General features: G+C 71.4%; 115 protein-coding genes, 1 tRNA gene and 1 pseudogene (2 of these 117 only partly in view). 60 read left to right on the forward strand and 57 right to left on the reverse strand.

Annotated elements, in window-relative coordinates; all coding sequences use genetic code 11:
* Positions 1-210, reverse strand: the beginning of a protein-coding gene (locus ACZ6JY_RS14785) for a GlcG/HbpS family heme-binding protein (protein WP_469195886.1). 348 nt of this gene lie to the left of the window's left edge; the window shows 210 of its 558 coding nt (coding positions 1-210); its start codon is at positions 208-210; its stop codon lies off the left edge, out of view.
* Between the two features lie 391 nt (positions 211-601).
* Here ACZ6JY_RS14785 and ACZ6JY_RS14790 point away from each other — a divergent pair, with 391 nt between their 5' ends.
* The 4 genes from ACZ6JY_RS14790 (at position 602) to ACZ6JY_RS14805 (ending at position 3,654) form a co-directional block, all read left to right on the forward strand.
* On the forward strand, positions 602-1,855 hold the full coding sequence (locus ACZ6JY_RS14790; protein ID WP_469196158.1) for a sensor histidine kinase: 1,254 nt from the start codon (positions 602-604) through the stop codon (positions 1,853-1,855).
* Positions 1,852-2,499: a response regulator gene (locus ACZ6JY_RS14795; RefSeq protein WP_469195888.1), complete on the forward strand. Its 648-nt coding sequence runs from the start codon at positions 1,852-1,854 to the stop codon at positions 2,497-2,499. Before ACZ6JY_RS14790 ends, ACZ6JY_RS14795 begins: the two co-directional genes overlap by 4 nt.
* A 95-nt stretch (positions 2,500-2,594) precedes the next feature.
* Positions 2,595-3,089 (forward strand): hypothetical protein, encoded by a 495-nt coding sequence (locus ACZ6JY_RS14800; RefSeq protein ID WP_469195890.1) that lies wholly within the window; start codon positions 2,595-2,597, stop codon positions 3,087-3,089.
* Between the two features lie 61 nt (positions 3,090-3,150).
* Entirely contained in the window at positions 3,151-3,654 is a 504-nt protein-coding gene (locus ACZ6JY_RS14805; RefSeq protein ID WP_469195892.1) for a hypothetical protein, read from the forward strand.
* A gap of 582 nt (positions 3,655-4,236) precedes the next feature.
* Here the strand turns inward: ACZ6JY_RS14805 and ACZ6JY_RS14810 are convergent.
* Complete coding sequence (locus ACZ6JY_RS14810; protein WP_469195894.1) at positions 4,237-4,953, reverse strand: pentapeptide repeat-containing protein; 717 nt, start codon at positions 4,951-4,953, stop codon at positions 4,237-4,239.
* A gap of 119 nt (positions 4,954-5,072) precedes the next feature.
* Between ACZ6JY_RS14810 and ACZ6JY_RS14815 the strand changes: the two genes are divergently transcribed.
* Both ACZ6JY_RS14815 and ACZ6JY_RS14820 read left to right on the forward strand, forming a co-directional pair.
* Complete coding sequence (locus tag ACZ6JY_RS14815) at positions 5,073-6,332, forward strand: NAD(P)-binding protein (protein ID WP_469195896.1); 1,260 nt, start codon at positions 5,073-5,075, stop codon at positions 6,330-6,332.
* Positions 6,333-6,519: 187 nt separating this feature from the next.
* A complete protein-coding gene (locus ACZ6JY_RS14820) occupies positions 6,520-7,536 on the forward strand; it encodes a zinc-binding dehydrogenase (RefSeq protein ID WP_469196160.1) in 1,017 nt (338 codons plus the stop codon).
* Positions 7,537-7,572: 36 nt separating this feature from the next.
* On the opposite strand, the gene ACZ6JY_RS14825 is transcribed toward ACZ6JY_RS14820, so the two are convergent.
* The 3 genes from ACZ6JY_RS14825 to ACZ6JY_RS14835 all read right to left on the reverse strand — a co-directional run bounded on the left by ACZ6JY_RS14825 (position 7,573) and on the right by ACZ6JY_RS14835 (position 10,172).
* Positions 7,573-8,058 (reverse strand): GNAT family N-acetyltransferase, encoded by a 486-nt coding sequence (locus ACZ6JY_RS14825; RefSeq protein ID WP_469195898.1) that lies wholly within the window; start codon positions 8,056-8,058, stop codon positions 7,573-7,575.
* Positions 8,059-8,214: 156 nt separating this feature from the next.
* Positions 8,215-9,138: an aminoglycoside phosphotransferase family protein gene (locus ACZ6JY_RS14830; protein ID WP_469195900.1), complete on the reverse strand. Its 924-nt coding sequence runs from the start codon at positions 9,136-9,138 to the stop codon at positions 8,215-8,217.
* A gap of 170 nt (positions 9,139-9,308) precedes the next feature.
* On the reverse strand, positions 9,309-10,172 hold the full coding sequence (locus ACZ6JY_RS14835; RefSeq protein WP_469195902.1) for a DsbA family protein: 864 nt from the start codon (positions 10,170-10,172) through the stop codon (positions 9,309-9,311).
* A 156-nt stretch (positions 10,173-10,328) separates the two neighbouring features.
* Here ACZ6JY_RS14835 and ACZ6JY_RS14840 point away from each other — a divergent pair, with 156 nt between their 5' ends.
* The gene (locus ACZ6JY_RS14840; RefSeq protein ID WP_469195904.1) at positions 10,329-11,762 is read left to right on the forward strand and encodes an NAD(P)/FAD-dependent oxidoreductase; all 1,434 of its coding nucleotides are present in this window, start codon (positions 10,329-10,331) and stop codon (positions 11,760-11,762) included.
* Between the two features lie 25 nt (positions 11,763-11,787).
* Here ACZ6JY_RS14840 and ACZ6JY_RS14845 read toward each other — a convergent pair whose 3' ends face one another.
* Together ACZ6JY_RS14845 and ACZ6JY_RS14850 are read right to left on the reverse strand one after the other, a co-directional pair.
* Complete coding sequence (locus ACZ6JY_RS14845) at positions 11,788-12,114, reverse strand: DUF3995 domain-containing protein (RefSeq protein WP_469195906.1); 327 nt, start codon at positions 12,112-12,114, stop codon at positions 11,788-11,790.
* 1 nt (position 12,115) lies between these two features.
* Positions 12,116-12,538 (reverse strand): DUF6463 family protein, encoded by a 423-nt coding sequence (locus tag ACZ6JY_RS14850; RefSeq protein ID WP_469195908.1) that lies wholly within the window; start codon positions 12,536-12,538, stop codon positions 12,116-12,118.
* Between the two features lie 129 nt (positions 12,539-12,667).
* On the opposite strand from ACZ6JY_RS14850, the gene ACZ6JY_RS14855 reads away from it, so the two are divergent.
* The gene (locus tag ACZ6JY_RS14855; protein WP_469195910.1) at positions 12,668-13,234 is read left to right on the forward strand and encodes a TetR/AcrR family transcriptional regulator; all 567 of its coding nucleotides are present in this window, start codon (positions 12,668-12,670) and stop codon (positions 13,232-13,234) included.
* A gap of 131 nt (positions 13,235-13,365) precedes the next feature.
* Here the strand turns inward: ACZ6JY_RS14855 and ACZ6JY_RS14860 are convergent.
* A tRNA-Thr gene (locus ACZ6JY_RS14860) sits at positions 13,366-13,439 on the reverse strand.
* Positions 13,440-13,646: 207 nt separating this feature from the next.
* Here ACZ6JY_RS14860 and ACZ6JY_RS14865 point away from each other — a divergent pair.
* The 3 genes from ACZ6JY_RS14865 (at position 13,647) to ACZ6JY_RS14875 (ending at position 16,241) form a co-directional block, all read left to right on the forward strand.
* The gene (locus ACZ6JY_RS14865; protein ID WP_469195912.1) at positions 13,647-14,783 is read left to right on the forward strand and encodes an ABC transporter ATP-binding protein; all 1,137 of its coding nucleotides are present in this window, start codon (positions 13,647-13,649) and stop codon (positions 14,781-14,783) included.
* Between the two features lie 228 nt (positions 14,784-15,011).
* Positions 15,012-15,470, forward strand: a complete 459-nt coding sequence (locus tag ACZ6JY_RS14870) for a hypothetical protein (RefSeq protein ID WP_469195914.1) — start codon at positions 15,012-15,014, stop codon at positions 15,468-15,470.
* A gap of 51 nt (positions 15,471-15,521) precedes the next feature.
* A complete protein-coding gene (locus ACZ6JY_RS14875) occupies positions 15,522-16,241 on the forward strand; it encodes a nucleotidyltransferase family protein (RefSeq protein WP_469195916.1) in 720 nt (239 codons plus the stop codon).
* Positions 16,242-16,319: 78 nt separating this feature from the next.
* Here ACZ6JY_RS14875 and ACZ6JY_RS14880 read toward each other — a convergent pair whose 3' ends face one another.
* The 6 genes from ACZ6JY_RS14880 to ACZ6JY_RS14905 form a co-directional block, all read right to left on the reverse strand.
* The gene (locus tag ACZ6JY_RS14880; protein WP_469195918.1) at positions 16,320-18,047 is read right to left on the reverse strand and encodes a DoxX family protein; all 1,728 of its coding nucleotides are present in this window, start codon (positions 18,045-18,047) and stop codon (positions 16,320-16,322) included.
* Positions 18,048-18,162: 115 nt separating this feature from the next.
* A complete protein-coding gene (rlmB, locus tag ACZ6JY_RS14885; RefSeq protein WP_469195920.1) occupies positions 18,163-19,107 on the reverse strand; it encodes a 23S rRNA (guanosine(2251)-2'-O)-methyltransferase RlmB in 945 nt (314 codons plus the stop codon).
* 107 nt (positions 19,108-19,214) lie between these two features.
* Complete coding sequence (gene cysS / locus ACZ6JY_RS14890; RefSeq protein WP_469195922.1) at positions 19,215-20,615, reverse strand: cysteine--tRNA ligase; 1,401 nt, start codon at positions 20,613-20,615, stop codon at positions 19,215-19,217.
* A 172-nt stretch (positions 20,616-20,787) separates the two neighbouring features.
* Entirely contained in the window at positions 20,788-21,291 is a 504-nt protein-coding gene (ispF, locus tag ACZ6JY_RS14895; RefSeq protein ID WP_469195924.1) for a 2-C-methyl-D-erythritol 2,4-cyclodiphosphate synthase, read from the reverse strand.
* Complete coding sequence (ispD, locus tag ACZ6JY_RS14900) at positions 21,281-22,012, reverse strand: 2-C-methyl-D-erythritol 4-phosphate cytidylyltransferase (RefSeq protein WP_469195926.1); 732 nt, start codon at positions 22,010-22,012, stop codon at positions 21,281-21,283. Before ispD ends, ispF begins: the two co-directional genes overlap by 11 nt.
* A 264-nt stretch (positions 22,013-22,276) precedes the next feature.
* A complete protein-coding gene (locus ACZ6JY_RS14905) occupies positions 22,277-22,759 on the reverse strand; it encodes a CarD family transcriptional regulator (RefSeq protein WP_003953493.1) in 483 nt (160 codons plus the stop codon).
* A 602-nt stretch (positions 22,760-23,361) separates the two neighbouring features.
* Here ACZ6JY_RS14905 and ACZ6JY_RS14910 point away from each other — a divergent pair.
* Positions 23,362-24,102 carry a copper chaperone PCu(A)C domain-containing protein gene (locus ACZ6JY_RS14910; RefSeq protein ID WP_469195928.1) on the forward strand — a complete coding sequence of 247 codons (741 nt, stop codon included), beginning with the start codon at positions 23,362-23,364 and terminating at the stop codon, positions 24,100-24,102.
* Positions 24,103-24,220: 118 nt separating this feature from the next.
* Here ACZ6JY_RS14910 and phoP read toward each other — a convergent pair whose 3' ends face one another.
* Positions 24,221-24,892, reverse strand: coding sequence for a two-component system response regulator PhoP (gene phoP, locus ACZ6JY_RS14915; protein WP_469196162.1), 672 nt, complete (start codon positions 24,890-24,892; stop codon positions 24,221-24,223).
* A gap of 5 nt (positions 24,893-24,897) precedes the next feature.
* A complete protein-coding gene (gene phoR, locus ACZ6JY_RS14920) occupies positions 24,898-26,193 on the reverse strand; it encodes a two-component system sensor histidine kinase PhoR (protein ID WP_469195930.1) in 1,296 nt (431 codons plus the stop codon).
* Between the two features lie 273 nt (positions 26,194-26,466).
* Between phoR and phoU the strand changes: the two genes are divergently transcribed.
* A complete protein-coding gene (gene phoU, locus ACZ6JY_RS14925; protein ID WP_469195932.1) occupies positions 26,467-27,147 on the forward strand; it encodes a phosphate signaling complex protein PhoU in 681 nt (226 codons plus the stop codon).
* 217 nt (positions 27,148-27,364) lie between these two features.
* On the opposite strand, the gene ACZ6JY_RS14930 is transcribed toward phoU, so the two are convergent.
* Entirely contained in the window at positions 27,365-27,523 is a 159-nt protein-coding gene (locus ACZ6JY_RS14930) for a hypothetical protein (RefSeq protein WP_469195934.1), read from the reverse strand.
* A gap of 315 nt (positions 27,524-27,838) precedes the next feature.
* Here ACZ6JY_RS14930 and ACZ6JY_RS14935 point away from each other — a divergent pair, with 315 nt between their 5' ends.
* Positions 27,839-28,054, forward strand: coding sequence for a hypothetical protein (locus tag ACZ6JY_RS14935; RefSeq protein ID WP_469195936.1), 216 nt, complete (start codon positions 27,839-27,841; stop codon positions 28,052-28,054).
* Here ACZ6JY_RS14935 and ACZ6JY_RS14940 read toward each other — a convergent pair.
* On the reverse strand, positions 28,032-28,541 hold the full coding sequence (locus ACZ6JY_RS14940; protein WP_469195938.1) for a hypothetical protein: 510 nt from the start codon (positions 28,539-28,541) through the stop codon (positions 28,032-28,034). The two genes, ACZ6JY_RS14935 and ACZ6JY_RS14940, sit on opposite strands and share 23 nt — an antisense overlap.
* Before the next feature lie 206 nt (positions 28,542-28,747).
* On the opposite strand from ACZ6JY_RS14940, the gene ACZ6JY_RS14945 reads away from it, so the two are divergent.
* Complete coding sequence (locus ACZ6JY_RS14945) at positions 28,748-29,029, forward strand: hypothetical protein (RefSeq protein ID WP_469195940.1); 282 nt, start codon at positions 28,748-28,750, stop codon at positions 29,027-29,029.
* Entirely contained in the window at positions 29,026-29,424 is a 399-nt protein-coding gene (locus tag ACZ6JY_RS14950; protein ID WP_469195942.1) for a PIN domain-containing protein, read from the forward strand. The genes ACZ6JY_RS14945 and ACZ6JY_RS14950 overlap by 4 nt, the downstream gene beginning before the upstream one ends.
* 31 nt (positions 29,425-29,455) lie before the next feature.
* Here ACZ6JY_RS14950 and ACZ6JY_RS14955 read toward each other — a convergent pair whose 3' ends face one another.
* Positions 29,456-30,550, reverse strand: coding sequence for a DUF1152 domain-containing protein (locus tag ACZ6JY_RS14955; protein ID WP_469195944.1), 1,095 nt, complete (start codon positions 30,548-30,550; stop codon positions 29,456-29,458).
* Positions 30,551-30,631: 81 nt separating this feature from the next.
* On the opposite strand from ACZ6JY_RS14955, the gene ACZ6JY_RS14960 reads away from it, so the two are divergent.
* A complete protein-coding gene (locus ACZ6JY_RS14960) occupies positions 30,632-31,372 on the forward strand; it encodes a GntR family transcriptional regulator (protein ID WP_469195946.1) in 741 nt (246 codons plus the stop codon).
* A gap of 196 nt (positions 31,373-31,568) precedes the next feature.
* Positions 31,569-31,844 (forward strand): annotated as a pseudogene (locus tag ACZ6JY_RS14965) (ATP-binding protein); the annotation flags it as partial.
* 97 nt (positions 31,845-31,941) lie between these two features.
* Here the strand turns inward: ACZ6JY_RS14965 and ACZ6JY_RS14970 are convergent.
* On the reverse strand, positions 31,942-32,703 hold the full coding sequence (locus ACZ6JY_RS14970; protein ID WP_469195948.1) for a phosphoglyceromutase: 762 nt from the start codon (positions 32,701-32,703) through the stop codon (positions 31,942-31,944).
* Positions 32,704-32,895: 192 nt separating this feature from the next.
* Between ACZ6JY_RS14970 and ACZ6JY_RS14975 the strand changes: the two genes are divergently transcribed.
* Positions 32,896-34,173 (forward strand): MDR family MFS transporter, encoded by a 1,278-nt coding sequence (locus tag ACZ6JY_RS14975; RefSeq protein ID WP_469195950.1) that lies wholly within the window; start codon positions 32,896-32,898, stop codon positions 34,171-34,173.
* Here ACZ6JY_RS14975 and ACZ6JY_RS14980 read toward each other — a convergent pair.
* The 3 genes from ACZ6JY_RS14980 to mshA all read right to left on the reverse strand — a co-directional run bounded on the left by ACZ6JY_RS14980 (position 34,076) and on the right by mshA (position 37,828).
* The gene (locus tag ACZ6JY_RS14980; RefSeq protein ID WP_469195952.1) at positions 34,076-35,797 is read right to left on the reverse strand and encodes a glycosyl hydrolase family 28-related protein; all 1,722 of its coding nucleotides are present in this window, start codon (positions 35,795-35,797) and stop codon (positions 34,076-34,078) included. The two genes, ACZ6JY_RS14975 and ACZ6JY_RS14980, sit on opposite strands and share 98 nt — an antisense overlap.
* Positions 35,798-35,949: 152 nt before the next feature.
* Entirely contained in the window at positions 35,950-36,489 is a 540-nt protein-coding gene (locus ACZ6JY_RS14985) for a type III secretion system chaperone family protein (protein WP_469195954.1), read from the reverse strand.
* On the reverse strand, positions 36,482-37,828 hold the full coding sequence (gene mshA / locus ACZ6JY_RS14990; RefSeq protein WP_469195956.1) for a D-inositol-3-phosphate glycosyltransferase: 1,347 nt from the start codon (positions 37,826-37,828) through the stop codon (positions 36,482-36,484). The genes ACZ6JY_RS14985 and mshA overlap by 8 nt, the downstream gene beginning before the upstream one ends.
* Before the next feature lie 157 nt (positions 37,829-37,985).
* Between mshA and ACZ6JY_RS14995 the strand changes: the two genes are divergently transcribed.
* The 3 genes from ACZ6JY_RS14995 (at position 37,986) to ACZ6JY_RS15005 (ending at position 42,140) form a co-directional block, all read left to right on the forward strand.
* Positions 37,986-38,783, forward strand: coding sequence for a class I SAM-dependent methyltransferase (locus ACZ6JY_RS14995; RefSeq protein ID WP_469195958.1), 798 nt, complete (start codon positions 37,986-37,988; stop codon positions 38,781-38,783).
* A 194-nt stretch (positions 38,784-38,977) separates the two neighbouring features.
* Positions 38,978-40,048 carry a C40 family peptidase gene (locus ACZ6JY_RS15000; protein WP_469195960.1) on the forward strand — a complete coding sequence of 357 codons (1,071 nt, stop codon included), beginning with the start codon at positions 38,978-38,980 and terminating at the stop codon, positions 40,046-40,048.
* Between the two features lie 913 nt (positions 40,049-40,961).
* Positions 40,962-42,140 (forward strand): PP2C family protein-serine/threonine phosphatase, encoded by a 1,179-nt coding sequence (locus ACZ6JY_RS15005; protein WP_469196164.1) that lies wholly within the window; start codon positions 40,962-40,964, stop codon positions 42,138-42,140.
* 47 nt (positions 42,141-42,187) lie between these two features.
* Here ACZ6JY_RS15005 and ACZ6JY_RS15010 read toward each other — a convergent pair whose 3' ends face one another.
* The 7 genes from ACZ6JY_RS15010 to ACZ6JY_RS15040 all read right to left on the reverse strand — a co-directional run bounded on the left by ACZ6JY_RS15010 (position 42,188) and on the right by ACZ6JY_RS15040 (position 46,442).
* The gene (locus ACZ6JY_RS15010) at positions 42,188-42,523 is read right to left on the reverse strand and encodes a DUF2516 family protein (RefSeq protein ID WP_469195962.1); all 336 of its coding nucleotides are present in this window, start codon (positions 42,521-42,523) and stop codon (positions 42,188-42,190) included.
* Between the two features lie 113 nt (positions 42,524-42,636).
* Positions 42,637-43,251, reverse strand: a complete 615-nt coding sequence (locus ACZ6JY_RS15015; RefSeq protein WP_469195964.1) for a hypothetical protein — start codon at positions 43,249-43,251, stop codon at positions 42,637-42,639.
* A gap of 53 nt (positions 43,252-43,304) precedes the next feature.
* A complete protein-coding gene (locus tag ACZ6JY_RS15020; RefSeq protein ID WP_469195966.1) occupies positions 43,305-43,853 on the reverse strand; it encodes a helix-turn-helix domain-containing protein in 549 nt (182 codons plus the stop codon).
* 57 nt (positions 43,854-43,910) lie between these two features.
* Entirely contained in the window at positions 43,911-44,264 is a 354-nt protein-coding gene (locus ACZ6JY_RS15025) for an MmcQ/YjbR family DNA-binding protein (RefSeq protein ID WP_469195968.1), read from the reverse strand.
* Positions 44,261-44,656: an MmcQ/YjbR family DNA-binding protein gene (locus ACZ6JY_RS15030; RefSeq protein WP_469195970.1), complete on the reverse strand. Its 396-nt coding sequence runs from the start codon at positions 44,654-44,656 to the stop codon at positions 44,261-44,263. Before ACZ6JY_RS15030 ends, ACZ6JY_RS15025 begins: the two co-directional genes overlap by 4 nt.
* Positions 44,657-44,754: 98 nt before the next feature.
* Entirely contained in the window at positions 44,755-45,195 is a 441-nt protein-coding gene (locus ACZ6JY_RS15035) for a VOC family protein (RefSeq protein WP_469195972.1), read from the reverse strand.
* A 74-nt stretch (positions 45,196-45,269) separates the two neighbouring features.
* Positions 45,270-46,442, reverse strand: a complete 1,173-nt coding sequence (locus ACZ6JY_RS15040; protein ID WP_469195974.1) for an FAD-dependent oxidoreductase — start codon at positions 46,440-46,442, stop codon at positions 45,270-45,272.
* Between the two features lie 53 nt (positions 46,443-46,495).
* Here ACZ6JY_RS15040 and ACZ6JY_RS15045 point away from each other — a divergent pair, with 53 nt between their 5' ends.
* From ACZ6JY_RS15045 to ACZ6JY_RS15065, 5 genes are all read left to right on the forward strand, one after another.
* The gene (locus ACZ6JY_RS15045; RefSeq protein WP_469195976.1) at positions 46,496-47,188 is read left to right on the forward strand and encodes a TetR/AcrR family transcriptional regulator; all 693 of its coding nucleotides are present in this window, start codon (positions 46,496-46,498) and stop codon (positions 47,186-47,188) included.
* 295 nt (positions 47,189-47,483) lie between these two features.
* Complete coding sequence (locus ACZ6JY_RS15050) at positions 47,484-48,434, forward strand: alpha/beta fold hydrolase (protein ID WP_469196166.1); 951 nt, start codon at positions 47,484-47,486, stop codon at positions 48,432-48,434.
* Positions 48,435-48,470: 36 nt separating this feature from the next.
* Positions 48,471-49,304, forward strand: a complete 834-nt coding sequence (locus ACZ6JY_RS15055; protein WP_469195978.1) for a lysostaphin resistance A-like protein — start codon at positions 48,471-48,473, stop codon at positions 49,302-49,304.
* Between the two features lie 98 nt (positions 49,305-49,402).
* Complete coding sequence (locus ACZ6JY_RS15060) at positions 49,403-50,536, forward strand: sensor histidine kinase (RefSeq protein ID WP_469196168.1); 1,134 nt, start codon at positions 49,403-49,405, stop codon at positions 50,534-50,536.
* Positions 50,533-51,225 (forward strand): response regulator, encoded by a 693-nt coding sequence (locus ACZ6JY_RS15065; protein ID WP_469195980.1) that lies wholly within the window; start codon positions 50,533-50,535, stop codon positions 51,223-51,225. Before ACZ6JY_RS15060 ends, ACZ6JY_RS15065 begins: the two co-directional genes overlap by 4 nt.
* Positions 51,226-51,267: 42 nt before the next feature.
* Here ACZ6JY_RS15065 and ACZ6JY_RS15070 read toward each other — a convergent pair whose 3' ends face one another.
* Positions 51,268-51,852 (reverse strand): TetR/AcrR family transcriptional regulator, encoded by a 585-nt coding sequence (locus ACZ6JY_RS15070; protein WP_469195982.1) that lies wholly within the window; start codon positions 51,850-51,852, stop codon positions 51,268-51,270.
* A gap of 134 nt (positions 51,853-51,986) precedes the next feature.
* Here ACZ6JY_RS15070 and ACZ6JY_RS15075 point away from each other — a divergent pair, with 134 nt between their 5' ends.
* Together ACZ6JY_RS15075 and ACZ6JY_RS15080 are read left to right on the forward strand one after the other, a co-directional pair.
* On the forward strand, positions 51,987-52,661 hold the full coding sequence (locus tag ACZ6JY_RS15075; protein WP_469195984.1) for a peroxiredoxin-like family protein: 675 nt from the start codon (positions 51,987-51,989) through the stop codon (positions 52,659-52,661).
* 101 nt (positions 52,662-52,762) lie between these two features.
* A complete protein-coding gene (locus tag ACZ6JY_RS15080; RefSeq protein ID WP_469195986.1) occupies positions 52,763-54,247 on the forward strand; it encodes a peptidoglycan D,D-transpeptidase FtsI family protein in 1,485 nt (494 codons plus the stop codon).
* A gap of 42 nt (positions 54,248-54,289) precedes the next feature.
* On the opposite strand, the gene ACZ6JY_RS15085 is transcribed toward ACZ6JY_RS15080, so the two are convergent.
* A complete protein-coding gene (locus ACZ6JY_RS15085; RefSeq protein WP_469195988.1) occupies positions 54,290-56,476 on the reverse strand; it encodes a HelD family protein in 2,187 nt (728 codons plus the stop codon).
* A 121-nt stretch (positions 56,477-56,597) separates the two neighbouring features.
* Between ACZ6JY_RS15085 and ACZ6JY_RS15090 the strand changes: the two genes are divergently transcribed.
* Positions 56,598-57,275 carry a TetR/AcrR family transcriptional regulator gene (locus tag ACZ6JY_RS15090; RefSeq protein WP_469195990.1) on the forward strand — a complete coding sequence of 226 codons (678 nt, stop codon included), beginning with the start codon at positions 56,598-56,600 and terminating at the stop codon, positions 57,273-57,275.
* Positions 57,276-57,312: 37 nt separating this feature from the next.
* Here ACZ6JY_RS15090 and ACZ6JY_RS15095 read toward each other — a convergent pair whose 3' ends face one another.
* From ACZ6JY_RS15095 to ACZ6JY_RS15110, 4 genes are all read right to left on the reverse strand, one after another.
* Positions 57,313-58,188 (reverse strand): hypothetical protein, encoded by an 876-nt coding sequence (locus tag ACZ6JY_RS15095; RefSeq protein WP_469195992.1) that lies wholly within the window; start codon positions 58,186-58,188, stop codon positions 57,313-57,315.
* A gap of 75 nt (positions 58,189-58,263) precedes the next feature.
* Entirely contained in the window at positions 58,264-60,231 is a 1,968-nt protein-coding gene (locus ACZ6JY_RS15100; protein ID WP_469195993.1) for a phosphotransferase, read from the reverse strand.
* 117 nt (positions 60,232-60,348) lie between these two features.
* Entirely contained in the window at positions 60,349-61,116 is a 768-nt protein-coding gene (locus tag ACZ6JY_RS15105) for an HAD family hydrolase (protein ID WP_469195995.1), read from the reverse strand.
* A complete protein-coding gene (locus tag ACZ6JY_RS15110; RefSeq protein ID WP_469196170.1) occupies positions 61,117-62,019 on the reverse strand; it encodes a winged helix-turn-helix domain-containing protein in 903 nt (300 codons plus the stop codon).
* 125 nt (positions 62,020-62,144) lie between these two features.
* Here ACZ6JY_RS15110 and ACZ6JY_RS15115 point away from each other — a divergent pair, with 125 nt between their 5' ends.
* A complete protein-coding gene (locus ACZ6JY_RS15115) occupies positions 62,145-62,333 on the forward strand; it encodes a hypothetical protein (RefSeq protein WP_469195997.1) in 189 nt (62 codons plus the stop codon).
* 44 nt (positions 62,334-62,377) lie between these two features.
* Here the strand turns inward: ACZ6JY_RS15115 and ACZ6JY_RS15120 are convergent, their stop codons facing one another.
* Positions 62,378-63,286, reverse strand: coding sequence for a FadR/GntR family transcriptional regulator (locus tag ACZ6JY_RS15120; protein WP_469195999.1), 909 nt, complete (start codon positions 63,284-63,286; stop codon positions 62,378-62,380).
* A 226-nt stretch (positions 63,287-63,512) separates the two neighbouring features.
* Here ACZ6JY_RS15120 and ACZ6JY_RS15125 point away from each other — a divergent pair, with 226 nt between their 5' ends.
* Positions 63,513-63,698 (forward strand): hypothetical protein, encoded by a 186-nt coding sequence (locus ACZ6JY_RS15125; protein WP_469196001.1) that lies wholly within the window; start codon positions 63,513-63,515, stop codon positions 63,696-63,698.
* A 173-nt stretch (positions 63,699-63,871) separates the two neighbouring features.
* Here the strand turns inward: ACZ6JY_RS15125 and ACZ6JY_RS15130 are convergent, their stop codons facing one another.
* Both ACZ6JY_RS15130 and ACZ6JY_RS15135 read right to left on the reverse strand, forming a co-directional pair.
* Positions 63,872-65,134, reverse strand: a complete 1,263-nt coding sequence (locus ACZ6JY_RS15130) for a GNAT family N-acetyltransferase (RefSeq protein ID WP_469196003.1) — start codon at positions 65,132-65,134, stop codon at positions 63,872-63,874.
* 72 nt (positions 65,135-65,206) lie between these two features.
* On the reverse strand, positions 65,207-65,821 hold the full coding sequence (locus tag ACZ6JY_RS15135; protein WP_469196006.1) for an RsiG family protein: 615 nt from the start codon (positions 65,819-65,821) through the stop codon (positions 65,207-65,209).
* A 171-nt stretch (positions 65,822-65,992) separates the two neighbouring features.
* Here ACZ6JY_RS15135 and dtd point away from each other — a divergent pair, with 171 nt between their 5' ends.
* Positions 65,993-66,430, forward strand: coding sequence for a D-aminoacyl-tRNA deacylase (dtd, locus tag ACZ6JY_RS15140; RefSeq protein ID WP_469196008.1), 438 nt, complete (start codon positions 65,993-65,995; stop codon positions 66,428-66,430).
* A gap of 19 nt (positions 66,431-66,449) precedes the next feature.
* On the opposite strand, the gene ygfZ is transcribed toward dtd, so the two are convergent.
* Genes ygfZ through ACZ6JY_RS15155 form a run of 3 tightly spaced genes read right to left on the reverse strand, consistent with a single transcriptional unit; the run spans position 66,450 to position 68,525 of the window.
* Positions 66,450-67,415: a CAF17-like 4Fe-4S cluster assembly/insertion protein YgfZ gene (gene ygfZ / locus ACZ6JY_RS15145; protein WP_469196010.1), complete on the reverse strand. Its 966-nt coding sequence runs from the start codon at positions 67,413-67,415 to the stop codon at positions 66,450-66,452.
* 34 nt (positions 67,416-67,449) lie between these two features.
* Entirely contained in the window at positions 67,450-67,920 is a 471-nt protein-coding gene (locus tag ACZ6JY_RS15150) for a Fur family transcriptional regulator (protein ID WP_469196012.1), read from the reverse strand.
* Between the two features lie 32 nt (positions 67,921-67,952).
* Positions 67,953-68,525, reverse strand: coding sequence for a heme-binding beta-barrel domain-containing protein (locus ACZ6JY_RS15155; RefSeq protein WP_469196015.1), 573 nt, complete (start codon positions 68,523-68,525; stop codon positions 67,953-67,955).
* 251 nt (positions 68,526-68,776) lie between these two features.
* On the opposite strand from ACZ6JY_RS15155, the gene ACZ6JY_RS15160 reads away from it, so the two are divergent.
* Both ACZ6JY_RS15160 and ACZ6JY_RS15165 read left to right on the forward strand, forming a co-directional pair.
* Positions 68,777-69,139, forward strand: coding sequence for a DsrE family protein (locus tag ACZ6JY_RS15160; RefSeq protein WP_469196017.1), 363 nt, complete (start codon positions 68,777-68,779; stop codon positions 69,137-69,139).
* 38 nt (positions 69,140-69,177) lie between these two features.
* Positions 69,178-69,435 (forward strand): DUF3099 domain-containing protein, encoded by a 258-nt coding sequence (locus tag ACZ6JY_RS15165; RefSeq protein WP_469196019.1) that lies wholly within the window; start codon positions 69,178-69,180, stop codon positions 69,433-69,435.
* A 124-nt stretch (positions 69,436-69,559) separates the two neighbouring features.
* Here the strand turns inward: ACZ6JY_RS15165 and ACZ6JY_RS15170 are convergent, their stop codons facing one another.
* The 7 genes from ACZ6JY_RS15170 to ACZ6JY_RS15200 form a co-directional block, all read right to left on the reverse strand.
* The gene (locus ACZ6JY_RS15170) at positions 69,560-69,847 is read right to left on the reverse strand and encodes a DUF1416 domain-containing protein (RefSeq protein WP_355819315.1); all 288 of its coding nucleotides are present in this window, start codon (positions 69,845-69,847) and stop codon (positions 69,560-69,562) included.
* A gap of 48 nt (positions 69,848-69,895) precedes the next feature.
* Entirely contained in the window at positions 69,896-70,741 is an 846-nt protein-coding gene (locus ACZ6JY_RS15175; protein WP_469196021.1) for a sulfurtransferase, read from the reverse strand.
* A 156-nt stretch (positions 70,742-70,897) separates the two neighbouring features.
* Positions 70,898-70,978 (reverse strand): putative leader peptide, encoded by an 81-nt coding sequence (locus ACZ6JY_RS15180; RefSeq protein WP_350310325.1) that lies wholly within the window; start codon positions 70,976-70,978, stop codon positions 70,898-70,900.
* Between the two features lie 231 nt (positions 70,979-71,209).
* On the reverse strand, positions 71,210-71,962 hold the full coding sequence (locus ACZ6JY_RS15185; protein ID WP_469196023.1) for an LmeA family phospholipid-binding protein: 753 nt from the start codon (positions 71,960-71,962) through the stop codon (positions 71,210-71,212).
* A gap of 143 nt (positions 71,963-72,105) precedes the next feature.
* Positions 72,106-73,449 carry a hypothetical protein gene (locus ACZ6JY_RS15190; protein WP_469196025.1) on the reverse strand — a complete coding sequence of 448 codons (1,344 nt, stop codon included), beginning with the start codon at positions 73,447-73,449 and terminating at the stop codon, positions 72,106-72,108.
* A gap of 5 nt (positions 73,450-73,454) precedes the next feature.
* Complete coding sequence (locus tag ACZ6JY_RS15195) at positions 73,455-73,709, reverse strand: MoaD/ThiS family protein (RefSeq protein ID WP_469196027.1); 255 nt, start codon at positions 73,707-73,709, stop codon at positions 73,455-73,457.
* Positions 73,710-73,721: 12 nt separating this feature from the next.
* Positions 73,722-74,567, reverse strand: coding sequence for an alpha/beta hydrolase (locus ACZ6JY_RS15200; RefSeq protein WP_469196029.1), 846 nt, complete (start codon positions 74,565-74,567; stop codon positions 73,722-73,724).
* A 244-nt stretch (positions 74,568-74,811) separates the two neighbouring features.
* Here ACZ6JY_RS15200 and ACZ6JY_RS15205 point away from each other — a divergent pair, with 244 nt between their 5' ends.
* From ACZ6JY_RS15205 to abc-f, 7 genes are all read left to right on the forward strand, one after another.
* Positions 74,812-75,558 (forward strand): response regulator transcription factor, encoded by a 747-nt coding sequence (locus ACZ6JY_RS15205; protein ID WP_469196031.1) that lies wholly within the window; start codon positions 74,812-74,814, stop codon positions 75,556-75,558.
* 32 nt (positions 75,559-75,590) lie between these two features.
* Positions 75,591-76,613 carry a LacI family DNA-binding transcriptional regulator gene (locus ACZ6JY_RS15210; RefSeq protein WP_469196033.1) on the forward strand — a complete coding sequence of 341 codons (1,023 nt, stop codon included), beginning with the start codon at positions 75,591-75,593 and terminating at the stop codon, positions 76,611-76,613.
* 111 nt (positions 76,614-76,724) lie between these two features.
* The gene (locus ACZ6JY_RS15215) at positions 76,725-77,786 is read left to right on the forward strand and encodes a S1C family serine protease (RefSeq protein ID WP_469196035.1); all 1,062 of its coding nucleotides are present in this window, start codon (positions 76,725-76,727) and stop codon (positions 77,784-77,786) included.
* Positions 77,783-77,914 carry a hypothetical protein gene (locus ACZ6JY_RS15220; RefSeq protein WP_469196037.1) on the forward strand — a complete coding sequence of 44 codons (132 nt, stop codon included), beginning with the start codon at positions 77,783-77,785 and terminating at the stop codon, positions 77,912-77,914. The genes ACZ6JY_RS15215 and ACZ6JY_RS15220 overlap by 4 nt, the downstream gene beginning before the upstream one ends.
* A 42-nt stretch (positions 77,915-77,956) precedes the next feature.
* On the forward strand, positions 77,957-78,682 hold the full coding sequence (locus ACZ6JY_RS15225; protein ID WP_469196040.1) for a response regulator transcription factor: 726 nt from the start codon (positions 77,957-77,959) through the stop codon (positions 78,680-78,682).
* Positions 78,679-80,121, forward strand: a complete 1,443-nt coding sequence (locus ACZ6JY_RS15230; RefSeq protein ID WP_469196042.1) for a sensor histidine kinase — start codon at positions 78,679-78,681, stop codon at positions 80,119-80,121. The genes ACZ6JY_RS15225 and ACZ6JY_RS15230 overlap by 4 nt, the downstream gene beginning before the upstream one ends.
* 169 nt (positions 80,122-80,290) lie before the next feature.
* Complete coding sequence (gene abc-f / locus ACZ6JY_RS15235) at positions 80,291-81,919, forward strand: ribosomal protection-like ABC-F family protein (protein ID WP_469196043.1); 1,629 nt, start codon at positions 80,291-80,293, stop codon at positions 81,917-81,919.
* A 22-nt stretch (positions 81,920-81,941) separates the two neighbouring features.
* On the opposite strand, the gene ACZ6JY_RS15240 is transcribed toward abc-f, so the two are convergent.
* Complete coding sequence (locus ACZ6JY_RS15240; protein ID WP_469196045.1) at positions 81,942-83,246, reverse strand: LmeA family phospholipid-binding protein; 1,305 nt, start codon at positions 83,244-83,246, stop codon at positions 81,942-81,944.
* Between the two features lie 142 nt (positions 83,247-83,388).
* Complete coding sequence (locus ACZ6JY_RS15245) at positions 83,389-85,221, reverse strand: bifunctional metallophosphatase/5'-nucleotidase (protein WP_469196048.1); 1,833 nt, start codon at positions 85,219-85,221, stop codon at positions 83,389-83,391.
* Between the two features lie 209 nt (positions 85,222-85,430).
* Between ACZ6JY_RS15245 and mshD the strand changes: the two genes are divergently transcribed.
* The 11 genes from mshD (at position 85,431) to pstB (ending at position 97,344) form a co-directional block, all read left to right on the forward strand.
* Complete coding sequence (gene mshD, locus ACZ6JY_RS15250) at positions 85,431-86,372, forward strand: mycothiol synthase (RefSeq protein WP_469196050.1); 942 nt, start codon at positions 85,431-85,433, stop codon at positions 86,370-86,372.
* 163 nt (positions 86,373-86,535) lie between these two features.
* Positions 86,536-86,955, forward strand: a complete 420-nt coding sequence (locus ACZ6JY_RS15255) for a GntR family transcriptional regulator (protein WP_469196052.1) — start codon at positions 86,536-86,538, stop codon at positions 86,953-86,955.
* Entirely contained in the window at positions 86,952-87,851 is a 900-nt protein-coding gene (locus ACZ6JY_RS15260) for an ABC transporter ATP-binding protein (protein ID WP_469196053.1), read from the forward strand. Before ACZ6JY_RS15255 ends, ACZ6JY_RS15260 begins: the two co-directional genes overlap by 4 nt.
* The gene (locus ACZ6JY_RS15265; protein ID WP_469196055.1) at positions 87,848-88,864 is read left to right on the forward strand and encodes a hypothetical protein; all 1,017 of its coding nucleotides are present in this window, start codon (positions 87,848-87,850) and stop codon (positions 88,862-88,864) included. Before ACZ6JY_RS15260 ends, ACZ6JY_RS15265 begins: the two co-directional genes overlap by 4 nt.
* Before the next feature lie 282 nt (positions 88,865-89,146).
* Positions 89,147-91,393, forward strand: a complete 2,247-nt coding sequence (locus tag ACZ6JY_RS15270; RefSeq protein ID WP_469196057.1) for an RNA degradosome polyphosphate kinase — start codon at positions 89,147-89,149, stop codon at positions 91,391-91,393.
* Positions 91,374-92,528, forward strand: coding sequence for a CHAD domain-containing protein (locus ACZ6JY_RS15275; protein WP_469196059.1), 1,155 nt, complete (start codon positions 91,374-91,376; stop codon positions 92,526-92,528). Before ACZ6JY_RS15270 ends, ACZ6JY_RS15275 begins: the two co-directional genes overlap by 20 nt.
* Positions 92,525-92,947, forward strand: a complete 423-nt coding sequence (locus tag ACZ6JY_RS15280) for an NUDIX hydrolase (protein WP_469196061.1) — start codon at positions 92,525-92,527, stop codon at positions 92,945-92,947. Before ACZ6JY_RS15275 ends, ACZ6JY_RS15280 begins: the two co-directional genes overlap by 4 nt.
* A gap of 192 nt (positions 92,948-93,139) precedes the next feature.
* Positions 93,140-94,264 (forward strand): phosphate ABC transporter substrate-binding protein PstS, encoded by a 1,125-nt coding sequence (gene pstS / locus ACZ6JY_RS15285; protein WP_469196062.1) that lies wholly within the window; start codon positions 93,140-93,142, stop codon positions 94,262-94,264.
* A 113-nt stretch (positions 94,265-94,377) separates the two neighbouring features.
* Entirely contained in the window at positions 94,378-95,403 is a 1,026-nt protein-coding gene (gene pstC, locus ACZ6JY_RS15290; RefSeq protein WP_469196064.1) for a phosphate ABC transporter permease subunit PstC, read from the forward strand.
* A complete protein-coding gene (gene pstA, locus ACZ6JY_RS15295) occupies positions 95,400-96,479 on the forward strand; it encodes a phosphate ABC transporter permease PstA (protein ID WP_469196066.1) in 1,080 nt (359 codons plus the stop codon). Before pstC ends, pstA begins: the two co-directional genes overlap by 4 nt.
* A gap of 88 nt (positions 96,480-96,567) precedes the next feature.
* Complete coding sequence (gene pstB, locus ACZ6JY_RS15300) at positions 96,568-97,344, forward strand: phosphate ABC transporter ATP-binding protein PstB (RefSeq protein WP_469196068.1); 777 nt, start codon at positions 96,568-96,570, stop codon at positions 97,342-97,344.
* A gap of 141 nt (positions 97,345-97,485) precedes the next feature.
* Here the strand turns inward: pstB and ACZ6JY_RS15305 are convergent, their stop codons facing one another.
* Together ACZ6JY_RS15305 and ACZ6JY_RS15310 are read right to left on the reverse strand one after the other, a co-directional pair.
* Positions 97,486-98,484 (reverse strand): inorganic phosphate transporter, encoded by a 999-nt coding sequence (locus tag ACZ6JY_RS15305; RefSeq protein ID WP_469196070.1) that lies wholly within the window; start codon positions 98,482-98,484, stop codon positions 97,486-97,488.
* Positions 98,485-98,492: 8 nt separating this feature from the next.
* Positions 98,493-99,113 carry a DUF47 domain-containing protein gene (locus ACZ6JY_RS15310; RefSeq protein ID WP_125513699.1) on the reverse strand — a complete coding sequence of 207 codons (621 nt, stop codon included), beginning with the start codon at positions 99,111-99,113 and terminating at the stop codon, positions 98,493-98,495.
* A 195-nt stretch (positions 99,114-99,308) separates the two neighbouring features.
* Between ACZ6JY_RS15310 and ACZ6JY_RS15315 the strand changes: the two genes are divergently transcribed.
* Positions 99,309-99,668 (forward strand): metal-sensitive transcriptional regulator, encoded by a 360-nt coding sequence (locus tag ACZ6JY_RS15315; RefSeq protein ID WP_447038806.1) that lies wholly within the window; start codon positions 99,309-99,311, stop codon positions 99,666-99,668.
* 391 nt (positions 99,669-100,059) lie between these two features.
* On the opposite strand, the gene ACZ6JY_RS15320 is transcribed toward ACZ6JY_RS15315, so the two are convergent.
* Both ACZ6JY_RS15320 and ACZ6JY_RS15325 read right to left on the reverse strand, forming a co-directional pair.
* A complete protein-coding gene (locus tag ACZ6JY_RS15320) occupies positions 100,060-100,251 on the reverse strand; it encodes a hypothetical protein (RefSeq protein WP_469196073.1) in 192 nt (63 codons plus the stop codon).
* A 124-nt stretch (positions 100,252-100,375) separates the two neighbouring features.
* A complete protein-coding gene (locus ACZ6JY_RS15325) occupies positions 100,376-101,203 on the reverse strand; it encodes an SCO4651 family lipoprotein (protein WP_469196075.1) in 828 nt (275 codons plus the stop codon).
* Positions 101,204-101,354: 151 nt separating this feature from the next.
* Between ACZ6JY_RS15325 and ACZ6JY_RS15330 the strand changes: the two genes are divergently transcribed.
* On the forward strand, positions 101,355-101,510 hold the full coding sequence (locus ACZ6JY_RS15330; RefSeq protein ID WP_469196077.1) for a hypothetical protein: 156 nt from the start codon (positions 101,355-101,357) through the stop codon (positions 101,508-101,510).
* A 113-nt stretch (positions 101,511-101,623) separates the two neighbouring features.
* Positions 101,624-103,204 (forward strand): FAD-binding oxidoreductase, encoded by a 1,581-nt coding sequence (locus ACZ6JY_RS15335; RefSeq protein WP_469196079.1) that lies wholly within the window; start codon positions 101,624-101,626, stop codon positions 103,202-103,204.
* Positions 103,205-103,272: 68 nt separating this feature from the next.
* On the opposite strand, the gene ACZ6JY_RS15340 is transcribed toward ACZ6JY_RS15335, so the two are convergent.
* On the reverse strand, positions 103,273-103,983 hold the full coding sequence (locus ACZ6JY_RS15340; RefSeq protein ID WP_469196081.1) for a phosphatase PAP2 family protein: 711 nt from the start codon (positions 103,981-103,983) through the stop codon (positions 103,273-103,275).
* A gap of 249 nt (positions 103,984-104,232) precedes the next feature.
* Positions 104,233-105,246, reverse strand: coding sequence for a C40 family peptidase (locus ACZ6JY_RS15345; RefSeq protein WP_469196083.1), 1,014 nt, complete (start codon positions 105,244-105,246; stop codon positions 104,233-104,235).
* Positions 105,247-105,462: 216 nt separating this feature from the next.
* On the opposite strand from ACZ6JY_RS15345, the gene ACZ6JY_RS15350 reads away from it, so the two are divergent.
* From ACZ6JY_RS15350 to ACZ6JY_RS15365, 4 genes are all read left to right on the forward strand, one after another.
* Positions 105,463-105,762: a DUF397 domain-containing protein gene (locus ACZ6JY_RS15350; protein WP_469196085.1), complete on the forward strand. Its 300-nt coding sequence runs from the start codon at positions 105,463-105,465 to the stop codon at positions 105,760-105,762.
* A 450-nt stretch (positions 105,763-106,212) separates the two neighbouring features.
* The gene (locus ACZ6JY_RS15355; RefSeq protein ID WP_469196087.1) at positions 106,213-106,956 is read left to right on the forward strand and encodes a DUF4232 domain-containing protein; all 744 of its coding nucleotides are present in this window, start codon (positions 106,213-106,215) and stop codon (positions 106,954-106,956) included.
* A 1,046-nt stretch (positions 106,957-108,002) separates the two neighbouring features.
* Positions 108,003-109,508, forward strand: a complete 1,506-nt coding sequence (locus ACZ6JY_RS15360; RefSeq protein WP_469196089.1) for a tetratricopeptide repeat protein — start codon at positions 108,003-108,005, stop codon at positions 109,506-109,508.
* Between the two features lie 216 nt (positions 109,509-109,724).
* On the forward strand, positions 109,725-109,938 hold the 5' portion of the coding sequence (locus tag ACZ6JY_RS15365) for a hypothetical protein (protein WP_447038792.1). 95 nt of this gene lie beyond the right edge of the window; 214 of the gene's 309 nt are visible here — the first part of the coding sequence; the start codon lies at positions 109,725-109,727; its stop codon lies beyond the right edge, outside the window.

Genomic DNA, 109,938 nt, shown 5'->3' on the forward strand with positions numbered 1-109,938 from the left:
CGCGGCCTGCGCGGCCTTGGTGGCGGCGGCGACGGTCAGGTGCGTGGACCGGCCGAGGTTCTTGTCGCCCGCGTCGGCGGTGACGGCGGCCTTCGTGGCGGCGTCCGGGGTACCGGCGTTGGCGGATACGGCACCGAAGGCCCCGGCGCCGAGAGCGGCGGCGGCGACCGTGACGGTGAGGGCGCGGGTGCGGAGGGAGAGCTTCTGCATCGGGGGTTCCTGGAGTGGTGAGGGCGCGCTGAAGGCGCTGGAGGCGAAAGAGGAGGGGGCTTGTTCCCCTCTGCCGTCAATCCTCGGGTCGCGCCCGCGCCCCGCCCCTCGGCATACCGGCTGGGAGCCGCGCGCGACTCGGCCGACACCGGGGTCAGCCGATCGGTTGACCCCTCGGTGGCCCGAGCGAGCCACAATGAGGGTGTCTGCCCAGTTCAGCGACCGCGTGACGGCGGTACGAGATGCCCGGGGGGGGAGACGCAATGCCGGAGATGCCGGAGATGCCGGAGATGCCGGTACGAGAGGAAGGCGCCCCGTGGGACAGCGCACGCCGGGCCTTCGCCCCCGCCCCCGCACGGAGGACCCCGACGCCCGTCGGCTCGCGGCCGTCATGCACGCGACGTTCTACCTGCTCCTCGCCACCTCGCTGGCCCGCTTCCTGCTGCGCCACCCCGGCGGCGCACGCGTCCCGTGGATCATCGCGCTCGCAGCGGTCCTGGCGGTCCTGTACGCCGCCCCCTTCCTGACCAGCACGCCTCTGCGTACGACGAGCACGCCTCTGGAGAAGCGCGACGCCACGCCCTTGCCGTCGGGGCCCGCGCCCGGCGCCGCCCGCCCCACTCCCCGCCACCTCGCGTGGCTCGCGCTGGTCGTCGCGGTCTGGCTGGTCCTCGTCGCTCTGGCGCCGAGCTTCGGGTGGTGCGCGGTGCCCCTCTTCTACACCGGGCTGCGTACGCTGCCGCAGCGCGCGGCCCTGGCCCTGGTGGCCGTCCTGACCGGCTGCGTGATCGCGTCGCAGCTGCGGCTCGCGGGCCGCTACGACCCGGACCTGATCCTCGGACCACCCGCCGTGTCGGCGATCGCGACGGCCGTCTTCATCCACATGCGGCGGCAGGCCGCCCGCCAGCGGGAGCTGATCGACGACCTCATCCGCACCCGCCGCGAACTGGCCGCCACCGAGCGCCGCGAGGGCACGCTCGCCGAACGCCAGCGCCTTTCCATGGAGATCCACGACACTCTGGCCCAGGGCCTGTCCAGCCAGCAGATGCTGCTCCAGGCGGCCGACCGCCTCTGGGACACGGATGCGGCGAGGGCCCGCGCCCATGTGCGTACCGCCGAATCGATCACCGAGCGCGGCCTCGCCGAAGCCCGGCGCTTCGTGCACGACCTGGCGCCCGCCGACCTCGCCGACGGCGGCGGTCTGCCAGAGGCCCTGCGGGCGCTCGCGGAGCGGGAGTCGGATGCCGGCCTCAAAGTGCGCTTCCACGCCGAGGGCGCCCTCGTGCCGCTGCCGGACCGGGTCGGCTCGGCGCTGCTGCGGACGGCGCAGGGTGCGCTGGCCAACGTACGCGAACACGCCGACGCCACCACCGCGGCGCTGACCCTGACCCTCCTCGACGACCAGGTGGTCCTGGACGTCGCGGACGACGGCCGCGGCTTCACCCCACCGTCCGGCACGGCACCGCGGCCGGGCGTACGCGGCCACGGCCTCCCCGCGATCCGGGCACGGGCCCGGCAGCTCGGCGGCACCCTGACCATCGAGTCCTCGCCGAACGAGGGCTCGGTCCTCTCCGTGGCGATCCCACTGGGGTCCGTGGCTGCCCCGCCCGACGCACCGTCGCCCCCTTCGGAGCCGCTGTCATGACCGAGAACGTGCCCCGTGCCGTCCGTCTCCTGGTCTGTGACGACCACGCGGTCGTGCGTGCGGGTCTGCTCGCCCTGCTCGGCAGCGCGCCGCGCATCGAGGTGGTCGGTGAGGCGGGCACGGGCGAGGAGGCGGTCGCCCTGGCCGCGAAGCTGACGCCTGACGTGGTCCTGATGGACCTCCAGCTCGGCGAGGGCATCGACGGCGTGGAGGCGACGCGCCGCATCACCTCGCCGTCGCCGGGCGCCCCGCCGCACGTCCTGGTCCTGACGACGTACGACACCGACGCGGACATCACGCGAGCGATCGAGGCGGGCGCCACGGGCTACCTCCTCAAGGCGGAACGCCCCGAGGAACTCTTCTCGGCGATCCACGCCGCCTCCCAGGGCCGCACCACGCTCTCGCCGCCGGTCGCCTCCCGCGTCATGGCCCGCATGCGCGCCCCCGTGCCCACGCTCACGGAACGCGAACGCGACATCCTCGGCCAGCTCTCGCGGGGCCTCGGCAACCGCGACATCGCCCGCGCCCTGTTCATCAGCGAGGCCACGGTGAAGACACACCTGGGCCGCATCTACGACAAGCTCGGCGTCGACACGCGGGCGGGCGCGGTGGCGCTGGCGAAGGAGCAGCGGCTGCTGCCCTGACCGCGGGCGACGAGGCCGCCTCCCCCGGGCGGCGGAGGTGGGATCACCGGGCCGGAGGAGGCGGTGACCCGGCCCCCGACGGCATCGTGCTGTGCGTGAAGACGACGACAGCGGCGACGGTGCCTCGGCCGGCGCCCCGGCCGGCGCCTCGGTGGGCGCGGAGGGCGGCGCACGCCATCGCGTGGTGCGCGGTCCCGTCCGGCCTCTGGCGCCTGGCGATGGCCTGCGGGATCTACGTCGGGTACAGCGACGAGGTCCTGCGTGAGCAGTACGGGGTGCCCGGCTGGGGCATCGCGTACCTCGTCGCGCTCGTGGTCCTCCAGGAGGCCGCGGCCCTGCTCCCGCTGCTCCTGGTGACGGACCGCCTCCGGCGGCCGAGGCTGGTGGCGGCGACGGCGTGGGCGGCGTCGGCGGTCACGCTGCTGCTGGCGGCGAGCCAGGTGGTGGTGTACTTCACGGTGGAGTCCCGTTCGTACCTGTCGCCCGCGGCGAGCACGGTGACGGCCCTCTGCTACGCCCCGCTGTTCGTGGTCCCGCCGCTGCTGACGGCCGTGGCGTGGTCGTACGCGAAGAGGCACAGGCCGCTGTGACGGGCCCCGCCCGACGCCGCTCCGGCGCGACCGGCGGCCGGGCCGTGACACCATCGGCTCCGTGCTCGACATCGGCTACGCGCTCTCCCGCCGCTTCCCTGACCCCCCGCAGCTCGACTACAGCCGCGCGGACACTCACACGCTCCGTCATGACCTCTTCTGCGGGGACGTCTACCTGGCGGACACCAAGGCGGACCGGGAACTGTCCACAGCCTGGGGATGGGTACCCGTCCTCGACTTCGCGTGGGCGCTGTGCGACATCGTGGAGGCCCTGGACAAGAACCCGCTCGGCAGCAGGGCCTCGCGGCCGCAGTACGCGGAGCTGGACTTCACGGAGTCCGCGGACCGGATGCTGTTCACCCGGCGGTTCGGCTGGGTGGACATCGAGGCGGACTGGATGGACGCGGAGGAGGCTCCGCTGTCCTTCTCCCACGCCGAGCTTCGCCGCGAGGCGCGTGACTTCCTCCACGACCTCGTGGCGGACCTGACGGACCTCCACGACTCCCTCGCGGACAACCCGGCCCTGTGGTCCCTCCAGTCCCGCTACCCCCGCCTCCCCGCCTAGCCCCTGCCTCGTCGGATCACCCGGCGGTGCGCGCCCTGCACAGCAGCGCCATGTCACCCAGCAGCGGCTCTCCCCGCAGAAGCGCCCGCTCCCCCGGCGGCACGACCTCCCCGCAGGAGCACCCGGCCACCCGGCAGCGGCTCCCCCTCACAGCCAACGCTCGGTCACCCGGCGGTGGCTCTGTCCCGGTAGGAGCGCCCTGTCGCCCGGCGGTGCGGTCTCTGCACGGCCAGCACCCGATCACCCGGCGGCGGCCTCTCCGCAGCCAGCACCTGGTCGCCCGGCGGCAAGCTCTCGCAGGAGCGCCCGGCCGCCCGGCGGCGCGGTCTCCCCCACAGCCAGCACCCGATCACCCGGCGGCGGCCTCTCCGCAGGAGCGCCCTGCCGCCCAGCGGCGCGCCTCCCCCCCCAGGAGCGCCTTGTCACCCCCCGGCGAGCTCCCCCAGTAGTGCCTTGTCACCCGACGGCAAGCTCTCGCCCAGGAGCAAGGCCCGAGGCCACCCCCGGTCAAAGCCAGAGGCCAGCCCGGTCAAGGCCAGAGGCCAGCCCCTTCAAGGCCCAGGGGCCAGCTCCGGTCAAGGCCTAGAGGCCCGCCACCCGGACGCCCACCTGCGCCGCGAACCCCGCCGCCAGGTCCATCAGTTGCTCCGGGCTGATCACCGCGCCCGCCAGGCATTCGATGCCCCGCGTGATCTGGAGCTCTCCCGCGGCGCGCAGGTCCACGTCCTTCATGCGGGTGCCGCTGAAGTCGACCCCCCGCATCGAGCAGCCCACGAACGCCACCCGCTCCAGGGAGGCGAGCGCGAAGTCCGGCTCCACCAGCACGCAGTCCTCGAAGATCACGTCCCGCAGCCGCGCCTTCCGCACGTTCAGATAGTCGATCTTGCCGCCCCGCACCACGACCCGCTCCAGCACGCCCCCGTGCAACTGCACGCCCCCCAGCCGCGCGTCCACCACCTCCACATCCCGCAGCGACGCCTCCGCCAGGTCCGTGCCCACCCCCCGCGGCTCCCGGAGGACCGAGTCCACGAAACGCGCGCGGCTCAGCCGGGTCTCACCGAGCCCGCAGCCCGTCAGCGCGCAGTCCATGAAGAGCGCGCCGCCCCCGTCCATCCCCCCGAGGTCGAGGCCGTCGAACTCCACCCCGTCATAGTCCCCGTCGGGCACCAGCTCCCCGCCGTCGAACGGCCGCAGCGGCGGCAGCCGCACCTCGGCCCGCCGCGCGGCCTTGACCACCGGAACGGCCTTCGAGGACCGCGAGGACTTCGAGGACTTCGAGGACTTCGTCGTCTGACCCATGCCCCCATCCTGCACGCCACCACTGACAACGCCCCCGAAGAATCCGGGGAACCCGATGTCACATCCCGCCCCCTCCCACCCGTCGAAGAAGTGAAGCCCAGCAGAGAGGGAGCCCCGCAATGCCCACGCCCCACGCCACGCACGTCACCGTCATCGGCGGCGGCTTCGCCGGTCTCACCGCGGCGATCACCGCCGCGGAGGCAGGCGCCCGCGTGACCCTGTACGAGTCCCACCACACCCTCGGCGGCCGGGCCCGCACCGCCGAAGGCCCGTACCGGACGAACGAGGGCCCGCACGCCCTCTACAACGGCGGCCCGCACTGGACCTGGCTCAAACAGCGCGACCTCATCGGCCCCCTGGCCCCGCTGCCGCCCCTGGAGGGCGCCCGGCTCCGCTTCCACTACCGCGGGAAGCTCCGCCGCACCCCGCCCTTCGGCCTGCTCAAGCTGTTGCGCCGGAAGGTCGAACAGGCACCCGTCGACGAGGACTTCATGTCCTGGGCCACGCGCCAGGTCGGCGAGGAGGGCGCGCGGGCCGCCGCGCACTACGTCGCCGTGGCCACGTTCCACCACGACCCCGGCGCCCTCTCCGCCCGCTTCGTCCACGAGCGCCTGCGCCGCACGGCGAAGCTGCCCCCCGAGGCGCACTACCCGCGCGGCGGCTGGGACTCGGTCATCGACCGCATGGCGGCGATGGCCTGGAACCTCGGCGTACGGGTGGAGACGCTGGCCCGCGTCGACGACCTCGCCGACGTCGCGGGGCGCGGGCCGGTCATCGTCGCCACGTCGCTCGACGCCGCCCGCCGCCTGCTCGACGGCGACCCGGTCCTGCGCTGGGAGAGCGGCCGCACCACGCTCGTCGACGTGGCGTTCCGCTCCCGCGCCGGCGACGCCTTCGCCGTGTCGGACCTGGACCGCACCGGCTGGGTCGAGCGTTTCACCGCCCAGGACCGCGCGCTCGCCCCGGCGGGTGAACAACTCGTCCAGGCGCAGCTCCCGCTCGCCCCCGACGAGTCGAAGGCGGAGGGCGTCGCCCGCGCCGAGCACCTGCTCGACCTGGGCTTCAGCGGCTGGCGCGACCGGCTGACGTGGCGCCGCGCCTCGGTGGCGAACGGCCGTACGGGCGCGGTGGACCGCCCCGGCACCACCTGGCGGGACCGCCCGGCGATCGACCGCGGCGACGACGTGTACCTGGCGGGCGACCAGGTGGCGGCGCCCGGCGTGCTCTCCGAGGTGTCGTTCAACAGCGCGGTGGGAGCCGTGTCGTCGGCACTGACGAAAACGAAGACGCAGACCAAGTGGACAACGAAGACGCGGACGGGGGCGGGGACGGATACGGGGACGGAGACGGGGCTTGACCTCAACTCCACTTCAGGTTGAAAGGTTGGGGTCGCAGGGCCACAGGGCAAGAACACCGGCACCCGCCGACCGCCCTGACTCCAAGAGGCCCTGATGAGCCCGAAGGAGCCCCATGCAAGAGCCCAGCGGCGCCCCGACCCACAACCCCAGCGGCGCCACCACGCACACCCCCGGAGCCGCCAACACGCACGGCTCCAGCGGCGCCACGATGCACGCCGTCCGCCTCCACGCCTTCGGCCCCGCCGAGAACCTCGTGTACGAGGAGACGGCCCGCCCCGAACCCGCCGCGGGCCAGGTCCGCGTGGCCGTGGCCGCGGCCGGCGTGCACCTCCTGGACACCGCGATCCGCGGGGGCACGCCGGGCCCGCTGCCCGAACTGCCCGCCCTGCCCACGATCCCCGGCCGCGAAGTGGCCGGTACGGTCGAGGCGCTGGGCGAGGGCGTCGACCCGTCCTGGCTCGGCAAGCGCGTCGTCGCCCACATCGGCTTCGCCCCCGGAGGCTACGCCGAGCAGGCCGTCACCGAGACGTCCCGCCTCCACGAGCTCCCCGGGGACCTGGACTTCGCCGAGGCGGTCGCCCTGATCGGCACGGGGCGTACGACGATGGGGATACTCCAGTTCGCGGAGCCGGCCGCCGACTCCGTAGTCGTCGTTCCCGCCGCGGCCGGGGGCATCGGCACGCTCCTCACGCAGTACGCCAAGCGCCGGGGCGCGACGGTCATCGGCCTGGCGGGCGGCCCCGAGAAGACGGCCCGCGTCCGCGCGAACGGCGCCGACCTGGCCGTGGACTACAAGGACCCGGCCTGGCCGGACGAAGTGCGTACGTACCTGAAGAAGGAGCGCGACGGCCGCTCCGCCACGGTCGTCTTCGACGGCGTGGGCGGCGAGGCGGGCCTGGCCGCGGTGGATCTGCTCGGTCCAGGCGGCGTACACATCGTCTTCGGCTGGTCCGGCACGGGCCTGCACGACGGCGGGCCGCTGAAGTTCACCGAGGAGGAACTGGCCGCGCGCGGCATCACGCAGATCGACGTCCTCGGCCCGGTGATGATGCGCAAGACGGGCGGCGACAACCCCGTGCGCACCCTGGAGCTGGCCGCCCTCGCCGAGGCGGCCACGGGCCACTTCACCCCGGCCGTGCAGCGCTACCCCCTGGCAGAGGCCGCGGCGGCCCACCGCGCGCTGGAGTCCCGAGGCACGATGGGCAAGGTGGTCCTGATCCCCTGACACGGGAGTACGCGGCAGCAGGGCGAAACGACCGATCTAGGAGGAGGGCCGGCCGCCGAGCGTCGTGAGCGCGGCGTCGGCCAGCCGGTACACGGTCCACTCGTCCTGGGCGCGCGCCCCGAGCGACCGGTAGAAGTTGATCGACGGCTCGTTCCAGTCGAGGACGGCCCACTCGAGCCGCTCGTAGCCACGCTCCACGCAGATGCGGGCGAGTTCGGTGAGCAGGGCCTTGCCGTGCCCGCCGCCGCGCGCCTCAGGGCGTACGTACAGGTCCTCCAGGTAGATGCCGTGCACTCCGCGCCACGTCGAGAAGTTGAGGAACCACAGCGCGAAGCCGACGGTCTCGCCGGAGGCGTCGTCCTGCGCGATGTGCGCGAACGCGGCGGGCCGCTCCCCGAACAGCGCCTCGCGAAGCTGCTCCTCGGTGGCCACGGCCTCGTCGGCCGCCTTCTCGTACGTGGCGAGATCACGGACGAGGGCATGAATGACGGACACGTCGGCAGGTACGGCAGTACGAATCATGCGCGCAGGCTAACCAACACCCCGCCCCCAGGGCAGCCCACCGCCCCCTGCCCCAAAGCCGCCCCCCTCAGGCCAAGGCCCCCAGGCCAACGCCCCGCACCCCTCACCCCAAAGACGGCTCGGCGCCCCGGCACCGTGCCGAAGCCCGGCGCCGCCTCACGCCGCAAGGAGTCGCCGCGCGAGTTCCAGGTCGGCCGGCTCCAGCGGTCTGCCGTCCTCGATCTCCCAGAGCGCGTTCTGCAGGACACGTCCGAGCGTCCACGCGCGGGCCCGCTCCCGGTCCAGGCCGAGAACCTCGGTCATCGCGTCGAAGCGCCACCGCACCTCGCCCGGCTCGAACTCGTTGTTCAGGGCGGGCCAGAGGTCGAACCCCGGGTCGCCGGCCAGCGGCTTCGGGTCGATGGCGAGCCAGGGCGCACGCTCGGACGCCAGGACGTTGTCGAAGTGCAGGTCCCAGTGCAGCATCCGGTCCCCCGCCTCACCCATGACCTCGCGCACCGCGCCCCCGCACCGCTCGACGAGCGCCCGCTCGGCGGGATCGGGGACGGCCTTCAAGGCCCCCGGCAGATCGTCGACCATCTCCGCCGCGATGTCCGCGAGCCGCCGCATGCCTTCGGGGGCGGGCCCGGCCGTCAGGCGGGCGAGCAGCTCCGCGATGACGACGACCGCCTCGCGGGTGTCGGCCATGGCGGACAACGCCCGCCCCGCGTCGAGCCGTTCGAGCAGCATCGTGCCGGTGTCCGCGTCGTGGTCGAGGAGCCGCACGGCCCCGTCGCCGCCCCACATCCGCAACGCGACCGGCTCGCCCTCGGTCTCCTCGTCCAGGACCTGGAACTTCACCACGGCGGGTGACCCGTCCCCCCGCAGCACGGGCAGCACGAGCGCCGCCTGGCCGTGCATGGGCCCGCCGTCAGGCGTGAGATCCCAGCGCTCGGCGAACTCCCGTACCCGCGCGGGGAGTCCGGCGACGAAGGCGCGCCCCGCCTCACCCGCGTACATGTGCTGCGACTCGATCAGCCCGTCCGGAACGCGAATGTCGATCACGCCCGCGACCCTATCCGCGCACCCGAACCACCGCATGCCCGTTTTCCCGGACGAGCCGGGCACCCCCACGCACCAAGACGAACCCCAGCCCCACGAGCACGGGTTACGCGCCCGCAGACCCGGGTGACGATGGCGGCGTTGACTGCGACGGCAGCGACGGCGGCGACGGCGGCGACGCCGCTCCCGGCAGCCGCCCGCCCCCCCCGTCAAGAAATCCCAGCAGCCTTGAGCTCCTTGCCGAACGCCGCCTCGTCGTACATCGCGTCGCCCGCGGACTTCTTCCCGTCGATGAAGACGGTGGGCGTGCCCTGGATCCCGTCCTTCGAGAAGGACTTCATGGCCTCGCCGACCCACTTCTCGTACGTACCGTTGGTCACCGCCTTGTCGAAGGCGTCACCCCGCAGCCCGTCGACCTTGTCGGCGATCTTCAACAGGAACGCCGGGGTGTAGGCGTCGTCGCTCTCCTCCGCGGGCTGGTTGGCGAAGACGGCGGCGTGGTACTGCGGGAACTTGCCCGCGTCCACCGCGGCCCGCAGCGCGTTCGCCGCGTTCACCGAGCCGCTGCCGCCGAGGTTGTTGTCGAGGAACGAGGCGATCGTGTACTCGACCTTGACCTTGCCCTCGGCCACCGGCCCGACCAGCGCCCGCGCCCCGCCCTCCTCGAACTTGCCGCAGAACGGGCAGCGCGAGTCCTCGTAGACCTTGACCGTGTGCCCGGCCTTCGGGTCGCCCACGGTGATCACGCCGCCCTTGACCGAGGCGGGGGTGTCGGCGAGCCGGTCGCTGCCGGCGGGCGGCGCCTTGGCCTCGGGGGCGCCGGACGCGGGATCCCGCGACTCCGAGGGCTTCCCGGACTTCCCAGGCTTCTCGGAGTTCTCGGGAGCCGCCGAGGAGGACTTCCCGGCGCCGCCGCCCTCACCGTCGCTGCCACCGTCATCGGGACCACAGGCGGACGCGGTCACCCCGATCAGCGCCGCCGCGACCACCGCGCCGGCGACCCGCCCGGCCCTGCGCCCAGCCCTGCGCCCGACCATTCGCCCGACCATTCGCCCGGCCTTGTATACGGCCATGAGTTGAGCCCTCCCAGTAGTGCGACACGTGCTGCTGCCCAAAGCAGCAAAACCTATCCCGCGCCCGCCACGCCGCACGATCCGCCCCACGGCCGGGTCCCATACGTTCCGTCCACCCCCTGCCCACGCCCCCCACCTGCGCAGTAACGTCCGCCCATGAGCAGCACGACCAACACGACGAGCCCCACGACTCCCCCGCCCGGCACGGTGAACGGCGGCATATCGTTCTGGTACGCGGACGACGGCCTGCCCGTCGAGCGCGAACCCCTGACCGCCGACGGCACCGCGGACGTCTGCGTCGTCGGCGGCGGCTACACGGGCCTGTGGACCGCGTACTACCTGAAGAAGGCCGCCCCCTTCCTGCGCATCACCGTCCTGGAGCAGAAGTTCTGCGGCTACGGTGCCTCCGGCCGCAACGGCGGCTGGCTCTACAACGGCATCGCGGGACGCGACCGCTACGCCGAGCGGCACGGCCACGAGGCGGCGGTCCGCCTCCAGCGGGCCATGAACGAGACGGTGGACGAGGTGATCCGCGCCGCGGCCGAGGAGTCGATCGAGGCGGACATCCACCACGGAGGCGTACTGGAGATCGCGTACACACCCGCGCAGTTGGCCCGCCTGAAGGCGTTCCACGCCACCGAACTCTCGTACGGCGAGAAGGACCGCACCTTGCTCGGCGCACGCGAGAGCGCCGAACGGATCCGCGTCTCCGGCGTCGTCGGCTCCACCTGGACCCCGCACGGGGCCCGCCTGCACCCGGTGAAGCTGGTCAAGGGGCTTGCCGCGGCGGTCGAGGCCCTCGGCGTCACGATCCACGAGTCGACGCCGGTCACGGAGATCAAGCCCAAGCACGCCGTCACGCCCTACGGCACGGTCCGCGCCCCCTACATCCTGCGCTGCACGGAGGGCTTCACGGCCTCACTCAAGGGCCAGCGCCGCACCTGGCTCCCCATGAACTCCTCGATGATCGCGACGGAGCCGCTCACCGACGCCCAATGGGAGTCGATCGGCTGGGAGGGCCGCGAAACACTCGGCGACATGGCGCACGCGTACATGTACGCCCAGCGCACCGCCGACGGCCGCATAGCCCTGGGCGGCAGGGGCGTCCCGTACCGCTACGGCTCGAAGACGGACAACGACGGCCGCACCCAGCAGCCCACGGTCGAGGCACTGCGCACCATCCTGACCCGCTTCTTCCCCCAACTCGCGGGCGTCCGGGTGGCCCACGCCTGGTCGGGCGTACTCGGCGTCCCCCGCGACTGGTGCGCCACGGTCACGCTGGACCGCGCCACGGGCCTCGGCTGGGCCGGCGGCTACGTCGGCTCGGGCGTGGCCACGGCCAACCTCGCCGCCCGCACCCTGCGCGACCTGGTCCAACAGGACTCGGGCCAGGCGGGCCCCACCGACCTGACCACCCTGCCCTGGGTGAACCACAAGGTCCGCAAATGGGAACCGGAACCCCTCCGCTGGCTGGGCGTCCACGGCATGTACGCCACCTACAACGCGGCCGACCGCAGAGAACACACCACCCACACCCCCGACTCCTCCCGCCTGGCCCAATGGGCAAACCGAATAGCGGGCCGCCACTGAAGCCGGGGCCCGCGGGAGGGGGCGGTCAGCGCCTGCTCGCGCTGACCGCGACGACACCGCCGAGGAGCACCGCCGTCAGGCCGTACATGCCCACGAGGCGCAACCGGTCCGGGCCGATCGCCGGGATGGACCCGTTGACCATGAGGGTGAGCGCGGCGGCGCCGAACAGCGCCAGGCCCACCAGGGCGGTGCTCGGCCGCGACGGCATCTCACCGTCGTCGACACCGGCGATCGTCCTGGTGAACGTCATCGCGTCCGCCATCGGCCAGGGCGTGAACAGCCAGATGAAGTGCAGCAGGCCGATCGTCACGAGGACGACTGTCAACGCCACCGGGACCACGGTGCCGGCCATGTCAGCGCACCCGCGCAGCCAGTACCAGCAGCACACCGACCAGCAGCAACGCCCAGGCGGGCGAGGCGGGAAGCAGGGCGCACAGGACCGCGCCCCAAGCGGTCATGGCCCAGCCGAACGGGGCGGGCACCCGCTCCCCCCGTTTCGCCGTCCAGAGCATGAAGGCACCGAGCAGCAGCACCGGGACGCCGAAGCTGCCCGGCGCGACCCAGAAGGCCTCGGAGTAGGCCAGGTTGTCCGCGGTGACGTCCAAGGAGATGGTCTGCCACGGCCCCTGGTCGAAGATGTCCGACCAGACGTCCTTGTTGTCCAGCGGCGACACGACGACGTGGATCACGCCGAAGGCCACGGATATCCATCCGGCCGCGCGGGTGAGCCGGGACCGGTTCGGCCGGGATGTGCGCGTGCTGTGCAGGAGTGTCATGACTCCCCCTCATCTATACGGCACCGTATAGACGGGACCCTAGCAGTCATCTATACGATGCCGTATAGATGACTGGCCCAAGTGGTCACGGCGGAGTCGAAGCGCAGTTGAGGCGGAACGGAGCAGGACATGGCGGTGGCTCGCACCCCGCGGCACAAGTGGATCGACGAAGGGCTGCGCGCGCTCTCGAAAGGCGGCCCTGACGCGGTGCAGATCGAGGCGCTCGCGAAGGCCCTCGGCGTCTCCAAGGGCGGTTTCTACGGCTACTTCACCGACCGGCGCGCCCTGCTCGACGAAATGCTCGACCGCTGGGAACGCGAGGTCACCGACGACGTGGAGGCACGCGTCGATCAGGAGGGCGGCGACGCGAAGGACCGGCTGCGCCACCTGTTCTCGATCGTCACGACCAGCGAAGGCCTCGACACGGACGTCACGACCGACCTGGCGATCCGCGACTGGGCCCGGCGCGATCCGGCGATCGCCGAACGCGTACGGCGCATCGACAACCGGCACATGGACTACCTGCGCTCGCTGTTCGGCGCCTTCTGCCCCGACGAAGCCGACGTCGAGGCGCGCTGCGTGGTCGCCTTCTCGCTGTACATCGCGGACCGGTTCCTGTTCGCCGACCACGGCGACCGCAGCCGTGCGGACGTCAGCGAACTCACCACGAGGTGGCTGCTCGACTCCCCCGGCTGAGCGCCCCTACGGGGCGCGGCCGAACCGCAAGAGAATCGACGACTGGTCGCTCGCCCACCAGAAGCTCACCCTCGCCCGCCGTGCCGCCGGCGGCCTCACCCCCACGGTTCATGTGACCTGGGGTGTCTCGGAGCCCCCTGTCGGATTCGAACCGACGACCTACGCATTACAAGTGCGTTGCTCTGGCCATCTGAGCTAAGGAGGCATGCACTGACGTGCCCGTGCAGTGTAACCAACCCCGGCGGCCCGTCCCTCGAAAATTTCCGCGAAGGCTTGAAGGTCGGGGCGCCTCGACTGCTGACAGACCACGGGGCTGCGGGGTACGGTCACGAGCAGTTCACTCCTGTGGACTACACCACTCCCTCTACTCGGATCGTCCGGCACGTTCCTGCCGGTGAAGGGGGCCTTCACCATGGCCACTGTTACGTTCGACAAGGCGACCCGCGTCTACCCGGGCTCCGAGAAGCCCGCCGTGGACGGCCTGGAGATCGAGATCGAGGACGGCGAGTTCCTCGTCCTCGTCGGTCCCTCCGGCTGCGGAAAGTCCACCTCCCTGCGCATGCTCGCGGGCCTGGAGGACGTGAACCAGGGCGCGATCCGCATCGGTGACCGCGACGTCACGCACCTGCCGCCGAAGGACCGGGACATCGCCATGGTGTTCCAGAACTACGCGCTCTACCCGCACATGACCGTCGCCGACAACATGGGCTTCGCCCTGAAGATCGCCGGCGTCAACAAGGCCGAGATCCGCCAGAAGGTCGAGGACGCGGCGAAGATCCTCGACCTCACCGAGTACCTGGGCCGCAAGCCCAAGGCGCTCTCCGGCGGTCAGCGCCAGCGTGTGGCGATGGGCCGCGCGATCGTCCGTGAGCCGCAGGTCTTCCTCATGGACGAGCCGCTGTCCAACCTCGACGCCAAGCTGCGCGTGTCCACGCGTACGCAGATCGCGAGCCTTCAGCGCCGCCTCGGCATCACCACCGTGTACGTCACCCACGACCAGGTCGAGGCCATGACCATGGGTGACCGCGTGGCCGTGCTGAAGGACGGGCTCCTCCAGCAGGTCGACTCGCCCCGCAACATGTACGACCGCCCGGTCAACCTCTTCGTCGCCGGCTTCATCGGCTCCCCCGCCATGAACCTCGTCGAGGTCCCGATCACCGACGGCGGCGTGAAGTTCGGCAACTCCGTCGTGCCGATCAGCCGCGAGGCCCTGAGCGCCGCCGCCGACCGCGGCGACCGCACGGTCACCGTCGGCGTCCGTCCGGAGCACTTCGACATCGCCGAGCAGAACGGCGCCGCCGCGAAGTCCCTCTCCAAGGAGAGCGCGGACGCCCCGGCCGGCCTCGCCGTCTCGGTCAACGTCGTCGAGGAGCTCGGCGCCGACGGCTACGTCTACGGCTCCGCCGAGGTCAACGGCGAGCACAAGGACCTGGTCGTCCGCGTGAACGGCCGCGCGGTCCCCGACAAGGGCGCCCAGCTCCACGTCGTGCCGCGCCCGGGCGAGACCCACGTGTTCTCCACGTCCACCGGCGAGCGCCTCTCCGACTGAGCACCGCCACCGCTTCCCGAGGGGCCCCGCACCGAGCGTGCGGGGCCCCTCGGCGCTTTCCCGCGCCGGCGGGACGGGATGACGGAAACCCAGAGTGTCGACAAATACCCCGGCACATCCGTCATTTCGCCCAACCCGTCAACACCACTGAAGAAATACCGGCGTCGCCGTAGCTCGACCGAGTGACTAAATGTCTCCAAATCATCACCGAGCGCTACGCTCACTCGCGTGAAGCACTCCGCCAACCACAACCAGAAGCCGCGCCGAGCCCACCGAGGCCCCGCCCGCCGCATCGGCCGCACGCTCGCTCTCGTCCTGCCCGTGATGCTGGTGCTCTCCGGGACCCTCGCGGTCACGAGCGTCAACTGGTCGGGCAACCCGTCGGATTCGATGCTCACCGCGTCCGCCGACGACCTGTCCAAGCCCGCCAAGTCCCGCGCCCCGCAGGACGTCCTGCGCGACCGGCTGCTCCTGGAGCTCCAGGAGAAGAGCCCCGGCGTGGCGCTCACGCACCTCCAGCGGGAGATGGACCGCCACCCCTCGCTGGCCCGGCACTGCATGTCCATCGCCCGCGCCCTCGGCCGCGCCGCCGTGCAGGCGTACGGCCCGACGCGCGCCCAGTCGTACGCCAGGCCCGTCTGCGACACCTCGTACGCGACGGGCGTGGCCACGCACCAGAACCGCTGAGCGGGGCCGGCCCCCGCAGGACCGCCGCTACCGCCGCGTAGGGTTTCCGGCATGACCACGCCGAACCCCACGCAGGCCGTCGTCCTGGCCGGAGGCCAAGGCTCCCGCCTCCGGCCGTACACCGACGACCGGCCCAAGCCGATGGTCGAGATCCCCGGCACGGGGACTCCGATCATCGGCCATCAGCTCGCCTGGCTGGCCGCCGAGGGAGTGACGGACGCCGTCATCTCCTGCGGCCACCTCGCCGAGGTCCTCCAGGAGTGGCTCGACTCCGCCGACCTCCCGCTGAACGTCACCACGGTCGTGGAGAAGGAGCCGCTCGGCCGCGGCGGCGGCCTCAAGTACGCCGCCCGCCACCTCCCGTACGCGGACCGCCCCTGGTACGCGACGAACGGCGACATCTGGACCCGCTTCTCGCTGCGCGACATGGCGGCCTTCCACGCCGAGCGGGACGCCACCGCGACGCTCGCCCTGGCCCGGCCCCGCATCCCGTGGGGCGCCGTCGAGACGGACGCGTTCGGCCACATCACGGACTTCATCGAGGCGCCGCCGTCGCCCTACCTCATCAACGCCGGCGTCTACGTCTTCTCCGCCGCCTTCACCGCGCTCCTGCCTGACCTCGGCGACCACGAGCGCACCACGTTCCCGCGCCTGGCCAGGGAGAAGCGCCTCGCGGGCTTCCCGCTCCCCCAGGGCGCCTACTGGCGCGCCATCGACACCGCCAAGGACCTCACCGAAGCCGCCAAGGAACTGGCCGCCCAGAACCGCTGAGACACATTCACAGGACGTACGAGGATGGGGCCCCGCCACAGCACCTGTGCGGGGCCCCACCGTCATCGCGTCGCCGGGTCAGTGCCCCAGAACACCACCCAGAAGCCCTGGCCGCTGTCCCTCGGAGCCACCGCTGCCGCCCGTGCCGCCAGTGGTACCTGCGGAGCCCCCGCCCGTACCGCCGGAGGAGGGTCCCGCGGTGGAGGCCGGGGCCTGCTGCTGCTGTTCCTGCGGCGTCGTCTGCTGCGGCGGCGCCTGCTCCACGGCGGCGCCCCCGCCGCCCTGCGTCTGGCTGGGCGGCCCCGCCGTGCCCGCGGTGCCCGTCTCGCGGGCCGTGCCGGGAGCCGTGGCACCCTGCGTGGGCCCCGCGGATTCGCCGCCCTGCGTGGGCGAGCCGGTGGTGGCGGACGGACTCTCTGCCTGGCGCCGCTGCTTCTTCGTGGGGTCGCCGGGGAGCGGGGAGCCGGGCAGTTCGTTGCGCGGGGCCTCGCCGGGCCCGGGCACGGTGACCCGGTCGGCGTCGCGCACCGCGCCGCCGAGGAGCGAGCCGACCAGCAGGGTCAGGCCGACCGCGAACCCGCCGACCAGAGCGCCGCGCCGCAGCACGCGCCGCCGCAGGTCCCAGATGTCGACGCGCGGCCCGAGCGTGCGCCAGGCCTCGCCCGCGAGGCGGCCGTCCACGGAGTAGACGGGGGCGCCCGCGATGATCAGCGGTGACCAGGCGGCGAGGTAGATGATGTCCGGCGCGTCGTAGACGGGGACGGTCTTCCAGCTCACGGTGACCAGGAGCGCGGCGGAGAGCAGCACGCCGAACGCGGCCGCGACCCGCTGCCAGAGCCCGAGGACCGTCAGGACGCCGACGATGACCTGGAGGAAGGCGACGCTGAGCCCGGCGCCCACCGGGTGCTGGAGCGCGAAGTCGCGCAGCGGCTCGGCCAGGGCCCACGGGTGCAGGGAGCTGAGCCACTTGACCATGGAGCCGCGGTCGCCGCCGTCGAAGTAGACGGGGTCGCAGAGCTTGCCGATGCCCGCGTAGACGGAGATGAAGCCGAGGAAGACGCGGAGCGGCAGGAGCACGACGCCGAGGTTCATCCGGCGCCCGGGGTAGTAGGCGTGGCGGACCGGGTCGGCACCGTGCCGCCGCTTGCGCTCCTCGCCCTCCGCCCCGTCGTCGTAGGCGATCTCGTACGCGTCGTCGTACTCGTCGTCGTACGCGTCGTCGTACTGATCGTCGTACGCGCTCTCGTGCGCGTTCTGCGCGTTCTCTTGCGCGGCGCGCCGCTCGTTCTCGGCGATCCGCTCGTCGTAGTCGCTGCTGGGCATCCGCATCTGCGGCAGCAGGTGGGTCTCGGGGGCGCGGCCGCCGGTGAGGCCGGGCGTCGTGACGGTCTCCGGGCCCTCGTCGTAGCCGACGCGCGGGATGACCTGGGTGGCGCCCGCGTCGTCGAAGGGCCCTGTGTCTTCGGCCGAACGGCGCACGCTTCTGCCGCGCACGGCTTGCAGGAGTCTGATCGCGCCGGTGTCGTCCGGCTCGGACCTGCCGCTCCAGACGACGGGCGTGCGGCGCTTGGCGGCCGTCTCCGCCGCGGAGAGCCGCACTGTCGGGCCGGCCGCGCCCAAGTGCCGTGAGATACGCGGGGATTGAGTGCGCCCAGCGGCGGGGAGCTGCACGCGGAAGCTCGCGTGATTGACGATGACCTGCGCCGGGTCGCTCGGCACCTTCACCATGCTCAGCGCGGGAGCTTCGTCGAATCCTGACGAGCTTCCCCCCGTGGGAGTGCGGGGTGTTCTGGTGTCCACACTCATCTAACCGAGTGATGTGTGTTTAGGACACTGCCTTGACCACGGAGAAATGTCCGGACCGCGTCAAAAGATCAACGCGGCCCGGACATGAACGGCTCAGCTACGGCGGCGTGCGGCCTCAGGCCCTGCGCCGCGAGGCCTCGTAGAGCACGACGCCCGCGGCGACGCCCGCGTTCAGCGACTCGGTGCCGCCGGGCATCGGGATGCGGACCCGGTAGTCGCACGTCTCGCCGACGAGGCGGGAGAGACCCTTGCCCTCGCTGCCGACGACGATGACGACGGGACCGCCGAGCGCCGCGAGGTCGCCGACCTTGTGCTCGCCGTCGGCCGCGAGGCCGACGACGGCGATGCCCGCCTTCTTGTACGCCTCCAGGGCGCGCGTCAGGTTCGTGGCGCGGGCGACCGGCGTGCGCGCGGCCGCGCCCGCCGACGTCTTCCAGGCACCGGCCGTCATACCGGCCGCGCGCCGCTCGGGCACGAGGACCCCGTGCCCGCCGAAGGCGGCGACGGAGCGGACGACCGCGCCGAGGTTGCGCGGGTCCGTCACGCCGTCGAGCGCGACGATCAGCGGGTCCTCACGGCCGTCGTACGCGGCGGCGGCGAGGTCCTCGGGGTGCGCGTACTCGTACGGCGGGACCTGGAGGACGAGCCCCTGGTGGTTGAGGCCGTTCGTCATGCGGTCGAGCTCGGGCCGCGGCGCCTCCATGAGGTGGATGCCGCCGCGCTCGGCCGCGAGCTGGAGCGCCTCGCGCACCCGCTCGTCGTTGTCGATGAACTGCTGGACGTAGAGCGTCGTGGCGGGCACGCCGTCGCGCAGCGCCTCGAAGACCGCGTTGCGGCCGACGACCATCTCGGAGGTGCCCTTGCCGCCACGCCCCTTCGGCGCGGAGCGGCGGCCCACGGCCTTCTTGGCCTTGACGGTGGCGATGCGGTTCTTCACATGCCCCTTGCGCGCCTCGGCGGGCGGCGTCGGACCCTTGCCCTCAAGGCCGCGGCGCCGATTGCCGCCGCTGCCGACCTGCGCGCCCTTCTTGCCGGACATGCGGCGGTTGTTAGCGGCCATGACCTACCTGTCTGTCGTGTGTTGCGTGTGCGCGTACGTCCGTACGCGCGAGGGTGTACGTCTATGAAGTGTGCCGCCCGGAACGCCGGGCGGCACATCAGCGGGTGCTAGCGCGGACCGAGCGTCCAGCGCGGACCGGCCGGGCTGTCCTCGATGACGAGGCCCGACTGGCCGAGCTGGTCGCGGATGGCGTCGGCGGTGGCCCAGTCCTTGCGGGCCCGCGCCGCCTCCCGCTGGTCGAGGACCATGCGTACGAGGGTGTCGACCGCCCCGTGCAGATCCTCGCCCCGCTCGCTCTCGCCGCCGGCCCACTGCGGGTCGAGCGGGTCGAGGCCGAGGACGCCGAGCATGGCCCGCACCTCGGCGAGCCGCGCCACGGCGGCTTCCTTGTCGTCGGCGGCCAGGGCGCTGTTGCCCTGCCGGACCGTGGTGTGCACGATGGCGAGCGCCTGCGGGACGCCCATGTCGTCGTCCATGGCGTCGGCGAAGGCGGGCGGCACCTGGTCGGCGGGCTCGACGACCCCGCCGGCCTTCTCCACCACGCGCTGCACGAAGCCCTCGATGCGGGCGAACGCGGACTCGGCCTCGCGCAGGGCCTCTTCGCTGTACTCGATCATCGAGCGGTAGTGCGGGGTGCCGAGGTAGTAGCGGAGCACGATGGGGCGCCACTGCTTGACCATCTCGCTCACGAGCACCGAGTTCCCGAGGGACTTCGACATCTTCTCGCCGCTCATGGTGACCCAGCCGTTGTGCACCCAGTACCGCGCGAAGGTGTCGCCGAAGGCCTTGGCCTGGGCGATCTCGTTCTCGTGGTGGGGGAAGATCAGGTCGATCCCGCCGCCGTGGATGTCGAACTCGGTGCCCAGGTACTTGTGGGCCATCGCCGAGCACTCCAGGTGCCAGCCGGGGCGGCCGCGGCCGAAGGGCGTCTCCCAGGCGGGCTCGCCCGGCTTGACGGCCTTCCACATGGCGAAGTCGCGCGGGTCGCGCTTGCCCGCGACGCCCTCGTCGGGCTGGCGCAGGTCGTCGATGTCCTGGTTGGAGAGCTCCAGGTACTGCGGCCAGGAGCGCACGTCGAAGTAGACGCTGCCGTCCGCCTCATAGGCGTGCCCGCGCTCGATGAGTCCGCGCATCATCTCGACCATCTCGGTCACGTGCCCGGTGGCGCGCGGTTCGTAGGTGGGCGGCAGGCAGCCGAGCGCGTCGTAACCGCTGTTGAAGGCGCGCTCGTTCTCGTACCCGATCGACCACCAGGGGCGGCCCTGCTCGGCCGACTTCTTGATGATCTTGTCGTCGATGTCGGTCACGTTGCGCACGAACGTCACGTCGTAGCCGCGGTAGACGAACCAGCGGCGCATGATGTCGAAGTTCAGGCCCGACCGGATGTGCCCGATGTGCGGGGCCGCCTGCACCGTGGCACCACAGAGGTAGATCGAGACGCAGCCGTCGTTGAGAGGGCTGAAGTCACGGATCTGCCGGGCGCTGGTGTCGTACAGGCGAATCGTCACCACTCCAGGGTAGTGGGCGCGGGACAGTGCCCCACGCCCCCTTCCCCCACCGGGAACGAACTGTGACGTCAGGGCGTCCCCGTACGCCGTCGCCGCCCGTCCCGCTTCACCCGGACCGGTGACGGCGGACCGGTGACAGCCGACCGGTGACAGCCGACCGGTGACACCGGCCTCAGGGCGACGTGCGTACGACCAGAGCCGTGGCGACCGCGGCCAGTCCGTCGCCGCGGCCAGGGAAGCCGAGGCCGTCGGTGGTGGCGCCGGAGACCGACACCGGCGCGCCCGCGGCCTCGGAGAGCACCTTCTGCGCCTCGTCGCGGCGTTTGCCGATCTTGGGCCGGTCGCCGATGACCTGCACCGCCACATTGCCGATGGTGAAACCGGCGTCGCGGACGATACGGGCGGCCTCGGCGAGCAGGGTGAGGCCCGAGGCGCCGGACCACTCGGGGCGTCCGGTGCCGAAGTGGGCGCCGAGGTCGCCGAGGCCCGCGGCCGAGAACAGCGCGTTGCACGCCGCGTGGGCGACGACGTCGGCGTCGGAGTGCCCGGCGAGCCCGGGGCCCTCGCCCTCCCACTTCAGGCCCGCGCACCAGAGGTCGCGGCCCTCCTCGAAGGCGTGGATGTCGGTGCCGATGCCGACCTGCGGCAGCACGACCCGCGGCGACTCAGAAGCCATCGTTGGCCCTCCTGCGGGCGAGCACGGCCTCGGCGAGGACGAGGTCGAGGGGGCGCGTCACCTTGAAGGCCTCCTCGTGGCCCGGCACGACGACGACGGGCAGGCCGAGCCGCTCGACCATGCCGGCGTCGTCCGTGACGTCCGCGGTGACGGTGTCGTGGGCGCGCCGGAGCGTGGCGTAGTCGAAGCCCTGCGGGGTCTGCACCGCGCGCAGCGTGGCCCGGTCGGGCGTGGCCACGACGGGCTCGGGGCCGCCGGGCTCCTCGGCGGGCCCGACCTGCTTGACGGTGTCGGCGAGCGGCAGCGCGGGCACCACGGCGGGCGCTCCGTCGCGTACGGCCTCGATGACGCCGTCGACCGTGTCGACGGGCACCAGGGGGCGGGCCGCGTCGTGCACGAGCACGATGTCTATGCCGGTCGGCAGGGCGTCGAGTCCCGCCCGGACGGACTCCTTGCGGGAGTCGCCGCCGGGCACGACGACGAAGTCGGTGCGGTCGGGCAGTGCGTGGTCGTCGAGGAGGGTCTTGACCTCCTGGGCGCCGTCCGGCGGTGCCACCACGACGACGAGGGAGACGGCGCGGGATTCCGCCATGGCGCGGACCGCGTGGATGAGCATCGGGGTGCCGTTCAGCGCACGGAGTGCTTTGGGCGCGCCAGGGCCGAGGCGCACGCCCCGTCCTGCCGCGGGAATGACCACCGCGGTGCGGGATTCGCTAGACATCGGTTCCGTTCAGGTTTGTGTGCTCGGCCGACGTGGGTATGGCCTGGGCGTGCCCCCGCTCGAGCAACGGAGAGCCGGGGGAGTGCCGGGCCGACACCCTTGACCGGACCCTTCCGTGACATCCGGTCGAGCCGACCGCCCGAGCCCGGCACGCCACACCGGGTACGGACATGCCGCAGCGCCCGGCGACTCCTCAAAGGGTCAGCGGGCACCGCGGCATTGGTTGCGCGTGCGCGGCCAGGGCACTGCCTCAGGCCTTGCGCGTCAGGACGCGAGGACCTCGTCGAGCAGGGCCTCGGCCTTGTCCTCGTTCGTGTTCTCCGCGAGGGCGAGCTCGCTCACCAGGATCTGGCGCGCCTTGGCGAGCATGCGCTTCTCACCTGCGGACAGTCCGCGCTCACGCTCCCGACGCCACAGGTCACGCACGACTTCCGCGACCTTGATGACATCGCCGGAGGCGAGCTTCTCGAGATTTGCCTTGTAACGACGCGACCAGTTCGTGGGCTCTTCGGCGTACGGCGCTCGCAGTACTTCGAAGACCCGGTCCAGCCCGTCCTGACCGACCACATCACGCACGCCGACGAACTCCGCATTGTCCGCTGGCACACGTACCGTCAGATCGCCCTGGGCGACCTTCAGCACCAAGTAGGTCTTGTCCACGCCTTTGATCTGGCGAGTTTCGATAGCCTCGATCAGCGCGGCCCCGTGATGGGGATAGACCACGGTGTCGCCAACCTTGAACGTCATGTGACAGGTACCCCTTCCGTGGCTATCCATCCTAACACGAGAACTGCCTCTTCTGAATGGCGTTTTCGCAGGTCAGGGCATATCTCGGGGCTTGACAACAGCAACAGGAACGTGCTGCGGAGGGCTCCCGGAAGGGGGTATTCGCAGGTCGGAGCGGCTCTCCGGGACGGGAGAAACATGGGCGTTACGCACCCCCGGAGGACGCCCGCAGCGGCCGAACGTCCCGGTTTGCGCGGTTCCTCGTGTTGAACTTTCGCTACTCCGTTCGGCGGGCGAAGAGGCGTGCCGGACTCCGCGCCGGGCGTTTGCCAGAATTGATCAAGCCGCTCGAAGATCAATTCTCCGTACGTTCACGCATTCCTCGCCGGAAATCCGCAGGACCGGCCGCCGGAGCACTTGACAGCGGTTATGTGAATGGTGGGTCCGGGTTCATTGGGGCGGGCGGTTCGGACGGGACCCGTGGAGGCTCATGGACCGTAGGGGCGGGTCGGGTGCGGCGGCGCGGGGGCGGCTCGGTAACCTGAGCGCGCTGACACACCCTTAGGGCGGCTTTACGGCCGCCCGATCCGCCCGTACCTCTCGCCCAAGGAGTTGCCGCCGCCGTGAGCCGCAGCCTTCGACGCGGCGCCATCGCCGCCACCGCCATCGCGTTCTCGCTCGCCTCGCTCGCCGCGTGCGGCGCGGGCAACAACGCTCAGACGCTGGAGGTCAGGCCGGACAACGCCGCGACCTCCGTCGGCGACATCAAGATCCAGAACGCTGTGGTCATCACGCAGCCCGACCTGAAGTCCAAGGGCCCCGCCGTGGTCTCCGCGACGGTCTTCAACGCCGGATCCAAGGACCAGACGCTTGAGTCGATCACGGTCGACGGCACCGGCGAGAAGGCCAAGATCACGCCCGCCAAGGACGACAAGAAGTCCAAGGCGAACGGCTCGCTGACCATCCCCGCCGGCGACTCCGTCGTCATCGGCGGCAAGGACAACGCCACCGCCGTGCTGCCCAGCAGCCGCGACACCATCAAGGACGGCAACGCCCAGCGGATCACGTTCGCCTTCAGTACGACGGGCGACGTGCGGCTCCAGGCGTTCGTCGTGCCCGCCGAGAGCTACTTCAGCGAGTGGGGCCCGTCCGAGGTCCCGAAGCCGGAGAACAAGCCGTCCGCCCCCGCCGACGCCTCCGACAAGCCGTCCGCCGACGAGAGCGGCCAGCCTGTGGGCGAGAGCGGCGGCCAGGAAGAGGGCCACGCCGAGGGCGAGGTCGGCACCGACCCGTCCGCTCCGGCCGACGGCGGCCAGGCCACGGACGGAACGGGTACCGGTACGGGCACGGGCACCCAGCACTGATCCACGTACGCGTACGTGTGCGCGCCCCGGCGCGCGGGCAGCACGCGGAAGGGCGGGACCCCGGTCGGGGTCCCGCCCTTCTTGCCGTCGTCGGCCGCTCGGACGGCGGCCTGTCGGCCTACGGCTCGAACTTGTAGCCGAGACCGCGCACCGTCACCAGGTAGCGCGGCGCGCCCGGGTCCGGCTCGATCTTGGCGCGCAGGCGCTTGACGTGGACGTCGAGGGTCTTGGTGTCCCCCACGTAGTCCGCGCCCCAGACGCGGTCGATGAGCTGCATACGGGTCAGCACACGGCCCGCGTTGCGCAGCAGCATCTCCAGGAGGTCGAACTCCTTGAGCGGCAGGTCGACCTTGGAGCCGGAGACCGTCACCACGTGGCGGTCCACGTCCATGCGGACCGGCCCCGCCTCCAGGGCCTGCGGGGCGACCTCCTCGGGCTCACCGCGGCGGCGCAGGACCGCGCGGATGCGGGCGACCAGCTCCCGCGAGGAGAACGGCTTGGTGACGTAGTCGTCGGCCCCTATTTCCAGGCCCACCACCTTGTCGATCTCGCTGTCCTTGGCGGTGACCATGATCACCGGGACGTTGGAGCGGCCGCGCAGCTGCCGGCACACCTCGGTCCCGGGCAGGCCGGGCAGCATGAGGTCGAGCAGGACGAGGTCGGCGCCGTTGCGCTCGAATTCGTCGAGTCCGTCCGGGCCGGTCGCCGCGATGGCGACTTCGAAGCCCTCCTTGCGGAGCATGTAGGACAGAACGTCGCTGAAGGATTCCTCGTCCTCGACGACGAGCACTCGGGTCACGGAAGGACCTCCGGGGCAGGGATGGGTTCGTACGTAGTGGTCGCTGTGGTCGCGTCGGGTGGGGTGGTCTCGTCGTCGAGTCCGCCGCCGTGACCGGTTCCGCGGTCGCGGTGCGCGGCCGCCTCCGGCAGCCGCAGGGTGAACGTGGAGCCCTGTCCCTCGGAGCTCCACACCGTGACCTCCCCGCCGTGCGAGGCGGCCACGTGCTTGACGATGGCGAGGCCGAGGCCCGTGCCGCCGGTGGCCCGTGAGCGGGCCGGGTCTACGCGGTAGAAGCGCTCGAAGATGCGCTCCTTGTCCTTGTCGGAGATGCCGATGCCCTGATCGGTGACGGCCACCTCGATCATCTCCCCGGTACCGAAGGCCTGGGAGGAGCCCCCGCCGCCGGGTGCCGCGATCCGGCGGGCGGCTATGCCCACGCGGGTGCGGGCGGGGCTGTAGTTCACCGCGTTCTCGACGAGGTTGCCGAGGGCCGCCGCGAGCTGGCCGCGGTTGCCCCAGATCTGGAGCTCCGCGGTGCCCCCGGCCACCATGGTGATCTGCTTGTGCGAGGCCTGGTGCCGGCTGCGGTCCATCGCCTCCGCCACCAGTTCGTCGACGCGGACCGGCTCCGCGTCCTCCAGGGGGTCGTCGTTCTGTACCCGGGAGAGGTCGATGAGCTCCTGCACGAGGCTGGTCAGGCGGGTCGCCTCGATCTGCATGCGGCCCGCGAAGCGTTCGACTGCCTCGGGGTCGTCGGAGGCGTCCATGACGGCTTCGGAGAGCAGGGAGAGCGCCCCCACCGGGGTCTTCAGCTCATGGCTCACGTTGGCGACGAAGTCGCGGCGTACCGCCTCGATGCGGCGGGCCTCCGTGAGGTCCTCGACGAGCAGCAGCACGAGCCGGGAGCCCAGCGGCGCCACCCGCGCGGAGACCGCCAGGGCCTCGCCGCGGCCGGTGCCGCGCCGGGGCAGGTCCAGTTCGACCTGGCGTATCTCCCCGTCGCGGCGGGTGTCGCGGGCCATCTGGAGCATCGGTTCGACGGCGAGCTTGCCGCCGCGCACGAGCCCGAGGGCATACGCCGCCGAGCTCGCCTTGACCACGCTGTCGGCCTCGTCGAGGACGACCGCGGAGGAGCGGAGCACGGAGAGGACCGTGTCGACGCCCGGGGGCAGTACGGGGTCGGTGTGCAGGGAGGTCCGGGTGGGGCGTTTCTGGTCGCGCTCGCTCCAGCGGAACGCCAGCATGGCGATGACACCGGTACACACTCCGGCGATCGCTGCCACTGCGGCGACTGCCGCGTTCACGTCCATGGGTCCAGGTTATGCGCCGGTCGAGTGCAGGCCACAGCCAAACGGGGGCCGACTCGAACACTCGTCGCCCAGAGTTCACTGTGGGGACGGCACCGGTTCACTTCCTCCGGACGCCCTGGTGGGGGGCCGCCCGGACGTGCCGCCGAGCGTCTCCCACAGTTCACCTTGATGATGGGGGCGGTTCATGTGGGGTGCCGGAAACGGACGCGTGCGGGCCGCACCGTGGGAGCGTGGGGGTCAGCCCCCTGGGACGTACTAGAGAGGGACAGTCACATGCGGGACGCGTACCACGAGGAACTTGACTCGATCGGCGAAGGCCTGGTGGAGATGGCCCGCCTGGTCGGGTCCGCGATCGGGCGCGCCACGACGGCCATGCTCGACGCCGATCTGAAGATGGCCGAAAGCGTCATCGCCGCCGACCAGAAGGTCGACGATCTCCAGCATGACCTGGAGGCGCGCGCGATAGCCCTGCTCGCGCGGCAGCAGCCGGTCGCCACCGATCTGCGCATCGTCGTCACCTCGCTGCGGATGAGCGCCGACCTGGAGCGCTCGGGCGACCTGGCCCAGCACGTGGGGAAGCTCGCCCGGCTGCGTTTCCCCGCTTCGGCGGTGCCGCACGACCTGCACGCCACGATCCTGGAGATGGGCCAGCTCGCGCAGCGCCTGATGGCGAAGGCGGCGGAGGTCATCATCACCAAGGACGTCGATCTCGCGCTCCAGCTGGAGCAGGACGACGACGAGATGGACCAGCTCCACCGCACGCTCTTCCAGCACCTGATGGACGACCGCTGGAAGCACGGCATCGAGACGGCCGTCGACGTGACGCTCCTCGGCCGCTACTACGAGCGCTTCGCGGACCACGCGGTGTCGGTGGCGAAGCGGGTCGTGTACCTGGTGACGGGGGAGCACGCGGACGAGATCCAGCCTGCGGGGGCGCCGGTGGAGGGGGCGTAACCCGTTCGGCGGCTCCTCGCGACAGGTCGGCGGCTCGCCGGCACAGCGGTGCCGGGTGCCCTAGGTGTGGCCAGGCGGTGCGTCGGCGGTGCGTCGGCGGTGCGCTGGCGGCGCCCTGGGGAGTGCCTTGGGGAGTGTTCCTGGGGAGTGCCTGGGTGGCGAGCAAGGCGGTGCCCCGCGCGGGGCCAGGTCCGTGCGGGGCACCGCTTGTGCGCGGTCAGCCGCAGCTGCCGCCGCACTGGCAGCTGCCGCCGGACTGACAGCCGCAGCTACAGCCCGAGCCACAGCCGCAGTTGCCGAGCAGCACGAGCCTCGGCAGGCTCGGGGTGTCGGCCGACGGCTCGGGGGCGGCTCGGTTCTTCAGGGACTCGGCCATGGGGCTCCTCCTCGAAGGCGTACGGCACAGGCGTGCGTACGGCACGGTCGTGCCGCACGAAGGCGTACCGCCTTCCGCCTGTCATCCATTGCATTCCCGGCAGGGCGGGCGCATCAACGGCGCACGCGCGCGTGGCCCGGCCTTTCCATGCGGGGCGGTGGCTCTGGCCAGGCCCTGTCATACCCACCCCGCACGTGCCGATCCGGCCCCGAATGGACGCATTGCCGCCAACCCCGCGTAACAGACCCGACACGCACGGTCGTTCGAGCTACACAGGAAGGCCGGGACGTCGTCGCCTGAGGGGGGGCCTGACCGGTGATTCTGACGATCAACGTGGCGGTCCTGCTGGCAATCGTCATCGTCCTGCGCCTCCGCAGACGCACCCAGGCCCGCAAGCGGAGCGACGAGCAGTTGACGGTGGTGATCGTCCTGGTCTTCGGCGTCCTGATCGCCCCGACGGCGTTCGGCCAGTGGATCCTGGACGTCGTGGAAAGCATGGCCCAGGGAATCACTCGGTCGGGAACGCCTTGAGGCCGTCGCCCGTCCGCCCGGCCCTCATCTCCGCCCGTGCCCGGTACTCGTCCAGGAACCCCACGGCGAGCAGCGACAGCACCGCGGCCAGGGCGAAGGCCACCGTCAGAGCGTTCAGCAAGCCGTAGGGGCCGGGGGCCGCCACGACGCGGCCGCCGTCCAGCAGGCAATCGAAGCCCAGGGGGACGTACGACGGTTCGTGGCCGGCGAGTTGGCCGAGTGTGCCGGGCGGGAGGGAGCGGCAGGGAACGGCGGGTGAGGAACCCGCGCCGGACTCGGCTTCACTCGCGTCCCACTGGACCAGGCCGAGCCCGATCGTGTAGACGATGACGGCTGCGGCAGCCGCCGCGCCAGCGCTCCACCGCAACAGGTCACGGGCCCAGTCCGGCCGGCGCCCGGGGGCGACGACCGATACCAGCTTCACCAGGACCGCGATGGCCCAGAGCGGCGCGGCGAGCAGGGCGCCGTACATCACCAGGACGAACATGTTGCCGCTGCCTTTCGGGCGCTCCCCGATTCCATCGACGACATGGCCGTCCTGTGCCAGACGTCATGCCGTGCCGGTCGGTTCCCCCGCGCCGCAGGCTGCCCCAACGGGTGCTGACGGCGATGCCGTGCGGAGACTCCGTACGGGGGGCACTGGACCATGCATCCCGCTACGCGTTATGCCATACCCAATGGCATAATCGCCGTATGGCTGACGACGACGTTGACTTCCCACCCGGTGACGGCCCCACCAGTGGCATCTCCGTCACCCTGACTGCCGGCACTCTGCATGCGATCCGTGAGCGGGTCGGCAAGCGAGGCGTTTCGGCCTACCTGGAGAAGGCGGCCCAGCGCCAGATCGAGCGGGACAATCTGGACGAGCTGATCGCGGACTTCGACAAGGTGCACGGCCCGGCCGACCCCGAGGCCGTGGCGGCCAAGCGCGCCCGGCTGACCGGAGGCGCCTCGAACGCCGGGGCGGCCGCGTGAGCGGTGCCCTGGTCCTGGACAGTGAGGGCCTGGCAAAGGCCGTCCAGCGTGACCGGGAGATCCACGAGTGGCTGACGGCGGCTCGCGACGCGGACCTGCCAGTGATCACCTCGGCCGCCGTGCTGGTCGAGGTGGTCCACCCGAAGATCAACGACGCCGCACTGAAGTGGACCCTGTCCCGCCTGAGTGTCGAGCCGGTGACCCAAGCCGTCGCGCAGTCGGCTGCCGCGTTGCTGCGTGCAGCGGGGCTGCACGGCCACAAGTACGCCATCGACGCCATGCTGTGCGCGACCGCCCTCCACCATCCCGGCCGGGTGACGATCCTGACGTCGGACGTGGAAGACATCGAACTGCTCACTGCCGAGCACTCACGCGTGAGCGTGGAAAAGGTCTGAGCCGCCTTGAACCGATGGACAAAGTTGTAACTCAGGTAGCGCCTGGGATGCGCCAGAGTGGTGCTGCGTACTGCTCCGGGCGGCGCGACAGCATGAGTTGGCGCAGGTCACCGCGTTGGGCGCCGTTGAGGTTCAGGACCTCGGTGAGGTGGCGGAACGTTGTGTGCGTGACTCCGCGGGCGTGGGCCTCTGACTCGAACTGGTCGAGTTGGCGCAGCACCGCTTCCGTGTCGAGTGCCACCGACGGCTGGTCCTTCAACCGCGTGGCCTTGTCGCGCTCGTAGTCGATCTCCGAGAAGCCGCAGACCTCGCGGCTGTGGGCCTCGGCCTCGTCCATGGTCGTCGTCGCCATGACGGCTCGGGCCAGAATGTTGCGGCTCAGAGCCTTGTCCAGGTCGACTTCGTGCAGCTGAGGGCTCGCGTCCGTCAGCGGCACAGGTAGGCCGGCGTCGCGTACCTCGCAGGTACCGCGGACTCCTCGGGCCGAAGCCGCGAGCATGCCCGTGGCTTCGGACGGGTGCCACTCCAGGACGTTGCTGATCGGGGCTACGTCCTCCGCCGTGAAGGTATGGACGACGGGGCCCAGCAGCGGACGAAGCTCGGCTGCCGACAGTTCGCCGTCCAAGCCGGGGCCGGCGACCAGGAGCCGGACAGACGCGTCTACCCGGCAGCACGCCGCAAGGGTCAGTGCGTCGGCGAGTGGGCTCTTGAGGGTCGGTTCGTCGCCGCGGGCAAGGATGTCCCCGCCGACGTCCAGGAGGTCGATCGACACCGGCGTCAGGTGAGCGACCAGTTCCTCCAACTGGTTCGTCAGGCCTTCTACTCCACGCTGCGGGTCGAGAAGGGCGAACGTCTGGGGAAGCTCGGATGCGAGGCGGGGAAGGGTAGACCCCGCGGGAGTGATCGGGCGAGCCGTCGCCGGCACTGACCGGACGGACCGTGTGACGGCTTCGAGGCCGGTGAAGTCGTGTGCGCTTCGGGGGCCCGGGACCGGGTCGACCAAGAGGCGGTCCCACGCGTAGGTGAGGATCACCGCCTGGTCCTCGTCGCCGTGCTGAGCGGCGAGAAGCATCGCGGCGGCGACTGCGTCGCCCCCTCCTCCTGCTGCGACGATCAACCTCGTCATGTGGTCAACGTTACGGGTTCTGGTATTGGCCATTCACTCTATAGTGGCTAGAGGCCATAGCCACTTGGACGAGGAGGAGACGTGCCGCAGATCGAGGAGGCGCAGCCGAAGTATCTCCAGATCGCTCACCACATCCGCGATCAGATTCTTCGGGGCGACCTGCGAGCGGGCGACGAGGTGCCGTCGGAACGGCAGTTGGCCGCTGACTGGAAGGTCTCCCGCCCGACCACGGCCCGCGCTCTGGAGGCACTGAGCCATCAGGGGCTCGTCGAGAAGCGGCAGGGCTCGGGTACGTACGTGCGGAGCCTGGAAGTCAACCGGCGTGCGCGGGAGTTGTACGGCAGGGCTCGTCAGACCGGGAAGATCTACACGCCCGGCGAGTACGCCGTGATCACCTCGGCCGGCTGGACGGACGCTCCGGATCACGTCGCTGAAGCTCTCGGGCTGGCGAAGGATCGCCGGGCGGTGCATCGCCGGCGCGTGACCAACAACCAGGACGGGCCCATCACGTCGTCCACTTCCTGGTTCGCTCCCGATATCGGTCAGCGCGCACCCAGGCTCACGGAGCGCGAGCGGATCGAGGAGGGGACGTTGATGTACGTCGAGAACGCGACGGGACGGCAGGGGAGTTACGCCGAGGACCGCATGTGTGCTCGGGGTGCCACCGACGAAGAGGCCGCCGACCTGAATCTCGAACTGGGCTCCGCCGTGCTGGTCGTTCACCACGTCGTCTACGACTCGCAGGACCGGCCGTTGGAGTTCGCCGAGGCCACGTACCCTCCCCACCGTTGGGCGTTTGAGCAGGGCTACCCGCTGACGTGACCTGACAGGCGGCCAGTTGCGTGAACCGCTTGCGCGACGCAAGTGGACGAAGCCACTATCCACTCAGTGGCTAAGGCCACTTCCTGGAATGAGGCACGTTGCATCGAAGCGACGCTGCCTCGGCTCCGACAGCAGCGGCAAAGAGTGAGCGCGGATGACCTACCGGTTCAACCGCTGTCCCAGCGAGGAATCACCGATCTCCGAGCTGGTGACGAACGCCATCGCGTACGGGCGGGCCGACGAGGAGTGGCGCGTACGCGTGGAGTGGTTCCGGGACGGAACCTCGCTGCGTGTGGAGGTGCACAACCCCGGCTTCCCGGCGAACGTACGCCTTCGCCGGCCGGACGCCGACGACGCCCATGGGCGCGGGCTGCTCCTGGTCGACTCCATCGCCCAGTCCTGGCACGCCGGGCCAAGCCGGTTCGGCGGGACGGCGGTCGCTTTCCTGATGGCCGATGCGTGGCCTGACTGAGGGGGCACACCTGGCGGCCCAGACGCGGTCCGGGTGCGATGACAAACCCCCTGCCCGCGGAGAACCCGCAGGCAGGGGGCGTGAAGCTAAGGCAGGGCTACTTCTTCTTGCCCTGGTTCTTGACCGCCTCGATCGCCGCCTTCGCGGCCTCCGGGTCGAGGTAGGTGCCGCCCGGGTTGAGGGGCTTGAAGTCGGCGTCCAGTTCGTAGGAGAGCGGGATGCCCGTCGGGATGTTCAGGCCCGCGATGTCCTCGTCCGAGATGCCGTCCAGGTGCTTGACCAGGGCGCGCAGCGAGTTGCCGTGGGCCGCTACCAGGACCGTCCTGCCGGTCAGGAGGTCGGGGACGATGCCGTCGAACCAGTACGGGAGCATGCGGACGACGACGTCCTTCAGGCACTCCGTCTGCGGGCGCAGCTCCGGGGGGAGCGTGGCGTAGCGCGGGTCGGAGAACTGGGAGTACTCCGCGTCGCGGTCCAGCGCCGGCGGCGGGGTGTCGTACGAGCGGCGCCACAGCATGAACTGCTCCTCGCCGAACTCGGCGAGCGTCTGGGCCTTGTCCTTGCCCTGGAGGGCGCCGTAGTGCCGCTCGTTCAGGCGCCACGAGCGGTGGACGGGGATCCAGTGGCGGTCGGCCGACTCCAGCGCGAGCTGCGCCGTGCGGATCGCGCGCTTCTGGAGCGACGTGTGGACCACGTCGGGGAGCAGGCCGGCGTCCTTGAGCAGCTCACCGCCGCGGACCGCCTCCTTCTCGCCCTTCTCGTTGAGGTTGACGTCCACCCAGCCGGTGAACAGGTTCTTCGCGTTCCATTCGCTCTCGCCGTGGCGGAGGAGGATCAGCTTGTACGGTGCGTCGGCCATGCCCCTGAGCGTAATCCAACCCCCGTGGGCCTTGCTCGCGCGGGCGCGGACGCACCGGTTGACGGGTTCCGTCAATCGACTGGCGAGGCGGAAGCGGCGGCTCGTAATGTGTCCATGCCGCTAGAGGCACTTACATGCGATGCGAGCGGCACTTGCACGCGCGAGTCACTTACACCGCCCCGGGGGACCACCATGCCTGCCACCGCCATGAGACGTGCCGTCACGGAGAGCGTGTCGGGGCTGCCCTGCGCCTTCTGGTGGCTGTGGCTGAGCACGCTGGTCAACCGGCTCGGGGCGTTCGTCGCCACGTTCATGGCGCTGTACCTGACGTTGGAACGGGGGTACTCGGCCTCGTACGCGGGGCTCGTCGCCGCGCTGCTCGGGCTCGGCGGGGTCGTCTCCTCGCTGGGTGCCGGGGTGATGACCGACCGGCTCGGGCGGCGGCCCACGCTGCTGATCGCGCAGGCCTCGACGGCCGTGACGGTGGCCGTGCTCGGGTTCATGGAGCATCCGGTGGCCATCGCCGGGGTCGCCTTCCTCGTCGGGATGGCCAGCAACGCCTCACGGCCCGCCGTGCAGGCGATGATGGCGGACATCGTGCGGCCCGAGGACCGGGTGAGGGCCTTCTCGCTCAACTACTGGGCCATCAACCTGGGCTTCGCCATCTCCTCCGCGGCCGCCGGGTTCATCGCCTCGTACAGCTATCGGGCCGGCTTCCTCATCGAGGCCGGTATGACCATGGCGTGCGCGATCCTCGTCTTCGTCAAGCTGCCGGAGTCCCGGCCGGTGCGCACCGCGCTGGAGAAGGCCGCGGAGCCGGAGGTCGGGCTCGGGACCGTGCTGCGGGACGGGCGGTTCATGGGGGTCGTCGGGCTGTCGTTCCTCGTGGCTCTCATCTTTCAGCAGGGAGCCCTGGGACTGCCGGTCGCCATGGGCGAGGCCGGGTTCACGCCCGCCGACTACGGGCTCGCCATCGCCGTGAACGGCGTGCTGATCGTCGTCCTCCAGATCCCGGTCACCCGTTTCATCGAGCACCGGGATCCGCGGCGGCTGCTGATCATCTCGTCGATCGTCGCCGGGTACGGCTTCGGGCTCACCGCCTTCGCCGGGTCCGTCGGCGTCTTCGCGCTGACGGTGTGCGTGTGGACGCTCGCCGAGATCGTCAACGCGCCGACGCAGACGACCCTGGTCGTGCGGCTCTCCCCCGTCCACGGGCGCGGGCGTTACCAGGGCATGTACACGACGTCGTGGTCGGTGGCCGCGCTCGTCGCCCCTCTGATGTCCGGCTTCATGATCGACCGGTTCGGGGCGCAGTGGCTGTGGGGGGCGTGCGCGGTGCTCGGCACCGCGGCGGCGCTCGGCTACTGGGGGCTCATGCGGAAGCTGCCCGCGGAGGGTGAGGCCGGAGTGACGCCCGGGAAAGCCCCCGCTGCGCCTCGTGCAGATTCCGCGGCCGCACCGCGTCCGTAGTCCCGTACAGCTCAAGCCGCGAGTTCAGGTCGCCGGTGAAGTCCGGTACGTCGGTCTGGTCGAACTCGCGGACGGTGTTGAGGCCGACCGTGGCGCTGTGGGGCGCCAGGCCGTCGATCTTCATGAGGCCCGCGCGCTCGTTGGTGACGCGGATGTTCCAGTGGGTGAAGCGGGCGCCGAAGAGGGGGCCCGCGCTCGCGTCGCCGCCGTGCCGGCCGTTGTTCTCGACGGTGATGTCGGTGCGTACGTTCGCGAAGGGCATCCCGCGGTGGCTGTCGAAGGTGCCCATCTCCATGTGCCCGCGCGACCAGACGTTGTGCGAGGAGAGGCCCTCGACGTTGATGCCGTGCAGTTGGGTGCCGGGCGGGGCGGGGGTGGTGCGCGCGTCGATCCGGAAGTCCTCGATCAGGTTGTCGTGCGAGCCCTCGCGGCAGAAGTACGGGTGGTGCGAGCCGCGCCCCGTCACGCGCGTGTGGCGCAGGGTGCAGGCGGAGGCGGCGACCAGGCCGAAGCCGTTGTCCACGTGGCGTACGACGACGTCGTCGGCCCAGCAGTCGTACGCGCACTGGAACGTGACGCCGTTGTACCCCTTGTCGAGGAGGTGCGGGGACTGCGGGGTCTCGACGGCCTCCAGGGTGAGCCCTTCGACGCCGGAACCGGTCAACGCCTTGACGTGGGTGGTGAGACGGGGATCCCACTCCGGGCGCACGTCGAGCGGCAGGGGGCGCTCGAAGGTGACCTTGCGCCTGCGCCGGTCGACGGAGGCGATCCTTACGGGCCACTCGTAGGGGACGTACGAGGTGAGCTTCGTCTTGTCGTCCCAGGTGTACGCCTCCGGGCCGGGGCCGCCGCCCGCCATGTGCTCCAGGAGGGTGTGCCCGGGATCGTCGGAGAGACGAAGGAGTACGAGGTCTCCCGCACGGAGTCGGGACGCGTCCGCGACACGGGCGGACCAGCAGCCGCGCCGAGCCGCGCCCAGCGGCGTCAGTGTGCGCCATTCGTCGCGCTTGTTGCCCGTCCAGCCCTCGAAGGGCCAGGCCTTGGCCTCGATGGCGGTGATCAGCGAGTCGTAACGGGCCTGCGGGCAGAGCCAGATGAGGCCGCCGGCCCAGGACCAGCTCGACTTGTCGCCGCCGTAGCGGGAGCCGTAGGGGCCGATCAGCTCGGTGAGGCTCTTCGTGGCGAGGAGGGTGGTGCGGGCGCTGCCGGCGCCGCGGAGGGTGACGTTGTCGTGGGCCATGCGGATGACGTCGTCGACGCGGTACGTGCCGGGCGGGACGACTACCGTGCCTCCGCCCTGCTTGCCCGCGTCGGCGAGGGCTCGGTTGATGGCGGGGGCCGCGTTCGCCGTGCTGCCGGGCTTCAGCCCGTAGTGACGGGTGTCGAAGACGCGCTTGTGGTGGGAGCGGGGGAAGGCGTGGCGGCCGGTGCGGTAGCCGGCGTGGCCGATGTAGGGGACCTGGGGGTGTGTGTAGGGGGCGCGGGTGAACTCCGTCCAGATGGCCGGGGTTCGGGCGCTGCCGCCGCGGGGCGCGGCGGCGTGGGCTGTGCCGCTGCCGGTCGTGGCTGCCGCCGCTACGGCTATCGCGCCGCCGAGTACGCCTCGCCTGCTGGGGTACGCCATGCTGCCGCCTTTCGCTCCACGCCGTCCGCATGTGTGAACGGAGTTCATGTTCGCGATGGGCGGGAGCATGCCACGGCTGGGAGGGCGCGGGGAAGAGGGCGGACGGGCAGAGGCTGGCAGAGGCGCGCAGGGGAAGGGCCGCCGCCCCCTGGCTATCCCTCTCGGCGAGTCAGATGCGTGAACGCGTCCAGGTTCCGCGTGGACTCACCACGCGAGACCCGCCACTCGTACTCCTTGCGGATCGCCGAAGCGAAGCCCAGTTCGAGCAGCGTGTTGAAGGAGTCGTCCGCGGCGGAGAGCACCGACCCGAGGAGCCGGTCCAGCTCCTCCGGGGTGACCGCCGACAGCGGGAGCTTGCCCGCCAGGTAGATGTCGCCGAGGGAGTCGATCGCGTAACTCACGCCGTAGAGGCGCAGGTTCCGCTCCAGGAGCCAGCGGTGCACCGCCTCGTGGTTCTCGTCCGGATGGCGGATGACGAAGGCGTTCAGGGAGAGGGAGTGCTTGCCGACGATCATCGACAAGGTGGTCGACAGCTTCCGGGTGCCCGGAAGCTTCACTACGTAGGAGCCCGGTTCGGGGCTCTCCCATTCCAGTTCGGCGTCGTCGAGCGTTTGCCGGATGACATCATCCGCGGCGGAGCCACCGCCCGCGGAACCGTTCCCACCTGCCGAAAGACCCGTCCGCTCAGCCATGATGCGAGCGTACGTGACGACGGAAGTCATGCATGGCAGCGGTGTAGACGTCCGCCGTGGCGGAGGCCGCCGTGTCCCAGCCGAAGGCCTGCGCGTGGCGGGCCGCGGCATCGCCCATGGTGTCCGCGAGGTGCGGCCGGTCGGCGAAATCGCGGAGCACGCGCGCGTAGTGGGCCGGTTCATGGCCGCGGATCAGGAAGCCCGTCTCCCCGTCCCGCACGGCCACGGGGAGGCCGCCCACCGAGGCCGCGAGGACCGGCGTACCCGCCGCCTGCGCCTCTATGGCGACGAGGCCGAAGGACTCGCTGTAGGACGGCATGACGAGGACCGACGCCGCGCGGAACCAGTCCGCGAGCTGGTCCTGCCCCACCGGCGGCTGGAAGCGGACCACGTCCGCGATGCCCAGCTTCGCGGCCAGCTTCTGGAGGCCCTCCGGCTTGGCGAGGCCGCTGCCGCTGGGGCCGCCGACGATGGGCACGACGATGTTCGAGCGCAGGGCGGGACGCTCGTCCAGGAGGACGGCGACCGCGCGCAGCAGCACGTCGGGGGCCTTCAGGGGCTGGATGCGGCCCGCGAAGAGCGGGACGAGCGCGTTCTGCGGCAGACCGAGGCGGTGCCGGGCGGCGGCGCGGCCGTCGGCGGGGCGGAAGCGGTCGAGGTTGACGCCGGGGTGGACGACGGCGACCTTGCCGGCCTCGGCTTCGTAGTGGCGTACGAGTTCGTCGGCCTCTTCGGAGGTGTTGGCGACGAGCCGGTCGGCGGCGCGCACGATCTGCGTCTCGCCGATGACGCGGGCCGCCGGCTCGGGGGTGTCGCCCTGGGCCAGCGCGGCGTTCTTGACCTTGGCCATGGTGTGCATGGCGTGCACCAGGGGCACGCCCCAGCGCTCGGCGGCGAGCCAGCCGACGTGGCCGGAGAGCCAGTAGTGGGAGTGGACGAGGTCGTAGTAGCCGGGCCGGTGGCCCGCCCAGGCCTGCATGACACCGTGCGTGAAGGCGCAGAGCTGGGCCGGCAGCTCCTCCTTGGCGAGGCCTTCGTAGGGGCCCGCGTCGACGTGCCTGACGAGGACTCCGGGTGCGAGCTCCACGGCGGGCGGAAGCGCGCCGGTGGTGGCGCGGGTGAAGATCTCCACCTCGATGTTGATCGCGGCGAGGCGCTTGGCCAGCTCGACGATGTAGACGTTCATGCCGCCCGCGTCGCCCGTGCCGGGCTGGTGCAGGGGCGAGGTGTGCACGCTCAGCACGGCCACACGCCGGGGCCGCCGCGGAGTACCGGGCATGCGGAGCCGTGGGGGAGCCGATGGAGAGCGACGCCCGAGCCTGGACACGTATTGGCTCACGTGGCGGTCCTCCTTGCGTACGGGCATGACGACGGGGAGGGCGTACGTACCTCCAGAGGGGGGAACACCGGAGGTTTCTGCTCCATTTCCTTCCGGGCCCTTTTTGCCAAAGCATTACCCGGCCTTGTCAACCGTCCGGCCCGCATACCCTTTCCCCATGGCCCCACGCACCCCTTCCCGCCCCGTGGGAACGGTGACGCGCGGGACCACGAACCCGAACCGCCTGCGCCGCATGGACCGCTGGATCGCCGCCACGCACGGCGCCGCCCTGCGCCGCTCCCCCGACCCCGTGGCCGTCGACCTCGGCTACGGCGCCGCCCCCTGGACCGCCGTGGAACTGCTCCTGCGGCTGCGCACCGCCGCTCCACGCGCGCGTGTCGTCGGCGTCGAGATCGAACCGGCACGGGTCGCGGCCGCGAAGCCGTACGAGCGCGAGGGCCTCACGTTCCGCCACGGCGGCTTCGAGGTGCCCCTGCCGGGCCGCCCCGCCCTGATCCGGGCCGCGAACGTCCTGCGCCAGTACGACGAGGACCAGGTCGCCGCCGTCTGGGAGCGGCTCCGCGGGCGCCTCGCACCCGGCGGGCTGCTCGTCGAGGGCACCTGCGACGAGATCGGGCGGCGGCACGTCTGGGTGGCGCTCGGCCCGGAGGGGCCGCGTTCGGTGACCTTCGCGACCCGGCTCGGCTCCCTCGATCGGCCCTCCGATCTCGCCGAACGGCTGCCGAAAGCGCTGATCCACCGGAACGTGCCGGGCGAGCCGGTCCACGCGTTCCTGCGGGACTTCGACCGGGCCTGGGCGGCGGCGGCCCCGTATGCCTCCTACGGCGCGCGGCAGCGCTGGATCAGGACGGCGCGCGACCTGGGCGCCGACTGGCCGGTACTCGACGGGACTTCGCGGTGGCGGCAGGGGGAACTGACGGTGGGCTGGGACGCGTTGGCGCCGCGAGCCGGGTGAACTCGGCCCCGGGCGGGGCGCGCGTCCGGGGCCGTGACCTGCGGGGAACGAACTTCGCGTGCCGTTCGTCACATGTGGCGGGTGGGGAGATCGGAGTTGCTGTCGTGCTCTGTCGCAATGGGCGCAGGCATGGCACCATCCCGGGAGCGACCGCAAGTTACTGACGGTAAATCAGGTTTTGGGGGTGGCAGGGCGTGACCGGCAAGCGATGCTCGACGGCGGCGACCGTGGCGCTGATCTGCGCGACGGCAGTGGTGGTGACCGCACCGGGAGTGGCCTATGCGAGCCCTCCATCCCCGACGAGACCGACGGATCCGGCGCCCAGATCGGACAGCTCCCTCGAACAGGTCCGCAAGGAGATCGAGACGCTCTATCACGACGCGGGCGTGGCGACGGACGCGTACAACGCGGCCGAGGAGAAGGCCGACAAGCAGTCCGAGCAGATCGTGAAGCTGGCCAAGGACATCTCCGACGGCCAGGCGAAGCTGAAGAAGCTCAAGGCCCGCGCCGGTGCCGCGGCCCGCGCGCAGTACCGCGGCGGCGGCATGCCGGACGAGGCCCAGCTGATGCTGAGCGACGATCCCGGTCAGTTCCTGGACGGCGCCGGACGCATGCGGCAGGGCGCGAAGGCCACCAAGGGCATGCTGACCGAGCTGTCCAGGACGCAGGAGGACCTGCGGATATACGCCGAGGACGCCACGGCACGCTGGAAGAAGCTGGAAGCCAACCGCAAGGCGAAGGCCGCGTCGAAGAAGAAGATCAAGAAGAAGATCGCGGACGCGGAGAAGCTCGAGTCGAGGCTGGAGAAGAAGGAGCGCGAGCGGCTGCGCGAGCTGGAGAAGGCGGCGGCCCTCAAGAAGCAGTCGGCGTGGGTGGACTCGGGCGTCCTGAAGGACATCGGCGCCAAGGCGACACCGCGGGGCAAGAAGGCCATCGAGTTCGCCACGGCCCAGATCGGCAAGCCGTACGTATGGGGCGCCGAGGGCCCCGGTTCGTACGACTGCTCCGGGCTCACCTCGAAGGCGTGGGCTGCGGCCGGGCAGGGCATCCCGCGGACCTCGCAGGAGCAGTGGAAGCGGCTGCCGCACGTCGACGTCAAGAACATGCGCCCCGGTGACCTGATCATCTACCACTCGGACGCCAGCCACGTCGGGATGTATGTGGGCGACGGCACGATCGTGCACGCCCCGCGGCCGGGCCGCGACGTCACGATCGCGGGGGCGGGTTCCATGCGGATATTGGGGGTCGTGCGGCCCGACAAGTAGCCGCGCGGCCTTGGGGTGGGCGCGGCCGGCAAGCAGCCGTGCGGTGCCCCCGTGAGCCGAAGCCATGTGTCCGGTGTGCCCGGTGTGCCCGGTGTGACCCAGTGCACGGTCCTGGCTCGCGGACGGCCTCCGGGGCGTGATGTTCGTCATCCCGGTGGGACCGCAACGTGCCCAAGTGCGTTCCTGGTTGCGGCATATGACGGTGGCCGTTTGCCCGGCGCCATTCCAATCGAGCCCGGGCTACCGCTATGGTCCGTCGTCGGTGCTGCGTCGACCTGCGTCGCACCACGCCCTCGGGGGGAGGGAAGGAAACCAAGCGATGCCCGTACCCATACCGCGGCAGAGAGTGCTCCCGGCCGCGGAAGACGGTCAGGCTCACGCGGCACCCCACCAGGACACCGGGGCGCGCGCCCTGAACGCGTCCGGCACGGCCGGCCAGACCAACGGCGGCCCCAACGGCTCACCGCTCACCCTGCTGGTGATCGAGGACGACCCGGCGGGTTCCCTGAGCGTGCCCGCGCTTCTCGACTCCGCGGGCAACCCCATCCGCGTACGCACGGCCCGCAACCTCACCGAGGCCGAGCGCCTCCTCACCGACGACGTGCACTGCATCCTGCTCGACCTGGCGTTGCCGGGGCCCGGCGGGTCCGGGGTGTCCGGCGGAACGGGTGGGTCCGGGGCGTCCGGCGGCTTCGGCGGCTCGGGCCGGCCCGGCGGCTACGGGGTATCCGGTGGCTCCGGGGTATCCGGTGGGTCCGGGACGTCCGGCGGCTTCGGCGGCTCGGGCCGGCCCGGCGGCTACGGGGTGTCCGGTGGTTCCGGGATGTCCGGTGGGTCCGGCGCGTCCGGTGGGCCCGGGGCGTCCGGTGGCCTCGGCGCGTCCGGTGGCTTCGGCGGCTCTGGCCGGCCCGGCGTGCCCGGCGGCCCCGGGGTGTCTGGCGGCCCCGGCGGCTCCGGTGCGTCCGGCGGCCCGGGTGGCTTCCACGCGCCCGGCGGTTCCAGCGGCCCGGGTGGGTCCCATGCGCCCAGCGGCTCCAGCGGCTCCGGCAGCTCCGGCGGCTCAGGGGGCTCCCATGCGCCCGGCGGCTCCGGTGGCGGCGAGGCGGACGATGACGAGCTCGTCGCGCTCAAGCACGTGCTGCGTCTCGCGCCCCGGCACGCCGTCCTCGCCCTCACCGCGACCGGCGACGCCGAGCGCGGCGCGGAGGCCGTACGGGTCGGCGCCCAGGACTACCTGTTCCGCGACGAGCTGGACGGCAGGCTGCTCAGCCGCACCGTCCGTTACGCGGTGGAGCGCAAGCGCGCGGACGCCGCCCAGCGTCAGCTCACCGAGTCCAGACTGCGCGCCCAGGAGAACGCCCGCCTGGAGCGGGGTCTCCTTCCCACGCCGCTCCTCGACGGCTCACCGCTGCGCTTCGCCGCCCGCTACCGTCCCGGCCGCTCCCGCGCGCTGCTCGGCGGCGACTTCTACGACACCGTGCGCACCCCCGACGGCTCGGTGCACGTGATGATCGGTGACGTCTGCGGCCACGGCCCCGACGAGGCCGCGCTCGGCGTGGAGCTGCGGATCGCCTGGCGGGCCCTGACCTTCGCCGGGCTCTGCGGCGACGAACTGCTGTCCACGCTGCAGAAGGTCCTGGAGCACGAGCGCGCCGACGACGAGATCTTCGCGACGCTCTGCACCGTCGACATCGCCCCGGACGGCCGCCGCGCCGGGCTCTGCCTCGCCGGGCACCCGGCGCCGCTGATCGCCCGCGACGGCCGCCTCGCCGAACTCCTTCCGTACGAGGACGGCGGCCCCGCCCTTGGCCTCCTGCCGCGTGCCCGCTGGCCGCGCCGGCAGGTGGAGCTCGGCGGGAAGTGGAGCCTGATGCTCTACACGGACGGGCTGATCGAGGGCCGCATCGGCCAGGGCAACCAGCGCCTCGGCCAGGAGGGCATGGTCGAGATGGTCCGCCGCCAGATCGCCGCCGGGCTGCGCGGCGACGAACTCCTCGAGGCCGCCGTGAACGAGGTGCGCGACCTCAACGGCGGCGACCTCACGGACGACGTGGCCGTGCTGCTCCTCGACCGGGCTCCGGGCAGCGGCTGACGGCGGCTCGCGCGGCCGTCACCCAACGGCGGCCGTGCGGCTGCGGCTTACCGGCCGCCGTTGTACGGGCCGTAGGGACCGTCGCTGCTGGAGCCGCCGCGCCGGCCGCCGCCACCGCCGGTGATCTGCCGGAGCGCGGGCCGTACGTCGACCATGTACACGATCGTGGCGATCAGGCCGATGATGGGCAGGAACGACAGGACGTTGAAGATCAGGTTCACCACGAAGGCGAGCCCGAGGATGACCAGCCAGAACGGCTTGGTCTTCTTGTCCGCGGCCCGATAGGCGTCCTCGCGCCGGACGGCGGCGTCGATGAGCGCGAATCCGCTGAACACGATCAGGGCCAGCGACAGCAGCCACATGAAGTTCGCGAACCCCTGCATCAGCACAACGTCCACCACCAGTCTCGACGCATCGATTACGCGGCCACGGTACCCGCTACCCGGTCAACGGGCCGGACACTCCACGAGTGCCCGGCCCAACCGCCTGGTTCCCGCTACTTGGCGGGCGGCGTGTTCTTCTTGGCGGTCGTCTTGCTCGCCGCGCTCGTGTCGGCCGCGGGCTTCGCGGCCGTCGGCTTGGCGGCCGTGGACTTGACGGCCGTGCTCTTCTTCGCGGCGGGCTTCTTCGCGGGCGCCGGCTCGGCGGCCGGCTCGGGGTCCGGCTCGACCGTCTCGGCGAAGTCGAAGATGTCCTCGGCGGCCTCGCCGCGCCAGGTCTTCACGGTCTGCTCGCCGTGCTCGGCGACCTCGTCGTACTTCTCGCGCGCCTTGACCGCGAGCTCGGCGGCCACGCCGACGCCGCGCAGCGCGAGGTCCTGGGCGGTCTCGCCGAGCTTCTTCAGGTCGGTGTCGATGGTGCCGAGCACCTCGGTGACCTTGGCCTGGATGGTCTCCTGCGCCTCCTTGGCGCGGGCGGCGGCCTTGTCCTGCACGGCCTTGGTGTCGGCGTTGCGGACCGCCTCGAAGCGGGACGGCGCCTCGGCGATGAGCTGCTCGACGATGGCGGGCACCTTCTTCGCCTGCTGGAGGGCGAGGTCCGCGGACCCGGCGACGAAGTAGGCGGGGGTGGTCGTGGTGAGGGTCTTGCGCAGGTCATCGGTGATGGCCATGACGATGGTCCTCCCGGATTCGCGTCAGCTGGTCCAGCCTGGTTCGGCTCGCCTCAGCCTGAGGGTGTTTGCTTCGGTCGGGCAGCACTGCCGTCGGCCTTACGGGAGCCTTCGACGGCCCCGGTGTCCACATCCGCGTCCACGGACTGATCCGCGTCGCCCACGGACTGATCCGCATGGCCCGCAGGTTGATCCGCGTCGTTTACGGACTCGCCCGCGGCGTCCTCGAACCCACCCGCGTACGCCGGGGTGGTCTCGAAGCCGTTCTCCTTGCGGAACGACTCGTAGATCTGTAGCAGCACCTGCTTCTGGCGCTCGTTGATGGAGGGGTCGGCGAGGATGACGGCGCGCGTCTCCAGCTCGTCCCGCTCCTTCTCGTCGAGGATCCCGGCACGCACGTACAGCGTCTCGGCGGAGATCCGCAGGGCCTTGGCGACCTGCTGAAGCACCTCAGCGCTCGGCTTGCGCAGACCACGCTCGATCTGGCTCAGATACGGATTGGACACCCCGGCGGCGTCGGCGAGCTGCCGCAACGACAGCTGCGCGGTGCGCCGCTGCTCACGCAGATACTCGCCGAGATTGCCGACGTTGAGTGATGCCATGCCCCGATGGTGCACCACCCTTGCTAACTCTTGCAAGCGCCTGCTTGCAAAAGTGCGCTAGGCCACGCCACTCCCGCCGTCGACGACCAGGTCGTAGGAGTGCTCGACCGCATCGTTGATCAGCCTCTTCGTGATGCCCGGCCCGGGCCCCAGCGAGATCCAGTGCCTCTTGTCGAGGTAGCGGCCCGGGGTGATCGAGGTGTAGCCGCGCTCCAGTGCCCGTGCGTGCTCGGGCTCGCACTTGACCGTGATGATCTGTTCGTCCGGGTCGTCGGTGACGATCAGGAACACCTTGTCGGCGACCTTGTACACGTCGAGCCCCGGGGTGAAGGGGCGGCCGTGGCTGACGTCGGGGAGGGCGAGGGCCGCCTTGCGGGCGGTGTCCTGGAGGCGGTCACCGGCCGCGCTCACCGGGCCGCCCGCGCGCCGGCGCCGTAGGTGTGCGGGTCGACGGGCTGCTCGGCCTTGGGCAGGTGGGCGACGACGAGCAGGTAGGAGTCGGTGACGAGTTCCCTGACGAGCTCCTTGTCGACGCCTGTCCCGCCCTCCAGCGTGATCCAGTGTTTCTTGTTCATGTGGTAGCCAGGAGTGATGTGGCTGTTGCTTTCCCGGAGAGCGCGGGCCTCGCCGGGGTCCGCCTTGAGGATGACGACAGGGCGCCCGGGTACCTCGGTCATCAGCATGAACACCTTGCCCCGCACCTTGAACACCTCCCAGTCCGGGCCGAAGGGATGCTCCAGCCGCGCTCCGGGAAGTTCCTCCGCGCACTCGGCGGCGAAAGTCTGCAAGGTCGATCCGTTCATGAGCCTTTCCTTCTCTCAGGTGGTGGCGAACCCGGGCGTCGGCCACAGACACAGACACGGCCACGGACTGCACACCCCACTCTCCCCCTGAAGCCCACTCAGCGCAGTTGCTCGGCGAGTCCGACGATGATGCCCTCCGGGCCGCGGACGTAGCAGAGCAGGTAGCTGTCCTCGAATCGGGCGATCTCGCCGACCAGTTCGGCGCCGTGAGGGCGCAGGCGGGCCACGGTGTCCTCAAGGTCGTCGACGGCGAACATGACGCGGTGCGTGCCCAGAACGTTGTGCGGCCGATCGCGCGGCCCGTCGCTGATCGCCGCGGGGCTGCGGTACTTCGCCAGTTCGAGCCGGCTGTGGCCGTCCGGGGTCCTGACCATCGCGATGTCACAGTGGACGCCGTCGAGTCCGGTGCACTGGTCGGCGACGGGGCCCTCGACCTCCGCCCTGCCCTCCAGCTCCATACCCAGTTCCACGAAGAACGCGATGGCGGCATCCATGTCCTCGACGACGATGCCGACGTTGTCCATCCTCTGAATCGCCATGCTGGTTCTCCTTCTTCCTCGTACGGCCGGTGACGGCCGGTGGTGGCCACCGATGTCTCTCTCGCGCTTGGCGGTCAGGATGGCTGGACTTGGTCGAAGAGGGCGAGGGCTTCGGCGGGGTCCGGGCTCACGAGTCGTTCAAGACCGGCCGCCGTGATCCTCGCCCACCTGCCGGCCCGTGCCCACATCCGCTCCTCGAAGGCGCGAACGGCCTCGTCCAGGTCTCCGGGATCGCCGGCTATGGACTCGGCGAGTTCGGCGCCTTCCAGCATCGCGAGGTTCGCACCCGCCCCCAAAGGAGGCATCAGGTGGGCGGCGTCGCCCAGGAGCGTCACCCCGGGGACGTGGGTCCAGGTGTGGGCCCCGGGCAGGACGTAGAGGGGGCGGCGGACGAAAGCGGTGCCCTGGCGGAGGAGGTCCAGGACGGGAGCTGCCCAGCCGTCGAACAGGGTCAGCAGGCCCGATCGCACGGCCTCGACCTCAACCTCACCCTCGGTTTCAGCTTCGGTTTCGGTTCCGGCCACGGCCTCGACCTCGGCCGCGGCCAGTTTCGCCTGCCGGTCCAGCGGCGTGCGGAACTGGGCGTAGACCTTGACGTGACCGCCGCTGTTGCGCTGGGCGACGAGCGCTCGGTTCACGCCGTACACGGCCAAGGAACCGTCGCCGATCAACCGGGCGAGGTCGGGGTGGCGGGTGCCCACGTCGTCGAGGGAGGTCTCGACCAGCGTGACGCCGGTGTAGTGCGGCCTCACCGACGAGACTGCCGGGCGGGTACGCGACCAGGCGCCGTCCGCGCCGACCACGAGGTCGAAGGTCTCCCGACGCCCGTCCGCGAAATGGACCAGTACGCCGTCCCTGGCCCCCGGCACCACCCGCGTCACGCCCCGGCCCCACTGGACGTCGAGAGGGCCGAGCAGCAGGTCACGGAGTTGCCCGCGGTCGATCTCGGGATTGGCCCGGTCGCCCGGACGGGGTCGCCAGTCGCGCAGGACGGTTCCGTCCGTGTCCAGGATGCGCATGGCCTGCCCCTCGGGGCGGGACAGCGCCTGGAACTCCGCCAACAGTCCCGCCTTCTCCAGCGCGAGCTGACCCAGCCCTTCGTGCAGATCCAGCGTGCCGCCCGGAGGACGGGCGTCGGGGGCGGAGTCGCGTTCGAGGACGGTGACCGGATAGCCGTGGCGGTGCAGGACATGGGCGAAGGCAAGGCCGGCGGGGCCGCTGCCGACGACAGCGATGCGACGTCTCATGGCGATACACCGTATTTCCTCGATACGCTGTATCGCAACAGTACGATGTGTCCATGACTGTGTGGGACCGGCCGGAGCCGCCGACTCGCCCCGTGTCGCTCGACCGGGAGCGGATCGTCGCCGCCGCCATCGCGCTGGCCGACGAGGGCGGTCTTGAGGCGGTATCGCTGCGCAAGGTCGCCGCCAGGCTGAACGCCGGCCCGATGCGGCTGTACGGATACATCTCCACCAAGCAGGAGCTGTTCGACCTCATGGTGGACGAGGTCTACGCCGAGATCCTGCCCGAGGAGCAGGCCGGTGACTGGCGGGAGGCGCTGCACGCCCTCGCCCACCGCACCAGGCAGGCCGCTCTCCGTCACGAATGGCTGGCCGACCTGCTCGGCGGCCGTCCGGCTCTGGGCCCGAACGGCCTCGCCGTGGCCGAGTCCACGCTGACCGCCCTCGACGGCCTCGCCGACATCGACACGGCCATGCGCGCCGTGGAGACCGTCAGCTCCTACTTCACCGGTGCGATCAGGCGCGAGATCACCAACCTGCGGGCCGAGCGGGTCACCGGCCTGTCCAAGCACGACTGGCAGCGCGCCTCCGGCCCGCATGTGACGAAGATGCTGGCCACGGGCCGCTTCCCGGCGCTGGCCAAGGCCGTGCACGACGGCACGGACGTGGACGCCGAGGCGTCCTTCGCGACCGGTCTGGACTGGGTCCTCGACGCCGTCGCCACCAAGCTCACCCAGCCGCCGGCGTGACGCTCGGCTCTTGACCGCCGGCGTGACGCTCGGCTCTTGACCGCCGGCGTGACGCTCGGCTCTTGACCGCCGGCGTGACGCTCGGCTCTCGCCGAAGCCTGCCTCTCTACGTCTCCTGACGAGTCACCGCTGCCTCGCGCTGTCCCCCACGTGAGCCACACGCAAGTGCGCTCCCGGGGGTGACGATTCCGGATCGCCGCTTCCATAGCGTTCACCCATGGCCACCGCGCCCCGCGGCCACCGCACCTCGTGGCCACCGCACCTCGTGGTCCCCCCACTCTCCTTGGAGTTCGTCATGATGCGCACCATCAGGGCAACCACCATGGCCGCACTCTGCTGCGCCGTGGCCGGCGCGGGGCTCGTCGGCTGTGAGGAGTCGGCCGCCGAGAAGGCCGCCGACAAATCCATTGAAGACGCCGTCGATGAATCCGTCGAAGACGCCGTCGGCGGACCCGGCGGACCCGGCGGCGACACGTTCTCCGGAACCAAGAAGATCAAGGTCGGGGACCTGTCCGTGAACGTCTCCTGCTCCGGCAAGGCGGCGGAGAAGGACCGGCCGGTCGTGCTGCTGCTGGCCGGCGCGGGTGACGGGCTTGGCAAGGTGGCCGGGCTCCAGAAGACCCTGAGCAAGGGCGCCAAGGTCTGCTCGTACGACCGGCTCGGCGAAGGCGTGAGCGACAAGCCGGCCGGCGTCCAGCACCAGGCCGACATCGCGAAGGTCCTGACCGCCGTGCTCGACCGGGTCGCCGGTGACGGCCCGGCCGTCCTGGCCGGCCACTCACTGGGCGGACTGATCGCCGCCCGGTACGCTCCCGACCACCAGGACCGGGTCAAGGGCCTGGTCCTCCTGGACGCCACGGTCCCGGAGCTGAACGCCGGCTTCTCGAAGGTGATCCCCGAGTCGGCCACCGGCCCGGGCGCCGAACTGCGGACGCAGGCCCTCGCGGCCAACGGCGGCGACAACCCGGAGCGGCTCGTCATCAAGGACGCGAAGGTCGCCTCCGCCGGAGACATCCCCGTGGAGATCATCAAGCACGAGAGCCAGTACGCCGAGGTGCCCGAATACGGGCCCGCCCTGGAAGACATGTGGTCCAAGGGCCAGAAGCAGTGGCTCGGGCTCTCCTCCCGCAGCAAGCTCACCACCGCCGCCAAGAGCGGCCACTACATCTACGTCGACCGGCCCGACCTCGCCGTCGCGGCCGTGCGGCGCGTCACCGCACAGGCCACCGACAACAACCAGCGCTGACCGGTCGGTTCGGTCTTTTTGAGGAGTCGAGTTCACATGAGGTTCGTCTGGCAGTTGCTGACCGTCCTGGCGGTCTCCCTCGTCGGCGGTCAGGCTGTCGCCGCGGTGGAGGACTCCCCGTGGCTGCAACTGGCCTTCGGCAGCCTGGCCGCCGTACTCGCGGTGGTCGCCTACGGGTGGGTGGTACGCCGCACCGAGCACCGCCCGTCCACGGAGGTGTCCCGGGAGGGCGCCGCCCCCGCGCTCGGACGAGGGCTGCTGATCGGTGTCGCGATGTTCAGCGCCGTCGTCGCGAACCTCTTCACCGCCGGGTACTACGAGGTCGACGGCCTGGCGTCGCCGTCCGGCGCGGCAGGTCTCTTCGGCTTCATGGCCGCCGCGGCCGTGACGGAGGAACTGCTGTACCGCGGCGTACTGTTCCGGTTCGTCGAGCAGCTCACCGGCACCTGGATCGCGTTGACGCTCACCTCGCTCGTGTTCGGCGCGTCGCACCTGCTCAACCCGAACGCCAGCCTGGTGGGCGCGCTCGCCATCGCCATCGAGGCCGGTGGCATGCTCACCGCCGCCTACGTCGCCACCCGCAGGCTGTGGGTGCCGATCGGCGTGCACTTCGGCTGGAACTTCGCCGCGTCCGGCATCTTCAGCACCGAGGTCTCGGGCAACGACACCCCGCAGGGCCTCCTCGACTCCGCGACGTCGGGCCCGGTGCTGCTCACCGGCGGCGACTTCGGCCCGGAGGGGAGCGTGTACTCGGTGCTGTTCGGCGTGCTGGTGACGATCGCGTTCATGTGGCTGGCCCACCGGCGCGGCCGGCTGGTGCGCCGTCGCCGTGCCGACCGGGTCACCGCCCCCACTACGCTCGTCCGGTGATCGAACTCCGGAACGCCGCCCGAGCCCGGCTGGGCCAATGGCCGGACGGATGGCGCCGGTTCGATGTGACGGCCTGGTACCTCCTGCTCGGCCCGGTGATGATGGCCGCGTCGTTCATACCGTCGATGCAGAACCACGGCACGCAGATCGGCGGCGTGCCGGGCCGTTCCTTCGACGCGCTGGCGGTCGTGGCCATCGCCCTCCAGTGCCTGCCCCTGATGGTGTGCCGAAGGTGGCCCGTGGCCTGCGTGACCCTGGTGTCACTGGGCTTCGCCGCCGACCAGCTCCGGGGCTACCACTCACTGGCGGGCACGGGCCTGGCCTTCGCGCTGCTGGGCGCAGGGTCCCGGCTGGAACGCCACCGGCGCGTCACCGCGCTGGCCCTCTCGGTGGCGTACGTGCCGCTGGCCGTCGCCCTCTCCCGGCTCGGATCGGGCGAACCGGCGGGCGAGTTCGTCCTGTTCTACGGGGCGACGGCCCTGGTGTGGGGCATGGGAACGTGGCTGCGCTCCGTCCGGCTCGCGGAGGCCGAGCGCCGGCGCCACGTCGCCGAGGAGACCCGCACCGCCGAACGCACCCGTATCGCCCGCGAGCTGCACGACGTGGTCACCCACCATGTGACGGCGATGGTCGTGCAGGCGGAGGCGGCCCGCTACCTGACGGCCGCGCCCGAACGCCTCGACCAGACCCTGACCGCCGTCACGGACACCGGCCGGCAGGCCATCAGCGACCTGCGTCACCTGCTCGACCTCCTCAACCCCGACCACGGCACGAGGCATGCCATCACGTACGGCACCCGCCACGGCACCGTACGTGGCGCAGGCGCGGCGGAGGACAGGGCGCCGCACGTCGGGCGGGTCGTCACGCTGGTCGAGCAGACGCGCAGGGCGGGGCAGCCGGTGGAGTTCACCGAGGCGGGCACCCCGGCGGAGTCGACCGGCAGTGCCGATCTGGTCGCCTACCGCGTGGTGCAGGAGGCTCTGACGAACGCCCTCAAGTACGCCCATGGCATCCAGACCTCGGTCCTGGTCCGCCACGGCGAGAAGGAGATAACCGTGGAGGTCAGCACCGATGCGCTCGGGCCGCGGGCGGTGTCCCCCGGCGGCAGCGGGCGGGGCCTGGCCGGTCTGCGGGAGCGGGTCGACGTCCTGGGCGGCGAGTTCAGCGCGGGCCCGGGCACGGGCGGCGGCTTCGTCGTACGAGCACGCATCCCCTCGGGGAGCCCCTCATGAACGCCGCGACGTCGGCCGTGGCCGGCGGCTCCGCGCCGATCCGGGTCCTGGTCTGTGACGACCAGGCGTTGATCCGCACCGGCCTCGTGACGATCATCGACGCCCAGCCCGACATGGAGGTGACGGGCGAGTGCGGCGACGGGCAGGCCGCCATCGACCTCGTCGCACGGCTGCGCCCGGACGTCGTGGTGATGGACATCCGCATGCCCGGCCTCGACGGCATCGAGGCCACCCGCGTACTGGCGGGCGCCGGAGTGCCGCACCCCGTCAAGGTGCTCGTCGTGACGACGTTCAACCTGGACGAGTACGTCTACGAGGCGCTGCGCGCGGGCGCGAGCGGTTTCCTGCTCAAGGACGCCCCGCCGGACCGGCTGCTGCTCGGCATCCGGACCGTGGCCGGCGGCGCGGCACTGCTGGACCCCGAGGTGACGCGCCAGCTCGTGGGCAGGTACGCCACCCGGATCAGGCCAGCCGACGGCGGCCCGGCGCGGGAACTGCCGCTCACCCCCCGGGAGCTGGAGGTGCTGCGGCTGATCGCGGACGGCCTGTCCAACACCGAGATCGCGGCGACGCTGTTGATCAGCCGGGAGACCGTCAAGACCTTCGTGTCCCGCATCCTCACCAAGCTCGGCCTCCGCGACCGCGTCCAGGCCGTCGTCTACGCCTACCGCCAGGGCCTGGTCACCTGACCCACCGTGCGCCGCCCGCCCGCCAGCAGGCTCCGGCAGCGCTCAGCCCAGCGCCCGCAGCGCCGCGTCCACCGTCCGCCGCAGCTCCTGGGCGTCGGCCCCGGCCCGGGACCGCAGGTTCACCCCGTACGCGAGGAGCGCGAGGATCTCGGCGGCGGTGTCGACGTCCGTCGCGGGGCTCAGCTCGCCCTGCGACCGCGCCACCGCGAGCGCCGTACGCATCGCTCCCCGCAGCCGCTCGTGGTGGTCGTCGAGCAGGGCCCGCACCTCGGGGTCGTCCCGCTCGCCGCCCGCGTGCGCGTTGACGGCCATGCAGCCCCAGCCCGCGTACGGGCCCGTGCAGCGCAGTTCGACGAGTCCCGCGAAGAACTCGCGGATCACGGGGAGCCCGCGGCCGTCCTCGGCCACGAAGCTGAACGCCCGGTGGGAGTGGTCGCGCAGGTAGCGGCGCAGGGCAGCCAGGTACAGCTCCCGCTTGCCGCCGAACGTGGCGTACAGGCTGGAGCGGTTGAGCCCGGTCGCGCTCGCCACGGCCTGGATGGAGGTCGTGGCCGCGCCCCGCTCCCAGAAGAGCCGGACGACGCGATCGAGTGCCTCGTCCGGGTCGAAGTGCTTGATGTCGGCCACGAGTTGGAGTCTCCCACATTCTTGGAACGGTGATTCCAAGATACCTCTTGACGGTCCCTCGGCACCTCACCATGCTGGACTCACCGAGCAACCTGGAACGAACGTTTCAAGTTCACCCACGGAAGGCCACCGCCATGACGCTCAGAGACGACCTCCGCGACCTGTACGAGAACGGCCACCGCAAGCTCCCCGCCGACGTCCTGGAGGTCATGGACCGCGGCGCCGCCGAACTGCTCGCCACCCGCATCGCCGAGAGCGCGCTCGGCACCGGGGACCCGGCACCCCGCTTCACCCTCCCCTCGGCCACCGGCACAGAGGTGTCGCTCGACGCCCTGCTGGCCGAGGGGCCCGTCGTCCTGACCTTCTACCGCGGCGCCTGGTGCCCCTACTGCAACCTCGCCCTGCGCGCCCTCCAGCAGCACCACGACGACATCACCGCCCGCGGCGCCCGCCTCGTGGCCGTCTCGCCGCAGATCGCCGACGAGAGCCTCTCCCTCACCGAGAAGGAGCGGCTCGGCTTCGACGTGCTCAGCGACCTCGGCTCCGACGTCGCCAAGCAGTACGGCATCGCCTTCGACCTCTCGGACGAACTGGGCGCCCTGTACGACCGGCTCGGCTTCGAACTGCACCGCGTGAACGGCGGCCACGCCCGCACACTGCCGCTGCCCGCCACCTACGTCATCGACCGTGCGGGCGCCGTCCGCTGGGCGTTCGTCGACGCCGACTACTCCGTGCGGGCCGAGCCCTCCGACATCCTGGCCGCGCTCGACTCCCTCGCCGGACCGCCGCCGAAGGCGGACCACCGGTAGCCGGCCGGCGCCGGATCGAAGGATTCCGCCCCGGTCCGGACGGAGAACGTCCAGGATGGACCGGAACCGTTCGACCGTCGCCGGCACTGGGGGAAGCCACCATGAACCGTCCGCTGCGGCACATCGCCGTCTTCTGCGGAATCCTCACGCTGGCCCTGCTGCTGCGGGCGACCTGGGTGCAGTTCGCCCAGAACGACAAGCTGACCAACCACGAGAAGAACCGCCGCGTGCAGATCGAGGCCTTCTCGCACCCCCGCGGCGACATCATCGTCGGCGGCAAGTCCATCACCGGCTCGAAGAAGACGTCGGGCACCGACTTCGAGTACAAGCGGACCTTCAAGGAAGGACCGATGTACGCGCCGGTGACGGGCTACTTCTCGCAGGCCCAGGGCGCCACCTTCCTGGAGGGCGTCCACAACGGCATCCTCAGCGGCAACGACGACCGGCTCTTCATCAAGCGCACCCTGGACATGCTGACCGGCAAGAAGCAGCAGGGCGGCGACGTCGTCACCACCATCGACCCGAAGGCGCAGAAGGCCGCGTACGACGGCCTGGTGAAGCTGAACGCCAAGGGTGCGGTCGTCGCGCTCGACCCCCGCACCGGCAAGGTGCTCGCCCTGGCCAGCACCCCTTCGTACGACCCCTCGTCCTTCGCGGGCATCTCGGCCGACGAGGGGCGCGTCTTCAAGCGGCTCGACGAGCGCAAGGACAAGCCGCTGAGCAACCGGGCCCTGCGCGAGATCTATCCGCCCGGCTCCACGTTCAAGATCCTCACCGCTGCCGCCGCCCTGGAGCACGGCGTCGTGACGGACATCAACAAGCCGACCGGCGCCGAGACCCCGTACAAACTGCCCCTCAGCTCCACCCGCATCGGCAACGACGTGCCCGACTCCAACTGCGACAAGGTCTCGATGAAGACCGGCATGCAGTGGTCCTGCAACAACGTCTTCCTCGACATCGCGGACAAGGTCGGCAAGGACAAGATGCGCGAGACGGCAGAGCAGTTCGGCTTCAACGAACAGCAGTACATCCCCGTACGCGCTGTCGCGAGCAGCTACCCGACGGACCTCGACAAGCCGCAGACCGCGCTGACCGGCATGGGCCAGGGCAGTCTGACCAGCACCCCGCTCCAGATGGCGATGGTCACGGCGGGTCTCGCCAACGACGGCAAGGTCATGAAGCCTTACATGGTCGAGGAGTTGCGCGGCCCCGACCTGTCGACGATCGAGAAGGCCGAACCGGACGAGCTCAACCAAGCCGTCTCCGAGGACACCGCGGAGGCGGTGCAGGAGATGATGGAGAACACCGTCGAGAACGGCACCGCGAACAAGGCGAAGATCCAGGGCGTCACGGTCGGCGGCAAGACCGGCACCGCGCAGCACGGCGCGGACGTCAACGACGAGCGGCCGTACGCGTGGTTCGTCTCCTACGCCAAGATCCCCGGCGGCGACGACGGCGAGTCACCGGTCGCCGTCGCCGTCTTCGTCGACCCGTCCAACATGGACATCCCCCGCTCGGAGATCGCGGGCGGCAAACTGGGCGCGCCGATCGCGAAGGCGGTCATGGAGGCGGTCCTGGAGCGGTGACGCCCCTCCGGGCGGTGACCTGTGGACCGCCGGGCTCCGGGCTCACGTCCCGCGCTCCCAGGGGAGCGGCCTGCTGTGCAGTACGTCCAGGCGGGACACGGCCCGCGTCAGCACCACGTACAGCCGGTGCGGCCCGCGCCGCTCGGCCTCCGCGATCTCGGCGGGTTCGACGGCGACGACGTGGTCGTACTCCAGGCCCTTGGCCAGCGAGGCGGGCAGCACCGTCACGCGCGCCCCCGGCTCGTCGGGGTCCGCAGACTCGATGCCGGCCGCGGCGAGGGCGGCGCGCAGCCGCTCGGCCGCGCCGTCGGCGGCGATGACGCCGACGGAGCCCTCCCGCTCCAGCGCCGCGCGCACGGCCCCGACCGCGGCGGTCAGCACGTCCGGCACCTCGCGGACGGTCAGCTCCCCGTCACTGCGCATCGAACGTGCGGGCGGTACGTCGACGTCCAGTTGCCCGAGCAGCCGGTTCGCGAGCCCGATGATCGCCCGGGGCACACGGAAACCGGTGGTCAACGGGGTGACCTCGGCCTCGGGCTTCCCGAGATGGCCGAGCAGCTCGGGCCAGCCGCGGACCGCCCAGGGCGTCGTCGCCTGCGCCAGGTCGCCGAGCACCGTCAGCGAGCCGAAGTCCGCCCTGCGCGCGATGGCCCTGCACTCCATCGGCGAGAGGTCCTGCGCCTCGTCGACGACGATGTGCCCGTACCCCGCGGGCCGTTCGAGCAGCCCCTCGATCTCGTCCATCAGCACCAGGTCGGCGGCGGTCCACTTCGCCGACTTGTACGAGCGCGGGGGCCGGGCCCAGCCGATCGCCCGCTGCTCCCCCGCGTCGAGGACGCCGTCCGCCGCCTCGGCCAGCGCCGCCGGGTCGGCGAGCAGCCCCGCGAGGACCTCGTCGGCCCTGACCTTCGGCCAGCTCCCGTCGACGAACGCGGTGACGGCACGCGCCCCGGAGATCCTCCGCAGCCAGGTGTTGTTACGGGGCCCCGAGCGCCGCTCGGCCTGCTCCCGCACGAGACGCACGGCCCGGCTGCGCACGCGCTCACGCCCGGTGGCGTACGGCGGCTCCTCGTCCCGCACCCCCTCGACGATGCCCGCGAGGTCGCCGAGCGGCACCCGCCAGCGGTACGAGCCGTCGGGCACCGCGAGCTCCTCGGTGGGCGGCGTGACCCGGGAGTAGAGCGCGCGGCGCAGCACCTCGGCCATGCGGGCGTCGTGCTTGACGACCGCGGCGGCCTCGTCGTCCCGCGCTCGCACGGGATGCCGCCCGACCTCGTCCGCCACGGTGGACTGCCGCACCCCGCTCTCGCCGAGCGAGGGCAGTACCTCCGCGATGTAGCGCAGGAAGGTGCGGTTCGGCCCGAGGATGAGCATCCCGGACCGCCGTACGCGCTGGGGGTGCGTATAGAGCAGATACGCCGCCCTGTGCAGCCCCACGGCGGTCTTGCCGGTACCGGGGGCGCCCTGGACGCAGAGGGAGGCGGCGAGCTCCCCGCGTACGAGGTCGTCCTGCTCGGGCTGGATGGTCGCGGCGATGTCCCGCATGGGGCCGAGGCGGGGCCGCTCTATCTCGCGGGCGAGGATGCGGCTGGCGCGGGGCGGGTGCGGGTGTGCCTGCGGCTGCGGCTGTGCCTGCGGCTTTGTCTGCGGCTGTGCCTGTGTCTGCGGCTGCGGCTTTGTCCGCGGCTGTGCCTGTGCCTGTACCTGTACCTGTGCCGCTTGGTCCTCCTCTCCGAGGGGTTCGTCCTCCATGCCGGTGAGGTCGGCGGAGTCGCCCTTGCTGCCGGGCGCCCAGCCGAACCGCCGCCGGACGGCCACGCCCTGCGGATCGCGGGCGCCTGCCTGGTAGAACGCCCGCGACACGGGCGCCCGCCAGTCGACCACCAGGGGCGGCGCCGCGGGGTCCTCGGTGACGCGCAGCCGCCCGATGTAGTACCGCTGCCCCTGGTGCTCCCCGGCCCCCGCGTCCCCGAAGTCGAGCCGCCCGAAGAACAGCGGCGCCTCGGGAAGCTCCCGCAGAGCTTTGGCGTGACTGCGGAACCGGTACCCGAGCACTTCGGCGTCGGCCCCCGAAGCGGACACGTCGACGCCGGTCACGACCTGCTCCTGGGCACCTTCGATCATGCCGTGGAGGGCGGCGCGGCAGGTGTCGTGATAGCGGCGTTCTCGGGCGAGTTCCGACGTCTCGGCGGTCGGGGGGTGGGGGGTCGTCTCGGTGCGGGCGCTCATGAGCCGAGACTAACGCAACTCGGTAAACTTCGTAACCGGGTTACATTTGATCCCCGGTGATGTTCGTGACTGAGTAACGCCCATAACGTAACCGAGTCTCACCCCGGCCTAGACTCGCCCCATGACTACGGGCACCAGCACCGACGGCCACTCCACCGCCCCCGGCCCCGGCTCCGCCCCCGGCCTGCGCGAACGCAAGAAGGCGCAGCGCTACCAGGCGATCTCCGAGGCGGCGATCACCCTCTTCCTCGACAAGGGCTACGACAAGGTGTCCGTCGCGGAGGTGGCAGCCGCGGCCGAGATCTCCAAGCCGACCCTCTTCCGCTACTTCGCGTCCAAGGAGGACCTGGTCCTCCACCGCTTCGCCGACCACGAGGACGAGACCGCCCGCGTGGTCGCCGACCGCCCCGCCAAGCGCCCCGCGCTCGACGCGCTGCAACGCCACTTCCTGGACGGCCTGGAACGCCACGACCCGGTGACCGGACTCAACGACGCCCCCGGAGTCCTCTCCTACCTGCGGCTCCTCTACGGCACCCCGGCGCTGGTGGCCCGCCTGTACGGGTACCAGGGCCGCTCCGAGGAGGCCCTGGCCGACGCACTGCTCACCGCCCACGGCGGCAACGCCCTCGAAGCCCGGCTCGCCGCCGGCCAGATCGTGGCCGTGCGGCGGATCCTCGCGGAGGAGAACATGCGCAGGATCAAGACGGGCGAGAGCGCGGACGAGGTGTGGCCGGACGCGGTGACCTCGGCGAACAGGGCGTTCGCCCAGCTCAGGTCGGGGCTGGCGCGCTATGCGTGAGGACGCCCGATTTCACGGACCCGCTCGGGCGCGCCGCTCAGGAGGCGTTCGCGGCGGCCAGCGGTGACGCGACTTCCCACAGCGTGTCGAACAGCCACTGCCGCTGCGTGACCTTCTCCCACGCCTCGGCCCCCGAAGCGGAGTGCCAGCGCCGCAGGACCGTCTGATAGCCCATGAGGTCGAGAACCTGCCGCTCCGGGGGCGTCACCGCGGGCTTCCGCACGACCTTGTCGTAGATGCCGTCGAACAGTTCCTCGCGGTTGATCAGACAGAACTTCAGCAGCGGCGTGATGTGCAGGACACGGAAGTCCGTCCGCAGCTCCGCCCGGCCGTCGTGGAGCAGGCTCCGCGTGAGGCTCTCCATGTTCCGGGCGTGCTCGTGGACCTTCTCGAGCAGCAGCGCGCGGAACCGCGGATCGTCCACGGCCTTGCCCTGCTCGTCGAGCATGCCGGGTATCGCCATCGGGGCGGTGAAGTCCGGTACGAGTATCCGGATGACGACCTCGTGCCGGGCCCCGTCGTCGAGCGCCTCCAGGCTGCGGCTGACCGGATACAGCACGGTCTCGCCGGTGAACCCGATGGCATCGATCCGGGTCTGCCTGGCCCTCCTCGCGGCCAGGGCACGGTCGAAGTACTGCCGCAGCTCGGTGGTCCGCACCTCGTCCCTGGCCGCGGGGCGCAGGGCGTCGTTCAGCCGCCGCACCTCGGCGTAGAGGACGTAGGCGACCAGGCTGAGGAGAGCGCCGCCCAGGAAGGCCTTGCCCTCCAAGGCGTCACCCACCGGCCGCACGAACTGCGCGACGAGACCGAGGCAGAACACCCCGAGCAGCGCCGCCTTGGTCACCGCGCTCTCGGCGCTCGCCCAGCGTTCCGCGCCCCACGCCCGTACCGTCCGGCCACGGCCACTCACCATCAAGTCCCCCTCACCACAAGCCCGTTGGGTCGCCCGCCCGACGGCGGGGGACCATCGTGCCCACGGCGGGACGGATCAGGAAGAGACCTCGTGAGGCGACCCGAGGAGGTCGAGCAGCGGACGCAGGGACGGCAGGACGAGCTTGGCGCCGGCCTCGTGCAGGAGATCGGCGTCCTGGCCGTCGGGCGCGTACCCGAGGAAGGGGACCTTCGCCTTCTCGGCCGCCGCCACGTCGGTGGCCGTGTCCCCGATCATCAGCGCGTCGCCGGGCTCGGTCGCCAGGGCGCGCAGGGCCCGGTTCAGCGTGTCGGGGTCCGGCATGAGCAGGCCGGGGCCGTCCGTACGGCCGTAGATGTGCGGGCCGAACGCGTCGGCCAGACCGTGCCGGTGGAGGTACGCGCGGACGGCGCGCGGTGAGCTGCCGGTGACCACGGCCATGCGTACGCGCCGCGCCCGCAGCTCGCGGATGAGCGTGTGGGCGCCCGCGGTGGGCGGGGCGGTGTGCGCGGCCGTCGCCTCGCCGGCCGTGAGGAGCGCCTCGAGGCCGGCGACCAGGCCGGGGTCCTGGAGCCGCCCGGTCCCGCGCAGGGCGTGCACGGCCCGCAGGATGTCGTACGGGTCGCTGGACCGCTCGGCCCCGGGGGGGAGCAGCCCAAGGGCACCGCGGTCGCTCACCATCTTCCGGAGGTCATCGGCGACGCGCTCCGACGCCCCGTCCGGGAACAGCGTGCAGATGGGCCCATCGAAGTCGAGGAGCACGCAGCCGCTGTCGGGTGCCTCAAGGAGGCGGCCCACCTCGGTCAGCTCGGGTGCCCACGAGTCCGCCACGGCGTCGCTTCCGCCGCCCGGCGCGTCCTTCACCCCACGATCCGGTACGCCGAGATCCGGTACGCCCCTCGCGGCAGCCTGCGCCAAGGCCCGGCCGAACGGCCCCGCGCACCAGTCGCGCAGCGCCCGCTCCGCCTGCTTCCGGTCCGGCACCACGTCCAGCTTCAGGGGCTCGGCGGCGCGCAGCAGTGCCCGGCAGACCTTGGACGCGGCGTCCGCGTAGTCCTCGGTGACGGGTTCCCAGGGCAACGTGGTCAGGGCGAGCGCGGCTCTCATGATGTCCGGGAAGACGGACTGGGCGTACTCGAAGTCCAGGTAGGCGGGGAGATCGGTGGCCATGCCCGCCGTCATGTCGCCGTGGCCCGCGCGCCGCATCGCGGCGGCCCACAGCGCCGTCATCCGGATCTGCTCGTCCTTCTCGTAGTCCATGCGTACGAGGTGGGTGGCGAGGTCGTGCAGCGGATCGCCGTACGAGGCCAGCTCCCAGTCGATCACCGCGAGCCTGCGGCGGTCGACCACGATGTTGGCGCGGTGCACGTCGGTGTGGATGAGGCAGAAGGGGCGGGGGGTGAGCGGCCGGCGCTGCTGATCGTCGCGGAAGGTCCGCATGACGTCGGCGTGGATGCCCACGTCGCTGAAGAGCTCCTCGAACCGCCAGCGGTTCGGCCGGTGCACCTTCTCCTCGGCGAAGTCGACCAGCCAGTGGAGGAAGTCCTGGCTCCGCGGGGACTCCGGCCAGCCGTCGGGCCTGGGCGGCAGCTCCTCGACGGGCACGCCGGCGGTCCTGGCGAAGAACGCCGCGAGTTCACCCATCAGCGCCTCGCCGACGGGCTCGCGCGGGTCCGCTTCGGAGAGCGCGCGTCCCGCCCGGTAGGAGTGCAGCGACCAGTCACCGAAGTCCCGCAGACAGCGCGGCACTTCTCTGAGATGCCGGCTGACCACGCCGAGCAGTTCGGGCTCGCTGGGCCAGATGCGGGGCACCACCTCCACGACCTCGCGCGGCATCCGGCACTTGACGCGGGCCCTGAACGGCATCGTGCCGAGCAGCAGGGCGAGCGTGAAGCCGAGGGGCACGATGTGGTTGACGTTGTGGTGACCGGCCATGACCTCACGGTCCGGGTGGTCCCTGTGCGAGTCGGCGAGGCGTCTGATCAACGTCTCGCGGCGACCGCTCTTCGGCGCCTCGTGGGGGGAGCGAGGCGGAGGTGACGGCATGAGCGCAGAGGGTATCGAAATCGGGCAGCCGATCTTGCTACTTGCCACATTGTGAACACGGGCGCGCCGCGATCCGCCGCGTGCTGTCCACCGGCTTCGGCTCCCGGGAGGGGACGCTCACGCCGGGCTGGTCGCCCCTCTGCCCCAGAGCCGGTCCAGGACGGGGCGCCAGTCCGGTACGAGGGCGTCGGCGCCCGCGTTCCTCAGGAGGGCCGCTTTGCGCTCGTTCCGAGCGAAGCCCACGAAGTGCACGCCGGCCTCCCTGGCCGCCCGGAGGTCCGAGGGGGTGTCGCCGACCATCACCGTCTCGGCGGGGGCAGCGCCCAGGGCGTTCAGGGCCCGGTGCACGCAGTCCGGGTGGGGCTTGAGCAGGTTCAGGTGCCGGGTGCGGCCGTAGATGTGCGGTGCGAAGCACTCCGTCAGGCCGCGGCCGTCGAGGTAGCGGGCCACGGTCCGCGGGGAGTTGTTCGTCGTGATCGCCAGCCGGACGCCGACGGCCGACCAGGTCCGTATGACCGGGTCGGCGTAGGGGGTCGGCCAGGCGCTGGCCACCGCGTTCAGCTCCTGCCGGGTCAGCCTCGCCTCCAGCTCGGTCACGAGGTCGCTGTCCGGGTGCCTGGCATCGACGGCGCGCAGCACCTGGAACGGGTCCCGTTCCTCGCGCACGCCGTCCGACAGGAGGCCGTGCAGGCCCCGGTCGGCCAGCCAGTGGATCTGTGTTTCGGCGATCCGCGGTGCCGAGTGCCCGGCGAAGAGGCGGCAGATGGGGCCGTCGAAGTCGAGGAGGACGGAGCGCGCCCGGGCGATCAGCTCCCCCGCCGCGTGAGCCTCCGCCGCCACTTGCTCCGCTTGTGCCGCTTCGGACCGCATCGAGTCGGAATTCATTTAAGAGAGTGTCAGGTCCGAGGTGATGGTTGCCCAGAGGGCGTCGAACCACTTCTGGGACTCGTCGACGAACGTGGCGTCCCGCGAGGCCGGGCCCGCCTTCTCGAAGGAGAACAACGGGGCCGCGATTCCCCCGGCGTCGTACATGTCCATCGCCTCGACGCCACCGCTGTCGTCCAGCATCACCTGCTCCCGCCCCAGCGTGTAATACGCCAGCAACGCCTCCCTGCCGTTCACCAGGTACAGCTTCACCGGGGTCGTGAACGGCAGGGCGCGGAACTGGACGGAGACGTCGATGCCGTGGGAGGAGCGCAGGGCGCGGAGGTTGTGGCGCAGGACCTGGCCCTGGGCGTTGCGCTGGGCCAGCCAGCGCCGGTGGAGGCGGTCGGTGCTCGTGGGGTCGGCTTCGACCGGTACGGGGAAGGCCAGCGTGATGTCGCTGCTCGGCAGCAGGATGCGTACCGCGATGGAGTCCGGGCGGATGCGGCCCTCGTGGATCAGGCGGACCGGTTCCCCGAGGGCGACCATCAGGGTCTCGGCGGTGTAGGACACGACGTCGATCCGCACCTGCGGCTCCGCGAACGCCGCCGCGAGGCGTGGGGCGAGCGCGACCATGGACGGCTGCGGGCCCCGGCTCGCGGGCGCGGGCCCCGCCTCGGCGACCCGCGGCGGGCTGCCCTTGCTGACGTTGGACAGCAGGCCTTCGCTCTGGAGCTTCTTCATCGCCTGCCGCACGGCTCCGCGCTCCACGCCGAACTCCTCGGCCAGCTCGGCCTGGGTCGGCAGGCGGTCGCCCGCTCTGAGCTCGCCGGCCCGGATGCGTTCGCGCAGGGTGTCGGCGATGTCCTGGGGTGAGAGTTTTCGGCTGCCGTTCACTGCAACGTTCTCCTGGGTCACCACCAAACGATACAACTGGCGGCCATCTTACGGGAGTTGTGCGGGAGTTGTTTATTCCGGCTTACCAAGCGGGGACAACTTAGTCAGAGTTGGTTGCCAACTGACTCAAGATGGCAGAAGGAGGCACCACCATGCCCGTCATTGCCCTCCTCGCAGCCGTGGCCGCCGTCGCCGCCGAACAGCTCGTGCAGTGGAAGTACGGCCCCATGGGCATCGCCGGCCTCTTCCTGCTGACCATCGGCGTCAAGGCGAAGAGCCCGGCCTGCAGCTCCATCGGCGCCGGCGTCCTCGCCCTGATGGTGACCGGCCCCGCCCTGTAACGACCCCGCGATCACCTGCCCCGCGACCGCCCGGCGGGCCGCTCTCAGCCCGCCAGGTACAGGTCCTGGCTGATCGTGTTCCACAGCGCGTTGAACCACAGATGGGACTGCTCCACGAACGTCGTGTCCCGCAGCCCGTCCCCCTGATGGAAGGGGAAGAGCATCGACTGCGTGCCCTGCGCGTCGTACATCTCCAGGGACTCCTCGCCGATCTCCTCGCCCCGCTTGGTCAGCGTGTAGTACGCGAAGAGCGCTTCCGAGCCGTTGAGCAGGTACAGCTTCACCGGTGGCGTGAACGGCAGCGCCCGGAACTGCACGGACACGTCGATGCCGTGCGAGGCGCGCAGCGCGAGGAGGTTGTGGCGCAGGACCTGCCCCTGCGCGTTGCGCTGGTCGAGCCACCTGCGGTGGACCTCGCCGCCCTCGTCGTCCCGGTCGTCGACCGGTGCGGGGAAGGCCAGGTCGATGGTGCGGCTCGGCAGCAGTACCCGGACATCGACCTTGGCCGGTTTGCGCTGCCCGGCGTGGATCTGCCGGAGCGGTTCGCCGATCGCCATGGTGAGCGAGATCGACGTCAGGCACAGGGCGTCTATCTCCACGTGGGGCGCCTCGAACGCGGCCGCGATGCGTGGCGCGAGCCCCACCATCGTCGGCTGCGGGCGCACCGCGCCGGGGTCGGTGAGCGCACGCTCGGGCGCCTCCGCGACCGTGGCGGGGCTGCCCTTGGACACGTTGGACAGGAGGTGCTCACGGTGCAGTATCCGCAGCGCCTCCCGGACGGCACCGCGCTCGACGCCGAACTCGTCGGCCAGCTCGGCCTGCGTGGGCATGCGTTGCCCGGGCCGCAGCGACCCGGACCTGATCCGGTCGCGCAGCACCTCCGCCACCTCGTGGTGAGAGCGCTGCCGCCTCTTGTTCCCGTTGACCGGGACGTGGTCCGTAGTCACAACCAAACCGTACAACTTCGCGCCATCTTCCGGGAGTTGTCAGGAAGGTGGTTATGAGTCGACTCTCGCGGAGATAACCCAGGAGGAGTTGGTAGCCAACTTGGGCGACCTGGTCAGACCCTTCCGGGCTTGGCCACCACCCCTCGGCAGCCGCCGCGAAGTCCCGCCGAAGGCAGCCAGTTGGTCACCAGCCGAACGGGGTCCGCCACCCCGATCCCGAAGGAGGAACGTCATGCCGCTCATCGCCATCGTCGTCGCCGCCCTCGTCATCGGATTCGAGCAGCTCATCCAGTGGAAGTACGGGCCGCTGGGAATCATCGCCTTCGTTCTTCTCACCGTGGGGGTCAAGGCCAGGAACACCAAGCTGAGCGGAGCCGGAGCCGCGCTCCTGATCCTGCTCCTCGCCCAGTCGAACTGAACCGGGCGAACCGAACCGGGCGAACCACAGACCCGGTTGACCGGGCTTCCATCCGGAGGGGAGCCGGAAGTCCGGTCAGCCGCTGATGAAAACGAGCCCCGGCTCCCGGCTACGGGGAGCCGGGGCTCATGTACGCCATGGCCGACGGGCCTGCGGCCACAGACGGACAGACCTCAGAAGATGTCCGGGCACCACGGCCGCCGCGGCGCACGGAACAGCGTGTCCGCGAGCGCCGCCGCGCCCGCCCGCTCCTCCGCCGCCCGGCCCAGCGCCACCAGCCGCGTCATGGAGCCGTCACCGAGCCACACCTGCCCCAGCTCACCGATCCCCAGGCCGAGGTCGGGCGCGTCCCCGGTCGGCGTGCACCGCGCGGCTCCGTCCGCCGCGGCCTCCAGGCGGTACCGGCCGCCCGCGAGCCCGCCCTCGTCGGCGACCTCAAGGACGAGCGTGCCGGTACCGGCGTACGTACGCGCCTCCAGGGCCCGTACGACATCCAGGACGCGCACCCAGAGCCAGTCGGCATGTGTGGTGACCCTGGCGGCGCGCGGGTCAGGCAGGAGGTCGGGGAGCACGTCGTCGGGGGCGCGGTGGCCGGACTCGACCGAGATGACCTTGTCGATCGAGCAGACGTAGTGCCACAGGGCGCGCTCGGCGGCGGGCGTGGTGGTGGTCGTGCCCAGTACGGAGACGGAGTTGACCGGCAGCCTGGACGCGTCGTACCGGTTGTTCGTCGAGCGGTACGCCATGAGGCCGTCGACCGTGCCGGAGGGCGAGCGGTAGAGCGCGTAGAACGGCTCCTGCCACGGGAACTCGGTGGTGGCCTGCTGCCCGGTGTTCCGCAGCCACCACCGCTCGTCGCGGTCGATCGCGCCGTGCTGGACGGCGCGGAAGCGGTCGTGCAGCTCGGGGCCCAGCTTGCGCACGTCGTCGCCGTCGACGAGGTCGATGCGGGCGCCGGCCTCGTCGGGTCCCGACCAGCGGGGGTCGAGCCCCGCACGCGGTACGTCGACCGTCCACTCGGTGGTCGAGGTCGCGGGCCCGAAGCCGTACCGCCCGTAGATCCGGTGCTCGGAGGCGATCAGCGTGGCGACCACGGCGCCGCGCTCCTTCGCCGCCGCGAGGTCGGCGGTCATCATGCGGCTGAGGATGCCGCGGCGGCGGTGCGTGGGCGCGACCGTGACCGCGGTGACGGCGTGGGCGGCGACGGCGGCGCCGCCCACGGCGGTGAGCTCCTGCGGATAGGAGCGGTACGTGCCCACGCAGCGCCCCCGGTCGAAGGCGCCCCGCAAGATGTCGGTGTCGTCGCGCGCGCGGCCGTTGGCGATGGCCTCGTCCGACATGGCCGCCCGCGCCTGGAGGAACCCGGCCTGGACGGCCCGCAGCCAGACCGGCAGTTCGGCGTCGGTGACCGCACGTATCTCGATGTCGTCGCTCATGCGCCCACGCTAGGCAGCGGACCGGCCGCGCCGCACGTGGTTTGCCGCCGGGGCCGGGTGCCCGGCGCGCGCTCACACCAGCAGGTCGTCCACCTGCGCCTCGCCCTCGCGGTAGCGCCGGGTGATCTCGGCGCTGCAGTCGTCGGCCGTGCGCTGGAGGAGCTGGCGACGGCGTGAGACCTGCTGTTCGTAGCGGACGAGGCGGCCCATGGCCGTGTGCAGCTCCTCGTCCGTGCGCGCCGCCAGGTCGGAGAGCTCGACCTCGGCGAGCATGTCCGTGGCGAGGCGGCGGTACTCCTCGCCGTGCGGGGTGCCGAGCGTGACGTGGCGTGCCGATGAGCGGTGCCGGGCCGGGGCGTCCGCGAGGATCTCCGAGAGCCGGTCGACGACCGCCGCGTCCGGTGAGGACGCCAGGGGATCGCTCGGGTCCTTACGGCGCGCGAGCTCGGCCCGCAGGATGTCGATGCGGCCCTGGAGCAGCCGCCGTACGTAACTGAGGTCGGCCTCGTCCTGCTGCGCCGCCCTGCGCAGCCCGCGGAGCTCGCCGAGGCGCCGCGCGGCCAGGTCGATCTCGGGCACGTCGGGCAGCCGGGTGCCCGCCGTGCGCTGTGTGGGCGGACGCGGAACCGCCGTGCGCCGCAGCGAGATGATGCGCCCCGGCGCCTGCCCTGCCTCTGGTGTGCTCATGTGCCTCTACCCGTCCCCTCGACCGGCCGACGCGGTGCACCGCGTCGATGCATCGTGCCACTCGAAGTGGCCGCTATGTGAGCGAGTGCCCGGAATCGGCCCCAGATGGGGGGATCCAGAGCTTCCGAGGGCCGCGGCGTGCCTCGGTACGGGGCACGGCATGATGACCGTATGCGAGCTGTGGTGCAGAGGGTCGACGGCGCGAGCGTGGTCGTCGAGGGCGAGGACGGCCCCGAGACGGTGGGCGAGATCAGCGGCGAGGGCCTGTGCGTCCTGGTGGGCGTCACGCACGACGACACCAAGGAGAAGGCCGCTCAACTGGCCCGCAAACTGTGGACGTTGCGCATGCTGGCCGATGAGCGATCGTGCAGCGACACCGACGCGCCGCTGCTGGTCATCAGCCAGTTCACGCTCTACGGAGACGCCCGCAAGGGCCGCCGCCCCACCTGGAACGCGGCGGCCCCCGGCGATGTCGCCGAGCCCCTGGTCGACGAGGTGGTCGCCCGCCTCCGCTCGCTGGGCGCGACGGTGGCCACCGGCCGCTTCGGGGCGCGGATGCGGGTGGGCCTGACGAACGACGGCCCGTTCACGGTCCTGCTGGACATCTGAACCGCCCGCGCGGCAGGCGTCAGGGCTCGACCACGACTTCCTGCGCGGCGGCCGTGTCCCCCGCGACCAGCTCGGCGTCCACCGGCACATTGCGCTTGACCAGCGCGAGCGCGATCGGCCCCAGCTCGTGGTGGCGTACGGACGTCGTGACGAAGCCCAGCTTGCGGCCTTCGGCGCCCTCGCTCGCGAGGTGGAGCGGGGTCCCGGCCGGCGGCAGGAGTACCTCGCTGCCGTCCAGGTGCAGGAAGACCAGGCGGCGCGGCGGCTTCCCCAGGTTGTGGACGCGGGCGACGGTCTCCTGCCCGCGGTAGCAGCCCTTCTGGAGGTGCACCGCGCTGCCGATCCAGCCGAGCTCGTGCGGGATGGTGCGGTGGTCGGTCTCGAAGCCGAGGCGCGGCCTGTGGGCCTCCACGCGGAGCGCCTCGTACGCGAGGAGACCGGCCGCGGGGCCGTTCCCCGCCGCGTACGCCTCCAGGTCCGCGCGCGGCAGGAACAGGTCGCGTCCGTGCGGCGTCTCGCGTACGGCGACGCCCTTAGGGACGGCGGCGATCGAGCCCGCGGGCAGGTGGACGACCGCGAAGTCGTCCGTTCTGTCGGCCGCTTCCACGCGGTAGAAGAACTTCATGCTCTCCAGGTACGCGAGGAGGGCGCCCTGCGTTCCGGGCTCGACGTGCGCCCAGACGGTCTCGCCGTCGTCGACGAGGTACAGGGCGTGCTCGATGTGCCCGTTGGCGGAGAGGATCAGCGCTTCGGTGGCATGGTTCGGCGGCAGCTCGCTGACGTGCTGGGTGAGCAGCAGGTGCAGCCAGCTCAGCCGGTCGGAGCCGGTGACGGTGATGACGCCGCGGTGCGAGAGGTCGACGAAGCCGGTGCCGTCGGCGAGGGCGCGCTGCTCGCGGAACAGTTCGCCGTAGTGGGCGGCGACGCCTTCGTCCACGCCCTCGGCGGGGACGGCGCCGGGCAGGGACAACAGGGGGCTCTTCATGTTCACCCACACTACGACCTGGTCGCGGCGCCGCTTATTCCCCGTCCGCGCGCCCCGCCGCCCGGGGCTCGCGCTCCCGGGCCCCGGCCCCGCACTTCTCGCACTGCCCGAAGATCGCGAAGTGCTTCAGGTCGGTGTCGAAGCCGAAGGTCTCGCGCAGCTTGGCGGTGAACTCCGCGGCGATCCCGGTGTCCGCCTCGATGACGTCCGTGCAGTCCCGGCACACCAGGTGGATGTGGTGGTGGCGGTCCGCTAGGTGGTACGTCGGGGCGCCGTGCCCGAGGTGGGCGTGCGAGACCAGCTTGAGCTCCTCCAGGAGCTCAAGCGTGCGGTAGACCGTGGAGATGTTGATCCCCGACGCCGTCTTGCGCACTTCGCAGAGGATGTCGTCGGGGGTCGCGTGCTCAAGGGTGTCGACGGCTTCGAGGACCAGCTGGCGCTGCGGCGTCAGCCGGTAGCCGCGCTGCCGCAGGTCGCTCTTCCAGTCCGCATCGGTGCTCGCCACACCTTGGATTCTAGGCCCTGTCGTCCGGCGGTCTACTTGAAGAAAGCGATTCCGTCGTCCGGCAGATCGCCGAGGTTGCGCGCCATGTCGGCGACATCCTCGGGCGTCACGACCTTCTTGAGCTGGGCCGACATGTACGGCCGCAGCGGCACCTCGGGGGTCTGCTTCTCGCCGACCCACATGAGGTCGCCCTTCACATAGCCGTAGAGCCGCTTGCCGCCGGTGTAGGGGCCGGAGGCGGCGGTGCGCGCGACGGCGTCCGTGGCCAGGTCGATCTGCGGCTTCTTGTCGGCCAGCTCGCCGTACCAGACCTCGACGACACCGTCGTCGCGGACCATCACGACCTCGACCTTGCGGTCCTTGTCGATCCGCCAGAAGCCGGACTCGGACTCCAGCGGCTTGACCTTGTTGCCCTCGGAGTCGAGCACCCAGGTGTACGAGCGGTACTCGATGAAGTCCCGCCCGTCGTGCGTGAAGGAGACCTCCTGGCCGAAGTTCGCCTTCTCGGCGCCGGGGAAGTCGGTGACACCCGCGCCCGCCCAGTTGCCGAGGAGGAAGGCGAGGGGGACGAGGTCGGGGTTCAGGTCGGACGGAATCTCGATCATGGGATGCTCAGGCGATCTGTGGTGGCGGGATCTGTGGGGTCGGGAGTCGTCAGCGCTGGCCCTGGTACAGCTTCTTCACGGTGAGCCCGGCGAAGGCGATGACGCCGACGCAGACAAGAACCAGCAGGGCGGAGAAGAAGGCCTCAAGCACGGGGTGCTCCTCGGTGAGCGGTCGGGGCAGGTATCAGAGCCGGTCCCACTGTAGTCGGGCGGCGCCCGTACCTCTTGGCGAGGGGCCTTACGATGCGCCCATGGCGAAGAAGCTCGTGATCAAGGTGACCGCCGGGGCCGACGCCCCCGAGCGCTGCTCGCAGGCCTTCACGGTGGCGGCCGTGGCCGTGGCCAGCGGGGTGGAGGTCTCGCTCTGGCTGACCGGCGAGTCGTCGTGGTTCGCACTGCCGGGCCGCGCGGCGGAATTCGATCTTCCGCAGGCCGCGCCGCTGCCGGATCTCATCGACTCCATCATCGCCGCGGGCCGCATCACGCTCTGCACGCAGTGCGCCGCCCGGCGCGACATCACGGAGAAGGACGTCATCGCGGGCGTGCGGATCGCGGGGGCGCAGGTGTTCGTGCAGGAGGCGATGACGGACGGGGTCCAGGCGCTCGTGTACTGAGCCGCACCGCTGAGCCGCACCGGCCGTACGCTGGACGTATGTACGCGCGCAGGCGCCATGTGTACTTCGTGATGATGGGGACGTGCGTCACGCTGTTCGTCCTGGCGTGGGGTGTGGTGCGGCTGTGGTCGATGCCCGTCGCCGTCGGGATGTGCGTCGTGGCGATGGTGATCCCGCCGGTGGCCGCGATGGTGGCGAACCGGCGCGGCCCCGAGGACCGCTGGTGGGACGACCCCTCGGGTGACCCGAAGTCCGACGAGTGGTGGGACGAACTGGACGGCAGGCACCGGCCGTGACCGACGGCAGGCACCGGCCGTAGCCGAAGGGCGGCACCGGACGTAGCCGAAGGGCCGCACCCCGTTCCAGTGGCGTCCAACCCCCTGGGGTGCGGCCCTTCGGCCGATCACGGCGCGGCGCGGATCAGACCGCGATCGCCACCTCCGCGAGGCCGCCCGTCCGGGCGACGACCGTGCGGTCCGCCGTGCCGCCGGGGATCAGCGCCCGGAGGGTCCACGTGCCCTCGGCGGCGTAGAAGCGGAACTGTCCGGTGGCCGAGGTGGGCACCTCGGCGGTGAACTCGCCGGTCGAGTCGAGCAGGCGCACGTAACCGGTGACGGGCTCGCCGTCGCGGGTCACCTGGCCCTGGATCGTGGTCTCACCGGGCTTGATCGTCGAAGCGTCGGGGCCGCCGGCCTTTGCTCCACACATGCGTACTCCTGGGGACTGGGGAGGGGAAGGAAGGAAGGTCGGGCGGGCTTACTTGTTGGCGCCGAGCTCGATCGGCACGCCGACGAGCGAGCCGTACTCGGTCCACGAGCCGTCGTAGTTCTTGACGTTGGTCTGGCCGAGCAGCTCGTGCAGGACGAACCAGGTCAGGGCCGAGCGCTCACCGATGCGGCAGTACGCGATGGTGTCCTTGGCGAGGTCCACCTGCTCGTCCTCGTAGAGGGCCTTGAGCTCGTCGTCGGACTTGAAGGTGCCGTCGTCGTTGGCGTTCTTCGACCACGGGATGTTGCGGGCGCTCGGCACGTGGCCGGGGCGCTGCGACTGCTCCTGCGGCAGGTGCGCCGGGGCGAGCAGCTTGCCGCTGAACTCGTCGGGCGAGCGCACATCGACCAGGTTCTGCGCGCCGATGGCCGCCACGACGTCGTCGCGGTAGGCGCGGATCGAGGTGTCCTGGGGCTTGGCCTTGTACTGGGTGGCGGGGCGGCTGGGCACCTCGGCGCCGTCGACCAGGTCACGGGAGTCGAGCTCCCACTTCTTGCGGCCGCCGTCGAGGAGCTTCACGTCCTGGTGGCCGTAGAGCTTGAAGTACCAGAAGGCGTACGACGCGAACCAGTTGTTGTTGCCGCCGTAGAGGACGACGGTGGAGTCGTTGGCGATGCCCTTCGCCGAGAGGAGCTTCTCGAAGCCCTCCTGGTCGACGAAGTCGCGGCGGACCGGGTCCTGGAGGTCCTTGGTCCAGTCGATGCGGATCGCGTTCTTGATGTGGTTCTTGTCGTACGCGGAGGTGTCCTCGTCGACCTCGACGATGACGACCTTCGGGTCCTCGATGTGGGCCTCGACCCAGTCGGCGTCTACCAGGACGTCGCTGCGGCTCATGCTTTTCTCCTCCGGGGCAGTTACGGCGGTGCGGCGTTGCGAGGGGGCGTGCGGGTACGGCTCTGACGCGCGGGGAGGCGCGGCGTACGTGGCACGGGGCGGCCCAGCCGAAGTCGTCGTCGACGGGCCTGGGGCGAACGGGGGTCGGAGCTCCCGTCAGAAGGTGCGACAGAGCATGGCGGCGACGCGGCACAGGTCTACTGCCCGCCGCTTCGTGAGGTCCGCCTGTCGCTTCATGGGGACGATCGTAGGGACGCGGAGGCGGGTGTGTCACCGGTGCTCCGCATGCTGAGACACGATCGTCCACGATATGAGAATGGTTGAACCGGGCAAGCGGCCCGGCGGGGCCCCTGGCCCGGCGTCCGCCCCGTCACATCCGACCGCCGGACGGGTCCGTCTCGCACTGCGGACGGACGCGCCCGGCGGTGGGGTCCGGCCGCACGGGCCCGTCCCCTGGGAGGCGGTGGTTCAGCCCGTCAGGCTGACGTTCTCCCCCGTCACCGACATGTCCACGCCGTCGGACGCCACGTCGACCTTCTCCAGCTTGATGCCGGCCGGCAGGTCGTCGATCTTCTGCTCGAAGTCGGTGACGTCGCGGGCCATGTCCTCGGGGAGCGGGATGGAGAGGCCGAGGACCTCGATCTTCTTCGGGATCTCGTCCGCGTGGACCTTGATGCTGTCGCCCTCGACGCGGACCGTGCTGAGCACGTACACGGGCTTGGGCAGCTTCGTGCCGCCCTTGCTGACCTCGATCTCGACCTTGATCTTGCCGTTGCCGCCGTCGGAGAGGCCGACGACCTTGCCCGTGGCGCCGAGCGGCAGCCCGACGGGCTCGGACTTGCCGGCCTTGAGCAGCTCGTCGTACGTGACGTGGGCCGTGCCCGAGGCGGTCGCCGCCGTCGCGGAGCTGTAGTCGCCGGAGAACTTCACGCCCTTCATGTGGGCCGTCAAATCGGCGATGCGGATCGAGTCGGACCCGGACCTGGCGTCGTAGTCGCTGATGCCGACCTCGACGTCGTCGAGCTCGCCGCCCGCGACCTGGGTCAGGAACGGGAAGCCCTTGATGGAGACGTCGGGTGCCTCGCTGAGCCCCTCGTTCGAGCGCAGCTTCTCGGCCGCCTCGCCCTCGGCGAAGTTCACGGCGAGCCGGTCGGCCGCGACGAAGAGGCCTCCCAGGACGACCACGACGATCAGGAGTATGCGTATCGCGCGCTTGCTCATGTCCGGAGTTCCCCCACGTTGTCCCCCGCCTCACTGTCGATGCCGCGAGCCTAAAGGACGGGCCCCCGGCGGCCGGGCCCGGCCGGGGACCTGTCGATCAGCTGTGACGATCCCGTACGAGGTGCGGGCGCTCGCCCACGGGATCAGCCGAAGGCGCGGCCGAAGACGTACACCGCGGGGGCGGCCGCCGCGAGCGGCAGCGCGACGCCCGCCGTCATGTGCACGAACCTGGACGGGTAGTCGTAGCTCGCCACGCGGTGCCCGATCAGCGCGCAGACACCCGCGCCGAGGGCGAGCAGCGCGCCCTCGCCGCCGAAGTCCGTCATGCCGCCGACGGCGATCCCGCTGCCGGTGGCCGCGAGCAGCGCGACGACGACGGAGGCGGGCGTGGGCAGCGGCAGCGCGCGGGCCAGGACCGCCACGGCGACCGCGACGCCGCCGACGGTCACGGCGTCGGGGACGGCCGCGAGATGCCCCGCGGCGATGATCGCGAGCGCCGCGGAGACGACGGTGGCCATGAGCCCGTACATCCGCTCGTCGGCACCGGCGTGGCTGCGCAACTGGAGCACGAGCACCAGCAGCACCCAGACGCCGAGGGTGCCGAGGATGGCCGCGGGCCCGTGCCCCTCGCCGACGGTGAGCAGCACGGCGTCCGCGACGAGTCCGCCGAGGAAGGCGAGCGCGATGCCCTGCCGGGCGGGCCACATGCCATTCAGCCGGAACCAGCCCGCGGCCGTCACGGCCTGGAGGATGACCAGCGGCACGAGCAGCGCGTACTGCCCGACGGCGGCACCACCGGCGAGCAGCAGCCCGAGCAGCGCGGTCAGCGCCGCGGGCTGCATCCCCGGCTCTATGACGGGCGAGCGCCCCTCGGCGCGGGCCCGCTGGGCGTCGGTGACGCGGGTGTTGCCGGTGGTGGTGGCGGGGCCGTAGGAGGTGTCAGCGCCGCCGGGGGCCGGGGCGGGGGTGACCACCGCGGGCTCTTGGGGCGCCTGGGGCTGAGGTGCCTGGGGCTGGGGTTGGGCCTGCGGCGCCTGCGCGGGCAGGTACGAGGTCTCCGTCATGTCCACCGCGGGGATGGGCGGCTGCACCTGCGTCTCCCAGGTCTGCCCCTCCCACTGCTGGGTGTACTGGTCCTGCGCGTAGGGCTGGGGCTGGGGGTACTGGGCCTGCTGGTACTGCTGCGGCTGCTGGTACTGCTGCTGGTCCGGGTACGCGGCGTACTGCTGTGGCTGTGGCTGCTGGTGTTGCTGCTGCGGCTGCGGATACGGCTGGGCGTACTGCTGCTGCTCCGGGTACGGGTACGGCTGGCCCGGCGGGTACTGCTGACCCGGGTACTGCTGCCCCGGGTACTGCTGGTCCGGGTACGGCTGCTGCCCGGGCTGCGGCTGACCCGCGCGCGGGGCGTACCCCTCGTACCCCTCGTACCCGTCGTACCCCTGCCGAGGCTCATGGCCCTCGTAGCCCTCGTAAGGCTGATTGGACATGGTGCTCATCCTCCTGCGAACGGCGGGAGCACCTCGACCGTGCCGCCCTCGGCCAGCCGTACGGTCTCATGCCCACGGGTGCCTACGGGGTCGCCGTCGATCAGGAAGGAGCATCGCCGCAGGACCCGGGCCAGTTCCCCGGGGTGCCGCTCGCGGGCGGCGTCCAGCGCTTCGGCGAGCGTCGCCGCGGTGTAGGGCTCCTCGGCGACGCCCGCGGCCGCCTTGGCAGCGGCCCAGTAGCGAATGGTGCCGTTCACCATGCGACTCCCCTTTCAGTCGGCGGTTGCCGACGTCCATGATGCCGTGGCCCACGCGGCGATCCGTCCGGCCAGCTCGTCGGAGACCGCGTGCTCCGCGTGTCCCATGCCCTCCTCCAGCCACAGTCCGGCCCCCTCCCGCGCGGCGGCGGCCAGCATCCGGGGGTGGTCGACGGGGAAGTACGGGTCCCGCGTGCCGTGCACGACGAGCAGCGGCGCGGGCGCGATGAGCGGGACGGATTCGACCGGGGAGAGGGGCACGGGGTCCCACTCGTGCGGGTGGATTCTCGTCCGCAGTCCGAAGCGGCCCACCACGCGCCCCGCGGGCCTGGTCACGACCCAGTGCAGCCGCCGCATGGGGGCGGTCCCCCGGTAGAACCAGCGCGCCGGGGCGCTCACCGCGACCACCGCGTCCGCCCGCGCTTCCGTGCGCCCCCTGTGCGACGCACCGTGCCGGAGCACCACGGAACCGCCCATCGAGAACCCGACGGTCACCACGTGTGCGTGCCCCAGCGAACGCGCCCACTCCACGGCCGCCGCCAGGTCGAGCACCTCGCGGTCGCCCACCGTGGAGTGCCCGCCGGAGGCCCCGTGCCCCCGGAAGGAGAAGGTGATCACGGCCGCACGCTGGGCGAAGACGGCGGCGATGCGGCGTACGTGCGGCCGGTCCGCGGCCCCGCTGAAGCCGTGCGCGAGGACGATCGCCGGGCCCCCGCGCGGGCCCGGCCCCGGCTCGTACGCGGCCTCGATGGCGACCCCGTCCTGTGTACGCAGCGTGACGCGCTGTCGAACGGGAGACTGCGCGTAAGTGAGCGGCTGCACAGAAGATCGCGCCGTTTGACCTGCCGGAACGGAACTCATGTGGGCTATTCTGCTGGGCAGAGGATCCGGGCAGCGAAGCCCCCGGGTCCTTTTGTGCTTTCAAGCGCGCCATGCCTGTCGGCGTGTGGGCCCCGGGCGCGGGCCCCCGAAAACGCAGCAGCTTACGTACGAAGCAGTGCCGTAAACGTCCTCGCAGAAACCGAGGAGGAACCGACGTTATGGGCGAGCGAAACGTGCACGACCGCAGGACAGACCGAGGCCACCGGACCGAGGGAGCCACGCGATGAGCTCTCTGCTGCTCCTCACCAACGCCCTCCAGCCCTCGACGGAGGTGCTCCCCGCCCTCGGCCTGCTCCTGCACAACGTGCGCGTCGCCCCGGCGGAGGGCCCCGCCCTCGTCGACACCCCGGGCGCCGACGTCATCCTCGTCGACGGCCGCCGCGACCTGCCGCAGGTGCGCAGCCTCTGCCAGCTCCTGCGCTCCACCGGGCCCGGCTGCCCGCTGATCCTCGTCGTGACGGAGGGCGGTCTCGCCGCCGTCACCGCCGAGTGGGGCGTGGACGACGTGCTCCTGGACACGGCGGGCCCCGCCGAGGTCGAGGCGCGGCTCCGGCTCGCGATGGGCCGCAGCCAGATCACCGCCGACGAGCTCCCCACGGAGATCCGCAACGGCGACCTCTCCGTGGACGAGGCGACGTACAGCGCGAAGCTGAAGGGCCGGGTCCTCGACCTGACCTTCAAGGAGTTCGAGCTGATCAAGTACCTCGCGCAGCACCCGGGCCGCGTCTTCACGCGCGCGCAGCTGCTCCAGGAGGTCTGGGGCTACGACTACTTCGGCGGCACGCGCACGGTCGACGTCCACGTGCGGCGGCTGCGCGCGAAGCTCGGCGTCGAGCACGAGTCGCTGATCGGCACGGTCCGCAATGTCGGATATCGCTTCGTGACCCCGGAGAAGGTGGAGCGCGCGGCCGACGAGGAGAAGGCGAAGGCGGCGACACCGCGGCCCGAGGCTGCCCAGAAACTCTCGTAGGGGCCCGGGGTCCATCCGCGTAGACTGCGCGCGTGGCCAAGGTGACGCGGGACGATGTGGCGCGACTGGCGGGTACTTCGACCGCTGTCGTCAGTTATGTCATCAATAACGGACCCCGGCCGGTCGCCCCGGCCACGCGCGAGCGTGTACTCGCCGCGATCAAGGAGCTGGGCTACCGCCCGGACCGGGTCGCGCAGGCCATGGCCTCCCGGCGTACGGACCTCATAGGCATGATCGTGCCGGACGCGCGTCAGCCCTTCTTCGCGGAGATGACGCACGCCGTCGAACAGGCCGCGTCCGAGCGCGGAAAGATGGTCCTCGTCGGCAACTCCGACTACGTGGAGGAGCGCGAGACCCACTACCTGCGCGCCTTCCTCGGCATGCGGGTCTCCGGCCTCATCCTCGTCAGCCACGGCCTGACCGACCAGGCCGCCGCCGAGATCGACGTGTGGGACGCGCGCGTGGTGCTCCTGCACGAGCGGCCCGAGGCCATCGACGACGTCGCGGTCGTCACGGACGACGTCGGCGGCGCGCAGCTCGCCACCCGGCACCTGCTCGAACACGGCCACGAGTACGTCGCGTGTGTCGGCGGCACGGCCGAGACCCCGACCGTCGGCGACCCTGTCTCCGACCACGTCGAGGGCTGGCGGCGCGCGATGCGGGAGGCAGGGCGGTCCGTGGAGGGGCGGCTCTTCGACGCCCCGTACAACCGCTATGACGCGTACCAGGTCGGCCTGGAGCTGCTCGCGCGGCCCGACCGGCCCACCGCCATCTTCTGCTCCACGGACGACCAGGCCATCGGCATCCTGCGGGCCGCCCGCGAGCTGCGCATCGACGTGCCGGGCGGGCTGGCCGTCGCCGGCTTCGACGACGTCAAGGAGGCGGGCCTCACGGACCCGCCCCTGACGACGGTCGCCTCCGACCGCCCCGCGATGGCCCGCGCGGCGGTGGACCTGGTCCTCGACGACGGGCTGCGGGTCGCGGGATCGCGGCGGGAACGCCTGAAGCTGTTCCCTTCGCGGCTGGTCGTACGGCAGTCCTGCGGCTGCGAGTAACACCCGGCCCCAGCGGGCCCGCAGCGCCTTTATAAGGGGCATACGCACTTCTGCCGGGCTTCTCAGGACGTACTCAGACAGCTCTCATGTACGGCGGCCAGTCTCGTAGTCATGACCGAGACCTTCCGCCCGAGCGGCGAGTACCCCCAGCAGCAGCCGTCCGCGCCTGTTCACCCCGGCGGTACACAGGGCGACGCGTACCAGCAGGGCACGTACCAGCACGGTGCGTACCAGCAGAGCGCGTATCCGCCCCCGCCCGGCTTCGCGCCGGACGCGGTCCACGAGGTGCCGAGGCGCCGCCGCGCCAGGGGCCCCGCGGCCCTGCTCGCGGCCGTGGCCATCGCGGCCGCGGCGGTCGGCGGCGGCACGGCGTACGCGGTGCAGACGCTCACCCACCAGGGCGGCGGCTCCTCGGCCACCAGCACGGACGTCGTGCCGACCAGCCAGAAGGGCACCGTCGCCGGTGTCGCGCAGGCGGTCAGCCCCAGCATCGTCGAGATCAGCGCCACCTCGGGACAGGGCAAGTCGACCGGGTCCGGCGTCATCACCAAGAGCGACGGCGAGATCATCACCAACAACCACGTGATCTCCGGCGCCTCGTCGATCAAGGTGCGGACGAACGACGGCAAGACGTACGAGGCCGAGGTCGTGGGCACCGACAGCAAGAAGGACCTCGCGCTCATCCAGCTGAAGGACGCCTCGGGGCTGAAGCCCGCGACGCTCGGCGACTCCGACAACGTCAAGGTCGGCGACGAGGTCGTCGCCATCGGCTCCCCCGAGGGCCTCACCGGCACCGTCACCAGCGGCATCGTCTCCGCGCTCGACCGGGACGTCACCGTGTCGACGGGCGAGGGGCAGCAGCAGCAGCCCGAGCAGGAGCAGGGCGGCTGGCCGTTCGAGTTCGGCGGGCAGGAGTTCAACGGCGACACGGGGTCCTCGAAGACCACGTACAAGGCGCTCCAGACCGACGCCTCGCTCAACCCCGGCAACTCCGGCGGCGCCCTCATCGACATGAACGGCAACATCGTCGGCATCAACTCCGCGATGTACTCGCCCGCTTCCTCGCAGGCCGGCTCCGAGTCCGGCTCCGGCAGCGTCGGCCTCGGCTTCGCCATCCCGGTCAACACGGTCAAGGACGACCTCGGCAAGCTGCGGGCCGGGTCGCAGTCATGACGCCCCTCTCCGTGGCCAGGGAACTGCACGGCGGCCGGGCGGCCCGCGCCCCCGAGGTGGCGACCTCCGCCGCCCCGGACGCACGGCCCGCCGCACGCCGCGCACCCCGCGCCCGCATGCGAGGCTGATACCTGCCGCCCCGCCCCGACCACTTCCGAGGACCTGTCACGATGAGCCCCGCCGATGGTGACCGCGAGCAGCAGCGCATCCTGATCGTGGACGACGAACCCGCAGTGCGGGAGGCGCTCCAGCGCAGCCTCGCCTTCGAGGGGTACGGCACCGAGGTCGCCGTGGACGGCGCCGACGCGCTCGACAAGACCGCCGCGTACCGCCCCGACCTCGTGGTCCTCGACATCCAGATGCCGCGCATGGACGGCCTCACGGCCGCGCGCAGGCTCCGCGCCACCGGTGTGACCACGCCGATCCTCATGCTGACCGCGCGCGACACCGTCGGCGACCGCGTCACGGGACTCGACGCCGGAGCCGACGACTACCTGGTCAAGCCGTTCGAGCTGGACGAGCTCTTCGCCCGCATCAGGGCGCTCCTGCGCCGCAGTTCGTACGCGACCGCCGCGGGCCAGGCCGAGGAGGGCGACACGCTGGCCTTCGCCGACCTGCGGATGGACCTGGCGACGCGGGAGGTCACGCGGGGCGGACGCACCGTCGAGCTGACGCGTACGGAGTTCACCCTCCTGGAGATGTTCCTCGCCCACCCCCGGCAGGTCCTGACCCGCGAACAGATCCTCAAGGCCGTCTGGGGCTTCGACTTCGAGCCGTCCTCCAACTCCCTGGACGTGTACGTGATGTACCTGCGCCGCAAGACGGAGGCGGCCGGTGAACCGCGCCTCGTGCACACGGTGCGGGGCGTGGGGTACGTGCTGCGGGGCGGCGAATGACCGGGCCCATGCGGCGGTTCCGTTCACTGCCGTTGCGCTCACGGCTGGCGCTGCTGGTGGCCACGGCTGTGGCGGTGGCCGTCGCGGCGGCGGCGGTGACCTGCTGGTTCGTGGTGCGCAACGCCCTGATGGACTCGCTGGACAGCGCGCTGAGCAGCAACCGCCCCAAGCCGGAGGACGTGGTCGAGCAGATCGACCTCGACTCGCTGGGCGGCGGGGCCAGGTGCCTGCGCGAGATCCCCGGCCAGGACAACCCCGACCTGTACAAGCAGACCATCCAAGTGGTGGCCCAGAACGGCACGAGCTGCGTCATCCTGGGCCGGCAGACCATCAAGGTCACCGACTCGGACACCGCCGTGGCGGGCCGCGAGGTCGAGGACAGCCGGCATGACACCACCGCGTCCAACGGCGAGAAGTACCGGGTCTACACGTATCCGCTGAAGGAGTACCCGGAGCTCCAGCTCGCCGTCTCCGTGGCCCGCCCCCTCAGCGAGGTCGACGACACCCTCGACAACCTCACCCTGATCCTCACGCTCGTCGGCGGCATCGGCATCCTCGGTGCCGGCGCCGCCGGCCTCTGGGTGGCCCGCACCGGTCTGCGCCCGGTGGACCGGCTCACCGAAGCCGTGGAGCACGTCGCGCGCACGGAGGACCTCGACCTCCGTATCCCCGTGGACGGCGACGACGAGATCGCCCGCCTCTCCGCGTCGTTCAACTCCATGACCGCCTCGCTGGCCACCTCCCGCGACCTCCAGCAGCAGCTCATCGCCGACGCGGGCCACGAGCTCCGCACCCCGCTGACCTCCTTGCGCACGAACATCGAGCTGCTGGGCCGCAGCGAGGACACGGGCCGGGCCATCCCGCCCGACGACCGCAGGGCCCTGCTCGCCTCGGTCAAGGCGCAGATGACGGAGCTGGCCTCGCTGATCGGCGACCTCCAGGAGCTGTCCCGCCCCGACGCGGGCCACGCGAGGGTGCAGGTGATCGCCCTGCACGACATCGTGGACGCGGCGCTGGACCGGGCCCGGCTGCGCGGCCCCGAGCTGACGTTCTCGGCGGACGTCGACCCCTGGTTCGTCCGCGGGGAGCCCGCGGCCCTGGAGCGCGCGGTGGTCAACCTCTTCGACAACGCGGTGAAGTTCGGCCCGGCGGGTTCCGTCATCGAAGTCGCCCTGAAGAACGGCAAGCTGACGGTACGCGACCACGGCCCCGGCATCCCCGCCGAGGAACTCCCCCACGTGTTCGACCGCTTCTGGCGCTCACCGTCGGCCCGCAGCCTGCCGGGTTCGGGCCTCGGCCTGTCCATCGTGGCCCGCACGGTGCGGCAGTCCGGCGGCGAGGTGACGCTGGGCCAGGCCGACGGCGGCGGCACGGTGGCGACGGTACGGCTGCCGGGCGCGGCGACCCCACCGCCGAGCGAACTGCCTGACGTGCCCTGAGACGCCCCGGCCTGCTCTGAGGCCCCCGACGCGCAACCCAACGAGACGATACGTCTTGCCAAGCCTCACGCAACCCGCTACCGTCGACCCGTCAAGGCGCGAGACGAACCGTATCGCCCCGTCACTGACCCCGCTCAATGCCCCCCGTAGCCGACGAAAGGCCACCCACTTGTTCCCAGCACCCGCCCCCACGGCCGCCGCCCGCTCCCAGCTCACCCTCGCCCACCTCACCAAGCGCTACGAGGACCGTGTCGTCCTCGACCGCGTGTCCCTCACCGTCCGGCCCGGCGAGAGAGCCGGCGTCATCGGGGACAACGGGTCGGGGAAGTCGACCCTGCTGCGCCTCCTCGCCGGGCGGGAGCTGCCGGACAACGGCACCGTCACCGTCGCCGCCCCCGGCGGCGTCGGATACCTCGCCCAGGCGATCGAACTGCCGGGCACCGCCACCGTCGGGGACGCGGTCGACGTGGCCCTGGCCGAGCTGCGCTCCCTGGAGCGGCGCATACGGGCCGCCGAGGCATCCCTTGAGGGCGCGGACACGGCGGCGTACGAGCGTTACGCCGCCCTGGTCGCCGAGTTCGAGGCACGCGGCGGCCACGACACCGACCGCCGCGTGGAGGTCACGCTGCGCCGCCTCGGCGAGCGGGAGCCGCTGGACCGCGCGCGCCCGCTGGCCACGCTCTCCGGCGGGCAGCGCTCGCGCCTGGCGCTGGCAGGCACCCTCGCCTCCTCGCCCGAGCTGCTCCTCCTCGACGAGCCGACGAACGACCTGGACGACGAGGCCGTGCGCTGGCTGGAGGACCGGCTGCGCGCGCACCGCGGCACGGTCATCGCCGTCACGCACGACCGGACCTTCCTGGACCGGGTCACCACGACCATCCTGGAGGTGGACGGCGCCACCCGGACCGTGCGCCGCTACGGCAACGGTTACGCGGGATACCTGACCGCGAGGGCGGCCGAACGCGCACGTCATGAGCGGGAGTACGAGGAGTGGCGTGCCGAGGTGGCCCGGCACTCCGCGCTCGCCGAGTCCAACATCGGGCTGCTTTCGGCGATCCCCCGCAAGGCCCCCAGCGCGTTCAGCGGTGCGGGCGCCTTCCGGGCCAGGTCACGGGCGCACGGGGCGATGGGGCGCATCCGCAACGCCCGCGAACGGCTGCAACGCCTGACCGAGAGGCCGGTGCCGCCGCCCCCGCGGCCCCTGCGCTTCGCGGCGCTCGTCGAGGGGGAGGCCGCGGGCGCGGTGGAGCTGACCGATGTGCGGGTGCCGGGGCGGCTGACGGTCGAGGGGACGCTGCGGATCGAGGCGGGCGAACGGCTGCTCGTGACCGGCCCCAACGGCGCGGGCAAGTCGACGCTGCTGCGGCTCCTCGCCGGGGACCTGACCCCCGAGGGCGGCGAGGTCCGGCGTCCGGCGAGGGTGGGTCATCTGCGGCAGGACGGTTCGCGCTGGGACGAGCGGCGGTCGGTGCTGTCCGTCTTCGGTGCGGAGCGGCGCGAGGAGCTGCTCGCCCTCGGGCTGTTCCGCGAGGCGGACCTCGGTCTCCCGGTGCGTGCCCTGTCGGTGGGCCAGCGGCGCCGCCTCGAACTGGCCGAGCTGGTCACCCGCCCCCTGGACCTGCTCCTCCTCGACGAGCCCACCAACCATCTGTCGCCCGCCCTGGTCGAGGAGCTGGAGGCGGCGCTCGCCGCCTACCGGGGGACGCTGGTGATCGTCAGCCACGACAGACGGCTCCGGTCCGGCTTCCGGGGCAGGCGGCTCTCCGTACGGGACGGGCGCCCGCACTCCGGGGACTGACCCGGCGAAACCCCCCGAAACCCTAGCCGCCGATGCCGAGCCCCGAGCCGGTGAGCCGTACGCGGATGCCTTCCTTCTCCACGGTCACGTCCTGGAGCGTCACCGTGCCCGCGCCCGGCGGCTTCGGGAGCTGGAAGGCGAGGGTCAGGCGGTCGGCGAGGACGGGACGGGTGAGGCCGGAGAGGCCCTTGAGCAGGGCGGGGTCGAGGCCGAGCTTCTTGAGCAGCCAGGGGTGGCCCATCGCGACGTCGATGAGGTTGAGGCTCATCACGTCGTCGACGAAGCGGGCGGAACCGGTGAGTTCGTTCAGCTTGGTGTCGCTCTTCAGGGCCTCGCGGACGACCGATTCGGGGACGCCGAGCCGCTCGACGATCGCGGGGACGGAGAGCAGGGCCTTCGCCTTCGACGTCTCCTCGGCGACGCGGTCGGCGGACTTCTCCGACAGGTGCAGGCCCTCCTTCTCGCGCGTGCCGGGACGGTACGTCGCGAGGTCGCCGAGTTGCAGGCTCATGCCGCCGATGTCGGTGGAGATGCCGCGGTCGCCGTTGCGCTGGATGCGGGCGTCGGCGCGCACCTTCAGGTCGTGCCCCGCCACGGGCAGCGTGCCGCGCGCCAGGACCTGGTCGCGGCCCTTGCCGGTGAACGTGACCTGGGATGCGCCCAGTTCGCGGTTGAGGTCCTCGAAGGAGAGCAGCACCTCGCCGTTCATGGCGCCGATCCGCGCGCCCTTGACCGAGGTGGGCCCGTCCCCGTCGATCCTGACGTCGGTGGCGGTCGCGGAGACCTTGGCGAGCGAGACGCGGTCGGCCGCGACGTCCGGGACGGTCACCTTCACCCGGTCCAGGCGCTTGTCGAGGACCTGGGTGAGGAACGGGAAGCCCTCGATGTCGACCTCGGGCGCCGCGCTCAGGTTCATCTGGTCCTTGAGCTTGTCCGCGGCCTCGTGCTCGGCGTAGAGCAGCGCCCAGCGGTCGCCGAGGGCGAGGAAGGCGGCGGCGACGACCAGGGCGACCAGGCCCTTCGCGGCCAGCGGGAGGCCTGTGAAGCGGTTGCGGCGACGGCTGCGGCGGCGCCGACGGTGGTTGGGCGGCTCCCAGGAGTCGTCCTCGCCGTCGGGCCCGTCCGGACCCGGTGACGCCTTGTCCTCGTGGAGGAATTCCTCCAGCGGGTTGGGCGCGAGGGCGGCCAGCTCGTCGTACGGATTGGTGTACGGGGTGGCCGGGAGCCGAGCGGTGTCGTGGCCGCGGTCGGAGTGGTCGAGTGGGACATCGGAGTGGTCATGAGGGGCATCCGAAGGATGCGTGGCTATGCGGTGGGGGGAACGCATCGGTCGATCTCACCATACGTTCACACCCCACCCCAAGCCTGACTCCCGGTAAGCGACGGTTTCGGCGGCTTACCGCGCCGATCCCGCCCCTGGTCAGGGCGTTGAAGTTCACCGGGACGTCATCTACGTCACTTCCGGGAGGTCACTTCACGACCGTGATCCGGTCGGCCTTCGGCGGGGCGATGGGCTTGTCCGCCGAGGAGTTGGCGCTCAGGTAGTCGTTGAACGCCTTCAGGTCGTCCGCGCCGACCAGCGGCTTCGCGCCCTTGCCCAGCTCGGGGAGGCCATCGCCGCCGCCGGCGAGGAAGGAGTTCAGGGCGACGCGGTAGGTGGCCGCCGGGTCGAGCGCCTGACCGTTCAGCTTGATCGTGCCGGTGACGACACGGTCGGCGCCGGTCTTGGTCATGTCGAGGGTGTACGTCAGCCCGTCCGAGATCTGAAGGATCTTCGGGGAGTTGGCGTTGGCCCCGCTGACCTGCTGCTTCAGGGCGGTGACGAGCTGAGCACCGGTCAGGTCGACGAGGTTGACCGTGTTGCTGAACGGCTGCACGGTGAACGCCTCGCCGTATGTGACGACGCCGTCGCCCTCGTTGCCGCTCGCCTTGTGCACGATGTCGGAGCGGATGCCGCCCGGGTTCATCAGCGCCAGATCGGCCTCGGGGTCCAGGGACTTGGCGTGCGCGAGCTGCGCGTCCGCGATGAGGTCGCCGAGCGGGGACTCGGGGGTGGTGGCGCCGCGGCCGGGGATGTCCGCGGAGATGTAGCCGACCGCCTTGTTGGCGACGGGCGCGGCCAGCTTGTCCCAGCGGGAGATCAGCGAGGTCATGTCGGGCGCCTTGGCCTGCTCACGGCTGACGACGTGGTTCGCGGACTTCACGCTCGTACGGACGATGTCCTTGGTCGCGCGGTCGTACGTCAGCGTCGTGTCGGTGTAGAGCTTGCCGAACGAGGACGCCGATGTGACCATGCGCGGCTTGCCCGCCGGGTCGGGGACCGTGCAGACGTACGCGCTGTGCGTGTGGCCCGTGACCAGGGCGTCCACCTTGGGCGTGATGCCCTTGGCGATGTCGGTGATCGGCCCGGAGATGCCGTCGCCGGCGCCCGGCGAGTCGCAGTCGTAGTTGTACGCCGGGCTCGTGGGCACGCCGCCCTCGTGGATGAGCGTGACGATGGACTTCACGCCCTGCTTGTCGAGGATCTTGGCGTACTTGTTGACCGTCTCGATCTCGTCGTGGAACTTCAGGCCCTTGACGCCGTCGGCGGAGACGATGTCGGGGGTGCCCTCAAGGGTCACGCCGATGAAGCCGATCTTGACGCCCTTGTGCTTCCACACGTAGTAGGGCTTGAGGATGGGCTCGCCGGTCTTCTCGTCGGTGACGTTGGCCGCGAGGTAGGGGTAGTCGGCGCCCTCGAACTTCTTGTCCTTGCCCCGCTTGTCCTTCTCGTAGCAGCCGTCCTTGGGGTGGCAGCCGCCGTTCTGGATACGGGCCAGTTCCTTGGCACCCTCGTCGAACTCGTGGTTGCCGACGCTCGTGACGTCCAGGTCCAGCTTGTTCATCGCCTGGACCGTGGGCTCGTCGTGGAAGAGACCGGAGAGCAGCGGGCTGGCGCCGATGAGGTCACCGGCGGCGGCCGTCACGCTGTAGGGGTGCGCCTTGCGGGCGGTGCGCAGGGAGGTCGCCAGATACTCGACGCCACCGGCGTCGATCTTCGTCTCGCTCCCGTCGGCGTGCTCCTCCGTCACCTGGCCCGATGAACCCGCGGGCGGCTGAAGATTGCCGTGGAAGTCGTTGAAGGACAGCAGCTGCACATCGACGGTGCGCTTCTTGCCACCCTTGCCCTGTCCTGCCTGGTCCTGCCCCGCACTGGCGGGCAACGCGGCGACCAGCGCCCCGGCGGTCGCGAGCCCCGCCGCCACGGCAAGGACACGGGTGGCACGGCGCCTGGGCCGTCGGTTCGTGGATCTGACGGTCACGCGTTCCCCCAAGGGTCGGATGCGGAGAGGTACGAAACGCTCGGAGCCTAAGGTCAACGCGCGTAGCGCAACAGGGGGTAACGGGTTACAGCCTGGTTGCGCGGCATGGAAATCAAGCCCGTCCGGCGTTTGAGGACGAGCGCGGAGCGCGAGAACCCGGCGCCCAAGGCCGCCGCCAGGCACCGCCCCCGCCGGTTACCGTCTGACGTATGACTGACGACCGCCCCGCCGAGGCCCAGGCCCCCGCTCCCCTCCGGAAGATCGACACCCTCGCCACCCTCACCTCCGCGCAGGCCGATGCCGTGCTCGGGCTCCTCGCCGAGGCCGCGCGCAACGACGGGCAGCAGGCGGTGTCCGAGCAGGGGCGGCTACAGCTCCGCGGCGGCGCGCGCGAGGGCGTCGAGCACTTGCTGCTCAGCGTCGGCGACGACCTCGTGGGGTACGCGCAGCTGGAGGACACCGACCCCGTGGAGGCCCCCGCCGCCGAGCTGGTCGTGCACCCCTCGCACCGCGGCCGCGGCCACGGCAGGGCGCTCGGCTCCGCGCTGCTCGCGCAGTCCGGGCGGCGGCTGCGCGTCTGGGCGCACGGCGGCCACTCCGCGGCCCGGCACCTGGCGCAGGTGCTCGGCCTCTCCCTCTTCCGCGAACTGCGGCAGATGCGGCGCCCCCTGGCGGACCTGGCGCTGCCGGAGCCGGTCCTCCCCGAGGGCGTCTCCGTACGCACCTTCGTCCCCGGCCAGGACGACGCGGCCTGGCTCGCGGTGAACGCCGAGGCCTTCGCGCACCACCCCGAGCAGGGCTCCCTCACCCAGCGCGACCTGGACGACCGCAAGGCCGAGCCGTGGTTCGACCCTGCGGGCTTCTTCCTGGCCGAGCGCGAGAGCGACGGCCGGTTGGTGGGCTTCCACTGGACGAAGGTGCACGAGCAGGAGCGCCTCGGCGAGGTGTACGTGCTCGGGGTCCGCCCCGGCGCCCAGGGCGGCGGCCTCGGCAAGGCCCTGACCACGACGGGCCTGCGCCACCTCGCCGAGGCGGGCCTGCCGACCGCGATGCTGTACGTGGACGCGGACAACAAGGCGGCCGTCAGCGTCTACGAACGCCTCGGCTTCGTCACCCACGAGACGGACCTGATGTACCGCACGGAGTCCTGACCTGCGACTTCCCGCCAAAGCGCGGGCCCGGTCAAGTCCTTCGCGGGGCCCGGTCAGTCCTTCGCGGGGCCCGGCCCAAGTCCTTGAGGGGCGGCGTCACTTGACGCCGCCCCTCTCTTGCACCACCCTTTCACTACTCAATTAGTGAAAGGGTGGTGCAGCAGTGGTCGAGTTCCGCATCGACCGGCGCAGTGGCGTCGCCACCTATCTCCAGATCGTCCAGCAGACCCGCCAGGCGCTCCGCCTCGGCCTGCTGGAGCCCGGCGACAAGCTGCCCACGGCCCGCGAGGTCGTCGAGGCGACCGCCATCAACCCGAACACGGTCCTGAAGGCCTACCGGGAGCTGGAGCGCGAGGGCCTGGTGGAAGCCCGCCGGGGCCTCGGCACCTTCGTACGGAAGTCACTGGGCAGCGCACCGGCGGACTCGCCGCTGCGGGGGGAGCTCGTCGAGTGGGCCGCGCGGGCCCGGACGGCGGGCCTGGAGAAGGACGACGTGGCGGCGCTCTTCGCCGCCGTACTTGAGGAGCAGTTCGCGGAGCGGCCCGCACCGCGAGCTTCAGCGACCGAGGGGGACCCCGCATGACCGGCACCGCCATCGAGGCGCACGCCCTCACCAAACGTTACGGCCGGCACCGCCACGCCCTGCGCGACTGCGCGTTCCGGCTGCCCACAGGGCGCGTCTGCGCGGTCGTCGGCCCGAACGGCGCCGGCAAGTCCACGCTGCTCGCGCTCGCCGCCGGGCTCGACCGCCCCAGCGCGGGCACGCTGACCGTCCTCGGCACGAGCCCCGCGGAGGCCCGCGCCCGCGTGGCGTACGTCGCCCAGGACAAGCCGCTCCATCCGCAGCTGACCATCGCGGGCACCCTGCGGCTCGGTGCGGAACTCAACGCCGGGCGCTGGGACATGGCGGTCGCCGAGCGCGTCATCAGCGGCAGCGGCCTGGCCCCGGACGCCCGCGTCCGCACGCTCTCCGGCGGCGAGCGCACCCGCGTCGCGCTCGCCCTCGCGCTGGGCAAGCGGGCCGAACTCCTGCTCCTGGACGAGCCGATGGCCGACCTCGACCCGCTCGCGCGCCACCAGCTCATGGGCACGCTCATGGCGGAGGCCGCCGAGCACGGAACCACCGTGGTCATGTCCTCGCACATCGTCGGCGAACTCGCCGACGCCTGCGACCACCTGCTCCTCGTATCCGCCGGACAGGTCAGGCTCGGCGGCGGCATCGACGACCTGATCGACGCACACCGCTTGGTCACCGGGCGCGGACCGGCCGACCGCCTGCACCCGCACACCGTCGTCGAGTCCCGCGCCACCGGGCGCGGACTGTCGGCCCTGATCCGTCCCGAGGGCCCGGTCGGCGACGACTGGGACGTCGAAGAACCCTCCCTGGAGGAGCTGTTGCTCGCCCATCTCCGCGCACCGGACGCCCCCGCGCTGCTCACCCCGGGCACCTCCGCCGACCAGCCGGTGGTGACCGCGTGACCGCGTCGCCGGCGGTGGCCGCCGCAACGCCCCGCCGGACCGCCTTCACCCTGCCGGGCCCGTACCGCGCCGTCCTGCGCCAGCACCGCACCGCGCTGTGGGTCGCGCTGGGGCTGTTCGCCCTCTCCGCCGCGGCACTGGCCGCGGACCGGCTGTGGGTCGCCCACGCGGCCGACGTCTTCTCGGCGACCGGCTGTCCGATCAGGCAGCGCATGGCGGATTGCGGCGGCCCGGTCCGCGGCTACCTCGACGCCGAGCTCCAGTTCGGCAGGAACCTCGACTACCTGGGGGCGGGTGTTCTCGCGCTGCCCTGTCTGATCGGGGCGTTCGCCGCGGGCCCGCTCATCGCGAGGGACCTGGAGACGGGCACGTACAAGGTGGCGTGGACCCAGTCGCTCTCCCCGGCCCGCTGGCTCGCCGACCGGCTCACGCTGTGCGTCGCGGTCGTGACCACCGGGGTGGTCCTGCTCGTCGCCGTCCAGCGCTGGGCGTGGACGACAGGTCCGAAGCTCGAGTACTCCGCGGCTTCTTGGTACGAGCGCCCGATGTACGGATCGGTCGGCCCCGTCGCTCTCGGGTACGCGCTGCTGGGCCTGGCCGTCGGCGCGCTCACCGGCATCCTGCTGCGCCGTACGCTGCCGGCGATGGCGGCCGCGCTGGCCGTCACCATGGGAGCGGTCCTCACGCTGCCGCTGCTGCGGCCCCACCTGTGGCCGACCGAGACGGTCACCTGGTCGCGGACCGAGCCGATCGCCACGCCGTCCTCCGGCCTCCTGGTGGAGCGCGGCATGCTCACCTCCGACGGCGGCCGGCTGCCGGAGTCGCTGTGCTGGGCCCCGGCCAAGGACTCGGAGCGGTGCTACGCCGACCACCATGTCACCGGCTGGTACAACGACTACCACCCCGCGTCGCACTTCTGGCCCCTCCAGCTCGTGGAGACCGGCATCCTCCTAGCCCTCACCGCCGCCGCCGTCTACGCCGCCTTCCGGGTGCTGCGCCGGCGCACCGCCTGAGCCGGCGCACCGTGTCGAAGGCCCCCGGCCAGAACCCCCGGGGGTCTTCGGTCCATGTCCCGCACGTCATGTCGCCGTAACCGCTGATTCAGACAAGCTTGCGACGCTCAGGCAATGCAGCCCGCCGTGCCCGACCCACCCCCGGAGACCGGGAAGCCGTCCCCGGAGACGGGGAAGCCGTCCCGGAAGAACGGCAAGCCGTCCCCGAAGGACGGGAAGCGCCGTCTCACTCCCGCGCTCTCCGACGCGCCTATCGGCGTGCCCTCGCGGAAGAATGGCTCCATGAGCCAGCAGAACACGCCGGGACAGGTACAGCACGCCCAGCCGTCCGTCGGTTCCATCGCCGCGCACAGGCCGCACACCATCGCGGCCACCGTCTCCGACCTCGCCCCCGACATCGATGCCGACCTGGACTCCTACGACGAGGACGGCCAGACGGGGCACGACGGGCACGGGCTGCCCCAGGGCCGGTTCCTCGACCGGGAGCGAAGCTGGCTCGCCTTCAACGAGCGGGTGCTCGAACTCGCCGAGGACCCGCACACCCCGCTCCTCGAACGGGCGAACTTCCTCGCGATCTTCGCCTCGAACCTGGACGAGTTCTTCATGGTGCGCGTGGCGGGCCTCAAGCGCCGTATAGCCACCGGTGTCGCCACCCGTTCGGCCTCGGGGCTCCAGCCCCGCGAGGTCCTGGAACTCATCTGGAACCGCTCCCGCGAGCTCATGGCCCGGCACGCCGCCTGCTACCAGGACGACGTCTCACCCGGCCTCGCCGACGAGGGCATCCAGCTGGTCCGCTGGCAGGAACTGACCGACAAGGAGCAGTCCCGCCTCTTCACGCTCTTCCGGCAGCAGATCTTCCCCGTCCTGACCCCGCTGGCCGTCGACCCCGCGCACCCGTTCCCGTACATCTCGGGGCTCTCACTCAACCTCGCCGTGGTCGTGCGCAACCCGGTCTCCGGGCATCAGCACTTCGCGCGGGTCAAGGTCCCGCCGCTGCTCTCGCGCTTCCTGGAGGCCTCGCCCCAGCGCTACGTCCCCATAGAGGACGTCATCGCCGCTCCCGCGCACCTCCAGGAGCTGTTCCCCGGCATGGAGATCCAGGAGCACCACATGTTCCGGCTCACCAGGAACGAGGACCTGGAGGTCGAGGAGGACGACGCCGAGAACCTCCTCCAGGCCCTGGAGAAGGAGCTCATGCGGCGCCGCTTCGGGCCGCCCGTGCGCCTGGAGGTGGAGGAGTCCATCGCGCCGAACGTCCTCAGCCTCCTGGTGCGCGAACTGAAGATCAGCGAGGCCGAGGTCTATCCGCTGCCGGGCCCGCTCGACCTCACCGGGCTCTTCAGCATCGCCAAGCTGGACCGGCCTGAGCTGAAGTACCCCAAGTTCGTGGCGGGCACCCACCGTGACCTCGCCGAGGTCGAGTCGGCGTCCGCGCCCGACATCTTCGCCGCACTCCGCGAGCGCGACGTGCTGCTCCACCACCCGTACGACAGCTTCTCCACCTCCGTCCAGGCGTTCCTGGAGCAGGCCGCGGCCGATCCCGACGTCCTCGCCATCAAGCAGACGCTGTACCGCACGTCGGGCGACTCCCCGATAGTGGACGCGCTGATCGACGCCGCGGAGTCCGGCAAGCAGGTCCTCGTCCTCGTCGAGATCAAGGCCCGCTTCGACGAGCAGGCCAACATCAAGTGGGCGAGGAAGCTGGAGGAGGCGGGCTGCCATGTGGTCTACGGCATCGTCGGCCTGAAGACCCACTGCAAGCTCTCCCTGGTCGTGCGCCAGGAGGGCGACACTCTGGTCCGCTACTCGCACGTGGGCACCGGCAACTACCACCCCAAGACCGCACGGCTCTACGAGGACCTGGGCCTCCTCACGTCGAACGCCGAGGTCGGCGCGGACCTCTCCGACCTGTTCAACCGCCTCTCCGGCTACTCCCGCAGGGAGACCTACCGCCGCCTCCTCGTGGCCCCCAGGTCCCTGCGCGACGGGCTCGTCGCCCGTATCGACAAGGAGGCCCAGCACCACCGCGCGGGCCGCCCCGCCTACGTCCGCGTCAAGGTCAACTCGATGGTCGACGAGGGCGTCATCGACTCGCTGTACCGCGCCTCGCAGGCGGGCGTCGAGGTGGACGTGTGGGTGCGCGGGATCTGCGCGCTGCGGCCCGGCGTCGCGGGGCTCTCGGAGAACATCCGCGTACGGTCCGTCCTCGGCCGCTTCCTGGAGCACTCCCGCGTCTTCGCCTTCGGCAACGGCGGCGAACCGGAGGTGTGGATCGGCAGCGCCGACATGATGCACCGCAATCTCGACCGCCGCATCGAGGCGCTCGTCAGGGTCCAGGACCCGGCGCACCGTGCGGCCCTGAGCCGGCTCCTGGAGACCGGCATGTCGGACACCACCGCCTCCTGGCACCTGGGCGCCGACGGCAACTGGACCCGCCACTCGCTGGATCCGGAAGGCCAGCCCCTGCGGAACGTACAGGAGATGCTCATAGACGCCCGGAGGCGCCGGCGTGGCACAGCAACACCATGAGACGACAGTGGCGGCGACCGGCGCGGCGGACGGGGCCCTGCCGGCCTACCTGCGCGGGCAGGCCACGGAGTTCCTGCGCTCGCTGCGGATGCACCGCGAGTCCACGACGGACGCGCGGGGCGCGGAGGACTCCCTGGAGGCGGCCCGTTCCCTGCGCTGCGCGGCCCGCCGGATCGGCGGCTCGCTGCACACGTTCCGCCCGCTGCTCGACCCCGAGTGGGCGGCGGCGCTCCGTCCCGAACTGGCCTGGCTCCGCGGCACACTCGCCCAGGAGTACGCCTGCGCCGCCCGCCTGAACCGCCTCCTGGGGGCCCTGCACCGCCTCTCGGGGACACCCGTGCCGGCGCCCGCCGCGGCCTCGCTCACCACGCCGGGGGACAGCGGCCTCGCTTCCGTCCCCGCCGCGGGCAGGCGTTCCGCGCGGCGGCCGGGCTCTCCCCTGCTCGAACGGGACCGAGAGCTCGGGGAGGGGTGGGAGCGGCTCCCGCCGCAGGGTGCCGATGAGCCGGGCAGGGGTTCACGCGGCCTGACGGTGGGCGCGGCCAAGGCCGCGGCGCTGCTTGAGCGGCAGCTCACGCTGGCCCGCACGCGGGCCCACTCCACCGCCCTCCAGGCCCTTGGCTCCTCCCGGTTCCACGCGGTGGCGGACACCATCGCCGTGCTGGCCAGCGAGGTGCCCCTCACCGACGCCGAGGACGACCCGAAGCACCTCGCGGCCAGGGCGGAGGCGGACCTCGCCGAAGCCGTCGCCGCGCTCCCGCTGGGCCAGGCGGGCCACCCGTACAACGCGGGCGCGCTGACCCACGGCCTCGCCGCGGACGCCGTCCCCGACGCCCAGGACGCCCCCTGGCTGAAGGTCCGCTCCCTGCTGCGCCTGCACCGGTACGCCCAGGAGGCCCTGCTGGGCCAGGCCTGCCCCGACCCCCGGATCGTCGAGGCGGGCCACGCCCTGGACGTCCACCGCGAGGCCGCAGCAGCCGCCCAGGCGGCGGCCCAGGCCGCGCGGACACCCCGTATCGCCCCGGCGACCGCGTACGCCCTCGGCGTGCTCCACGCCGACCAGCGCCACGAGGTCGAGGCGGCACGTTTCGCCTTCCAGCGGATCTGGCAGCACGATGCGGTGGTCACCCGATGACGTCCGTCAACGCCGGGGCGCCCGTCCTGGCGGCCGGCTGCGTCCTGTGGCGCCGCTCCCCCGTCGACGGCGGCCTCGAGCTCTGCCTGGTCCACCGCCCCCGCTACGACGACTGGTCCTTCCCCAAGGGCAAGCTGAAGCGGGGCGAGGATCCGCTCGCCGGCGCCGTGCGCGAGGTCGAGGAGGAGACCGGCCAACGCTGCGCGCCCGGAAGCCGGCTGCCCACCGTCCACTACGCCGTCCAGGGCCGCCCCAAGCGCGTCGACTACTGGGCGGCCGAGGCGACCGGCGGCCACTTCGAGCCCAGCGGCGAGGTCGACCGCGTCCGCTGGCTGCCGCCCGCCGAGGCCCGCGACCGGCTCACCCAGCTCCGTGACCAGCAGCTTGTCGACGCCCTGCTCAACGTACTCAGCCGATAGTAATCGTTCGGGTACTTTCCGTAATGCAATGTCGCACCAGGCCGACCGCCGAGGTTCACCCCCCGTTCACTCGTGCCAGTCGGCTGCTTCACCTGTCCTGCCTAATTTCGGCCTTGCACGACAGAAAAGCGCAAGACAGACATCGCACGCCGCCAGCAACGGGCCGGCGGCTCCCGGAAGGAACACCCGAAAGTGAAGCTTCAGCGCAAGAACCGGCTCCGCGCCCTCTCCCTCGGCGCCATCGCCGTCTCCGGCGCCCTGGCCCTCACGGCGTGCGGCTCCGACGACACGAGCTCCGGCGATGGCGGCAAGGAGACCAACGCCAACGCCAACATCAAGTGCGACGACGCCAAGGGCCAGCTCGCGGCCTCCGGCTCGTCCGCGCAGAAGAACGCCGTCGACGCCTGGCGGAAGGTCTACACGACCAACTGCAAGGACGTGCAGCTCAACTACAACCCGACGGGTTCGGGCGCGGGCATCACGGCGTTCCTCCAGGGCCAGACGGCGTTCGCCGGTTCCGACTCGGCGCTGAAGCCCGAGGAGATCGAGAAGTCGAAGAAGGTCTGCAAGGACAGCCAGGCCATCGACCTGCCGATGGTCGGCGGCCCGATCGCCATCGGCTTCAACGTACCCGGCGTCGACAAGCTGACCCTGGACGCCAAGACGCTCTCCGACATCTTCAACGACAAGATCAAGACCTGGGACGACAAGGCGATCGCGAAGCTCAACCCCGACGCCAAGCTCCCCAGCACCAAGGTCCAGGCGTTCCACCGCTCCGACGAGTCCGGCACCACGGACAACTTCACCAAGTACCTCAAGGGCGCGGCCCCCGACGCCTGGCCGTACGAGCCGGGCAAGTCCTGGGAGCCCAAGGGCGGCCAGTCCGCGAACGGCTCCGCCGGTGTCGCGGGCCAGGTCAAGCAGACCCCCGGTGCCATCTCCTACTTCGAGCTCTCCTACGCGGGCGACGGCATCAAGACCGTCGACCTGAAGACGGACGCCAAGGAGCCGGTGAAGGCCACCGTCGACAACGCCTCCAAGGCCATCTCCGAGGCCAAGGTCGTCGGCAAGGGCAAGGACCTCGCGCTCGAGCTGAACTACAAGCCGACCGCCGAGGGCGCCTACCCGATCACCCTGGTCACGTACGAGGTCGTCTGCGAGAAGGGCAACAAGCCCGAGACGCTCGCCGCCACCAAGTCCTTCCTGACCTACATCGCCAGCGAGGACGGCCAGAACGTCCTCAAGGAGAACGACTACGCGCCGATCCCGGCCGAGATCATCGCCAAGGTCCGCACCACCGTCGCGGCCCTGAGCTAGCTGAACCGAGTGCGGCCGGCCCCGCAGGACAGGGTCGGCCGCACCGTCCGGTGCACCGCCGCCACGGAGCGCCCGCGCCACGCGCACGGCAGCTCCGCAGACCGGAGAACTCCATGGACATAGCAAGCAGCAACACCACGGCACCACCCCCCGGCGACCCCGGCCGGCCCGCCGCTCCCGCGAGCAAGGCCGCCGCCCGCGGTGCCACGCGCCCGGGCGACCGGATCTTCCTCGGCTTCTCCCGGGGCTCCGGCATAGCGCTCCTCGTGATCATGGCCGCCATCGCGGCGTTCCTCACGTACCGCACGACGCTCGCGCTCTCCGACAACACGGGCAACTTCCTCACCACCTTCGAGTGGGACCCGGCCGGCGCGAGCACCGGCGGCAAGCCGTACTTCGGCATCGCGGTCCTGGTCTTCGGCACGGTCGTGAGCTCGGTGATCGCCCTCGCGATCGCGGTGCCCGTCGCCATCGGCATCGCGCTCTTCATCTCGCACTACGCGCCGCGCAAGCTGGCCACCCCGATCGCGTTCGTGATCGACCTGCTGGCCGCCGTACCCTCGATCGTGTACGGCCTGTGGGGCGCCCTCGTGGTCGCACCCAAGCTGACGGGCCTCTACACCTGGCTCGACGACTACTTCGGCTGGACCGGGATCTTCGAGTACCAGGGCGGCGCCCCGCGCTCCCTGATGACCGTCGGCATCCTGCTCGCGATCATGATCCTGCCGATCATCACGAACGTGAGCCGCGAGGTCTTCCTCCAGGCCCCGAAGATGCACGAGGAAGCCGCGCTCGCCCTCGGCGCCACGCGCTGGGAGGTCATCCGCATGTCGGTGCTCCCCTTCGGCCGCTCCGGCATCATCTCCGCCTCGATGCTGGGCCTCGGCCGCGCGCTCGGCGAGACGATCGCCGTGGCCACCGTGCTCTCCCCCACCTTCCTCATCAGCGCGTCCGTGCTCGACCTCGGCGGCGGCACCTTCGCGCAGAACATCGCAAGCAAGTTCAACGAGGCCAGCGAGTACGGCCAGGACGCGCTCATCGCCTCCGGCCTGGTGCTCTTCATCATCACCCTGCTGGTCAACGGCGCGGCCCGCCTGATCATCGCGCGCCGCAAGGAGTACTCGGGGGCCAACGCATGAGCACCACGACACCGACACCGACCCCGCCCGCCCCGCTCGTCAAGCGTCCCTCGACGCTGAAGGCCGCCAGCCTGCCCCGCTGGTCGTCCCCGGCCGTCGCCCTCGGTTCCGCCGCCGTGGCCATCGGCATCGGCGCCGGAGCCGGCCTCGAAAGCCGCATCCAGTGGGGCCTGATCGCCGCGGTCCTCTTCATCGGCGGCTCCTACGCCCTCGCGGCGGCCGTCGAGGGCACGCGCCAGGCCAAGGACCGCCTCGCCACCTCGCTGGTGTGGGTCATGTTCCTGCTGGCCGTCGTCCCGCTGGCCTCGCTGATCTACGAGACGCTGAACCGCGGCATCAAGGTCTTCGACGTCTACTTCCTGACCCACTCGATGGGCGTCGTCGCCGACGACGAGACCGGCGGCGGCATCTACCACGCCCTCGTCGGCACCCTCCAGCAGGTGCTCCTGGCCTCCGTGATCGCCGTGCCGATCGGCCTGCTCACCGCGGTCTACCTCGTCGAGTACGGGCGCGGGAAGCTCTCCAAGGTCATCACGTTCTTCGTGGACGTCATGACCGGCATCCCCTCGATCGTCGCGGGCCTGTTCGTCCTCAGCTTCTGGATCCTGCTCCTGGGCTTCGACTACTCCGGCTGGGCCGGCGCCATGGCGCTCGCCATCCTGATGATGCCGGTCATCGTCCGGTCCACCGAGGAGATGCTCAAGCTCGTCCCGAACGAGCTGCGCGAGGCATCGCTCGCCCTCGGCGTGCCGAAGTGGCGGACCATCCTCAAGGTCGTCCTGCCCACCGCCATCGGCGGCATCACCACGGGCGTCATGCTCTCGGTGGCCCGCATCGCCGGTGAGACCGCGCCGGTCCTGCTCCTGGTCTGGGTGAACCCCCTGATCAACACGAACCCCTTCGAGGGTTCGCAGGCCTCGCTGCCGCTGTACGTGTACCAGCAGTACGGGGCGGGCACCGACGCCTCGTACGACCGCGCCTGGGCGGCGGCGCTCGCCCTCATCGGCTTCATCATGATCCTCAACCTGGCGGCCCGCGGCGTGGCCCGCTGGAAGGCCCCCAAGACGGGCCGCTAGGCATCCCCCGTCGGCCCCGCCGACGGAGGCCATGCCAGCGGCCCTCTCGCCCCGCCCCCAGAGCTTTCCGAAAGAAGCAGTGATTCCCATGGCCAAGCGAATCGACGTATCGGGCCTGACGGCCTTCTACGGTTCCCACAAGGCGATCGACGACATCTCGATGACCGTGGAGCCCCGCTCCGTGACGGCGTTCATCGGCCCGTCCGGCTGCGGCAAGTCCACCTTCCTGCGCACCCTGAACCGTATGCACGAGGTCACCCCCGGCGGCCGCGTCGAGGGCAAGGTGCTCCTGGACGACGAGGACCTCTACGGCCGCGGCGTGGACCCGGTGGCCGTGCGCCGCACGATCGGCATGGTCTTCCAGCGCCCGAACCCGTTCCCCACGATGTCGATCTTCGACAACGTCGCCGCGGGCCTCAAGCTCAACGGCTCGTACAAGAAGTCCGAGCTGAGCGACGTCGTCGAGAAGTCCCTCAAGGGCGCGAACCTCTGGAACGAGGTCAAGGACCGCCTCAACAAGCCCGGCTCCGGTCTCTCCGGCGGCCAGCAGCAGCGCCTGTGCATCGCGCGGGCCATCGCGGTCGAGCCGCAGGTGCTCCTCATGGACGAGCCGTGCTCGGCCCTCGACCCCATCTCGACCCTCGCCATCGAGGACCTGATCGGCGAGCTGAAGGAGCGCTTCACGATCGTCATCGTGACGCACAACATGCAGCAGGCCGCCCGTGTCTCGGACCGTACGGCCTTCTTCAACCTGGCCGCGGTCGGCCAGCCCGGCAAGCTCGTCGAGATCGACGAGACCTCGCGGATCTTCTCCAACCCCTCGGTGCAGGCGACCGAGGACTACATCTCGGGCCGCTTCGGCTGAGCCCCGGCCCCCGGGCTCCCCGCGGTGCTGCATGGCGGTGCCACCGCAGGGACAACAAGAAGGGCCCGCCCCTGGCTCCCGGGGGCGGGCCCTTCCATGTACCGCCGGCCTTCCACGTACCGCTGGATGCCGCTCCGGCCGCTACAGGAACGCGAAGTTCACGATGTAGAAGCTGACCGCCGCGACGAGCGCGGCCGCGGGCATCGTGATGAACCAGCCCAGGATGATGTTCTTGGCGACACCCCACCGCACCGCGTTCACCCGCTTCGTCGCGCCCACGCCCATGATCGCGGAGGTGATGACGTGCGTCGTCGAGATCGGCGCGTGGAACATGAACGCCGTGGTGAACATGATGCCCGCGCCGGTCGTCTCCGCCGCGAAACCCTGCGGCGGGTCCAGCTCGATGATCTTGCGGCCGAGGGTCCGCATGATGCGCCAGCCGCCCGCGTACGTACCGAGCGAGAGCATCAGCGCGCAGGAGATCTTGACCCAGATCGGGATGGGGGCGTCGGCGCTCTGCACGTCGGAGATGACCAGGGCCATCACGACGATGCCCATCGTCTTCTGCGCGTCCTGGAGACCGTGGCCCAGGGCCATGCCGGCCGCGGACACCGTCTGCGCGATGCGGAAGCCGCGCTTGGCCTTGTGCGGGTTGGACCTGCGGAACATCCACATGATCGCGCACATGACCAGGTAGCCGATGATGAGACCGACGACCGGGGACAGGAACATCGGGATGACGATCTTGTCGACGACCCCGGACCAGATGACGCCGATGCCGCCGGCGAGCGCCGCGCCGACCATGCCGCCGAAGAGCGCGTGCGACGAGGACGAGGGCAGCCCGAAGTACCAGGTGATGAGGTTCCACACGATGGCGCCGATGAGCGCCGCGAAGAGGATCCACATCCCCTTGTCGCCGTGCGGGGTCTCGATGATCCCCTCGCTCACGGTCTTGGCGACGCCGCTGCCCATGAAGGCGCCCGCGAGGTTCATCACCGCGGCCATGGCGAGCGCCGCGCGGGGCGTCAGCGCGCGGGTGGAGACGGATGTGGCGATGGCGTTCGCGGAGTCGTGAAAGCCGTTCGTGTACGTGAAGCCGAGCGCGACGCCAATGGTCACGACCAGAGCAAAGGTGTCCATGGCGAGGCTCAGGACTCCTTGACCGCGATGGTCTCCACGGTGTTCGCCACATGCTCGAAGGCGTCGGCCGCTTCTTCGAGGACGTCCACGATCTGCTTCAGCTTCAGCACCTCCATGGCGTCGTACTTGCCGTTGAAGAGCTGGGCGAGGAGCTTGCGGTGGATCTGGTCGGCCTGGTTCTCCAGGCGGTTGACCTCGATCCAGTACTCGGTGAGGTTCTCCATGGTCCGCAGGTTCGGCATGGCCTCGGCCGTGAGCTCCGCGGCCCGCGAGAGGACCTCGATCTGCTGCTCGACGCCCTTGGGAAGCTCCTCGACCTGATAAAGGACGACCAGGTCGACGGCCTCCTCCATGAAGTCCATGATGTCGTCCAGGGACGACGCGAGGTTGTAGATGTCCTCGCGGTCGAAGGGCGTGATGAACGAGGAGTTCAGCTGGTGGAAGATCGCATGCGTCGCGTCGTCTCCCGCGTGTTCCGCGGCCCGCATACGCTCTGCGATCTCGGCTCGGGCGGACGAGTCCGCTCCGAGCAGTTCCATGAGGAGCTTCGAGCCCGTGACGATGTTGTCCGCGGATGCGGCGAACATGTCGTAGAAGCTCGTCTCCCTGGGGGTCAGACGAAAGCGCACGTGGGGTCCTCGGGGTGCTCTGGATGCGGTCAGGCTGATGCTAGGCGCATCATCCGGCCACGGCTAACCGGCCGCTCCCCAGTGTCGCCCATCAGGCACAGTGATCAGCACACCCCCCGAAAAATCGGCTAGAATATACCCGCCAGGGGTATACGGAACTGCAGAAACACAACATAAGTCCCAGAGGAGGACGCGATGACGACCACCGAGGCGGCCGACGCGGCCGTGCCGACCCCGGGGGAGCCCGCAGCGGCCTCCGACCACGCGCACGGCGTGCACGGGTACCACAAGCAGAAGGACGAGCACCTCAAGCGGCTGCGGCGCATCGAGGGCCAGGTCCGCGGCCTCCAGCGCATGGTCGAGGAGGACGTCTACTGCATCGACATACTCACGCAGGTCTCGGCGAGCACGAAGGCCCTCCAGTCCTTCGCCCTCCAGCTCCTCGAGGAACACCTGCGCCACTGCGTGGCCGACGCGGCGGTCAAGGGCGGCACGGAGATCGACGCCAAGGTGGAAGAGGCGACGAAGGCGATCGCCCGAATGCTCCGAACGTAACGCTCCCGCTGAGCGGCAACGGTCCCCTGCGGGGCGCTGTCGGCCCCCGGAGCCCGAGGGCACGCTGCGGCTGCTGCCGCCCTGGGGGGGGAGGGCGCGCTGCGGCTGCCGCCGCCGTGGCCGGGGGGGGTGCTCTGCGGCTGCGGCCGCCGTGCCGGAGGTGGCCTTGCGCTTGGCTGCGCGGGAACGCGTCCCGCTGCGCGGGCTTCTCTCCCACCCACCCGCCCGCTGACCGGCAGCGACACCCACTCCGGTTCCTGGCCGCTCGATGCGGGGTGCCGGGCGGGCGGGTGGGAAAGATCGCCGCGCAGCGGCGGACAGGAACGCCCCCGGCAAGCGCGAAGCCGCGGCAGCGGGCAGGGGGCGCCGCGGCCCTGGCGAGGGGAAGGGGCTAGGCGCGGTCGTCGCCCCGGGCCCCGCCTTCCCGCCCGTCCGTGACCCTCAGAACCTCGTCGATCCGGTCAAAACTGAGCCGCTCGGCCGCCGCACTCGCCGCGATGATGAGGTCACCGCAGAGCTCGATCTCGGCGAGGGCGACGTGGTCCTGAACCGCCGTACCACCACGCACCGGAGCCACGTCCATCACCTCTTCCTGATCCGCACGGCCCGCGCCCGTCCCGTCCGGCGCGGCACCGACTTCCTAGAGTAGGGAGCGGCCTACACACCGCGCATGGCACGGACGGACCATTTCCACCAGCCGTACGCGACTACGACCCCGCGATTTCACCGGCGAAGATGTCCTTCTCGGCCGGAAGCCGCACCCGCACCGGCGCCCCGAAGCCGTAGAGCAGCATGGTGGACGCCACATCGCCGTTGGCCACGGTGAACTGCTGCCGCAGCTTCCGCACCCGCCCCCGATCGTCGAGGTAGACGTCGAAGGGCACCCCCTTCTTGCTGAACCCTTTCGCCGCCGCGATCCCCAGCGCACCGCGCTGACCTGCGGAGGCAGCCTTGGCCGCGGCCCGCAGATCGGCGACCCCGCGGTAGTGCCGTACCTCGACGCCCCCGACCCGCTCCTCCCCCACGTACGACACGTCCCGCGCCCCGCGCAGCAGCTCGGCCGCCGCGAGAGGGTCCGTGGCGCCCCCGGTGACGAGGTTCCCGTCGGAGAGCGAACGTGTCTGGATCCGCACCCACTTGTCGGCCGGCACCCCGGCCCCGCGGTTCTTCATGTACAGCGCCCCCGAGGCCATCAGCTCGGTGATGGGCCGGTGCGTGCCGCGGGCCACCGCGTCCCGCGGGAGCACCACCTCGAACTCCCCGCGCTGCCGGACGAAGTCGTAGCGCCCCTCGCCCCGGATGGTCACGCGCGTCCCGCCGCTGTCCATCTCCATGGACGTACTGGCCTTCGCGCTGCCCGCCCCGACAAGTGCCGCGGCGGCCCCCCGCACCGCCTGCCGCGCGCTCGCGGGGTCCTCGGCCCCGCCGCTGTCGGCGGCCGCGCCGCCGCCCACGCACCCGGTGGCGGCGGCCATCAGGCCCGCCACCGCGACCGCGGCGCCCGCTGTGCCGGTGCGCCTGCGCTGCTGACCCATCGCCTGTACCCCCAAGCGTGTCCGCGCTTGTCGATCCCCCGTCATTCCCCCCTCGTTCTAACGACCGGTACGTTGACCCGTCACGCCGGGCCCAGGGGCCGGGCCGCACCATGACGCCCCCTGGTCCGCCCGCGGTCGGTACCGTGTCCGCGTGGCCGATCAGGAAGACCTCGCAACCCACCGCACGTCGACCGTCGAGAAGGGCCGTTTCGTGGCGGCCCACTGTTCCTGCGGCTGGCGCGGCCCGGCCCGCAGAGCCCGCAGCAAGGCCCGCACGGACGCCGCCGAACACGAGGCGTCCCCGTAGCCCCTGACGGGAGCGCCCCGACGTAGAAGCCGCCCGACGTACAGCGCCGCGATCCGGGGAACCCGGCCGCCGCGCACACCGTCTCGTTCTCCGGGAAGCAACGGGAGGCGCTCATGGAACGACGTACGTTCATCGGCACCACGGCGGCCACGCTGGCCACCGCCACGGTCGCGGGCTGTTCGAGCGGGGGCCAGGGAGCGGCCCCCGGCACGGGCGCGGCGACGAGCGGCAGCGGGAGCCCCGGGGGCACGCCGATCAGGACGACGAGCGCCGCGGCCACCTCCCCCGCCACGCTCAAGGCGCTCGCCAGGGACCTGGACGGCATCCTCGTACAGCCGGGCGAGGCCAAGTGGGCTGCGGCCCGGCAGCTCTACAACACCCGCTTCGACAATCTGAGGCCCACCGCCGTCGCCTATGTGGCGCACCCGGACGACATCCGCACGGCCCTCGCCTACGCCCGCGCGCACCGCACGCCGGTCGCGATACGCAACGGCGGCCACTCGTACGCGGGCTGGTCGTCCGGCACCGGACGGCTCGTCATCGACGTGTCGAAGCTGAGCAGGATACGGGCGAGCGGGCGCAGCGCGACCATCGGCGGCGGCGCCAAACTCATCGACGTCTACCGCTCGCTCGCCGCGAAGGGCGTCACCATCCCCGCGGGCTCCTGCCCGACCGTCGGCATCTCGGGCCTGACCCTAGGCGGCGGCCACGGCGTGGTCTCCCGCGCGTACGGTCTGACCTGCGACAGCCTCACCTCCGCGAAGCTGATCACGGCGGACGGCAAGGAGCTCAGGGCCTCCAAGTCGGAGAACAAGGAGCTGTTCTGGGCGCTGCGCGGCGCGGGCAACGGCAACTTCGGTGTCGTCACCGAGCTGTCCTACCGCACGCACGCCGCGCCCCAGGGAGTCTCGGCGTACATGACCTGGCCCTGGTCGAAGGCGGCGGCCGTCATCAAGGCCTGGCAGGAGTGGGGGCCCGACCAGCCCGAGGAGATATGGTCCTCCGCCCACCTGGCGAACACCCCAGGCGGCACCCCGACCGTCTCCGTCGCCTGTTTCTCGCTCGGCACCTACGGCGAGCTGCAGAACGCCGTCGACCGCCTCGCCGACAAGATCGGCGCCTCGGCCCGCAGCGTCTCCCTGAAGCGGCGTACGTACGAGGAGGCCATGGAGGTGTACGCGGGCTGCTCGTCCTTCGCGGCGGACGACCAGTGCCACCTGCCGGGTGCGACGCCGGGCCGCGACACGCAGGGCGCGCTCCAGCGGGAGACGTACGCGGCGGGCTCGGACTTCTTCGACCGTTCGCTGTCGGCGGCGGGCATCCGCGCGATGCTGTCGCAGATCGAGAACGTGACGGGCGCGAGCGCGGGCAGCATCGCGCTCACCGCGCTCGGCGGCGCCATCAACCGCGTCGACCCGACGGCGACGGCCTTCGTGCACCGCCGCTCGCGCATGCTGGCCCAGTACATCGCGTCGTGGCGCGCGGGCACGTCGGGTTCGGCCGCCCGGGCGTGGCTGAAGAAGGCGCACGGGTCGATGGGACGGTACGCGTCCGGGGCGGCGTACCAGAACTACACGGACTCGACGCTGACGAACTGGCGCGAGGCCTATTACGGGGACGCGGCGCCGCGCCTGAAGAAGCTGAAGAAGCGGTACGACCCGAACCGCTTCTTCGACTTCCCGCAGGCTCTCTGACGCACCGCCAGGCCTGACGGCTCACCGGTCTGATGGCCAGTCACGTCAGGCGGCGAGGTCCCGCCGGGTCAGGCGGCGAGGTCCCGCTCGTCCGGGTCCGCCGCCTGCGAGGACGAGGCCGTGCCGCCGAGCGGCGCGGGCACGGGACCGATCCGGCGGTCGCGCACCAGCCAGCCGAGGCTCCCCGACCGCCCGACGGCCTTGGCGAGCGGGGTGAGCAGGGCCATCGCGAGCGGGGAGAGCAGCAGGGCGACGGCGGTGCCGAGCGCGAAGCCGCCGATGACGTCCGTGGGGTAGTGCACGCCCATGAAGACCCGGCAGAAGCCCTCGAACGCGGCGAGCGCGAGGCCGGCGAACCCGAACCTGCGGTTGGCGACGAAGAGCGCGGCACCCATGGCCATGGCCAGCGTCGCGTGGTCGCTGACGAAGGAGAAGTCGTTCTTTCCGTCGACCAGCACGTCGAGCCCGCTGTGGTCCTTGGCAGGACGCGGTCTCTCCACGAAGCCGCGGATGGGGACGTTGACGAGTACGGCGATACCGGCGGCGAGCGGCGCCCAGACGACGGCGGCGACCGAGGAGGCGGCCTCGTCGAGCGTGCCCCGCTTCCGCTGGCCCCACCAGCACCACACCACGAGCAGCACGAGGGCGATCAGCAGTCCGTACTCCCCGACGAACGCGAGGGCGCGATCGAGCCAGTGGGGGGTCTCCCGCGTCAGGCCGTTGATGTCGTAGAGCAGGCTGACGTCGGGGTTCGACCCGGATTCATCGAGTCCAGCCATGGCGCTGCGGCCCCTTGTCTTTAGCCCGTGGGCGCGCCGTCCGCGCACCCCTTTCCATCAGCCCCCGTGGTCGGTCCAGTCAAGGGAACGTGCAGTCCCCACCCCTACGTTCCACTCTCCACCGAAAGATCACCCAGACGTTACCGAAGAGAGATACATCGCCGCAGCTCAGGGGAGTGTTTTTACGGAGGGTTCAAGCCATGTCACCCGGAGCGCACGCCCCGGCGCACATTCCGCAGGCCCCTTTTTTCAGACCTCCGTCGGCTTCACGGGGGCTGCTTTCGCGCCATCTTCGGTGACTCGGGTCGCGCCGAAATAATCCGGGGTGTCGATCGGGTCGAACCGGATCACGGCACCCGCGCGCGGGGCGTTGATCATGTAGCCGCCGCCCACGTAGATCCCGACGTGCCGGATCGCGCGGGAGTTGGTGAGGTCGTCGGAGAAGAAGACGAGGTCGCCCGGGAGCAGTTCTTCGCGCTTGGGGTGCGGTCCGGCGTTGTACTGGTCGTTGGCGACGCGCGGCAGCGTGATGTCCACCGAGCGGTAGGCCGCGAGGGTGAGGCCGGAGCAGTCGAAGCGGCCGTCCTGCTCGGGCGTGCCGTTGCCGCCCCACAGGTAGGGGGTGCCGAGCTTCTTCTGCGCGTAGTAGATGGCGGCGGCCGCCTGCTGCGACGGCTGCACGCGCCCCACGGGCTTCGCGAAGCTCTTGGAGAGGTCCGTGATGATCCGCACGTAGTTCTGCGTCTCGCGGTACGGCGGGACGCCGCCGTACTTGAGGACGGCGTACGCCCCCGCGTTGTACGCGGCCAGCATGTTCTTCGTGGGGTCGCCAGGGGCGTCCTTCACGTAGCCCGCGAGCTTGCAGTCGTAACTGGCCGCGGACGGGATGGCGTCCTCGGGGTCCCAGACGTCGCGGTCGCCGTCACCGTCGCCGTCGAGGCCGTGCGCGGCCCAGGTCCCCGGGATGAACTGCGCTATCCCCTGCGCCTTGGCCGGGCTCTTGGCCCGCGGGTTGAACCCGCTCTCCTGATAGAGCTGGGCGGCGAGCAGCGCGGGGTTGATGGCCTTGCAGAGGTTGCCCCACTTCTGGACGAGGGGCTGGTAGGTCGCGGGTACGGCGCCCTTGGCGAGCCCGACGGAAGCGCCGCCGCCCGCGCCGCTCGCCATGCTCCCCGCGGCCATGTACGTCCCGAAGACGAGCAGCGCGATGAAGCCGAGGGCACCACCGAACCCGACGGAGGCGATCAGCCAGGCCTTACGCACCGTCAACCACCCCTCGCCGACCGGGAGTACGCCGCCGCTCAGTGTAGAGGGCGCGAGCGGAAGTGGCGGTGATCATTCACAGATCCAGGGGGCGCCACCGGCGCGAACGCGATACTCGACACCACGCCGCCGTCCTTCGCCGCGCCGATCCGCACCGCGGGGGACGCCCGGCCGGCGTTCACCGACAATTACCGCACCGCGATACAGGGAGAGCCCATGCCCGAACAGGGAGAGCCCATGCCCGACGTCCCCGGCGAGGCAACGCCACGCCCCGAGATTCCCGCCGGCCTCGACTGGATCCGCGCCGCCCCCGAGGGCGAGGACGGCCCCGGCCCGTGGATCGAGATCGCCTTCGGCGAGGACGACGCCGTCCACCTCCGGGAGACCAGCGACCCGGAGAACGTCGTCACCACCACGCGCAAGAAATGGGACGCCTTCGTACTGGGCGTGCAGGCGGGCGAGTTCGACCACTTCGTGGAGGGCGTGGCCGACCCCGGGGAGCCGCGCCTCAGCTGACGAACCCGTCGGCCGGGCCCGACGAGGAGAGATCACGGATCGTCCCGGGTCGATGCTGTAGCGCTCGCAGGTGGTGAAGCGCTGGATTGCCGCTTCTGGCGGACGTGGGGGCCGGTGGTGCCGCCGGTGCGGGCGGGGTTCTCGTGAGCCGGCGCCGGTGTCGGAGCCGCTGTCTCCGGTGCCGGTGTCACCGAGGGGCGAGCGGCCGTCCGATCCCCCGTCCGAGCCCGTGGGTTCCGAGAGACCCGGCAGCGCGGCGGCGCCGTCCGCGTCCCACGGCGGCATTCCAGGGAAGGACTGTTTCCGCAGGTCAGAGGCGTTCCAGCATTCCAGCGTCCCTGATCCCACGGCGATCCTTGCCCGTGCCGACCGCCGCGGGCTTATCTGTTGCCAGGCCACGGACGACGGCCACGCAACCGACACACCGACACACCTCACGGGGGACCCGACATGAAGCTCAAGCACGCCTCGAAGACCGCCTCGAAGACCCTGCTCACCGGCCTCGCGCTCCTCGGGGCGCTCTCGCTCACCGCCTGCAACAACGGTGACGACGGTTCGGACAAGGCGGGTGCCCGGCCCGAGCCCTCGGTGAGCGTTCCTGCGGACTCCGGGCAGAGCGGCGGCGGCTCCGACTCTGGCTCCAGCTCCTCGGACAAGGGCTCGGGTTCCTCGGACAGCGGCTCGGGCTCCGGCTCGGGCTCGGGCACCGGCGGCAGCGCCGAGGGCAGCGTCGCGGGCACCGGGTCGAACGAGAACGGCAAGGTCGGCATCTGCCGCAGCGACGAGCTGGAGGTCACGGCCGCCGACAACACCACGGGCAAGGAGGAGGGCGTCGTCACCGTCGCGTTCACGAACGGCGGCGGCCGGGACTGCGCCATCAACGGCTACGCGGGCGTCGACCTTCAGACCTCCGCGGGCGACACGCTGTCCGTGGACCGCAACGGCGAGCAGCCGCGCCGCGAGATCCTGAAGGACGGCGAGACCGCGGCCTTCAACATCACGTTCCCGGTCAACAACAGCGGCGGCTCCGGCATCCGCATCGCCAAGCTCCTGGTGACCCCGCCGAACGAGACGAAGACCGTCACCGTCGCCTGGCCCGCGGGCACCCTCCCGGTGGGCGGCGAGGACGCCTCGGCCGGCCCGAAGCTCTCGATCGCCCCGGTCGGCAAGGTCAGCGACTCCCCCGCCGGCTGAGCGACTCCCCTCGCCGGCCGAGAAACGGAAGCGCCCCCTGCGCCCAGGGAAACCCACCGGCCACAGGGGGCTCCGTACCGTCCCGCGCCTGATTGACGCGCCCCGCAAGCAGCCCCGATCGTAGGGGAATTGCGCGCTATGCGACCGCCGCCACCCGAAGCGGCACACCGCAGACGCATGGCTGGGGGGAGCCGACCATGGAAGAGCCACGCAAAAACACCACCGGCCACAGCGCCGGCGGCGAGGCTGCGGCTGAACGCAACGCTGGAGGCGGAGACACCACCGGACGCGTCCCTGGCAACGCGGACGCCACCGGACGCGGCCCTGAGGGCGGGGATGCCACCGGGCCCAGCGCCGGGGACGGGGACGCCGCTGGACGCAGCCCCGCAGGCGGGAACGCCGCTGGCCTCGACCCCGGAAGCGGTGACGCCGCCGGCCGCGGCACCCGGGGCGAGAACATCACCGGAGGCAGCGCCGAAGACGGGGTCCCCGCACGTCACACCGCCGCAGGCGAGGATGCCGCTGGACGCGGCCCCGGGGGCGGATACGCCGCTGGACGCGAACCCGAAGGCGACGACGCCACCGGACGCAGCGCCCGAGGCAGAGATGCCATCGGACTCACCGCCGGAGGCGAGGACGCCGCTGGACGTGGCCCCGGAACCGGAGGCGCCACCGGACGAGGCGAGGACGCCACCGGCCACAGCCCCAGAGACGAAAGCCCCACCAGAGGCGGCCCCAGAGACGGAAGCCCCACCGGAGGCGACCGCCCCGGAAACGGAAGCCCCACCGGAAGCAGCCCCGGAGACGGAAGTCCCGCCGGGCGCAGCCCCGGAGGCGGGTACGCCACCGGCCCCGAGGGCGCCCAGCCGGGCCGCTTCGGTCCACCGCCCCAGTATCCGGCCCCGTACCCGCCCCAGGGTCCGCCGCAGCCCCAAGCCCTGCCGCAGTCCCAGCCACTGCCCGGACCGCAGCCTCCGCCTCCGCCCCCACCCCCGCCTTCGCCCACCAACCCCTACGCCGTCGCCAGCCCGCCGCCCCTCCCCCCGATGCCCACCCGCTCGCCCGACGCCGGGCCCAGGCTCGGGCCTCTCCGTCCGCTCACCGTTGCCCTGCTCAACCTGACGGGCCTCGGGCTCGGTTATCTGCTCGTCCGGCGGTGGCTGCTCGCCGCAGTGTGCTGGGCGGCCACCATCGCCCTGCTGGTCGTCGCGCTGCCGGCAGACGTCGACGGCGTACCCGGCGGCCTGCTCATCGGCTACGGCGCCCTGCTCCTCCTTGCCGCCGCCCACGGCGCGTACCGCGCGGCCCGCGACCGCCGCCCCTGGCCGCTGCGGGCACCGCTCGCCGTGGCCTTGGCCGTCGCGCTGCTCGCCGTACCGGCCGGAGGCGCCTACGCCTACGAGAACGCGCGGGACGAGGCCGTCGAGCGGATGCTCCTCGACCGCCTCCACACCGCCGACCGCATCGTCACGGGCCTCAAGGGAGCGGCCTTCGACGGCGGCACGGCCAAAGCTCGGTACGAGAAGGCGCTCCGCATCTACCGCGGCCTCGCCGACGACCACCCGGACTCCAAGGCCGCCGACCGCCTGCCCCAAAGCCTCGACGCCTACTACAAGTCCGTCGCCGCCCCGTACGCCGCCAAGCAGTACTGCGACGCCGTCACCCCGCTCCAGCACCTGCGCACCGTCCCCGACACCTTCGCCAAGGACCGCCTCGGCTCCCTCGCCACCTGGCCCGACGACCGCCTCGCCACCTCGCTCTACGAGTGCGGCATCGCGGGCCTAGGCCGCACCGCGGGCGCCGGCACCCTCGGCACGCTGCTCCGCACCTTCCCCGACTCCGGCCAGGCCGGAAAGGTCGAACCCGCCCTCCGCGCGGCCGTCACGAGCCGCGAGAGCGCACTCAAGGGCTCCGCCCCCTGCACCGCCGTCGGCGAAGTGCGCGCCATCCGCACCACCGCGGACGCCCTGCCCGCCGGGAAGGTCGACGGCGAGGCCCTGCGCGGAGCCGCCGACCGCGTCGTGGAGAGCGGCGTCTACGCCTGCGGTGTCGACGAGTTCGAAGACGGCCGCTACACCGAGGCCGCCGCGACCCTGAACGGCTTCGCCAAGGACTACCCGGCCAACAAGAGGCACGACCGCGCCAAGGACATCGCCGTAGCCGCCGAGATCGCGGCCGAACGCCCGAGCGCCGGCCGCCGCCTGCCCCCGTCCCGCCCCGGAGGCGGCGGCAAGGTCGACCTGGTCGTCGCCAACCTCGGCCCCGGCGAGCTGGAGGTGCTCTACACCGGCCCCACCACCGGCACCGTCAAGCTCAAGGCCTGCGCGTCCTGCGGGATATACCCCACCAAGACAGCGGGCGACAAGGCATGCCGGGCGGGCGTCTCGAAGTACCCGAAGACCACCTTGCGGCTACCCGCGGGCGACTACCACTTCCTCTACAAGCGGTCGACCGTACGCAATCGAGCCGACGGCGCGACGCTCAGCACGGCCTACCGCTACACCGACTGCTCCTTCGTGACCCGTGGGGCGGCCGGGCTCGGGCTCACTTAACTCCTGGTCAGAGGCGCGCCGGGCCGTCATTGCCCGGCGTCCTACCGCGTGATACACAGAGTGACCAGACCTCGCGCGCGAGGAAACGTACGAAGTCAGCCAAGGAATGACGCCAAGGCGGCACACGCAGGCCTGATTGTCGGCGAGAATGAACTGTCCTCTGCGTCGAGGTAGGCAGAGGTGCCAGAACAACCCACTAGGGGCGGTGAGTTATACATGCTTATGGCAGCCGAAAAGGGCGACATCACCACCATCATCGGCGGGATCGCCCCCGACTGGGGTCCCTTCGGGAACCTGGGCAACGAAGCACGCGTGATGATCGAGGTCGTGATGGCGATCGCCATCCTCCTCTGTCTCGGCATTGCCATCTGGGGCGCGGCGAAGCAGCGCATCGGTGCGACGGCGCTGCGCGACACCTTCAGCGCGGAAC

This window comes from Streptomyces sp. NPDC046335, from assembly GCF_055587985.1.

Coding starts and splice junctions, on each gene's coding strand:
- ACZ6JY_RS15200 (WP_469196029.1), bottom strand. CDS start 74,567: ATGAGTTCCGTTCCGGCAGGTCAAACGGCGCGATCTTCTGTGCAGCCG.
- ACZ6JY_RS15165 (WP_469196019.1), top strand. CDS start 69,178: ATGTACGCGCGCAGGCGCCATGTGTACTTCGTGATGATGGGGACGTGC.
- ACZ6JY_RS14955 (WP_469195944.1), bottom strand. CDS start 30,550: ATGACGAGGTTGATCGTCGCAGCAGGAGGAGGGGGCGACGCAGTCGCC.
- ACZ6JY_RS14810 (WP_469195894.1), bottom strand. CDS start 4,953: ATGGGTCAGACGACGAAGTCCTCGAAGTCCTCGAAGTCCTCGCGGTCC.
- ACZ6JY_RS15240 (WP_469196045.1), bottom strand. CDS start 83,246: ATGCGTTCCCCCCACCGCATAGCCACGCATCCTTCGGATGCCCCTCAT.
- ACZ6JY_RS15040 (WP_469195974.1), bottom strand. CDS start 46,442: ATGAGACGTCGCATCGCTGTCGTCGGCAGCGGCCCCGCCGGCCTTGCC.
- ygfZ (WP_469196010.1), bottom strand. CDS start 67,415: ATGAAGAGCCCCCTGTTGTCCCTGCCCGGCGCCGTCCCCGCCGAGGGC.
- ACZ6JY_RS15080 (WP_469195986.1), top strand. CDS start 52,763: ATGAACCGTCCGCTGCGGCACATCGCCGTCTTCTGCGGAATCCTCACG.
- ACZ6JY_RS15115 (WP_469195997.1), top strand. CDS start 62,145: ATGCCCGTCATTGCCCTCCTCGCAGCCGTGGCCGCCGTCGCCGCCGAA.
- ACZ6JY_RS15335 (WP_469196079.1), top strand. CDS start 101,624: ATGGAACGACGTACGTTCATCGGCACCACGGCGGCCACGCTGGCCACC.
- ACZ6JY_RS15170 (WP_355819315.1), bottom strand. CDS start 69,847: ATGTGTGGAGCAAAGGCCGGCGGCCCCGACGCTTCGACGATCAAGCCC.
- phoU (WP_469195932.1), top strand. CDS start 26,467: ATGCGGGACGCGTACCACGAGGAACTTGACTCGATCGGCGAAGGCCTG.
- ACZ6JY_RS15015 (WP_469195964.1), bottom strand. CDS start 43,251: ATGGCCATCACCGATGACCTGCGCAAGACCCTCACCACGACCACCCCC.
- ACZ6JY_RS14835 (WP_469195902.1), bottom strand. CDS start 10,172: ATGGCCGTATACAAGGCCGGGCGAATGGTCGGGCGAATGGTCGGGCGC.
- ACZ6JY_RS14855 (WP_469195910.1), top strand. CDS start 12,668: ATGGCGGTGGCTCGCACCCCGCGGCACAAGTGGATCGACGAAGGGCTG.
- ispD (WP_469195926.1), bottom strand. CDS start 22,012: ATGTCTAGCGAATCCCGCACCGCGGTGGTCATTCCCGCGGCAGGACGG.
- ACZ6JY_RS15360 (WP_469196089.1), top strand. CDS start 108,003: ATGCCCACCCGCTCGCCCGACGCCGGGCCCAGGCTCGGGCCTCTCCGT.
- ACZ6JY_RS15220 (WP_469196037.1), top strand. CDS start 77,783: ATGACGCCCCTCTCCGTGGCCAGGGAACTGCACGGCGGCCGGGCGGCC.
- ACZ6JY_RS15090 (WP_469195990.1), top strand. CDS start 56,598: ATGACTACGGGCACCAGCACCGACGGCCACTCCACCGCCCCCGGCCCC.
- rlmB (WP_469195920.1), bottom strand. CDS start 19,107: ATGGCCGCTAACAACCGCCGCATGTCCGGCAAGAAGGGCGCGCAGGTC.
- mshD (WP_469196050.1), top strand. CDS start 85,431: ATGACTGACGACCGCCCCGCCGAGGCCCAGGCCCCCGCTCCCCTCCGG.
- ACZ6JY_RS15055 (WP_469195978.1), top strand. CDS start 48,471: ATGAGGTTCGTCTGGCAGTTGCTGACCGTCCTGGCGGTCTCCCTCGTC.
- dtd (WP_469196008.1), top strand. CDS start 65,993: ATGCGAGCTGTGGTGCAGAGGGTCGACGGCGCGAGCGTGGTCGTCGAG.
- ACZ6JY_RS15185 (WP_469196023.1), bottom strand. CDS start 71,962: ATGAGCAAGCGCGCGATACGCATACTCCTGATCGTCGTGGTCGTCCTG.
- ACZ6JY_RS15095 (WP_469195992.1), bottom strand. CDS start 58,188: ATGGTGAGTGGCCGTGGCCGGACGGTACGGGCGTGGGGCGCGGAACGC.
- ispF (WP_469195924.1), bottom strand. CDS start 21,291: ATGGCTTCTGAGTCGCCGCGGGTCGTGCTGCCGCAGGTCGGCATCGGC.
- ACZ6JY_RS14945 (WP_469195940.1), top strand. CDS start 28,748: ATGGCTGACGACGACGTTGACTTCCCACCCGGTGACGGCCCCACCAGT.
- ACZ6JY_RS14875 (WP_469195916.1), top strand. CDS start 15,522: ATGACCACGCCGAACCCCACGCAGGCCGTCGTCCTGGCCGGAGGCCAA.
- ACZ6JY_RS15065 (WP_469195980.1), top strand. CDS start 50,533: ATGAACGCCGCGACGTCGGCCGTGGCCGGCGGCTCCGCGCCGATCCGG.
- ACZ6JY_RS14790 (WP_469196158.1), top strand. CDS start 602: ATGCACGCGACGTTCTACCTGCTCCTCGCCACCTCGCTGGCCCGCTTC.
- ACZ6JY_RS14980 (WP_469195952.1), bottom strand. CDS start 35,797: ATGGCGTACCCCAGCAGGCGAGGCGTACTCGGCGGCGCGATAGCCGTA.
- ACZ6JY_RS15105 (WP_469195995.1), bottom strand. CDS start 61,116: ATGAATTCCGACTCGATGCGGTCCGAAGCGGCACAAGCGGAGCAAGTG.
- ACZ6JY_RS15010 (WP_469195962.1), bottom strand. CDS start 42,523: ATGCAGGGGTTCGCGAACTTCATGTGGCTGCTGTCGCTGGCCCTGATC.
- ACZ6JY_RS14995 (WP_469195958.1), top strand. CDS start 37,986: ATGGCCCCACGCACCCCTTCCCGCCCCGTGGGAACGGTGACGCGCGGG.
- ACZ6JY_RS14845 (WP_469195906.1), bottom strand. CDS start 12,114: ATGGCCGGCACCGTGGTCCCGGTGGCGTTGACAGTCGTCCTCGTGACG.
- ACZ6JY_RS14905 (WP_003953493.1), bottom strand. CDS start 22,759: ATGACGTTCAAGGTTGGCGACACCGTGGTCTATCCCCATCACGGGGCC.
- ACZ6JY_RS15305 (WP_469196070.1), bottom strand. CDS start 98,484: ATGGACACCTTTGCTCTGGTCGTGACCATTGGCGTCGCGCTCGGCTTC.
- ACZ6JY_RS15100 (WP_469195993.1), bottom strand. CDS start 60,231: ATGCCGTCACCTCCGCCTCGCTCCCCCCACGAGGCGCCGAAGAGCGGT.
- ACZ6JY_RS15135 (WP_469196006.1), bottom strand. CDS start 65,821: ATGAGCACACCAGAGGCAGGGCAGGCGCCGGGGCGCATCATCTCGCTG.
- ACZ6JY_RS14865 (WP_469195912.1), top strand. CDS start 13,647: ATGGCCACTGTTACGTTCGACAAGGCGACCCGCGTCTACCCGGGCTCC.
- ACZ6JY_RS15340 (WP_469196081.1), bottom strand. CDS start 103,983: ATGGCTGGACTCGATGAATCCGGGTCGAACCCCGACGTCAGCCTGCTC.
- ACZ6JY_RS15230 (WP_469196042.1), top strand. CDS start 78,679: ATGACCGGGCCCATGCGGCGGTTCCGTTCACTGCCGTTGCGCTCACGG.
- ACZ6JY_RS14850 (WP_469195908.1), bottom strand. CDS start 12,538: ATGACACTCCTGCACAGCACGCGCACATCCCGGCCGAACCGGTCCCGG.
- pstC (WP_469196064.1), top strand. CDS start 94,378: ATGGACATAGCAAGCAGCAACACCACGGCACCACCCCCCGGCGACCCC.
- pstB (WP_469196068.1), top strand. CDS start 96,568: ATGGCCAAGCGAATCGACGTATCGGGCCTGACGGCCTTCTACGGTTCC.
- ACZ6JY_RS15050 (WP_469196166.1), top strand. CDS start 47,484: ATGATGCGCACCATCAGGGCAACCACCATGGCCGCACTCTGCTGCGCC.
- ACZ6JY_RS15225 (WP_469196040.1), top strand. CDS start 77,957: ATGAGCCCCGCCGATGGTGACCGCGAGCAGCAGCGCATCCTGATCGTG.
- ACZ6JY_RS14830 (WP_469195900.1), bottom strand. CDS start 9,138: ATGCGGTGGTTCGGGTGCGCGGATAGGGTCGCGGGCGTGATCGACATT.
- ACZ6JY_RS15325 (WP_469196075.1), bottom strand. CDS start 101,203: ATGGGTCAGCAGCGCAGGCGCACCGGCACAGCGGGCGCCGCGGTCGCG.
- ACZ6JY_RS14940 (WP_469195938.1), bottom strand. CDS start 28,541: ATGTTCGTCCTGGTGATGTACGGCGCCCTGCTCGCCGCGCCGCTCTGG.
- ACZ6JY_RS15315 (WP_447038806.1), top strand. CDS start 99,309: ATGACGACCACCGAGGCGGCCGACGCGGCCGTGCCGACCCCGGGGGAG.
- ACZ6JY_RS14815 (WP_469195896.1), top strand. CDS start 5,073: ATGCCCACGCCCCACGCCACGCACGTCACCGTCATCGGCGGCGGCTTC.
- ACZ6JY_RS15160 (WP_469196017.1), top strand. CDS start 68,777: ATGGCGAAGAAGCTCGTGATCAAGGTGACCGCCGGGGCCGACGCCCCC.
- ACZ6JY_RS14795 (WP_469195888.1), top strand. CDS start 1,852: ATGACCGAGAACGTGCCCCGTGCCGTCCGTCTCCTGGTCTGTGACGAC.
- ACZ6JY_RS15175 (WP_469196021.1), bottom strand. CDS start 70,741: ATGAGCCGCAGCGACGTCCTGGTAGACGCCGACTGGGTCGAGGCCCAC.
- pstA (WP_469196066.1), top strand. CDS start 95,400: ATGAGCACCACGACACCGACACCGACCCCGCCCGCCCCGCTCGTCAAG.
- ACZ6JY_RS15355 (WP_469196087.1), top strand. CDS start 106,213: ATGAAGCTCAAGCACGCCTCGAAGACCGCCTCGAAGACCCTGCTCACC.
- ACZ6JY_RS15130 (WP_469196003.1), bottom strand. CDS start 65,134: ATGAGCGACGACATCGAGATACGTGCGGTCACCGACGCCGAACTGCCG.
- ACZ6JY_RS15030 (WP_469195970.1), bottom strand. CDS start 44,656: ATGAACGGATCGACCTTGCAGACTTTCGCCGCCGAGTGCGCGGAGGAA.
- ACZ6JY_RS15195 (WP_469196027.1), bottom strand. CDS start 73,709: ATGGTGAACGGCACCATTCGCTACTGGGCCGCTGCCAAGGCGGCCGCG.
- ACZ6JY_RS15085 (WP_469195988.1), bottom strand. CDS start 56,476: ATGAGCGCCCGCACCGAGACGACCCCCCACCCCCCGACCGCCGAGACG.
- ACZ6JY_RS15155 (WP_469196015.1), bottom strand. CDS start 68,525: ATGATCGAGATTCCGTCCGACCTGAACCCCGACCTCGTCCCCCTCGCC.
- ACZ6JY_RS15270 (WP_469196057.1), top strand. CDS start 89,147: ATGAGCCAGCAGAACACGCCGGGACAGGTACAGCACGCCCAGCCGTCC.
- ACZ6JY_RS14825 (WP_469195898.1), bottom strand. CDS start 8,058: ATGATTCGTACTGCCGTACCTGCCGACGTGTCCGTCATTCATGCCCTC.
- ACZ6JY_RS15125 (WP_469196001.1), top strand. CDS start 63,513: ATGCCGCTCATCGCCATCGTCGTCGCCGCCCTCGTCATCGGATTCGAG.
- ACZ6JY_RS15060 (WP_469196168.1), top strand. CDS start 49,403: ATGATGGCCGCGTCGTTCATACCGTCGATGCAGAACCACGGCACGCAG.
- ACZ6JY_RS14930 (WP_469195934.1), bottom strand. CDS start 27,523: ATGGCCGAGTCCCTGAAGAACCGAGCCGCCCCCGAGCCGTCGGCCGAC.
- ACZ6JY_RS15020 (WP_469195966.1), bottom strand. CDS start 43,853: ATGGCATCACTCAACGTCGGCAATCTCGGCGAGTATCTGCGTGAGCAG.
- ACZ6JY_RS15075 (WP_469195984.1), top strand. CDS start 51,987: ATGACGCTCAGAGACGACCTCCGCGACCTGTACGAGAACGGCCACCGC.
- ACZ6JY_RS14880 (WP_469195918.1), bottom strand. CDS start 18,047: ATGAGTGTGGACACCAGAACACCCCGCACTCCCACGGGGGGAAGCTCG.
- ACZ6JY_RS15350 (WP_469196085.1), top strand. CDS start 105,463: ATGCCCGAACAGGGAGAGCCCATGCCCGACGTCCCCGGCGAGGCAACG.
- ACZ6JY_RS15205 (WP_469196031.1), top strand. CDS start 74,812: ATGAGCTCTCTGCTGCTCCTCACCAACGCCCTCCAGCCCTCGACGGAG.
- phoR (WP_469195930.1), bottom strand. CDS start 26,193: ATGGACGTGAACGCGGCAGTCGCCGCAGTGGCAGCGATCGCCGGAGTG.
- ACZ6JY_RS14985 (WP_469195954.1), bottom strand. CDS start 36,489: ATGGCTGAGCGGACGGGTCTTTCGGCAGGTGGGAACGGTTCCGCGGGC.
- ACZ6JY_RS15260 (WP_469196053.1), top strand. CDS start 86,952: ATGACCGGCACCGCCATCGAGGCGCACGCCCTCACCAAACGTTACGGC.
- ACZ6JY_RS15045 (WP_469195976.1), top strand. CDS start 46,496: ATGACTGTGTGGGACCGGCCGGAGCCGCCGACTCGCCCCGTGTCGCTC.
- ACZ6JY_RS15280 (WP_469196061.1), top strand. CDS start 92,525: ATGACGTCCGTCAACGCCGGGGCGCCCGTCCTGGCGGCCGGCTGCGTC.
- ACZ6JY_RS14840 (WP_469195904.1), top strand. CDS start 10,329: ATGAGCAGCACGACCAACACGACGAGCCCCACGACTCCCCCGCCCGGC.
- ACZ6JY_RS15215 (WP_469196035.1), top strand. CDS start 76,725: ATGACCGAGACCTTCCGCCCGAGCGGCGAGTACCCCCAGCAGCAGCCG.
- ACZ6JY_RS14820 (WP_469196160.1), top strand. CDS start 6,520: ATGCACGCCGTCCGCCTCCACGCCTTCGGCCCCGCCGAGAACCTCGTG.
- ACZ6JY_RS15180 (WP_350310325.1), bottom strand. CDS start 70,978: ATGAAGCGACAGGCGGACCTCACGAAGCGGCGGGCAGTAGACCTGTGC.
- ACZ6JY_RS14970 (WP_469195948.1), bottom strand. CDS start 32,703: ATGGCCGACGCACCGTACAAGCTGATCCTCCTCCGCCACGGCGAGAGC.
- ACZ6JY_RS14975 (WP_469195950.1), top strand. CDS start 32,896: ATGCCTGCCACCGCCATGAGACGTGCCGTCACGGAGAGCGTGTCGGGG.
- ACZ6JY_RS15320 (WP_469196073.1), bottom strand. CDS start 100,251: ATGGACGTGGCTCCGGTGCGTGGTGGTACGGCGGTTCAGGACCACGTC.
- ACZ6JY_RS15190 (WP_469196025.1), bottom strand. CDS start 73,449: ATGTCCAATCAGCCTTACGAGGGCTACGAGGGCCATGAGCCTCGGCAG.
- ACZ6JY_RS15035 (WP_469195972.1), bottom strand. CDS start 45,195: ATGGCGATTCAGAGGATGGACAACGTCGGCATCGTCGTCGAGGACATG.